Consider the following 84,870-nt stretch of genomic DNA (forward strand, 5'->3'; position numbering starts at 1 on the left):
TAGAGCTTTCCTGGTGTCTATGGCTCAGTGGAACCACTCCGATCCATCTCGAACTCGGAAGTGAAACGCTGACACGGCGAAGATACTTGGCGGGTAGCCGCCTGGGAAAATAGCTCGGTGCCAGGTTAATATCAAACTAAAGCCTTCTTCCAGTGATAAATCGGGAGAAGGCTTTAGTATTTTAACCTCAGAAACCCGGTTTCTTTGACCCGCTTGATCCCCCAAACCCCATCAAAAAGCCAGATCGGATGATCAAAAAAAATCTTTTGAAAAAGGGGTTGACATTCCTAGAGAAATCAAGTAGATTAGTAAATTGTGAGGGAGAAACGAGCGAACCACAAGAACGCAAAGCCCTCAAAAACAGGAAAAGTTTATAGAGCTTTCCTGGTGTCTATGGCTCAGTGGAACCACTCCGATCCATCTCGAACTCGGAAGTGAAACGCTGACACGGCGAAGATACNTTTTGCTTCGGCTTCGATTTGTAGGAGAGAATTTTGGGGATAACGATCAGGATGCCATATCAATGCTAGATGTCGATAGGCTTGTCTAACTTCCTCTAAGCTTACCCCTGGTTTTAAGTCTAAGATTTTATAATATTTTTCAATCTCCACGTTTAAAATTTGTTGACCTGCTCTTATTTTTTAGCCCTCAGAATTATTGTAATCAAGAATAAACCCCTTACGGATTAAATTATCTAGGACAGATTTCTCCCCATTCTAAATTATTGACATAACATTCTTTCATTCCTTGTTCAACTTCCACTAATTTAATATCACTCAACCTTAATTCTGAATTTTCATAGCAAATGATCTGTGTAGGATATTTTGATGAATTTCCAGAGGGGGAAACGGTCGAATTTTCAATGGTTTTTAATGCCGGAATTAGTCCCGACATAACCACTAATGCTAAAGCCCAAGGTAAATCAATTGCCATGATCAAATCTCCCAAATAATAATGATATCAATAATTTCTTAAAGTTGTTTCTATTCCCTACCATTACTATACTAGGCAACAAGCAACAGAATACCCCCTAATCCATTCCTTCGTGTCCTTGTGGTAACATCTACAGTAATAGGATTTCGGTGAATCGGTTTCTGGCTTTATGTTCTAGCTCAGTTTGACCCTAGAAAAAAAATCTTTCGCAAAAGGGGTTGACATTCCTAGAGAAATAGAGTAGATTAGTAAATTGTGAGGGAAAAACGAGCGAACCACAGGAACGCAAAGCCCTCAAGAACAGGAAAAGTTTTATCGAGCTTTCCTGGTGTCTATGGCTCAGTGGAACCACTCCGATCCATCTCGAACTCGGAAGTGAAACGCTGACACGGCGAAGATACTTGGCGGGTAGCCGCCTGGGAAAATAGCTCGGTGCCAGGTTAATATCAAACTAAAGCCTTCTTCCAGTGATAAATAGGAAGAAGGCTTTAGTATTATAGAATATTTGGAAATCCTTAATGTATGATGAATGCGATATTACCTCCTAGGGTTATTTTAGATCCCCTATTACAACAATGGTTATTAGAAGATATTGGACGAGGCGATCGCACGACCGCAGGATTATTAATCGGAAATCAGGTCAAATCTGCCGATTGGATTGTTAAAGAAAAGGGTGTAATTGCTGGATTATCGATTGCGGAAAGAGTGTTTCAACTGTTGGATCATGAAATAGAATTTACTCCTTTAGTTAAAGAGGGAGAATGGTGTGAAAAAGGGACAAAAATTGCATTTTTACAGGGGAGTTTAGAAGCATTATTAACAGGGGAAAGAGTCGCGTTAAATTTAGCCATGCGACTGAGTGGAATTGCTACAGAGACGCGGAAATATGTAGAAGCGATCGCTGATTTACCCTGTCAATTAGTGGATACCCGTAAAACCACACCCGGATTAAGATTATTAGAAAAATATGCGGTGCAAGTCGGTGGGGCAAAAAATCATCGGATGGGATTAGATGATGCGATTATGATTAAAGATAATCATATTGCGGCGGCGGGGGGAATTGCAGAGGCGATCGCAAAAATTCGAGAAACCATGCCCTATCCTTTAACCATTGAAGTCGAAGCAGAAACCTTAGAACAGGTTAAAATAGCGTTAGAACATCAAGCGGATATTATTATGTTAGATAATATGTCCTTAGAGTTAATGGGAGAAGCTGTTAATATAATTCGTGAATATAACTCCCGAATTAAAATAGAAGCATCGGGAAATATTACCTTAGAAACTATTCGTTTTGTTGCAGAAACCGGGGTTGATTATATTTCAACCAGTGCCCCGATTACCCGTTCAAATTGGTTGGATTTAAGCATGAGAATCTAAACCAAAATTTAGGGGCGAGGTTGCCTCGCCCTAATATTTCACTTAGAAATAAAATGCACCCAAAAAGTACCATCAGGGATGCAAACTCGGCGGATCAATAGATAGGAATAATTCAAATAAGACCCACTCAAATCCGTGCGATAACCCGAGGAAAACCATTCTCCATAGGGGTCATGAACAATAAACCCATATTCGTCATAACCCACCACGGGCATAATATGACCAAAGGAGGTAAAATATCCGTGAATAACGGCGGGATTTCCAGCCGCAACCCAATCTTTGATATCATCAATGGTGGCATTTTCAGTAAAATAGTCCTGACAACCATAATCTCGGACAATTCGAGCTAAATCGTTAGGGTTATGGCGACTGTAGCCCTTATTGATAGCATATTCATAGAGTTCATCTTCAAACTGGCCGGAACTGGTTTTGCGACGAGCTTTAAAGTATTCCAAACACATGGCGATGGAAGTCACATTGCATGATCCCGTCGGATTAAACCAATTATCCAATTGAGATTTATAGGGAACATTGAGACGGAAACTCGGAGGAAGTGGTTTAGGATAAACCCGATTTCCATTTTCATAAATTTCAGCGTGTTCTCCCCAAATATATAAGACCGAATATCCCCCATAGGATTCGGTGCGTAAAGCGACTCGTAAATGCCCCCGGATGGGATCGTAGGCTAAAACACTAAATTCTTTATCGGCGGGAATTGTAAATTTCTCCGAGTCATTGAGTTGAGAAGAAGCAATGGGTTTAACTTTAAAAACTGTACTTTTAACGGTTTTTAGAATTGGGGTGGCTACGGGAATCTGTTCCCGTTTTGCTTCTATTAGCTTTTTCGCCGTCACTGCACCCAGATAACCCGCTTCACCACACTCCATCAACTTCTGAAATTGGTGTAATGCAGCTGTTGATTTGGGGCCAAAAATCCCGTCCACAGGCGGATCAAGCAGTCCTAAATCAATTAGTCGAGTCTGAATTTGACGGGAAAGTTCGTCGTCTTCAGAAATGCCTTTAGTATCATATCGAGTATTTTTACCGAGAAAATCTTGTAGTTTCATAGAGGCTAATTCTCACCAATGACTCAAAAAACATGGAGATCAAAGTTGTCAGGACAATTTTACCATTATTAGTCCCTGTGAAACTTCCCAACTCTGGGTTTTCTTTAATTCAAGGAACATAATTTTACCGATAACTCTTTAGCTGATAACTCTTTAACTGATAATTCTTTAACAGTTAACTCTTTAACTGTTAACTGTTAACTGATGACTGATGACTGATGACTGTTGGAGGAGGGTTTTAAAATTACAATTCCATAGGCGTTAGGAGACAAATACCGTTGTGCCGCCTGTTGAATGGTTTCTGAGCTCAAACCTTGAATGTGATCGGGGTAATGGAGACCCGCAGTTAAATCTCCCACCAAAGATTGATAGTATCCATACAACCCGGCGCGATCGCTAGGAGTTTCATTTCCAAAGATAAACCGATTTGCCACCTGCATTCTAACTTTGGCAATTTCATCTTCGGTAATTAATTCGCTTTGGATTTGACGAATATGATCGGTGACAATTCCTTCAACCAGAGCCAAATTCTCTACGGGTAAACGGGCTGAAATATAAAATACCCCCTGCCAACGCTGGGTCATATTACTCGCAGAAATCGACGAAACTAACCCCCGATTTTCCCGTAGGTCTTGGAATAGTCGTGCGGTTCTTCCTTGACCCAAAATATAGGCTAAAACATCTAAAGGATAGGTTTGAGACAGTTCTGCTAAACCGGGTACGCGCCACAACATCAGTAATCGGGCTTGTTCCAAGGTATCATCGACGATTTCTTGACGGACAATTTCCTGAAAACTCGCTTCAGGAGTCCAGGGTTGCAGTTCAGGGAGGGCAGAAGCCATCGAGGATGCCGGATAAACGGAGCTAACGGCATTTTCCACCGTTTGGATCAAATTTTCCACGGGTAAATTTCCCACCACTGCAACGGTCATGGAGCGCGGCTGATACCAGGTGCGATGGAAGTCCCGCATTTGTTGGGATTGTAACTGCTCAATGACTGATGCTGGCCCTAAAACTGGACGACGGTAGGGGAGTCGCTCAAAGGCGATTTCCATGGACTGACGGAAGGAACGCCGACCCGGGTTATCTTCAGCCCGACGAATTTCTTCTAAGACCACAAATCGTTCCCGTTCAAAGGCTTCATCCGCGACGCTGGCATTGAGTACCACATCAAACTGTAGGGGAGCTAAATCCGCAAAGTCTTGGGGAGCGGTGGTGATGTAATAATGGGTATAGTCCTGACTGGTTGCTGCATTGGTGACCGCACCGCGCTGTTCGATTTTTTGCTCAAATTCGCCGATTTGCAGATGGGGTGTGCCTTTAAAAACAATATGTTCTAAAAAGTGGGCCATACCGTTGATATCATCGGATTCAATGGCTGAACCAATATTAATCCAAACGTTGAGATTTACCGCATCAACGGCTAACTTTTCTGCCACAATGGTCAGGCCATTGGAGAGTTGATGAACAGTGGGATTGATCGGTCGAGGCAAAGATGGTTTAACGAGGATAGAAGTCATTGAGTTCAGTTATCAGTAAACAGTTATCAGTTATCAGTGGTTAGACGCACCTTAGCAAAGCGCAATCTCGTTAGGCTATTGGCGCATCCGTACCAGTTATTAGTTATTCGTTGATAGTTGATAGTTTTTACTGTATTGTAAGTTATTAGCTAAAAACTGACAACTCCTACACTGATAACTGTTTACTGATAACTGATTATGGCATTCTTTCGTCAATATATGGCCCCGTTGATTGTGGTCATCATGTTTTTATTCGCTCTGTTCGTTGTCAGTGCGCGAATTTTTCTCCCTGGAGATATGAGCGCCCCAGCACCCATTGGCACGGTTTTTGCTCCGACTAAATCGGCGACCTATTTCCTTAATCATATCCGTGTCTGAAGTTTTTATCCCCGGTTATCATTTGCGCCAGGGGTCACGTTTAGATCGGGCTTTATTACTCAAGTTTGCATATAGAACCTATAAGGAACAATTCCCCGATCAAGATTTAAGCCATCTCGCCCTAACTATTGAGCAGTATTTTTCGCCTCAAACTCCTTTGTGGTGGGTGGATAAATTTAACCCAGACCCTCGCCCACCCGAACCGATAGCTTGTTTATGGTTAGGTAGTGCGATTGATTTAGCCGACGGAGAACGCACCGCCCATGTTTTTTTATTGTATGTGGCACCAGAACACCGAAAACGGGGTATTGGTTCAGCTTTAATGGCTCATGCCCAACGGTGGGCCATAGGACGGGGCGATCGCAAAATTAGTCTACAAGTTTTCACGAATAACCAACCCGCTCTCAATCTCTATCAGAAATTGGGTTATCAACCTCAATCTTTGTTGATGCAGAAGATTCTATAGTTAAGGATATCGAGGGATTTCTAGGTTATAATTAGGGGTTCGTTTCTCTCGTGAATGTTAGAAATTGTTGGCATTATGATTATGCTAACACATACCAATGGAGGTTAACTATGAAATTTATTGTTGAACAAGACAAATTAAGTTCTAATTTATCTTGGGTATCTAGGGCGATTCCATCCCGTCCGAATCATCCAATTTTATCTAATATTTTAATTGATGCTGACGAAGAAAATCAACGGTTAAATTTAACTGCATTTGATTTAAGTTTGGGAATTCGGGCGAGTATGCAGGCGACGGTCACCGAGGGAGGAACCTTAACTGTCCCGGCTAAATTATTTAATGATATTGTCTCCCGTTTACCCGGGGGAGAAATTACCATTGATGATCAAGTTGGGGAAGCCATTGTTAATTTAACTTCGAGTTCAGGAGAGTATCAAATTCGAGGGATGGCGGCGGAAGAATATCCCGAATTACCTGCTATTGAAACGGGCGATTCTATTCATTTGGCGGCGGAATCTTTGATTTCGGGATTGAAGGGGACGTTATTTGCTACAAGTTCCGATGAAACTAAACAGGTTTTAACTGGAGTTCATTTAAAAGTTCAAAATAATACGATCGAATTTGCTTCAACGGACGGTCATCGATTAGCAGTTGTGCAAACGGAAAATTTAAGCGAAACCGATCCCGATGAGGAATTAGAGGAATTTGAGGTAACAGTTCCAGCCCGGGCTTTAAGGGAAGTTGAACGCATGGTGGCGATGCGAACTGTTGATACTCACGGCGGGTCTAAAGATGATTCTCCCGTGGTGATTACCTTGCGATTTGATGAGAGTCAAGTAATTTTTGAACTGGGGGAACAACGATTAAATACTCGTAAATTAGAAGGGGCTTATCCGGCTTATCAACAGTTGATTCCCCATCAATTTGTCAACCAAATTAATTTAGATCGGCGGGGATTTATCGGTGCGTTAGAACGGATTGCGGTTTTAGCTTCTCAGAAGAATGATATTGTTAAATGTAGCATTGATCATGTTAATCAACAAATTGCTTTATCCGTAGAAGCTGCCGATGTTGGTAATGCTTTGGAATCTCTCCCTGCTCAAATTTCTGGGGATGAACCCAAGGAATTGGCGTTTAATGTTAAATACTTATTAGAGGGTTTAAAAGTATTTAATACCTCGGAAGTTTCCCTGCAATTGAATGCTGCCACGACTCCAGTTATTGTTAATCCGTTAGGGGGGATTAAAATGACTTATTTAGTCATGCCTGTACAATTAAGGAATTAATCCCTAGAAACCGGGTTTCTTGGACAAACCCGGTTTCTGTATACTGATATAAAACATATTTAAACTCGCTATAGAGAGTAAAAAAAAACAAATTTTCAGATTAAATATAAAACTTTAATTCCATCATTCTCCTCTAAAATACTCCTGAAAATATTGACGATATAACTCACAACTGGGAATAACTGAATTTCCATCAATATGAACCAGTCCCATACTTTTTAATTTAAACGCTTTCACCTGTTCAATTTTAATAGGTTGATTTGTACTAATGACTTGTTGATAAGCTGTGACTAAATCTGGGTCTTGCTCCAGTAACCATAACTGTTCGTGGAGATGATCGGCATAAATTCCCGTATCACTGGTGGCTTTTTCTAGTAACTCTTGTAGGGAAAAATTATGGCGAACACTATGATCAAGTGCCACCCTTACTAAATAAGGAAATCCCCCCACAAATTCGGTGAATTGTTTTAACTCTTGAGCCGTTAATTGTAATCCATATCGTTGCGCTAAAGTTTCAACTTGATTGATATTAAAATGCAGTAAATCAACTCCCAAACCTACATTAAAGGGAGATTTATTGGTGTCTAAAGGAATGTAAATATCCGTTGAATAGACAATTACAAACCTTAATTTTTTCCAATTGCTAATATCTCGGGTTTCTTCATGCCAAGATCGTAATAGGGCTAGGACATCCCGGGCTAAGGAAGGATACTCAAATAACTGATTCACTTCATCAAGGGCTAAAATAATGGGTTCTTGAATTGATTCTAATAAATATCCCTGAAAATATAGGGAACTGCTGACTAATGTTCCTACATCTTCATCCCAAAAATCATCAATTTTGGATTCTAATTCTAACTGTTGAGTTACATTGGCACACAACCAACGGAGGAACTTGTCTGTAGACGAAAAAATCAAGCTACTGGCTAAATGGAGACTCAAGCGCACGGGATGATACCCTTGTTGTTGAGCATAATCTAAAATTCGAGCCATTAAGGAGGTTTTTCCCATCTTGCGAGGGGCTTTAATTCTCAGCAATGTGCCTTGATTTTGAATTTCTTGATAACAGATTGATTCGATCGGCGATCGCTCAATATAAAATATAGAATCAAGGGGAACTTGGCCATCGGGGGATTCTAAACTCTGATGTTCAGGAAAAATAATCTTGGGAATAATTTCAGGGATATTTTTATCGTCTAATTCTTTATCCAATAAACAGCGACAATTTGTTTTAGTGACCTTTTCACCTAGTATATCGGATAAAAGTTGCCACAGATGCGGGGCGACTCCATTTTTTAAATAACTGGGAGAATAACCATTTTCTTCGGCAATTTGATCATAGGTTTTTTTTGTTTCTAATAGGGCTTCTGTTAAAATCACTTTCTGAATATAACTCAGAGATTTTTTACCTTTAGCAGTAATTAGCATTTCAGTTAATCCCAAAATTTCTTCAACACTTTTGACCATTTTAACCCCAATATTTTTTATGTTAATAAATTATATAACTGAATCTGAGTATTTTATTTAATAAATTTAAAATACAGAGTTACTTTAATTAATATAGCAGTCGCCACATCTATTAGGACATTCTTGAAAGATAAAAGCTGCTCACAGTAAGTATTTACCTATAGCGAGATTGCCTATTCCCTATTGCTATATATAGCAATCCTCTGTGATCTTAATTTTGTCCTGATTCCCGATTCACTCACCGGAAACGACTAAAACCCTAGACAGTTTTTCCCAACACGAACAAGATGGCTGTGCCATTCTCTAATCTGTCTAATGCACCCTGGAACTTTAGGTTAGTCTTTGGAGTCGGGTTGTGTCAATAAGATAACTCGGAACTGGTCTAGTTGAAATAGTGTCACACTCTCCCATATTTGCCGGAGTAAATATCGGTAAAGTAAAAACATCGAGTTAAATTTTTAGCCATGAAATCCCATCTGACTTTAACAACTTCTGAATCTACTGCCAGTTTCGCTAACTCTTGTGATAGTTCTTTGAGTATTTCAGATTTACAAAAAATTATTAATAAGATTGAAACTTTCACTGGGGATGAATGGCTTTCTTTATGTCCTGATATCGATCAAGGGGAACTCTATCGGGAATGGTTTATCTGCTATGATCCTGAAGTCACTCAAACTTGGGAAGCCTACGATTATTTAACCGATGATTGGTTTGAATCCCAGGATTTATCCCAAGTTAAAGCAATTATTGATCGGATTGAAAATGCTAGAATCTATATCCCTATTGCCGCTTAATTTTTGCTGTTTCTTAACTGTAAAATTCTATGATAATTCCCCAGGGGCTAATTAGCCCCTATATTTTTGAGAACTAATTTCTATAGCAGGGAACAGGGGGGAAGACTTCTCCATCAGGTTTTCTGGATCAGTATGAGTCATAACCGCGGTGCCCGCGACTGCCATATTATGAATTAACGGCAACGGATTGCAATTTTTCTAAAGTAGGATAATCGGTATACCCTTTTTCTGTTCCTCCATAAAATGAAGATCGATCATAAGGATTTAATGGAGCATTTATCTCAAAACGTTTGGGTAAATCGGGATTAGAAATAAATAACCGCCCATAGGCAATTAAATCGGCATTTCCAGAAGTGATCGCTTGATTTCCGCTCTCTCGATTATGGGCTCCGGCGGAGATAATTGCCCCCTTAAAATAGTTACGGAAAAATCCAGCGTTTAATTCGGCTAAAGGAATTTCTGTTTGCTCCATTTGAGCCCAATTATTCAGGGCATCGGCATTTGATCGCGGTTCAACAATATGTAAATAAGCTAGATTCAATTGATTTAAAGCATTAGCTACATAACTAAAGGTTGCTACGGGATTAGAGTCGGATATACTATTAAATGAACCCGCCGGAGAGAGTCGCACCCCGACGCGATCGCTTCCCCAAATACTCACCACTGCTCTCGTCACTTCTAATAAAAATCGGCTTCTATTTTCCAGTGTGCCACCATACTGATCGGTGCGTTTGTTGGTACCATCTTGGAGAAACTGATCCAATAAATAGCCATTAGCACTATGAATTTCCACCCCATCAAATCCCGCCGCTAAAGCATTTTCTGCCGCTTGGCGATAGTCCTCTACAATTCCAGGAATTTCCTCGGTTTCTAAAGCTCGGGGGGTGACGAAGGGTTTTTCCCCTTCCAGGGTACTGGCTGTGCCTTCGGGGGCGATGGCTGAAGGGGCTACGGGTAAGGCTCCATCGGGTTGCAGTAAGGGATGGGAAATTCGGCCAACGTGCCACAGTTGCAGGAAAATCCGGCCTCCCTGTTGGTGAACGGCTTGGGTGACGAGTTTCCAGCCTTGGGTCTGTTCCGCCGAATGAATTCCTGGTGTGCCTGGGTAGCCTACTCCTTGAGGGGAAATTTGGGTGGCTTCGGAAATAATTAATCCCGCCGAGGCCCGTTGTCCATAATATTCAGCGTTGAGGGGGACGGGGACATTTCCGACTCCGGCGCGGTTGCGGGTTAGTGGGGCCATGACTAAGCGGTTGGGTAAGGTATAGCGACCCAATTGGAAGGAGGAAAATAGGTTAAATTGACTGTTCATTATGTTTTTTTGCCCCAGACTTGGTTTAGTAGTTAAACAACTGTTTAATTATCAAGATAAAACATTCCTGGAAAAAAGTCAAGCGGTTGTTTAACTATTTAAGTTTGGGCTCACAGGAGTTAGAATGGGGATAATACAGCATCCGTGTCAAGTGGTTGATACCGATGGAAATATAGCCCTACTTTAAACCCATGATGTCCGACTCCTGCGAAAATCTCGATACCTATTCACCTTTAACCGTAACCATCAGTGATACGGAAAAACGAGCTAAAATCTTTGCCGCTTTGGGTGATCCAACAAGATTGCGAATGATTCAGATGTTAGCACAACAAAAGGAAATGAGTGGATCTGAGGTGGCATCCCAGGCAGGAATTAGTTTAGCTTTGTTTTGTCACCATTCTAAAATTTTAGCAGAAGCGGGATTAATTCATATTAGAAAAGACGGACAAACCAAGTATAATTCGATTAATTGGAATGTCTTAGAGGAGTGTTTTCAAGGGTTAATGCAGTCGGAATCAAACAAGGAGTAATGCTGATCCCTATTCCCTATTATGATTTACTTCCTGGTAAAACGGTAAAGTCATTGTAAAATCGCTTCCCTCTCCCACCTCAGAACTACAGGTTAGGGTTCCCCTGTGTTTATCAACAATGATAGCATAGGTAATTGCTAATCCTAAACCCGTGCCTTGTCCCACAGGTTTTGTGGTAAAAAATTGGTCAAAACTACGACGGATTACTTCCCGTGACATCCCAATTCCATTGTCACCAATATTAATCGTTAATTGAGATTTATCGGTGTTAGGTTCAATTTTAATAGTGATTTTGGGGACAAATTTATCCTCTGTGATGGGCTGATTTTTTAACATTGCGACTTTACTCTCAATGGCATCAATAGCATTATTCAATAAGTGAATAAAAACCTGATTAATTTCACCAGCATAGCATTCAATAGTCGATAATTTATCGTAGTCTCGAATCACTTGAATTTCAGGACGATGAGAAGTAGGTTTGAAACGATGACTTAATAGCATTAATGTACTTTCAATTCCTTCTTTGAGGTCTACGGTTTTTAATTGTGCTTCATCCAGTCGAGAAAAAACCCGTAGAGATCGGACTAAATCTCGAATTCGATTTGCTCCTACTTCCATTGAGGATAAAAGGTGGGGAAGGTCATTTTTCAAAAATGCCAAATCAATTTCTTCAGACCATTGTTCAAGTTCAGGAATATTAGGGGGAAGATACTGTTCATAAAGTTTAATAGTTTTGAGTAAATCTCCCACATATTGTTGAGCATAAAAGATATTTCCGTAAATAAAATTAATCGGATTATTAATTTCATGGGCTACTCCCCCGACTAGTTGACCCAAAGAAGACATTTTTTCCGTTTGAATTAACTGAAGCTGCATTTTTCTTAATTGTAAATGCACATTAATTCGGGCTAATACTTCTTCCGGTTCGATGGGTTTAGTAATATAATCTACTCCTCCCACTTGTAACCCTTTTACTTTATTCACCAAGTCACTTAAAGCCGTCATAAAAATTACGGGAATATCCTTCGTTTTAGGATTATCCTTTAACTGACGACAGGTTTCAAACCCATCAATTCCCGGCATCATCACATCTAATAAAATTAAATCCGGTAAAGTTTCTTGCAGTTTTAGTAAAGCATTTTCCCCACTTTTGGCAATAGAAACTCTAAAGCCAGATTGATTCAAAATATCTAATAACAGCTTAACATTCGTCAAATTATCATCAACAATTAAAATAGAATGGGAATAGGAATTTTTCATAGATTATTGATTATTAATATAAGGTTGAATAAATTGGATAATTTGTTCATCGTCAAAGGCTTCAGCCAATTGAATCATATAATCAGCAAAAGCAGTATATTGAGTATCTAACTGTTTAATCCGATTTGCTTCATTTTGAATATCTAAAATGTAACCTCCTTTGGCAAAATCATACAAGCTGATCAATTCTTGAGAAGGAGGAATCATTAAGGAATTAACGGATACAGGTATTTTTGATTGGTCTATTATTGGTTCTGAATTTTCATAAATCCAAGTTAATTTTAACCCTTCTTGCAATTGACGGAATAAAATTTCCTCTTGTATGGGTTTGGCCAAAAAACCATTGCAACCTGCCTTTAAACATTCTTCTTGATCCGCACTAAATACGGAAGCAGAAGAAGCAATAATTACCAGATCGGAAAATTCGGGATCATTTCTTAATTGTCGAGTCATCTCTAACCCTCCCAAAATGGGCATATTTAAATCCGTGATAATTATATCAGGATACCATTCACGCACTTTTTCTAACCCTTCTTGTCCTTGAGTTGCTTCAATGACTCCAAAACCAAGGGGTTCTAACAAATTAACCAGAACAGATCTATTTTCCCAGCGATCATCTACAATCAAAATGGTCTGTTTTTCTCCTTCATAACCGATCATTTTTTGTGAAGTTTTAGTTTTATGAAGCGGTTGATCTTTGGCTGCGGGTAAATTGATATCAAACCAGAATTTGCTCCCAACTCCTGGAATACTTTCAACGTTAATCTTGCCTGCCATCATTTCTACAATTTGATGACTAATAGCTAATCCTAATCCCGTACCTTCAGCTTTACGGGCGTGTTCTCCCACCTGTTCAAAGGGTAAAAATATTTTTTTAATTTGTTCTGTATTCATCCCCACTCCGGTATCCTCAACTTGAAATCTTATTGTATATATTTTGATAGAATCAGATTCGATTAATTCCGATAAAACCTGCACTTGAAAACAAACTGACCCGGTATCAGTAAATTTAATGGCATTACCTAATAGATTTAATAAAACTTGACGTAACCGTTTCTCATCGGCATGAATAACTTTAGGTAAAGGAGTTAGAACTTGATAATTAAATTCTAATTCTTTTTGTTCAGCTTTTAGACGACAAACTTCACTAATTCCCCATAAACAATGTTCTAAATTAAAATCTACGGGATAGAGTTCTAGTTTCCTGGCTTCGATTTTAGAAAAATCCAAAATATCATTAATTAGAGTCAATAAATGAGAACCACACTCATAAATAATATGCAGTCCTTGCAGATGTTTGGGAGTTAGATTCGGTTGTCGTTGTAGAATTTGAGCATAGCCTAAAATCCCATTTAAGGGAGTGCGAAGTTCATGACTCATATTAGCCAAAAATTCACTTTTAGATTGGTTAGCAGATTCGGCATCTTCTTTCGCGGTTTGGAGTTGTGCTGTACGTTCTTCTACCCGTTGTTCTAAAGTTTCATTGGAAGTGGCTAAAATCGTAAAGGATTGTTGTAATTGTTGAGCCATTTGGTTAAAAGAATCTCCCAGAAGCATAATTTCTTTAATGCCCTTAATCCGAATTTTTTGTCTGAGATTTCCACTGGCAATTTCCCGAGAAGCAATACTCAAACGCATAATTTTTTGCGTAATCCAATGGGAGGTTAATAGTCCAAATACTATGGCAACTCCTACAGCAATTAAACAAAGAATAATGGTTTTTTGAGTATTCGCATTAATTTGACCCATGAAATCAGATTCAGGAATCACCACCACAATTAACCAATCTAAACCCCATGGATCTTTCCAAGGACTAATTTTAACAAATTGATCTTGATGATTAATTGAAATTTGTAAAGAATGCTGCTCCATGATGGAGCTAACCTGACCCAATTTTTGAGTTAAAGCATTAAAAGTTTCTCGAATAATGATATCTTGACTTTCCGCAGCCCTGAGTCGTTTTGCCACACCTTCTACCATTTTATAAGGTGGTTTTGAGGATGAACTTGCCACCACCAGTCCGTTTCGTTCTAAAATAAAAATTTGCCCAGATTCACCTACTTTTAAATTTTTTAAAAACTCACTAATTTGTGATAAACGTAAATTAGAAACCAGAACTGCGATTAAATTATTTTGATCATTATAGAGGGGATAACTCGCAGAAATAGAAATAATATCAGGAAAATTATCCCAGTGATAAATTTGACTCCAAATCGGTTTTTTTGCCTGAACTGCATCGGTATAGGCAGCTTCACCTCGAGGATTATAATTATCATAGGATGCCATCAATTTAGTTCGATTGCCCTGGGCATCTGTGGCGTAAGTATTGGCTCGACCTTGGGTTTGAGGAGAAAGTTCATCAATAGTAGCTTTATTCAAATCTAAAAAATATCCGGCTCCGGCATATTCTCCCGAGGGTAATACATAATAAATATAACCTACATCAAAGGCTTGAAGTTGTCTCCAAAAATACTGACTAACCTCTGGAAACTTTTGCAGATCCAAGAATCCCAATTTCACCGCATCCGAATTAATTTGATTAATTTGATGAGGTGTAGAAAGATAATTATTTAAATGTTGTTCTACCCGAGAACTGACTTCATTTTCGATTTCTTGGGCTAGTTCCCTAATGGCTTTTTCTCCATGACGAAAGGCTAACCAACCTGTCAAACCGACAGCAATAAAAATTTCTAATAAAAAAGGAATAACCAATACCCAACTTAGGGGTATTCCTTGGGATTTATGAGATCGACGAAACAGGGGAAACAATGATGATATCATATTCAATTGGGGTGATAATTTGAGGATGAAACTGGAGTCATAAAAACCGTTAGCTTAAGGGGAATTTTGCCACTCTGGTGTTAAGCTGCGAAAGTCAAATTGCGATGCACCTGGATGACAACTCACACAACTATTCACCGTCAGAGGTTGGGAAAGATCAACCCGGGGATGGAGGGCCTTAAAATAACGGGAACGATTAAAACGATAGGGGATGGTCTCATCCTTGAGGGCAATGGGACGGGAATAGGTTTGGAGATATTTCCACATTAACAATAATGATGGCCCTTCCAAGGGTTGCAGCATCGCACCATAATGTTGTGGATCTTGAATCACTTGCTGCCAAGTTTGGGTGGGAAAGACTTGGGGAGGAATCGGAATATGACAGCTTGAACAGGTGTTGAGATAAATTTCATATCCCAGTTTATATGCGGGTTGAATACTGTCCACACTCCCGATCTGATTGGGGCTGGGGGCGTTTTCAGCCAGGACTATTGGGGAGACTAGGGGGGGTGTTTGTGTTATTCCCAAGGCAATACCGATACTCCAGATACCGACTATTAGAATTAATACCCAGGAAGGAGAGCGTCCCTTTTGCTTTTGAATTCTGTTTTGACTTAAAAAACCCATAACCAAGACAAATGATCTGGCAACATCACTGAAATCCTAGCTCAGATTAGCACTGTCTTTGGAGAATGTCAGTTAATCTAGGTTGAGGATCATTCCTTCGCGGGCAACAATCCCATTGGGAAAAACAGCCTGAACTTGGGCTTCAATTTGATTCAAAATTTCGTCGGTATGGGACGGATCATGTTGATACATAACCACCTGCTTGACTCCGGCTTTTTTGGCGACTTCTACGCCCATTTCCCAGGTGGAATGTCCCCAACCAATTCTAGGCAATTGGTGATTGTGATATTCTTCGTTGGTATAGGTGGCATCATAAATAAAAACATCCGCTTCCCTGGCTAGACGCAAAACATTGGCATCGAAGCGATCGGGAAAATGTTCGGTATCGGTACAATAAACCGCTGTTTTTCCTTGCCAAGTAACTCGATATCCCACCGCCCCATTGGGATGATTCAGAGGAGCCGTTTCAATTTTGATATCATCTAAAGTTAATGTATCCCCCGGAAATAGGTCATAGAACCTCATGTCCGACTGCATGACATGGATGGGGACGGGAAAATTGGGGTGAACCATCTGATCACAGAGACGATCTTTGATGGTACTGCCATCCGGTGCGATCGCCCCATAAATATGAAAGCGATTAATCGGAATAAAAGCAGGAACAAAAAATGGAAACCCCTGGATATGATCCCAATGGGTATGGGAAAAAAACAGATAGGCTTCCACGGGCATTTGTTTGAGCAAATCCATTCCCAAGACTCTTAAGCCTGTACCTGCATCAAAAATCAGGCGTTTTTCACCCAAGCGCATTTCCACACAGGAGGTATTCCCCCCGTATTCAACCGTTTGCGATCCAGGCGTGGGTATACTGCCCCGCACCCCCCAGAATCTTACGGAAAAATCAGTTGCAGAGTTCTTGTCCATGGGGGTTGCTCGATCAGAAGAATGTGGGTTCTGGGCTGGAGGATCAGAAACTGGCATCGTTTGTTTTAGCCTTGGACGTAGAACGTTGACAGAACCGACACCGACATCAAGTAAAGTGTCAGCTTGGGCTTTGAATGGCCCTGTGTTCTTTTGGGGACTCCCCTGCGCCCCAAAGAGCATATTCAATTTTTTTGTTTCTATCTGCCCTAGAAGTCAAAGGGTTTCAAGATTCCCTGATTTTTTCAGCAAGTTAAGGGGAGTGCCATGCTGCCGGTGCGGGTATATTCAGCCGTACAGATGGGTCAACAACCTGTTGCATTTTATCACAGGGCTAAACTCATTTTAGCCTCGAATTTCCACAATGCAATTATTCTCATTCACGAAAACCACTCTAGGTTCATGATTAGTAGCTTCCTCGGGCTGGAATTGTGCATAAGACATCACAATTAAGCGATCGCCCACAACGCCTAAACGAGCAGCGGCACCATTTAATTCGATTGCCCCGGAGTTAGCCACACCTGGAATGACATAGGTGACAAACCTTTCCCCATTAGCAACATTCACGACGTGTACCTGTTCATGAACCAAGATTCCAGCCGCATCGAGTAGGGATTGATCAATGGTGATACTGCCCACATAGTTAACATTGGCTGCGGTCAGGGTACAGTTATGAATCTTCGCGTAGAGTAGTGTTCGGTGCATTTGCTGTAATCAGTAATCAGTAATCAGTAATCAGTGTAGAAACTTCACAACCACACTTGGTATACCAGTAATCACTTCAGAAGAAAGTTTACAGTTACTGTTAATCAATAAAATCCCGATTTTATGTCTCCCACTGATAACTGATAACCGATAACTGATTACTGATTACTGGCTGCTTTAATCCCTTTTTCTAACAGGGGCGCAACCTGATCCACATCCTGCCAACCCAGGATTTCAGTAACTTTCCGTTCTAGGTTTTTGTAGGTTCGGAAAAATTCAGCAATTTCTTCTAGGCGATGATGGGGAATATCTTTCAGAGATTTTACATCGGCGTAGCGGGGGTCGGCTGCGGGAACACAAAGAATCTTTTCATCTCGATCGCCACCATCGATCATTTCTAACATTCCCACGGGTCGGGCTGCGATCACACATCCGGGAAAGGTGGGTTGATCCATAATCACCAAACCATCTAGGGGATCTCCGTCATCTCCTAGGGTATTGGGAATGAAGCCATAATCAAAGGGATATTGGACGGAGGCAAACAATACACGATCAAGGGCAAAGGCTTGTAACTCTTTATCGTATTCGTATTTGTTTTTGCTTCCGGCGGGAATCTCAATCAAAACGTTAATTAAACCCGGTTTGGGTTGGGGCACAATCTTCGATAAATCCACGAATCGTTCTCCAAGCTTGGACAATCATCAACATCGGGGAAAGCTCCCCTCTAACATTCTAAAGGGGATGGGGATTTCCTCCAAGGGGGTTGGGCTGTTTGCCACCGAGATAATTCAGTATCCCCATTTAACCAGCGCCGATTCCCCGACCATTTTGATTAAACTCTATAACGGTTTGTTCTGATAATTCATGGGTTGTCATTGCCCTTAAGATTTCTAAGGGCAAGGTTAAATGATAAGCTCCTGCTTGTAGGGTGGCAGCGGCTTCCTGGGGGGATTTAATGCTCGCGGCTAATATTTTAGTCGGACTTCCTGTTAATATATCGTTCATCTGTTTTACTAATCCAATACCATCTCCTAATAATCGAGTTGCCCGGTTCACATAGGCGATCGCATATTTTGCTCCCGCCTCCATCGCTACAGCAGCTTGGGCGGCACTATAAATCGCCGTGACAGAACAGGGAATTTCGGGAGATAAATACGCGACGGTTTGAAATCCTACGGAGGTCGCTGGAATTTTTAAAACTGTTTGTTCTCCTAGCAATTCAAAGGCTTTTTTTCCTTCTCTTACCATTCCCTGAAAATCCGATGCCATTAATTGATAATAGATTTCCCCCGAAATTAATTGTTTTAACTGTTTTAAGGTTTCTTCCGGCGATAATTCACTTTTGGCTAATAAAGTAGGATTAGTTGTAATTCCCTTCACCCATCCCCAATCTTTAACTATTTGTGCTTCCGAAATAATTGCCGAATCCAAATATAAAGCCATAGATTTAATTCTTTTTAGGTGTTGGCTAACTCTTAACTGTCAACTCTTAACTGATTCATGACATTCCTTCAAATGGCCCTAAAAAGGTGGGTTTAGGGCGAATAATGTGCAGTTCTAGGATCGCTTTCATCACCGCTAAAATTTCTCTTTGGGTATAGAATCTCATGGAGTCATTTCTGAATTTTCCCCAGTCCGGCGTGCCTAAACCCACCGAGTCTATGCCCAATTTATTACAGGTATAAACCGCCCGAGGAAGATGATATTTTTGAGTAATTAAAACCGCCTTTTCTACGCCAAAGATTGCTTTAGCCCGATAACAACTTTCATAGGTACTAAATCCAGCATAATCTAATTTAATATCTTTATTCGGAACTCCTAAACGTTCTGCATATTGCTGCATTGCCACCACTTCATTATATTCGGGAGTCCCATTATCCCCCGTCATTAATATTTTATGAACTCGCCCCAAACGATATAATTCTACTGCCCCTTCCACTCGATCTGCTAACATTGGTGTCGGGGTTCCATCCGCCCAAACTCCCGCCCCAAACACAATCGCTACGGGTTCATTCGGGACGGTTTCCGGTTGCGTAAATCGACGATTATTCGTAACGGTTTTAATATAAATCGTTAACAAAAAAGGGACTAATATTGTTCCCAAAACCATTAATAAACCCAGAAAACGCCAGTGCAAGATAAACCATTTAGGCATAAGATTGAAGTTAACCGTGGTAGAGACAAAGTTTAGCTTAGGAATAGGGTATCAGCAAAACGGTTATTTTGACTCCAAGGGTGAACCCAGTTGGGTCAAATTCAAAACATAACCGCCTGTCACCAGATAAACGGAGTTCGCTATTGCCCCTAAATGACGCACTAACGCCCCTAAACGATCGCGGAAGGTTCTACCCATGACATAGGCGGGAACCACTCCCCATCCTGTTTCTTCGGCGACTAAGATGATCATTCCTGGCAGTTTATCTAATATTTTTAATAATTGATCCTGCGTATTTTCCCAGGTTATTTCATCTTGTTCGAGCAAATTAGCTAACCAAGTTCCCAAGGAATCGACTAAAATACAAGTATTTTGACCTGATATTTTTTCTAAGGTTGCGGTTAGGTTTATCGGAACTTCTAAAATTTCCCAGGACATCGGGCGACGTTCTTGATGTTTTTGAATCCTGATTTGCCATTCTTGATCCGAGGGATCTCGTTGAGAAGTTGCAATATAAATCACTTGTTTTTCAGACTGTATGGCTAAGGTTTCCGCCCATTCACTTTTCCCTGAGCGGGCTGGGCCAGTTACTACTATTAATTCAGAAGGAATAATTAAAGAGTTCATATTAAGTTTTCCAAAATAATTTTAATCTTGTACATAAACTCACAAATAGTGCTATAATTATAGTATAAAATAATCCTCGCAAAAAGCCCAGGGTGGGAGTATTAGTTAGGGCTTCAATTTTAGGAGTCCAACCGTTTAGTTCTAAAATCGGCCATAATAAATTAGCAAAAGCAATATAACCAATCATCGGATTTTTACCCGTATCAATGAATAACTGAAACCAGGGTTTTTGCTGGAAACCATCAATCAAAATTGTTAAGATCATCAACAGAAAAATAGCGATCGCCGTGGTAATAAAAAAATAACTCATGGTGGCCGGATCTTTTTTTATCCCTCCTTGATAGGGTTCAAAAGCTAATCCTAAAATTAACCCATACATTCCCCATTGATACATTTGATATAATAAAAGTTCCAGGGGATGATGGGGTTCCCTCAGTAAACGATAACCGAAAATCAATAAAATTAAACTAATTCCTGTGGTTTGGGGGAGTAAGCGAGATTGTAAACCAATGAGTAAATTTAAAATAATCAGTCCCATGACAATCACAATTCCAATTAAGCGAAATGGGTTCCAATTTTTCGGGATATCTTGATCATCAACCTGTTGATAATTAATGATTTCTTCCCCCACAAAAGTTCCTGGGATCGCAATAAACAAATATTTTAAATACTCAAATTTATATAACCAAGAAATCGGGGATATTGATAGAATATCTGTTATCCATCCCCCGGCGTATTTAGATAAAATCAAACCCAATAAAACCCCCAGTAACCCGATCCTAAATTGGGGATAATTTCGAGTGAATAACCAAATAAAAGAAGTAAAAACAATAATATTAGTTAAGACCAATAAAATAATATCACTCCGATAGAGAGAAAATTCAGGAAATTTAGGATCATGGGGATATTGAATTTGAGTTAAAATTGCGATCGCCGCCCCCCAACCGACTAAATTTAAACCCAAATTCAACCATTTAGGAATAAACTTAGGTAATTGTACAAACATTAAAAATAATACTCCAAATCCGATTAAGGCGAGTTGCCATTTTTCGGAATTAGGGTCAGGACTAATAACTGTTGGTCTAAAATGTTGTAAAACAATCGCAAAAGTAGCTAATAAAAATCCCCGTTTTAAAATTCCTATAATAATATCAACGGTTTTCCATCCTTGAGATAACCGTCGAGATAATGCTAAAGGAATCGCTATTCCTAAAGAAAATAGAAAGATAGGAAAGACTAAATCTACCCAAGTTAGTCCAGATACTTTAGGATTAAATTGATGGTTAGGAGGTGGAAATTGGGCGTGATACATCCAAGCGGGTAAAGTTCCATCAAAAGGAATTACACCGGATAAAACCATTGCTAAAACCGCCATCCCTCGCAGGGTATCTAACGCATCTATTCGTTTAATATTTGATCGATATTGATAGGCTAATTTCATTGGAGTCAACCTTATATATAGCAAGTCTAAATCAGTTGTACAAATAGCTAATCCAAATAATCTTAGGGGGACGGCGCGCCCATTGGTGTCAACTTCAGCCGAAAACCCCCGATTATAGCCGAGATTAGATCCCCCTAAATCCCCCTTAAAAAGGGGGACTTGGATCTCCTGTTCCCCCGATTGTTAAGGGGGGTTAGGGGGGATCATTGACTTGGGATCAGATAAGCGTGAATTCTGGTTTGATCGCCTACTTTTAGCGTTAAGTTGACACAGATGGACGCGCCGTCCCCCTACAGGACGAATGTAGGTATTTTTTAATAACCCCGATCATTATGAGTGTACAATTCATTTAGGATTGCTATAGATTAACTTCCAACTGCTGCAATACCAAATATCAGAGTCAGAATTAAAGCAATTGCCATAAAAATTATAGCAATCAAAAATAGCCAATATTGCAGAGTATAAAGTTTCCGTAATTGTCCCAAAGCACCCATCAAATTTTCGATATCATTTCCCTGAGTATCTACAATTAATTTAAACGCTTTTGCCGCATTAATTGTCCAAATTCCAGTAATTAACAGAATCACTCCCTGTACCAGTTCACCGAATCCTCCTTTCAGAAGCACAATAACTCCACCAATAGCTCCTAATATTCCACCAGCAATTAGAAAGTAACTCACAAATAACATTTTTTTAGACAAATCCAAAATCAGTTGATTCTGAGATTCGTTAAATTCATAGATTCCGTTTTCCATAATTTCCCCTGAAAAAAAGTTAAGTTAACTACAACTTAATTTTACTCCTATTTTCTAAAATGGCAATCATTCAGTTAAAAAAATCTTGTCACTTCTGCTGTTTGTGATAGAATTTGGGCAAATGCTCAACCCATTGATAACCCCAGGGTTAGAAACGATTGAGCAGAAATACTAAAGAAACGGAGTGAGGATAATGAATTTTAAAACCTTGGCATTGTCTGTTATTCTATCTACATTGGGATTGGCGACCGTCGCTCAAGCGGAAAATGAATCGGATTTGCAACAATTAAGAACTACAAATCGTTGTCCCGAATGTGATTTAAGAGGGGCAAATCTGCAACAGTTTGATCTGCGGGGGGCTAATTTATTTAAAGCTCAACTGCAAGGAGCCGATTTAAGAGGGGTTGATCTTCGCAGTGCTAATCTGAATCAAGCCAATTTATATCATGCCGATTTAACTCAAGCTAATTTAGCATCGGCTAACCTATTTGATGCTAATTTAAGGAATACTATATTAGAACGGGCAGATTTAAGAGAAGCGGATCTTTCCCAAGCCGATTTAGCTCAGGCAAATTTAATCAAGGCGAATTTAAAAGATGCGAGTTTAGTCGGTACAAACTTTAGCCAATCCTATCTCAATCAAGCCAATTTAGAAAATGCTGATTTGCGTCAGGCATTTTTATTTCAGACGGATTTAGAAGCAGCAAATCTCACCAGGGCTAATTTATTGGGTGCAGATTTACGCAAATCTAATCTGGATCGTACAGTTTTAGAAAATGCCAATTTAACCGCTACGATTTTGGCTGATACTAACATTGATCGGGCTAAATTATCTCAAACAACCCTCCGAGGAAGCCTGCTACAAGGCACGGATTTATCCCCCCTTGTTTGTGTAATTACAAATGTTGTTAATTGTGTGGTTGCACCGACTTCAGAACAGGTTGAAAGTCCAGAATTACCCTTCAATTAATATTGTCCAGGTGAAGTCCCCTTCTTCAGCCCCTCGGTCAGACGTGGGGACTTCCTACAGATGATGCTGAAAACATAAAAAGTTTTTTATCTTATTTATATAGCAACGGACATGGCGATTAGGACAAAATATAGGTCATGTCCCTTGCGAAAGCAAAGAATCCATGTCCTAAGCCTGATGGCGACTGCCATAACACTAACTTTATTATAAATATATATTAAAAAATACATTAACATTACTCTAATAAGCTTATTCTTAAAAGGGATAGTTTATTTTTAAAGGAAGGTTAATGTGGCCAGACTAATAGATGACACTAATCAGGATTTTTTGGTTGGAACCAGCGATAACGATGAAATCATCGGGCTAGAAGGCAATGATAACCTCTTTGGCCTGCAAGGAGACGATCTCTTGTTCGGCAATACAGAGGATGATGTTCTGTCTGGTGGACGAGGAAATGACGTTTTATTTGGTGGTCAGGGCGATGATAGTTTGTTTGGAGGTAAAGGCAATGATACCTTGTATGCCGATGCAGGTTCAGATAACCTAACGGGTGGACTAGGTACAGACGTATTTGTTTTTACACGAAAGTCGGGTTCACTAGCCCTGGTGAGTTCTGATGTGATCACTGATTTCACAGTCGGCCAAGATCTGATTCAACTTCGGGGGATTTCGGTTCAAAGTATTGAGTTTGAAGATAATGGTTCAGGAGGTACGATTGTCCGCCATAAAGACACCCTGGAAATTATTACAATTCTTCAGGGGGTTAACAGCAGTAGTGTTGACACAAGTATTTTAGTGTCGGATGTTCCAGAACCGGAAGTTACCCCAGAACCCGCTCCCGAACCCACCCCGGCACCAACTCCGGCACCAACTCCGGCACCAACTCCGGCACCAACATCCGCACCAACTCCGGCACTAACTCCGGCACCAACTCCGGCACCAACATCCGCACCCACTTCAGAATCAACCCCAGAAACAACATCTGCACCAACTCCGGCACTAACTCCGGCACCAACATCCGCACCAACCCCAGAAACAACCCCAGAACCAACATCCGCACCAACACCAGCACCGACTCCCGAACCAACATCCGCACCAACCCCAGCACCCACTCCAGAACCAGGTGTCTCTAATTCACCAACAGTAGAGGCTAACAAAGGGTTACAGGTAGCTGAAGGCGAAACCAAAACTATCAGCCAAACGGAACTCAAGTTTACTGATGACAAAGAAACTGATCCAAGTAAGATTGTTTACACTCTGACTAATGCACCCCAATTAGGGGAACTCAAGTTAGATCTAACTGTATTAGGGAGTAATGCAACCTTTACTCAAGCCGATATTGATCAAGGCAAACTTAGCTATAGCCAAACTCAGCCTGCATCTACTACTAAAGCTGAACCTGTTTTGATTAGTGGCGATGCTACCCATCCCTCTAATAATTCTTTTAGTTTTGTCGGTTCCAAGATTTTCTGGTTAGAAGGGCCTACATACGATCAAAAAGCAATCTATGGTTATGATGGCAGTCAAACCACTCGCTTCACGGACTTCCTCTATACCCATGCCGATCCTCTTGTTGACAGAAGTAATCCGAATTCCTCCAATCCTTTGTTGTTTCATGCCTTTAATTTTGGTGTAGGTGATAATGATGATATTGTGAAAATTGAGGGATCAACAGCAACTTCTATCAGTCCGAATAATCGGTTGAACAGATATTCCTACAGTCAGGACAGTAAGGGAAACTATCTGTTCACAGGTGAAGATAGCAATGGTTATCAACAACTATGGACTTATGATGGTCAAACCTTAACTCAATACACGAATGAGGATTTTACTAGCATCGGTTTTTCTCGTAGCTTTGGAACCCCAGTTAATGGTAAAGATGTCTTGTTATTTGATGCTAAGAAAGGAGAGAGTTCCGCAGTTTATAAATCTGATGGAACAACAACCACAAAGTTAACCCCCGACGATCTTAACTTTGAATATCTCAACATTAGTACGGTTCCAAATGACCAGTTTTTCATTGCAGCTTACAATCCATCTACAAGTCCTGAAAATCCTACGGATTTTGAAGGAGATATTTTCTTCTACGACGGCACAAACACAACTAAACTCAGTAACGAGAGTACCAGGAATCGACAACTGTTAACGACTGATAGTTCCAATACTCCTACTTTATTCTGGACAGGGGACGATGGGAGTGGGTTTGAACTATTCCGCTCCGATGGAAAAACCACAACTAAAATTACCAACAACAACTATACTGACATCTTTCAATTTCAAAAAATTGGAGATGAGCAATCAAATCTCTATGCTTGGAAAGCGTCGGATGGAACAACAGACCAGATTTTGAGTTACAACATCGAGACGGACGAGATTAAAACACTTTCCTCTGGAAGTACCCAAAATTCCTTAATCTTTACTAATACTCCAAACAACCCACAAAACTCAAGTGATGTTTACTGGAAAGGTGATGATGGTTCAGGTGTGGAACTTTACCATTTTAATGGTACAACCACAGAAAAATTGACAAATCAGAACTTTGCTACGATTGGGCTAGTACAAAAAATTGATGATCAGAAGTTTATTATTAGTACCTCTGACCCATCGAATCAAACGAATAAAATCTTTTTGACTGATGGAAACACGACCACAGAAATCAGCAAATCCGATGTTCAAAACAATCAACTTCTCAATCAATTTCTACTGGATTTTGATCCGTCGTCATTAGGTGCGATCTGGACAGGGGAAACAACCGATGATGGTGATTACTTCACCACAGACAATTTATTCCGCTATGATCCTGTTACGGGTGAAACAACTCAGTTGACGACCCTGGGTAAATTGCAAGGCGTTTTATCCGCTTCTGATCCAGAATTAGGTCTATTGTGGTCAGCTAAAGATGGCGAAGCAGATGGTAATGTCGATGATATAGAAATCTTCCGTTATGATCTGTTAACTAAGACAACAACCCAGTTAACAGAACAGAACTTTAATATTTCGACCCGCATAGAATTCGACCCGGAAACAAAAATCGCTATCACTTCCCTTCAAGGAGGTTTTGATGTTCCATCTGGTTCTATGGGTGGCTCGCCAATTTTCCGTTATGATCTTGCCGCCGTTACTGGTGCATCTTCAGATAGCTTCCAGTTTACTGTTTCTAATTCATCCTCGGATACCAGTTCACAGGTATTTCCGTTGACGGTTGTCTAAGTGAATTATTCACAGAAAATTGAGTGATTAATCACTAGGAATTAGTGACTTTAATCGTTATCCCTCTGTTAAATCGGGGGGATTTTTTTTGGTAGTAGTTGTGGTTTTCTCCTAAGCTGTTGTGCACCTATAATTGTGATTAGGAAATTGCCCCATCCCTGTAGTGGGAGCGTCCTCGCTCCCTAGAATATACAGTTTAAATGCACAACAGCTTAATATAGCAAGTCTAAATCAATTGTATAAATAGTTTGACATCCAATTCATCGTAGGGGCGAGGCGCGCCTCGCCCCTACAGGGGAATATAGATATTTTTGGGGATTAACAATTACCGTGAGTCATTTTGTACAATCCATTTAGACTTGCTATATAATAGGAAATAAGTAGTAATCGGGCGGGTTTATAAAGGTGATCTGTAGGAATTATAAATTGTGACGGAACCCGCCCCTACAATTAATATTATTGTGCGGTTTTATTTAACATTTCTTGAAGTTGTAGGACGGCTTTATTATTCCCCTGTTGTGTATATAATTCCAGGGCTTTTTTCCAAGCATTCGTCGCTTCGGCGGTATTGCCTTTTTTCCAGAAGGAGTCCCCTAAATTTTTTAAGGCTTCCGCATAGTCAGGATTAATTTCTAAGGCTTTTTGATATTGGGCGATCGCTTCATCCCATTGTCCTTGACTGGCGTGTAAAAATCCCAAACCATTATAAGCTAGGGCATATTGAGGATTCAAACTAATAGCTTCTTGATAGGCTTGAGTGGCTTCTTCAGTTTTTCGTTGATAAAATAAAGAGTTTCCTAAATAAAAATGATATTTAGCTTCTTTGGGTTGATTTTCTACCAATTTACGAAAAATTGTTTCAGAAGCGGCATAATTTCTAGCTTGATAGAGTTGAATTCCTTGACGAACTATTGCTTGTCGAGATTCTTTCTTATCTAACTTTTGCTGTTCCGCTTCACTGGGTTTACCCCGCAACTCGCTGGGAGTGGGTAAATCATTTTGAGCTTGTACTTTCGACGATAATACAATAATTATTCCTAAAATTATTGTTGTTACCTGGGTGAAATTTAACTGTTTAGTTTTCATCTTTGTAATTGTAATCTGATCTTAAAATTTTTCCTCACAATATTCCGACAGGTTGTTATCTATCGGAATATTGATCATATTTTAATTAATGCAGAAAATGACGAATACCCGTGAATACCATGACTAATCCTAACTCATTGGCTGCGTTAATTGAATCTTGATCTCGCATACTCCCTCCCGGTTGCACAATAGCAGAAATGCCCGCCGCCGCCGCCGTGCGAACTGAATCATCAAAGGGGAAAAAGGCATCACTCCCCAAAACACCGCCTTGAGCGTTGTCTCCGGCTTGTTTCAGGGCAATTTCTACTGACCCCACCCGATTCATTTGTCCGGCCCCCACCCCTAATGTTGTCTGATTTTTAGTCACAACAATGGCATTAGATTTAACGTGCTTAACCACTTTCCACGCAAACATTAATTCCTCTAATTCTTCTGGCGTGGGTTGCTTTTCTGTGACTACTTTCCAGTCTGTAGATTGTTCAACTAAATCATCGGCGGTTTGAACTAAAAAACCACCCGCAATTAGTTTAATTGTTTCCTTTGAACCTTGAGTTAAATCGGGTAAGATTAACACCCGTAGGTTAGATTTTTTCTTGAGAATTTGAGCAGCTTCTGGATCACAATCAGGGGCAACAATACACTCTAAAAAGGTTTTACTTAAAGCCGTTGCCGTCTCTTGATCAATAGTCCGATTTAATGCTACAATTCCCCCAAAAGCCGAGGTTGAATCCGCATCAAAGGCTTTTTTATAGGCAGCAGATAGGCTATTAGCAACGGCTACACCGCAGGGATTCGTATGTTTTAAAATGGCTGCTGCGGGTTGCTCGGGAAACTCACAAATAATCCGTCTAGCGGCTTCTAAATCCACTAAATTATTATAACTTAAGGGTTTGCCTTGTAAAATCTGACCCGACGCCCACCCGGTGGGCTGGGTTCCGGTTTGATACCAAGCCGCCGGTTGATGGGGATTTTCGCCATATCTTAAGGATTGAATTTGAGTTCCTGCTAAGACAAAACTTTGGGGTAAGGGAGATTCAGAATTGAGTTCTTGTTGTTCTAAATAGGCTGCGATCGCCCGATCATAAGCTCCCGTATGTTGAAAGGCTTTTAAGGCAGAATGTTGCCGAAATTCTAAAGAAATTTCCCCATTTTTTTGCTTAAATTCTTCTAAATAAGATCCATATTGTTCGGGATTACATAATACAGTTAAATGAGCATAATTTTTAGCCGATGCCCGTAATAAAGTAGGGCCACCAATATCAATATTTTCAATCGCGTCTGCTAAAGAAACATCCGGTTTAGCAATAGTTTGTTCAAAGGGATAAAGATTAACCACGACTAAATCAATCGGGCGAATATCATGGGTTTCTAACTCGCTTAAATCTTGAGGAACATCTCGACGGGCTAAAATTCCCCCATGAATGCGAGGATGGAGGGTTTTAACTCGTCCGCCTAAAATCTCAGGAAATCCCGTATAATCAGAGACTTTGGTAACAGTAAGTCCGGCTGCTTTTAAAGCTGTTGCTGTCCCTCCACTACTAATTAAATCGAAACCTAATTCTTCAACTAGGCTTTTAGCAAACTCAATCAGTCCTCGTTTATCAGATACACTCAATAAAGCTAAACGCGCCATGGGGCAAAACTCCGAATTCAAAAACAACAGTCTACCATTGTTGCACCTACTGGCTCAATTTCTGTTCCTACCCATTACCACCGATGACAAAACCGACCTCAAGAACTCAATTTGTAGATTGTAGATATTTTGGTCAGTGAAATCCGCTAGAATATGATCAACAAACGTAAAAACAAGCCCAAAAATCCATATATTCTAGCTTTTAATAGGCAAAATTAAAAATGACTACAGTCATGATTGTCGATGATAGCAACGCTCTCCGAGAGATAATTGCTAAGATGTTGCGAGACAGTGGGATCGAGGTGATCTCAGCCGAAGATGGAGTTCAAGCCTTAGAAAAAATTGAACAGGTTACACAACTGGATTTAGTCGTATTAGATATTGTCATGCCCAATATGAATGGCTATGATCTGTGTCGCCATATTAGAAAAAATCCCAAAACCCAGAATCTTCCTGTAGTTATGTGTTCTAGTAAAAGTGAAGAATTTGATCGCTACTGGGGAATGAAACAGGGGGCGGATGCCTATATTTCCAAACCCTTCCGTCCTGAAGAACTGTTGAGTACCATCAAACAACTGCTACGGAGGTAAGGATCAGTCATCAGTTATCAGTCATCAGTTTTAGGGGCGGGTTCATCCAGATTGAGGTAATTAACTCCTATCTAAAATAACCCGCCCGTACCCGTTAAACAGTTATCAGTTGAGGAGTTAATAAATTAACTGTAAACTTCTTAACTGATAACTGTTAACTGTTAACTGTTAACTGATGACTGAATAGTCGTTCCGCAGATTATTCTTCTTCGGTACTATCAATTTCATCATCCTCATCTTCTTCATCTTCTTCAGGGGTTAAAGTCCCTTCGGGAACTAAATCAATAGTTGAGTTTTCTTCCAACCAGGTGAAGGTTTTTTGTTGAACTAAATCTTCCGTCACAAAAGCCCGCAACCGTTGAGGATCAACATCTTGACCCTTAAGTTCTGAAAGAACTTTGATTTCTTCGGCTTTAATTTCTTCATCGGTGACGGTCAAAGATTCTAGTTTGGCGACTTCCTTCAAAGCTAAAGACCGCTTCAAAGCGTCAATTGCCTCTGGACGGGCTTGTTCTCGCAGACGAGGCACCATTTCCCCCGTGAATAACCGTTTAACATCTAACCCCATCTTGCTCAACTGCATCACCTGTTCAGTAATCAGTCGGTCAACTTCCTGACGAATTAAAGTTTCAGGTAAATCGACTTCAATGGTTTCTGCTAAAGCATCCACTAAGGCTTTGCGTTGATTGGCTTTGGTTTGGTCGTCCTTTTCCCCTTGAAACCGCTTTTCCAAAGATTCCCGCAGTTCCGCTAAAGTAGAAAACTCGCTTACTTCTTCGGCAAACTCATCATCTAACTCTGGGAGTTCTTTTTCCTTAATCTCATTCAGAGTAATAGTAAAGGTGGCATCCTTCCCAGCAACATCTTTATCCCCATATTCATCGGGAAACTTCAGATTTAAGGTTTTGGTTTCTCCAGAATTCATGCCCACAATGCCATCAACAAAACCAGGGATAAACCGACCTTCCTCCAAATCCACCTGGAAATTATCACCCTTAGCACCCGGAATTTCTTCCGGTTCGCCCGTTTCCGACTCTTGGGTAAAATACCCTTTAAAATCAACAAACGCCACATCCCCTAATTGGGCGGGTCTAGCTTCAACCGGAATTAAGGTAGCTCTTTTTTCCTGTTCCTGTTTTAATACCTGTTCTACCTGTTCGGGGTCAAACTTAACTTCTTCGGCTTGGACAGTCAAGCCCTTGTATTGACCGAGTGTCACCTCGGGTTCCACATCTACAACCACTTTAATCGTCAGGGTTTGTCCGGGTTCAAATTGCTGAATCAGTTGATCAATATCGCCTTGAGGCTCAAAGTTGCCAATCGCCGGAATATTCTCCTGTTCGACAGCTTTGGGTAAATACTGGTTCATCAAATCATCCAACGCAGCCGCCTTAATTCGTTCCTGACCCAAGCGCTGAACCAAAATGTGGCGAGGCACTTTGCCTTTGCGGAACCCAGGAATATTCACCGAACGGCTCATCTTCCGAACAACTTGCTCATAAGCATTTTTAGACATCTCAGGGGTAATCTCAATGTCCAATCCAATTTGACTTGCGGGAAGTTTTTCCTGGGTTACTTTCATAAAAAATCGTGATATTCTGAATTCAACACCCCCAACATATTTAACTCGCGGGGGAACCATAATCACCGGATTAGCAAGGTAAGATTGCTAATGTCGGGTTGTGTACTCAAATAGTGATCGTAACTGATTATGCGCCCTTGTGTGACCGTTTATTAGATTCCGTTCTATTTTGGTCAAAATCGGAACGGCTAAACTATAATAGATGGGGGAGATTAAGCCTCCACCCGACAATTAATAATAATTAACCCAAAGGTTTTACGGACTATAAAAATTTAGATTTATTAAAATTGCTGTTTTTTGATTACGGAGGTTACAATTTTGTCAAATTCTTATCGAGTTGCCATTCTGGGGGCGACGGGAGCGGTCGGGGCGGAGTTAATCGAACTCCTGGAAAGTCGCAATTTTCCAGTGGGGGAATTAAAGTTATTGGCTTCTCCCCGTTCGGCAGGAACCTCCTTAACCTTTAGGGGGGAAAGCTTACCCGTTGAAGCGGTGTCGGAAACCAGCTTCGATCACGTTGATATTGTGTTGGCATCGGCCGGAGGATCAACCTCTAAGGTCTGGGCTTCAAAGATCGTGGAAGCCGGGGCTGTGGTGGTCGATAACTCCAGTGCCTTCCGTATGAACCCCGATGTGCCGTTAGTCGTCCCGGAAGTTAACCCGCAGGCTCTTAACAACCATAAAGGGATTATTGCTAACCCCAACTGCACCACGATTTTAATGGCGGTGGCGGTTTGGCCGTTATATCAGGTACAACCGATCCGGCGAATTGTGGTTGCGACTTATCAATCAGCCAGTGGGGCTGGGGCCAGGGCAATGGAAGAAGTCAAGCAACAGACCTTAGCCATTTTGCAAGGAGAAACACCTAAAACAGAAATTTTCCCCTATCCCCTGGCTTTTAATCTTTTCCCGCACAACACACCGATTAATGAATTGGGTTATTGTGAAGAAGAAATGAAAATGATTAATGAAACCCGCAAAATTTTTGGGGTCAATGATCTGATGATGACCGCATCTTGTGTCAGGGTTCCCGTGTTGCGCGCCCATTCAGAAGCGATTAACCTAGAATTCGAGCAACCTTTCCCTGTGGAAAAAGCACGGCATATCCTCAGCACCGCCCCGGGAGTGGAACTGGTGGATGATCCCAAAGCTAACTATTTCCCGATGCCAATTGATGCCAGTGGACGTGATCCGGTGTTAGTGGGTCGAATTCGTCAGGATTTATCCCATCCCTGCGGATTAGAATTATGGCTCTGTGGAGATCAAATTCGCAAGGGTGCCGCCTTAAACGCGGTGCAAATTGCTGAATTGTTAGTGGAAAAACAACTTTTAGGTTTACGGCGTTGAGGTTTTAACCATGACAAACGCAGGAAACACCGATAATTGATATTAAAGACAAATGGTAAGTTTTGGACGAGTTATAACAGCCATGGTAACGCCGTTTTACGAAGACGGTAGTGTGAATTATGCAGAGGCGGAAAAGTTAGCGGCTCATTTGGCGAGTGCCGGAAGTGATGCCCTGGTGGTGTGCGGAACGACGGGGGAATCTCCGACCTTGACTTGGGATGAGGAATACGAGTTATTTCAAGTCGTGCAGAAAGCGGTATCAGGAACAGCTAAGGTAATCGCCGGAACGGGATCGAATTGCACCCAAGAGGCGATCGATGCCACCCAGAAAGCAGCTAAACTGGGATTAGATGGCACATTACAGGTTGTCCCGTATTATAATAAACCGCCCCAGGAGGGTTTATATCGGCATTTCCAAGCCATCGCCCAGGCCTGTCCCGATTTGCCAATTATGCTTTACAATATCCCTGGACGCACAGGACAAAATCTCCTCCCAGAAACGGTAGCGCGTTTGGCGGAGATTGGGAATATTGTGGCGATTAAGGAAGCCAGTGGCAATTTAGATCAAGTCAGCCAAGTTCGACGGTTGACACCCTCCGAATTTTCGATCTACTCTGGGGATGATTCTCTGACCTTACCCATGTTAGCCGTTGGTAGTTACGGGGTGGTCAGCGTCGCCAGTCATCTGGTGGGAACGCAACTCCAACAGATGATTCAAGCCTTTGCAGCGGGTCAAATACAAGTAGCAACCGACATCCATATCCGATTATTGGAGTTGTTTAAAGTCTTGTTTGTGACCACAAACCCAATTCCGGTGAAAGCAGCATTGAACTTGCAAGGCTGGAATGTGGGATCAACTCGTTTGCCGTTGTGTGACCCAACGGTTGAAGTGACAAACGCATTGAAGAACGTGCTGAGTCAATTAAATCTAGTTAAGTAGGATTTCGGCACACTTTTCTAGGCTTTGTGAAAACTAAATATCCACTCCTGATTGACAGAATTTTCAAAATGATTAGGATGATTCTGGAAATTCTGTCAACTCTTAAGTTTTGCCTTGATTATTTCAATTGTCAACCCCTAACAAAAAAGGATCAGCATGATTAAAAACAGCAACACTCCCGTGATTAGAAAAAGAAGCTCGACTATGGCTTCCCCCACTTCGACTCCGGTATTTAGTTCCGGTTCCCTGAAAATTATTCCTTTAGGGGGATTACATGAAATTGGAAAAAATACTTGCATCTTTGAATATGAAGATGAAATTGTGATTTTAGATGCGGGTTTAGCATTTCCCACCGATGGAATGCACGGTGTTAATATTGTTTTACCCGACGTCACCTATCTGCGGGAAAACCGAGAAAAAATCAAGGGAATGATTGTTACCCATGGTCATGAAGATCATATTGGGGGCATTGCTTTTCACCTGAAACAATTTGATATTCCGGTAATTTATGGCCCTCGGTTAGCAATGGCATTATTACAAGGAAAATTAGAAGAAGCTGCCGTTGCTGATCGTACTGAATTACGCTCAGTTCGTCCCCGGGAAATGGTCAGAATTGGGAAATATTTCCTAGTAGAATATATTCGCAATACCCACTCCATTGCTGATAGTTTTACCGTCGCCATTACAACTCCGGTGGGTGTGGTGATTCATACGGGAGATTTTAAAATTGATCATACTCCGGTGGACGGAGAATTTTTTGATTTCCAACGGTTAGCCGAATACGGAGAAAAAGGGGTTCACTGTTTATTAAGTGACTCTACAAACGCTGAAATTCCAGGATTTACCCCGTCTGAAAGTTCCGTTTATCCCAACTTAGAGCGGGTTTTTGCCCAAGCTCAGGGTCGGATTTTAGTCACAACTTTTGCTTCCTCTGTTCACCGTCTGAATATTATTTTAGATATTGCTCAAAAACAGGGACGGTTAGTATCGGTGGTGGGTCGCTCCATGTTAAATGTGATTGCCCACGCTCGGACATTAGGATATATCAAATGTGAGGATCGGTTATTTGTGCCCCTGAATGCAATTAGTGGTATTCCTAATGATAAATTACTGATTTTAACCACCGGATCTCAAGGGGAACCGTTATCGGCATTAACCCGAATTGCTGAGGGAGCCCATCGTCAAATTAATATTAAGCAAGGGGATACCGTTGTCTTTTCAGCTAACCCGATCCCTGGGAATACAATTGCAGTGGTGAACACCATTGATAAATTGATGATGCAGGGAGCAAATGTGATTTATGGACGGGAAAAAGGGATTCACGTTTCCGGTCACGGATGTCAAGAAGATCAGAAATTAATGTTGGCTTTAACCCGCCCGAAATTCTTTGTTCCTGTGCATGGAGAACACCGGATGTTAGTTCAACACCAAAAAACGGCCCAAAGTATGGGGATTCCTGCCGAAAATATGGTGTTAATTGATAATGGTTTTGTGGTGGAATTAACCAAAGAATCTATCCGAATTGCGGGTAAAGTTCAAGCCGGAATTGAACCTGTGGATGCCTCTCGCTCTGGGGTGGTTAAAGATGAAACCATGAAGGAACGCCGTCAGTTAGCCGAAGAAGGGATAGTTACAATGGCGGTAGCTGTGGGAACCGATGGTAAGTTATTGGCACGGCCTGAGATTCATTTGAAAGGTGTGGTAAATAGCGTTAATCAGGCTGCTTTACAAGAACAATTAACCCAAACTATCGAAACAGTTTTAAGTGAACGTTGGACAGAATTTGCCCGCACTTTTGACTCAGAAACTAAGGAAGTGGACTGGGAGGGGTTAAAAGTTCAAGTCGAACGCTCGATTCAGCGCGTCCTGCGCCGCGAAATTGCTAGTAATCCTTTGTTGGTTTTATTAGTTCAAATTCCCGACGAAGAACCTGCTACAAAACTCACGGGCCGCCGTCGTCCTCGCAGCACGGCAAGAGTTGCTTCTTAGGTTTTAAAAAAAACAAAATTCCCCAGAAACCGGGTCGAAAGAAACTCGGTTTCTTTTTTTTGGAAATTTAGGAATTCAGGAAGTTAAAGAGATGAAATCGGGAGTTATCCTAGGATTAGTAGGTTTTCTCTCCTATCGCAGTGGACAAGAAGCCATAGAAGGCCTGGTCATATCTTTGATGACAGAAATAGGCGATCGCATTGAACAAAACTTAAACAGCTATCTCAATGAACCCGAACAATTTACTCATATTAATGCTTCCCTCATCCGTCAAAGAATTTTAGATTACCAAAATTTAGCAACCTTACAAACATACTTTGCCCAGCAATTGCAAATTTTTCCTAAAGTCAGTGATATGTTACTTGCTAACGAACGTAAAGACTATGTAGAGGTTTCACGACATAAATCAGATCAACTGACTAAGCTGTTGAGCATTTAAACTGTATATTTTAGAGGCTGAAACCCCTTACTGGCTTGGATCGTCTCGAAAATTTAGATAATTAACAGCTTATTAGAATTTTGAATGCTACCAAAAGCAAAAACTTCTATCATTACACAGCCTATTTTGACCCCTTCCCCAGATCACGAAATAACTTTAGATGCTTTAAAAGTCATGTCTAAGGACTGGATTGATCAACTTTATAAAGCGGCGCTTGAAGCTGATATTCAAGTTGTGATGGGATTAATTACAGAAATTCCAGACACAGAGATGAATCTAATACAATTTCTCACAAAAGCAGTGCGGAAATTTCAATTTGAACAGATCATTGATTTAGCCAATCCTTTAATAAAACATGATTAACCAGCATCCCAGTACACCAAAAAAAAATAGACAGATTCCCCTGAAATTAGTGTTAATTATCCCCTTTGTGTTGCAAATTGTGGGGGCGGTGGGATTGGTGGGTTATTTTTCCTATCGCAGTGGACAAAAAGCGGTAGAAAATATGGCGGATCAGTTAATGAATCAGGCAACCAATCGAGTACAGGATCACCTGAACATATCCCTGGAAACTTCACAGCAAACCATAGCGGTTAATTATCGTGCCACTCAAGGGGGTCGCCTGAATATCAAGGACTTTGAGTTAATCCGTCAGCACTTATGGGAACAGATTAATTTAGCTCCAAGATTGGCGATCACTTCGTATATTAATGAGCAAGGAAAACAAATCGGTTATGGACGGATCATCAACCAAGAATTTGTTGAATTAGCCCAAAAACTAACGGCGGAAAAAGATATCCAGATTGGCACACTTTTCTTATATGAAGTGAGTTCTACACAGAAAAAAATACAGAATCAATATTTAGTAGATCAAGACGGTAAGCCTGGCAAACATACTTATTCAGTGCCTGTTGATCATACGGTAGCACCCTGGTATCTACAGGCCAAAGTCGTTAAAAAACAAACTTGGTCAAAAATTAATGTTTCCAAAATTGCCCCATCATTGACTATCAATGCCGTATTTCCTATTTTCGATGGGGGTGGAAAATTTCAAGGTGTTTTTAACTCTAGTTTAATGTTGTCGGATATTAGCACTTTTTTAAATCAATTACGATTCTCACCATTGGGGCAAAGCTTTATCATAGAGCGTTCTGGTGATCTCGTCGCCACATCTACATTGGAGCGTCCTTTTGTAAATCTGAGCAATAAACCGCTTGCTCGTTTACCTGCGACTGAAAGTCAGAATGGATGGACAAAGGCGATCGCGATTCACCTGAAACAGCAATACCAAGATTTAAGCCAAATTCAAAAGAATTCACACTTTCAAGTCCCTGTTAAAGGAAACACACTCTTTACCCAAGTTGTACCTTATCAAGATAAATATGGTTTAGATTGGCTGCTGGTGACGGCGATCCCCCAGTCTGACTTTATGGGAAAAATTAATGCTAACACCAAAATCACAATTTTACTTTGTTTATTGACTTTAGGAATTGCTACAGGATTAGGAATTATTGCCTCAAATTTAATTACTACACCGATTCAAAAATTAAGTCAAGCGAGTTGGGCGATCGCTGAGGGTGAACTAAGTCAAGTTATAGAAATTCACGGGGTTTCTGAATTAGAAACTTTGGCTGATTCTTTTAATCAGATGGCGAGTCAATTACAAACCTCTTTTGAAACCTTAGAACATCGGGTCAAAGAACGCACAGCAGAATTAGCAATTGCCAAGGAAAAAGCGGAGGTAGCGAATCAAGCCAAAAGTACCTTTATTGCTAATATGAGTCATGAGTTGCGATCTCCTTTGAATGCGGTTATCGGTTTTTCTCAATTAATGTTACGTTCTAATAATCTCCCATCAGAACAATATGAAAATATAGGTATTATTTATCGCAGTGGAGAATACTTACTAACATTAATTAATAATATTTTGGATTTATCCAAAATCGAAGCTGGGAAAGAAACACTTAATCCCAAAGATTTTGACCTGTATAGATTGCTAAATGATTTAGAAGATATGCTGCATCTGCGGGCTACAAATGCCGGATTAAACTTGCTTTTTCAGCGCCATAAAAATGTCCCTTGCTATATCTGCACCGATGAAGTTAAACTCCGTCAGGTGATCATCAATTTACTTAGTAATGCCATCAAATTTACCTCGGAAGGTCAAATTATTCTCTCAATTTTTCGAGGCGATCAAGAAACAATAGATATTTTTAATCTCCATTTTCGGATTCAGGATACTGGAGTAGGAATTGCCGCCGCAGAATTACCCCAACTCTTTGATGCTTTTACCCAAGCTCAAGCCGGAAAAGAGATACAGGAAGGAACTGGTTTAGGATTAGCAATTAGTCGGAAATTTATTCAACTGATGGGTGGGGATATTTCCGTTGAAAGCGAATTAGGAAAAGGTACAACTTTCCAATTTTATATTCAAGTAAGAATGAGTCAAGAAACAGTCAACAAGAGTACAGAAAATCCTCACCAAGTTCTGGCTTTAGCTCCGGGTCAACCCACCTATAAAATTCTCACCGTCGATGATAAACCGATTAATCGTCAATTACTAATTAAATTACTCATTCCGTTAGGATTTGAGGTAAAAGAAGCTAGTAATGGACGAGAAGCGATCGCCATTTGGGAGGAATGGGAACCCCATTTAATTTGGATGGATATGCGAATGCCTGTGATGGATGGTTATGAAGCCACAAAATATATTAAATCGACTACAAAAGGCAATGCTACGGCGGTAATTGCCTTAACAGCTAGTGTATTAGAAGAAGAAAAAGCCATTATCTTATCAGCCGGATGTGATGATTTTCTCCGTAAACCATTTGTAGAACACACTATTTTTGAGGCTCTAGCTAAACATTTGGGAGTGGATTATATTTATGCAGAAACACAACCAGTTTTGCATATTATTCCCAAACAGAAGTTAATTTCAGAGAATTTAAAAATCATGTCCTCTGAATGGATTGTTCAACTCTACAAAGCAGCATTAGAGGCAAACCCTACTCGAGTTTTGGAATTAATTGAAGAAATTCCATCCGCCGAGATTGATCTCATACAATTTCTAACAAAGGTCGTGCGTAAATTTCAATTTGAGCAGATAATTGAATTAACCGAGTCTTTAATAAACCATGATTAACCCTAGTCCCAAGACCGTCAAAAAAAACAGACAAATTCCCCTGAGATTCGTGTTAATTGTTCCCTTTGTGTTGCAAATTGTGGGAGCCGTAGGATTAGTCGGTTATTTATCATATCGTAGTGGACAGGTGGCTGTTGAGAAACTGGCTGATAAATTGATGACACAGACCAGTAAGCGTATTGAACAACATCTTAATAGTTATTTAGGTAAAGCTCGAGAAATCAATCGTACCAATGTTGATGCTTTCGAGTCAGGAATATTGAATTTGAATGATTTTAATGCTATTGGAAAATACTTTTACCACCAGGTAAAAACCTTCAATTTTACGACAGTTGGTTTTAGTAAGGATAACGGAGCTTATATCGGTGTGAGTCGTCGTCAGATGAAGAATAAAAATGAGTTTGGACTTGATGAACGGTTATCTAATAACAGTGTACATCGTGTCTATTCAGTTGATAGCCAAGGTAATCGTCTTAAGGTTATAAAGTTAATTCCTCACAGTCCAACATCGATACCTCCGAAAAAATTTGCTTGGTATGTAGATGCCGTTAAAGCTGGTAAACCCATCTGGAGTTCTATTTATGGCTGGAATACTGGACATGACATTATCGCAATTGCAACCAGTACCCCCATCTATAACCCACAAAAAAAGCTGCTCGGTGTGTTTGGTATTAATTTAGATCTATTGCTGATTAGTGACTTTCTAAAAACCTTAAGTAACAAACAATTAGAACATATCTTCATTGTAGAACCGTCAGGATTAATGGTTGCTAGTTCCGACAATGAATCCCCTATTAATGAATCTCCGAGTTCTAAACCTGTTTATCGGGTCAAGGGTAACGTCACCATCACTCGACTGAATGCAGTTGATAGTCGTAACCCAATTATCCGTGAGGTAACACAGTATTTAATCCGAGAATTTGGCAGTTTACAGGCGATTAGTAAGCCCCAATTACTCCGTCCTAAGATCGATCAAAATCCATTTGTGAGAGTGATTCCTTACCGGGATTCCTTGGGTTTAGATTGGCGTGTGGTCATTGTTGTTCCTGAATCGGAATTTCTAGCAGAAATTCAGGCGAATACCCAGATAACAATTTTCCTTTGTTTATTCACTTTAATCCTGGCGACTGGCTTAGGAATTATCACCTCAAATTTAATTGCTAAACCGATTCATGACTTAATTAAAGCTAGTCGTGCCATCACTAGTGGTGAACTCAATCAGGTTGTAGAAATCAAAGGTGTTTCTGAATTAAAGACTTTGGCAGATTCATTTAATCAGATGGCGATTCAGCTACAAACCGCATTTGAAACCTTAGAAAATCGGGTACAGGAACGTACAGTCGAGTTAGTCATTGCCAAGGAAAAAGCCGAAGTTGCTAATCAAGCCAAAAGTACCTTTATTGCCAATATGAGTCATGAATTGCGATCGCCGCTGAATGCTATTTTAGGCTTTTCTCAATTGATGGTAAGAAACTCCAATCTTTCCTCTGATCAATATGAAAATGCCGGAATTATCTATCGCAGTGGTGATTATCTATTAACCCTAATTAATAATATTCTGGATTTATCTAAAATAGAAGCGGGAAAAACTAGCCTAAATCCGAGTGATTTTGACCTGTATCAGTTGTTAGATGATTTAGAAGATATGCTCAATTTACGAACTAGTAATGCTGGATTACAATTGATCTTTCAACGAAGTGAAAATGTTTCTCGCTATATCTGCACCGATGAAGTTAAATTGCGTCAAGTCTTAATTAATTTACTCAGTAACGCCATTAAATTTACCCGAGAAGGGGGGATTACTTTAACAATTAATCAACAGGAAGAAGACTTAACAGATATTATCATACTTAACTTTACAGTCCGGGATACTGGAGTGGGAATTGCCGAAGCTGAATTACCCAAACTTTTTGAAGCCTTCACCCAAACCCAAGCCGGAAAAGAAGCCCAAGAAGGCACGGGTTTAGGATTAGCCATTAGTCAGAAATTTGTGCAGTTGATGGGGGGAGATATAACCGTAGAAAGTCAACTGGGTCAGGGCACAACCTTTTCATTTCAAATTCAAGCCAAACCGGGTCAAAATATCAACGATGAACCGACTAAAACCCGACAAAAAGTATTAGGATTAGCTCCCAATCAACCGACTTATAAAATTCTAACCGTTGATGATAAAGAAATTAATTGTCAATTATTAGTTAAACTGTTAGAACCCTTGGGATTTGAGATCAAAATAGCCCGAAATGGAAAAGAAGCGATCGCAATATGGGAGGAATGGGAACCCCATTTAATCTTTATGGATATGCGAATGCCAGTGATGGATGGATATGCAGCGACTAAATATATTAAATCAACCACAAAAGGCAATGCCACGGCTATAATTGCCTTAACAGCTAGTGTTTTAGAAGAAGAAAAAGCCGTTGTATTATCAGCCGGATGTGATGATTTTATTAGAAAACCTTTTACAGAAAATAATATTTTTGATACCCTGGCTAAACATTTGGGTGTAAAATATATTTTAGTGGCAACGAGTTTACCTCCATTAGATAATTCAGCAGAAAGCAACTTGAGATCGCAACACCTCGTATTTATGCCTAGAGAATGGATTATTCAATTACACAAAGCTGCTCTTGAGGCTAATACCAACCTCGTTTGGCAACTGGTAGGAGAAATTCCAAAAACAGAAACTTGTTTGATACAATCCCTCACAAAAATTGTGCGTAAATTCCAATTTGAACAAATTATTGAATTAACGGAACCTTTAATCAGCCATGATTAGCGAATATTCAAAATCTCCACAAATTCCCTTGAGATTAGTGTTAATTGTCCCCTTTGTGTTGCAAATTGTCGGCGCAGTGGGATTAGTTGGTTATTTGTCCTATCACAGTGGACAACAGGCTGTAGAAAACTTAGCCAATCAGGTGATGGATCAAGCAGGAAATCGGATTAACGATCACCTCGATCATACCTTAGAAATTCAAAGGCAAACCGTAGCAGTTAATTATCAAGCTTTCCAACAGGGTGTGATTAACCTGAATGACTTTGAATCCCTGCGGAAGTATTTTTGGCAACAGATCAATTTATCTCCCTCTCTCACATTAAATATGTTTGCCAATACCCAAGGAGAAATGATTTCCTATCAACGCATTCTCAGTCCAGAATTTTTAGCTGTAACCCGTCAGTTAAGCGGGGAAAATCTGCAAAAAGGGACAGTATTTTTTCAAGAAAATCGGCTACCAGACATTAAAAACCGTAAATACTATCTATTGGATTCTCAAGGTAAAAGTAAAAAATTAGTCAAGTTTCAGGCATTAGTAGATACACGAGAAACGGCTTGGTATAGGGATGGCAAAGTAGCGATTGGACAAACTTGGTCGCAGATTTATGCTTATAAAGTACCCCTTCTCTTGGGAATAAGTGCTATCGTTCCAGTTTATGATGCTCAGGGAAAATTTCAAGGTGTTTTTAATAGTGGCATAACTTTAGATGGAATTAGTACATTTCTAAATAATCTAAAATTTTCGCCTTTAGGACAAACATTTATCCTTGATCATGGAGGTGATTTAGTTGCAACTTCAACCCTAGAAACTCCCTGTCTTAAGGATAATCAAGGAAACCCAATTCGCTTACCTGCGATTCAAAGTCAAGATGCTTGGACAAGGGCGATCACTACTTACCTCAAGCAACAATATGGGAATTTTAATCAGATTCCCAAAAACCTACAATTCAGAGTGGCAGTTAAGGGAAATACCCTATTTGCTAAAGTTTTATCTTATCAAGATCAATATGGACTGGATTGGTTACTGGTGACAGTAATTCCCGAATCTGATTTTATGGAAACCATTAATGTCAATACCAAAATCACGCTTTTTCTTTGTATATTAACTTTAATGATTGCCACAGTTTTAGGAATCATTACCTCCAATTTAATTGCTGCACCAATTCAGCGATTGAGTCAAGCAAGTCGGGCGATCGCTGATGGTGAACTGAGTCAAGTTGTAGAAATCAAAGGTGTTTCTGAACTAGAAACCTTAGCAGATTCTTTTAATGAAATGGCGAGTCAGTTACAAACCTCTTTTGAAACCTTAGAAAATCGGGTACAGGAACGTACGGCAGAATTAGAAATTGCCAAAGAAAAATCTGAAGTTGCGAATCAAGCCAAAAGTTCATTTATTGCTAATATGAGTCATGAATTGCGATCGCCCCTGAATGCCGTTTTAGGGTTTTCCCAATTAATGCTACGCGCTACCAACTTACCCCAGGAACATCACGAAAATGCAGGCATTATTTATCGCAGTGGTGATTATCTATTAACGCTGATTAATAATATTCTGGATTTATCCAAAATCGAAGCCGGAAAAACCACCTTTAATCCTCGATATTTTGATCTGTATTATCTACTGGATGATTTAGAAAATATGCTACATCTACGAGCAACATCTGCGGGATTGACACTGATTTTTCAGCGTCATGAAAATGTTCCTCATTATATCTATACCGATGAAGTTAAACTGCGTCAGGTAATCATTAATTTACTCAGTAATGCCATTAAATTTACCTTAGATGGTCAAATTATTCTCCATGTTTTTCGGGGAGATCAAGAAACAATCGATATTTTTAATCTGCATTTTTGTATTCGTGATACTGGAGTAGGAATAGCCCCGGAAGAATTACCCAAGCTGTATGATGCTTTTTCTCAAGCTAAAGCTGGGAAAGAATCGCAAGAAGGAACGGGTTTAGGATTAGCAATTAGTCGGAAATTTATCCAATTAATGGGGGGAGATATTTCTGTTGAAAGTGAATTAGGAAAAGGCACAACCTTTCAATTCTATATTCAGACGAAATTGGGTCAAGAAATCGTTAGCAAGAGTACAGAAGACCATCCCCAAGTTCTGGCTTTATCTCCGGGTCAACCCACCTATAAAATTCTCACTGTTGATGATAAAGAAATTAATCGTAAATTATTAATTAAGCTGTTAGAACCGTTAGGATTTGAGGTAAAAGAAGCAGGTAATGGACAAGAAGCGATCGCCATTTGGGAGGAATGGGAACCCCATTTAATTTGGATGGATATGCGAATGCCTGTGATGGATGGTTATGAAGCCACCAAATATATTAAATCTACAACTAAAGGCAATGCTACGGCGGTAATTGCCTTAACAGCTAGTGTTTTAGAAGAAGAAAAAGCCATTATCTTATCAGCCGGATGTGATGATTTTCTCCGTAAACCGTTTACAGAACACACTATTTTTGAGGCTCTATCTAAACATTTGGGAGTGGAGTATATTTATGCAGAAATACAACCAATTTTGAATAGTAGTCCCAAACAGAAGTTAATTTCAGAGAATTTGAAAATTATGTCCTCTGCATGGATTACTCAACTCTATGAAGCAGCATTAGAGGCAAACTCTACCCAAGTTTTAAAATTAATTGAAGAAATTCCATCCGCCGAGATTGATCTCATACAATTTCTAACTAAGGCAGTGCGGAAATTCCAATTTGAACAGATAATTGATTTAGCCGAACCTTTGATCAGCAATGATTAAAAAATATCGCTTATACTATGCTTAAACTCCTTAGATACATTAGTGTTTTTCTGATTACCGTCTGTTTGCTATTTGCTTGTAATACTTCAGCACCGACCCAATTAAAACTCCCTCCTTTGAAAGTACAATTTACATCTTTTGTTGGGGAGCATTCAGGCATCATTGCTCAAGAAAAAGGATTCTTCAAAGCCCAAGGGGTAGATGTGGAATTAATTTATAAACGATACATCCAATTAGAAATAGCAAATTTCAGTGCGGGTAAGTATGATGGCATGGTATTGACCTTGGGAAGTTTTATCAACTTGAGTGCCACAAATCCAGATATACAAGCTGTGGTGGTTATAGATGAATCAACAGGAGCAGATGTGGTAGTCGCCCAATCACAAATTAAAACCGTCGCTGACTTGAAAGGGAAAAAGTTGGGTGCAAATCTAGGCGGTTTTAGCGAAATTTTCGTGACTGAAATGTTGAAAACTGCCAACTTAACCAGCGATGATGTGAACTTAGTTAAAGTAGAGGCTTCAGAAATTCCTCAACGCCTAAAAGATAATGCTATTCAGGCCGGACACACTTGGGAACCCCATCTTTCTGAAGCCATTAAATCAGGGGGACATATCCTATTTACCAGCAAACAAACCCCTGGCTTGATTTTAGATCTGATTGTCTTTCGGAGTGAGATCATCCGCGAGCGCCCCGAAGAAGTTCGGGCATTTGTACAAGGATGGCTACAAGCCTCTGCCTACTGGAAAGCAAATGTTCAGGAAGGAAATGCTATCATCAGTAACGCATTAAAAATTCCTCGCAATACAATCTCTCTGGAGGGAGTAAACCTAACTAATTTAGGTGAAAATCAAAAATTATTTCAATCTAGCAACCCTAACTCCATTTACAAAACTGCCAAGATATATGCAGACTTTTTTATTCGCTCTGGAAACGTGACGCGCATTCCTGAGCTAAAGGGTTTGTTCAATTCTTCTTTCTTAAACCCTCCCTCGTAGTTTAAAGCCATGCAGCACCACCTTTTGGGCGGTATCCGTACAAAGTTGATCGCTTCCTTTCTGATTGTTGCTTTGAGTCCGTTGCTGTTATTGGCATTTCTCAACAAACAGACAACTGAAAAAGCCCTTACTGACAACGCCAAACAAGCCCTATCTGGAGCGGCTAACGAAACCGCTAACAGAATAGATGCCTTTATCGATGGAAATCTCAATGCCGTGCGCGTAGAGGCGCTTTTACCAGGTTTGGCACGCTACCTCAGCCTAACTCCAAAGCAGCGAAATGACAGCCTCGAAATGCAATTGGCGGCAGAAACATTAATCCGTCTCAGTCGCAAAGATATGGTCAATATTCTCTCATACTCTTTGCTTGATTTAACCGGGAAAAATGTATTAGATACACATACATCAAACATTGGCAAAGATGAATCGGGTCAAGATTACTTTGAAAAACCATTGCAAACAGGATTATCCTTGGTTTCTAGCATGAAGCGATCGCCGACAATTCCTGACCTTGTAACGCTCTTTTTTAGCAGTCCAGTTCGCAATGCTAAGGGAGATATATTGGGTGTCTTGCGTGTTTCATATAATGCTACTGTTGTTCAACAGTTAGTAACTCGACAAACTGAACGGGCTGGGGCAAAATCCTTTGCTATTCTGTTAGATGAAGATGATATTTATTTGGCACATAGCACTGCACCAGAACTGCTTTTTAAATCAATTGTGCCTTTGCCTGCCGATATTGTAACTCAACTGCAACGGGAAGGGCGTTTGTCTAATTCCCCTGTCAAGGAATTGGCAACTAATGAGCCAAAAATTAAGCAAGCATTGGATCAGAAACAGTCCTATTTAATTGCATCTTTGGCAGCAACAGATAATCAGGTTAATCTGATTGCGATCGCTCGTTTGCAATATAAACCTTGGTCTGTGTTGTTCGCCCGGCCCCTTGCTGTTGCCCTAGCACCCGTAGAAAAGCAAATTCGTGATGCAATATTTCTATTTGTATTGATCGCGGGAGTAGTGACAATCATCGCTTTTGCCACTGGGCAACTGCTAACAAAGCCAATAATTTACCTTACCAATATAGTTTTTCAGTTTACCGAAGGTAACTTAAATATCCGCGCCGAAATTAATTCAAAAGACGAAATAGGTCAACTGGCAAAATCGTTTAACAACATGGCACTTAAGTTACAAACATCTTTTGAAACCTTAGAAAATCGTGTAGAAGAACGCACAGCCGAGTTAGTCATTGCTAAGGAAAAAGCCGAAGTTGCTAATCAAGCCAAAAGTACCTTTATTGCCAATATGAGCCATGAATTGCGATCGCCTTTGAATGCAATTTTAGGCTTTTCTCAAGTCATATTAAGAAGCTCCGATCTCCCCCTAAAACAATTAGAAAATGTCGGCATTATCTATCGGAGTGGTGACTATCTATTAACCCTAATTAATAATATTCTGGATTTATCTAAAATTGAAGCGGGAAAAACCACATTAAATCCGAGTGATTTTGACCTGTATCGGTTATTAGATGATTTAGAAGATATGCTCAATTTACAAGCTAGTAATGCCGGATTAAAATTAATCTTTCAACGGAGTAAAACCGTCCCTCGCTATATCTGCACCGATGAAGTTAAATTACGTCAGGTGTTAATTAATTTACTCAGTAATGCGATTAAATTTACTAAAAAAGGTGGTATTAGTTTAACGGTGGATAAACAGGAAGACGAATCAACGGATATTATCATTCTTAACTTGAAAATCCGCGATACGGGAGTGGGAATTTCTGAGGCAGAATTACCCAAACTATTTGAAGCCTTCACCCAAACCCAAGCCGGAAAAGAAGCCCAAGAAGGCACGGGTTTAGGATTAGCTATTAGTCGGAGATTTGTGCAGTTGATGGGGGGAGATATTACCGTAGAAAGTCAACTGGGTCAGGGTACAACCTTTTCATTTCAAATTCAAGTCAAACCGGGTCAAAATATTCAGGATACACCGACTAAAACCCGAAAAAAAGTATTGGGTTTGGCTCCGGGTCAAGTGACTTATAAAGTCCTGACTGTTGATGATAAAGAAATTAATTGTCAATTATTAGTTAAACTTTTAGAACCCTTGGGATTTGAGATCAAAATAGCACAGAATGGAAAAGAAGCGATCGCAATATGGGAGGAATGGGAACCCCATTTAATCTTTATGGATATGCGAATGCCGGTGGTGGATGGATATGCAGCGACTAAATATATTAAATCAACCACAAAAGGCAATGCCACGGCTATAATTGCCATAACAGCCAGTGTATCAGAAGAAGAAAAAGCCATTGTATTATCGACGGGATGTGATGATTTTATTAGAAAACCCTTTACAGAAGATCTGATTTTTGGGGTTCTAGCTAAACATTTAGGGGTAAAATATATCTTGCACCAAACACAGCCTATTTCGACTCCTTCCCCAGATCACGAAATAACTTCAGATGCTTTAAAAATAATGTCTAAGGACTGGATTGAGCAACTTTATAAAGCGGCACTAGAAGCTGATGTCCAAGTTGTAATAGAATTAATTACAGAAATTCCAGACACAGAGATGAATCTAATACAATTTCTAACTAAGGCAGTGCGGAAATTTCAATTTGAGCAGATAATTGATTTAGCCGAGCCTTTAATCATCAATGATTAGCAATCACACTTAAATTATATTCCTGATCTTCCAAAGAGAGCCGCTGAAATGCTCGGGTGATAGGGATTAAAATTTTGATGAATTCACCCCATCACCCCCTCCGTATTAACCGCCAATCATCGTTGGTTGGGGTTCAAACACGGGGAAAATGCGATCGCCCTTGTAATCATCAGAAACCAAAGGATGACCATAATAGGCATCAATTAACAGTTGTTTCAAGTCCTTAATCAAAGGATAGCGGGGATTAGCTCCCGTACATTGATCATCAAAAGCTTGGTCAGCAACTTCATCTAATTTAGCCAGAAATTCCGCTTCGCTAGTATCTTTTAAAACCTCTTTAATAGAAGCCGGAATTCCCACTTGACGCTTTAATTCTTCAATGGCTAAAATCAAATAATCGATTTTTTGATCTTCAGTTTCTCCCCCTAAGCGCAGATAATCTGCAATCCGAGAATAGCGCCATTTTGCATTCGGATATTTATACTGGGAGAAAGTGGCTTGTTTGAACGGAACATCGGTGGCATTATAACGAATCACATAACTAATCATTAAGGCATTTGCTAACCCGTGGGGAATGTGAAATGTGCCGCCTAATTGATGGGCTAAGGAGTGACAAATTCCTAGAAATCCATTCGCAAATGCCATCCCCGCCATGGTAGAAGCATAGTGCATTTTTTCCCGGGCTTTGGGATCATTGGCTCCATTTTCATAGGAACTCGGCAGGTATTTAAAGATTAACCGAATTGCCTCTAAGGATAACCCATTGGTATATTCCGAAGCTAACACCGAAACATAGGATTCTAGGGCATGGGTTAGGGCATCAACTCCCCCAAAAGCGGTTAAACTTTTGGGCATATTTAACACCAATTCCGGGTCAACAATTGCCATATTTGGGGTTAAGGCATAGTCAGCCAGAGGATATTTAATATTAGTACGGCGGTCGGTCACCACGGCAAAAGGTGTCACTTCTGACCCAGTTCCCGAGGTGGTCGGAATGGCAACTAACATGGCTTTTTTACCCAAAGGTGGCAATTCATAAACCCGTTTACGGATATCCATAAACCGCATGGCTAACCCTTCAAATTCGATATCCGGGTGTTCATACATCAGCCACATAATTTTAGCTGCATCCATGGGAGAACCGCCACCAATGGCAATAATTACATCGGGTTTAAACGTATTCATTAATGTTAATCCCCGTTGTACCGTATCTAACGAAGGGTCGGGTTCAACATCGTAAAACACATCATATTTAATCCCAATTTCCTCTAAAACTCCTTCCAGGGAACGGGTAATTCCTAAATCAAATAGGGGTTTATCGGTAACAATAAAAGCCCGTTCTTTTCCGGCTAATTCTCGAATGGCAACGGGTAAAGATCCATATTTGAAATAGATCTTCGGAGGAATCCGAAACCAGAGCATATTTTCCCGACGTTCGGCGACGGTTTTAATGTTTAATAAATGCCGAGGTTCGACGTTTTCACTAATTGAATTTCCTCCCCAACTACCACATCCCAAGGTTAAAGAAGGGTCAAGACGGAAGTTATAAATATCACCAATTGCCCCTTGGGAAGACGGAGTATTAATTAAAACCCGGGCAGTTTGAACGGTATCTTCAAACCGTTTAATATGGTCGATATTGCTAGGAGAAGTGTATAAAGAAGCGGTGTGTCCCCGTCCCCCTAACTGCACTAAAGTATCGGCTTTTACCACCGCATCCTCGAAATCCTTAGCCCGATACATGGCTAAAATGGGGGAAAGTTTTTCATGGGAAAAGGGATCATTTTCGTCAACGTCTACCCCTTCTCCAATAATTACCCGGGTTTCTTCGGAAAGGCTAATTCCGGCTAATTCGGCTAATTTTTGTACGGGTTGACCGACAATTTCTCCATTCAAATGTCCGTTAACAAAAATAACCTTGGCCATGCGTTCCCGTTCTTCGGGATTGAGGAAATAGGCACCCCGGAGAATAAATTCCTGCTTGACTTCTTCGTAAACAGAATCGACCACAATTACCGATTGTTCACTGGCACAAATCATGCCATTATCGAAGGTTTTACTAATAATAATTGAGGAAACGGCCATTTTAATATGGGCGGTATCGTCAATTAAGGCTGGGGTATTGCCCGCCCCGACTCCCAGGGACGGATTACCGGAGGAATAGGCGGCCCGTACCATTCCTGGCCCTCCGGTGGCTAAAATTAGCTTAATGTCCGGGTGCTGCATCAGGGCTTGGGACAGGGGGACAGTAGGTTGGTCAATCCAGCCAATAATATCTTCTGGGGCTCCGGCGGCGACGGCAGCATCTAGGACGATTTTAGCGGCGGCGGTGGTACAATTTTTAGCACGGGGATGGGGGGAGAAAATAATCCCGTTGCGGGTTTTTAAGGCAATTAATGCTTTAAAAATAGCCGTGGATGTGGGGTTTGTGGTGGGAACAATTCCGGCTAAAATTCCCACGGGTTCGGCGATTTTTTGAAACCCAAAGGATTTGTCTTCTTCGATCACCCCACAGGTTTTTTCATGTTTATATTTGTTGTAAATAATTTCTGAAGCAAAGTGGTTTTTAATCACTTTATCCTCTACAACCCCCATGCCGGTTTCTTCTACGGCCATTTTTGCTAAAGGAATCCGGGCAGCATTTGCCGCGAGTGCCGCTTTTTTAAAAATGTAGTCTACCTGTTCCTGGGTATAGGTTGCATACTTTTGTTCGGCGACTTTCACCCGTTGGATTAGGGCTTCAAGTTGATCAATGTTTGTGACTTTATCCATGATGATATATCCCCCTGTTTCGGTTTAGATTCAGGTTGTTGTATTGTTCGTTCATATCATAATAGTTTTTATCGATTTTGGAATCGGGCAGGGACAAAATTACTCAGTTTTAATATAAACTTAATATAAATTTAAGATTAAAACCCTATTTTGAGCTTCAGAAACCTTTTATCATGGATTCATAATCGATCAACTCTTACACTGATAACTGATAACTGATAACTGATTTCTATGGTAGCCACAACAACTCGAATTTCTGACCCCGCCCATGATGTCTTACGCTACGAACATCAGTCTCTGAATGCGATTTTTAACCCTAAAACCGTGGCGGTGATTGGGGCGACGGAAAAGCCCAATAGTGTGGGTAGAACTCTACTATGGAATTTAATTAGTAGTCCTTTTGGCGGGATGGTTTTTCCCGTGAATCCCCATCGCAATAGTATTTTAGGAATTAAGGCCTATCCTAGTATTAAGGATACTCCAGAACCCGTCGATTTAGCCATCATTGCTACCCCGGCTCCTAGTGTTCCAGGGGTGATGGAGGAGTGCGCCGCCGTCGGGGTGAAAGGGGTAATTATTCTATCGGCTGGATTTAAAGAAATCGGCCCTAAAGGCATAGAATTAGAACAGAAAGTTTTACAAATTGCGCGAGCCAATAAAATTAGAATTATCGGCCCCAACTGTTTAGGATTAATGAATCCCTTAACCGGACTTAATGCCACCTTTGCGAATGCCATGGCAAAACCGGGAAGTGTGGGTTTTATTAGTCAAAGTGGGGCTTTATGTACTTCGATTTTAGACTGGAGTTTCCGAGAAAATGTCGGGTTTAGTGCCTTTGTTTCCATCGGTTCGATGTTAGATATTGGTTGGGGAGATTTAATCTATTATTTAGGCAATGATCCCCAGACTGAAAGTATAGTTATCTATATGGAATCCATCGGGGATGCCCGATCTTTTTTATCCGCAGCCAGGGAAGTCGCCCTAACTAAACCAATTATTGTGATTAAGGCTGGACGCACCGAAGCCGCCGCCAAAGCCGCCGCCTCCCACACCGGAGCCATGGCCGGAAGTGATGATGTTTTAGATGCGGCTTTTAGACGTTGTGGCATCCTGCGGGTGTATCATATCGCCCATTTGTTCTCCATTGCCGAACTTCTGAGTAAACAACCCCGACCCAAAGGGCCACGACTCACGATTTTAACCAATGCCGGAGGGCCAGGGGTATTAACCACCGATACCCTAATTGGAGAGGGAGGCACCCTCGCCCAACTCTCGGGCGAAACCCTGGAGGCTCTAAATCAAGTCCTACCGCCCCAATGGAGCCATGATAACCCCATTGATATTTTAGGGGATGCTGACCCCGAACGCTATGCTAAAGCCTTTGATATCGTTGTAGAAGATCCGAATAGTGATGGTATTTTAGTAATTTTAACTCCTCAAGCCATGACCGATCCGGGTAAAACGGCGGCACAGTTGAAAGATCGTTGTCTGACCATGCCCCATAAACCGATTTTAGCCAGTTGGATGGGGGGCGCGGATGTGGAATCGGGGATTAAAATTCTCAATCAGGCCAATATCGCCACCTTTGCCTATCCCGACTCGGCGGTACGGATGTTTAATTATATGTGGCGCTACACCTACAATTTAAAAGGGTTGTATGAAACTCCGAGTTTACCCAAGGCTAGTGAGGATGATAGTCTCGTTTGTGATTGTGTACAACATCTGATTGACTCGGTTTTAGCCGAAGGTCGCACCCTGTTAACGGAGTTTGAATCCAAACGTCTACTTTCAGCCTATGGCATACCCACCGTACAAACCTATATCGCCTCAACTCCCGATGCTGCGGTGAACTCAGCCGAACAGTTAGGCTATCCAGTGGTCTTGAAACTCCTGTCAAAAACCATCACCCATAAAACCGATGTGGGCGGGGTTAAACTCAACCTCGATACCCCCGAAGCTGTCCGTCAAGCCTATACCGATATTGAAAACGCTGTGACCCAACAGGTAGGGGCCGAACACTTCCAAGGAGTGACGGTACAAAAGATGGTCAAATTAGAAGGCTATGAATTGATTATTGGTAGTAGCCTTGATCCTCAATTTGGCCCGGTGTTGTTGTTTGGCATGGGTGGGCAATTAGTCGAAGTCTTCAAAGATCGCTCCTTGGCGTTACCTCCGTTAAATACGACCCTTGCCCGGCGGATGATGGAACAAACCAAAATTTATAAAGCCCTGTTAGGGGTAAGAGGTCGGCATTCAGTCGATATGGAAGCCTTAAAAGAGTTATTAGTCCGGTTCTCGAATTTGGTAGTCGAACAGCCTTGGATTAAAGAGATTGACATTAACCCATTATTGGCTTCGGAAAATGAGTTAATCGCCTTAGATGCCCGAGTGGTCTTACATTCCCCCGACACCAAACCCGAAGATTTACCAAAACCGGCCATTCGCCCCTATCCTCGGCAATATATTACCCATTGGACATCGCAAAAAGGCATGGCGATTACCATTCGCCCCATCCGCCCGGAAGATGAACCTTTGATGGTCAAGTTCGATGAAAGTTTGTCGGAGGAAAGTGTTTATTTACGCTATGCTCATCTGGTGAAACTCAGTTCCCGTGTTACCCATGAACGCTTATCGCGGTTGTGTTTTATTGATTATGACCGGGAAATGGCTTTGGTCGCCGAATATCAACACCCCGAAACTGGGGAAAATAAAATTATTGGGGTGGGACGACTGAGCAAAGGCTATGGCAATGATGAGGTAGAATTTTCCCTACTGGTGAGTGATAGTTACCAACGTCAGGGAATTGGTACGGAGTTATTGCGCCAATTACTGAATATTGCCCGTCAAGAGAAAATGCCTCTAATTTTTGCTGAAATTCTCAGTGATAATCGGATTATGCAGAATATTTGTCAACAATTAGGGTTTACCTTAAATCGGGTTATTGGTGAACCGATGGTGAGGGCGGAAATTCAATTGTAAGGGTTAATAGAAACTGTTTTTTTTCATCAAGAATATTGTTAGCGATCGCTGCTTTCAATTTAACTCAAATTCAACCAACTAAAAACCATCTCTGTTGTTAACTCTAACTCAATTCCTGCTAAAACAGGTAATTTTGCTAGACCTTGATATAATTCAACTCTTTGACCTGGAAATACTGCTAAAATACTTTCGGCTTCTGGGTCAATTAACCATCCCAACTCAGTCCCATGGCTTAAACAATGCAATAATTTACCTAAAGTTTTAGTTTGGCTTTGTTCAGGAGAAAGTATTTCAATTGACCAGTCAGGATTAATTTCAAATATATTAACAATTCTTCCCGATGGTAATAAAGGAATTCTTTCCCAGCGAAATACCGTAACATCTGGAACAATAGATACTCCTCCAAAAGTACAGCGTAACTCTGGAAAAGCATAAGCTACTTTCTGACTTTTAGCAATTTGATTAATAGATTTGCAGAGTTCACCTTGAAGTACACTATGTTCACCTTGAGGCATCGGTTTTTGAATAATTTTTCCTTGAATAAATTCTGAAGCAGGTTTAGTTTTTGGAAGTTTAAGGAACTCCTCTAAAGTCAGTTGAGCTTGAATAGCTGTAGTCATCGTATTTGTAATATAATTAGAGAATTAAATATTTCTATTATAGGCGATCGCTTTAAAAATATGAAAATTACTATTTTCTACCCGTAGAGGCAGGTTCTCCCAGATATTTGATATTCACAAACCCTCTCACAAAACCCGCCCCACCCCATCTGCAAATTAACAGTTAAGATAGGGCGGGTTGATCAAAATTATCTGTAAGTATCATAAATTATTCCAGAACCCGCCCCTACAATTACAAACCGAAAGATTGGAAAAACCCCCGGTTTCTGGACATTAAACCTGTCCCACGGCTTCAATTGCGGCTTCTAATGCTAAGGAAATATGTGTCCAATGGGTTCCCCCTTGACAGAAAACAATATAAGGTTCTCTTAACGGCCCATCGGCGGAAAATTCCGAGGTACTGCCATCAATAAAAGTCCCCCCCGCCATGACTAAATGACTTTCATATCCGTGCATTTCTGCGGGTACGGGTTCCAGATAGGAACCAATCGGAGAATATTGTTGAATAGCTCGACAAAAAGCAATTAATTTCTCGGGAGAACCTAACTCAATAGCTTGAATAACATCCCTTCTTTTTTCAAACGGTAAAGGATTAACAGGGTATCCTAATTGATTAAAAACATAAGACGTTAAATGGCTTCCTTTAATTGCTTCTCCCACCATTTGAGGTGCTAAAAATAACCCTTGAAACAGAATCCGATTTTGATCAAAAGTTGCCCCCCCACTGCTCCCAATACCCGGCGCTGTTAATCGACAGGTCGCCGCTTCTACTAAATCCTCTCGCCCAGCTACATAACCCCCCGCTTGTACAATAGTTCCCCCGGGATTTTTAATCAAAGAACCCGCCATTAAATCCACACCCACGGCAGTTGGTTCCCGGGTTTCAATAAATTCGCCATAACAATTATCGACAAAACAAATAGTATGGGGATTCTGTTTTTTAACAATATTAACAATGTTCTCAATCTCATCAATCGATAAACTCAAACGCCAGGAATAACCACAGGAACGTTGAATTAAAACCATCCGGGTTTTAGCCGTTATTGCCGACTGTAGACCCTGCCAATCAATTTTTCCTGGGGCAGTGAGATCCAATTGGCGGTAAGATATGCCAAACTCTAATAATGAACCTTGACCTTGACCGCGCACACCGATCACCTCCTCCAAGGTATCGTAGGGAGCGCCAGCTACCGCCAGCAGTTCGTCCCCAGGACGTAAACAGCCAAATAAGGCACAGGTAATGGCGTGGGTTCCAGAAACAAACTGCACTCGTACCGCAGCAGATTCGGCCCCCATAATCTCAGCAAAGACTTGATCTAAGGTTTGACGTCCCAAATCATCGTGGCCATAACCTGTAACGCCTGCAAAGTGGTGAGTTCCAACTCGGTAGTGACGGAAGGAATCTAAAACTCGTTTAAGATTATGCTTGACCTGCGTGTCAATACCAGAAAAAATCGGAAATAGTTCCTGTTCTGCTTCTTTTAGCTGTTCGATGCTAGATATCATCACTGAACTCAATCAATTTGTGGGCGGTGCATAATTATGACGCAAATAGGACTCTTTCGTTAAAAAAAAAGCTCGAATTTTCGTTTCTTCATGACGATCGCAACTTCACCTCAATATAAGCCCGACTGGATCACCATTGCTTTTATGGTGTCGCTCCATGCTGCCGCGCTGTTGGTATTTTTGCCCAGTAACTTTAGCTGGGCCGCCGTGGGTCTAGCTCTATTTTTGCATTGGGTGACTGGAGGCTTAGGAATTACCCTAGGATTCCACCGCCTGGTTAGCCATCGCAGTTTTGAGGCTCCCAAATGGTTAGAATATTTTTTAATCTTTTGTGGAACCTTGGCCTGTCAGGGGGGGCCAATTGATTGGATCGGGTTACACCGTCTCCATCATCAATATTCTGATCAAGATCAAGATCCCCATGATTCCACAAAAGGCTTTTGGTGGAGTCATATGGGCTGGATGTTGTTCCACACTCCGGCGGATGAGCAAATTCCCCGTTTCACAAAAGACATTTCCGATGACCCAGTATATCAGTTCTTCCAAACCTACTTCTTGGTGATTCAAGTGGTATTTGGATTCTTGCTGTATCTAATGGGGGGTTGGCCTTTTGTGGTTTGGGGTATTTTCTTTCGGGTGGTGGTGATGTTCCACTGCACCTGGTTTGTCAATAGTGCCACGCACAAATTTGGGTATCAAACCTATGAGTCGGGAGATTCCTCGCGTAACTGTTGGTGGGTCGCCGTTGTCACCTATGGTGAGGGTTGGCATAATAATCACCATGCTTTTCAATATTCCGCCCGTCACGGTCTGCAATGGTGGGAAATTGACTTAACCTGGATGACCATTTCGCTGTTACAAGCGTTAGGGCTCGCCCAAAAAGTAAAATTACCCCCCGCCAATGCTGAAGCTCAACGGATCTAAAATTGCCGATTACCCTGAACAACGTGCTTCAGGGTCATTAAGGCTTCTAAACCAATTAATCCCCGACGATACCCTTTCTGGTTAGAAATTCCCAGAAAGATTGCGTCTCCTCGGTTCAAGTGACGGGAAAATCGGGGAGACGCATTAATAAAAGTCAAAGCACTATTAACATCCTGGGCAAATTTTCGACTCTCGGAATAGGATTCGGTGGCTAAACAGTTCGCGTGACCGCTACTATGGGTATTCATCCAAATAATCGCTTGTTCTAAATGATCTACCCTTTTAAAAGCAACGGTGCGAGTTAAATAGGGTCTTGACCATTCCGTTGTTTCCGCTAAGATCAATTCCGAAAATTCTTGAGCGAACCCTTCATCTCCTCGCAGTTCAAAGCCAGCTTCTCTTAAGTTATTCCATAATCGCACTAGGGATGAGCTTTTTTGATTGGGATCAATCAGAACTTTTTCAATGGCATTCACGGCATCCGGTTTACCATCATGACTATCTAAGATCATCCATCGGGCTGTATCCACACTTGCCGTAGATGACCAATATAAATAACAATTTCCTATGGCGGAGCGCAACACCGGAACTGTGGATTGATTCACCACTTGTTGCACAAAATGGGGGCGTCCGTAGGGAATGACTAAATTGATATATTTGTCTTGAGTGATTAACTGTTGAATCGGGGTATGGGGTTCTGACGGTAAGATTTCTAAACAGCCTGGGGGGAGTCCCGATTCCTCTAAGGCGATTTGCAAGGTTTGAATAATCATCTGATTAGAATGGGTGGCTTCTGTTCCACCTAGTAGCACTAAACTATTGGCGGTTTTTAAACAGAGTCCCGTGGCAATAGCCGCCAATTCGGGAAAGGCTTCATAAATTAACGCCACTACCCCCAGGGGAATTGGTTGAAAATAGGTTTGTCCCTGTTCGAGTTGATAGGAAGCACTCATCACCCGACCAATGGGATCGGGCAGTTGTCCCAGACGCTCTAAAATTTGAACGGTGGTTTCTAAGCGTTCTGGAGTGAGTTTCAGCCAGTCGGTGATTAATTCCGATAGTCCTAGGTTGCGACTGGCTTCTAGGTCAAGAGTATTGGCTTCTAGGATGTCATTCTGTCGCGATCGCAAGGCCTTCGCCATCAGTTGCAAGGCGAGACTTCGATCTGCTCCTTTGGTTTTGGCTAATTCAAAACTAGCAAGGTAAGCACGACGCAAAGGATTGTCGGTCGGAAGGAGAGAGAAATCATCAATTATCATGCCGCTAACGCCCGTAAGCGAGCCAAACCATCAGTGCGGGTAACATCGCTAACACGATAGCAACCATTGCCCATAACACAAGATTTGGCTCAGGTAAATACAAAGCTAATGGTAACCAGATCACTAACGGAATTAAGAGCATCCCCAAAGTCATCAAATCTTCATGTCTTTGACACATGGGTGTCATAAAAACCCGTGATACTGTCAGGCAAAGGTAAACCAATACCACATTACCCCAATCCCTATAGGACTTACTGATTATGGTATTTCAATTTGGTAAGACTGTTTTGGCTACCACCCTTGGTATTACAGCCTTAATTTCTGGTATTGCTTACGCTTCGGGAACTTCTCCGGCGTTGGCAGAGACTTCCGCGCCTACCAAAAAGCCTACGGTCACACATTCTGCACCTGCAACCACAAAGCCTGCGGCCACACATCCTGCACCTGCACCTAAAAAGCCTGCGGCCACACATCCTACGCCTACAACCACAAAGCCTGCGGCCACACATCCTACGCCTACAACCACAAAGCCTAAATAAAAATCATCAACTAAAACCCCCACTCCTCCAGGCGCGCTCACAATGCCTTCACCATCAGGCGAGACTTCGATCTGCTCCTTTGGTTTTGGCTAATTCAAAACTAGCAGGGTAAGCACGACGCCAAGGATTGTCTGGAGGAGGGAGAGAGAAATCATCAATTATCACGCCACTAACGCCTGTAAGCGAGCCAAACCATCAGTGCGGGTAACATTGCTAACACGATAGCAACCATTGCCCATAACACAAGGTTTGGCCCAGGTGAATACAGGGCTAATGGTAACCAGATCACTAATGGAACTAGGAGCATCCCCAAAGCCATGGGTAAATAGTGGGCTTTTAACCCTGGACTGGCTCTGTTCCATTGATGACCTGTCCAACGCCAAGCCTGTTTATAAGGATAATGGGTGGCGAGTTGTTCCAAGCAATAACCACTCTCATCAACAACGAAAATTTGCTGACAGCGATCGCAGCCAAAGGCTTCCGTCAGCGCAATGGGAACTAGCCGCCCCTTTCGCCGACAGGGGCAAGGATAATCCCCATTCAAATCAATCTTTTGAGCTTTTTGGGATGGCACAAGTGATTAATTAACTTAATGTTTTTGTAATAATTGAGAAGAAAAAAGTAAATTAAATCAATTATAGTCAAGTTGAACTTTGAATTTAAAGGGTTAGCTTTTTTTAATTCCTATTCTTCAGGGATTATATCACGGCAATTTTGATTTGCATCCTCAAAAGTCTAAATCCTCAGCTTTTGTGAATCTTCTAAAACTAGAGCGATAAACCTTCTGTTAAAAGGGTTTGACCTAAGATTTATTCAGGAAAGATCGGATCAGAGCAGCCATTTCAAAGGCTTGATCTCGGGTGAAACTATAATTTTCAGAAACCTTGATTGTTTCGGCTTTTATCAGAAAAATGGGTTTTAAACCCCTAAGTTCCACTTAGGCTTTGTGTTAGGATATTAGTGGTCTAAACAACCCGCCCAACTTTGCAGTCGATGGAGAAAAAAACTCCGAGTACACCAAAGACCAAACAAAAAAATGACAAAAAATTATCGGGAGAACTAATTCTCCCGATAAAATGCTACCATATATTCTTTCCAAGCGGGTGACGCGATTCGAACGCGCGACATTCACCTTGGCAAGGTGACGCTCTACCACTGAGCTACACCCGCAACTCGTTCACCTTTTCTATGATTCCAAAAATCTTGAAATTTGTCAACCCCTTTCCCAAAATTTTTTATAGCCTGAGAGTTTAACGGTTTTCTGACTGCTGTTTCAGGGTTTCCCCTGACAAAGCCGGACTAGCACTAGCAGATAAAACCGCCGTAGAATCCACAGTTGTTGCTGCACTTTGCTTAATTTGACGCATTAAATTCGCCATCTCAATCGCATCCATCGCATAGTTCCAACCGTGATTGGCTTTAATTCCGGCTCGTTCTAGGGCTTGCTGCATGGTGTCGGTGGTCAGAACCCCAAAAATCACGGGAACACCCGTTTGAAACGCCGTAGCTGCGATCCCTTTGGAAACTTCCGATGAGACATAATCAAAATGGGGAGTTTGTCCCTTAATTACGGCCCCCAAACAAATAATCGCATCATAGCGACGGGTTAAAGCCAACTGATGAGCTACTAAGGGAATCTCAAAACTCCCCGGAACCCAAACATAATCAACTTGTGTTCCCTGGGGATCGGGATCAATCCCATGTCGTTTTAAACAATCTTGACATCCTTCTAACAGTTTGGTTGTGATCAAGTCATTAAACCGACCAATCACTATGGCAAACCTTAAGGAGTTTGTCTGGGTAAAATTTCCCTCAAAAACCGCCATTTTTGTTATCCGATCCTTTTTTGTTAACAAAAGTTAACAAATATATAATTTAAGACATAAATCGATAGGGAATCTTAGGTTGAACCGCTCAGGGCAACTGTCCCAAACCTTCCCACCCTCAATTCCCCAGGTGTATTAAACCACTAGGTAGTTTAATACACCAACTAAAATCACTAACACGAACCAAAGACCGGAACCCACATAAAGCAAAGGCTTAGATTGGCTCCAGTATTGGGGGGAGGCATAGGCAAAGGGAACGCCTACCACCAGGAGAAAAGATAAAATCACCAGTGCCGCAAGGACAACTTGAAACAGAATTGTTAACATTGTTTTTTCCCAACTTGACTTGGCAGTAAGTAAAAATACTGCTGACAGGCTCACCGAATCCTGTTTAGCGGTTTAATTATTAAAACTACCAGAAATTGCCACCGGTGAGAAGAAGTTAAGCTGGTGGTTTCTAGGGGAGTAGGGGAGTAGGGGAGTAGGGGAGTAGGGGAGTAGGGGAGTAGGGGAGTAGGGGAGTAGGGGAGTAGGGGAGTAGGGGAGTAGGGGAGTAGGGGAGTAGGGGAGTAGGGGAGTAGGGGAGTAGGGGAGTAGGGGAGTAGGGGAGTAGGGGAGTAGGGGAGTAGGGGAGTAGGGGAGTAGGGGAGTAGGGGAGTAGGGGAGTAGGGGAGTAGGGGAGTAGGGGAGTAGGGGAGTAGGGGAGTAGGGGAGTAGGGGAGTAGGGGAGTAGGGGAGTAGGGGAGTAGGGGAGTAGGGGAGTAGGGGAGTAGGGGAGTAGGGGAGTAGGGGAGTAGGGGAGTAGGGGAGTAGGGGAGTAGGGGAGTAGGGGAGTAGGGGAGTAGGGGAGTAGGGGAGTAGGGGAGTAGGGGAGTAGGGGAGTAGGGGAGTAGGGGAGTAGGGGAGTAGGGGAGTAGGGGAGTAGGGGAGTAGNGGGGCTGAGATTTGCTGAGTTTATTGATTTTTCGTTACAAAAATCTAAAATTTACCTGTGGTGATCTCAGACGCCTATGGGAAGTGATGAAAATTAATTAAGGGTTTGATAAGAATCACTGTGAAATTTCGGAGTTATTCTTATACTAACTAAGAGGTTAATAAAAAACAAATATTCCCAACCTGATCTTACTCCCTCTGTTTTTAAATGGCCATCATTAAATCATTTTCCAGGCTTTGCCTGAAATCATGGATGGTAGGGCAGTATAAGTAATATCACCGGAACGGAAAAGCTCAATCCTACGTCACCCCTGATCAGGGGTATCCCGTTGGTTAGCTAACCCCCGTAAGTGCAGCCTCTGATTACTGGAGCAACTGAGATATAAACTATGCCAGCCACTAAAATCGATGCCGACAACTTAAACCCCTCTTTTCAGGACTATTCTGAGCCTGATGAGCTAATGAGTCAGGATCTTGAGCCTGATTTGGATGATTTAATTGATTTGGAGATAGGCGATGCCAGCGATGTCAAACTCCAGAAACCCAGCAATAATCGTCGCACTACAGATTTAGTTCGATTGTATCTCCAAGAAATTGGTCGGGTGCGTCTGTTGGGGCGGGATGAAGAAGTATCAGAAGCCCAAAAGGTGCAGCGTTATCTGAGGTTAGTTGACTTACGGGACAATGCTGCCGAGCAGGATGAGGGACTGATCAATACTTATGTGCGACTGATCAAAACTCGGGATCAATTATCGGCTCAGTTGGGTCATCGTCCGTCTTTAGAGCGGTGGGCAACCACGGCTGGAATTGATGTAACGGAACTCAAGCCGATTTTAGCTTCAGGCAAAAGGTGTTGGGCAGAAATCGCAAATTTGACGGTTGAGGAGTTGGATCGGATTCAAACCGAAGGGATACAGTCCAAAGACCGGATGATTAAAGCGAATCTGCGTTTAGTGGTATCGGTGGCGAAGAAATATCAGAACCGAGGTTTGGAACTGCTAGATTTAATTCAAGAAGGAACTTTAGGACTGGAGCGGGCGGTGGAGAAGTTTGACCCGACCCGGGGATATCGTTTTAGTACCTATTCTTATTGGTGGATTCGTCAAGGGATTACCCGAGCGATCGCCACCCAAAGTCGCACGATTCGTCTTCCGGTTCATATTACCGAAAAACTGAATAAAATTAAAAAAGCACAACGGAAAATTTCTCAGGAAAAAGGTCGTACCGCCACCATTGAAGATATTGCCCATGAGTTAGAAATGACTCCCGTGCAAGTTCGAGAAGTGTTGCTGCGGGTTCCCCGCTCTGTGTCTTTAGAAACGAAGGTGGGAACGGATAAAGATACGGAATTAGGGGATTTACTCGAAACCGAGGAGGTCACACCGGAAGAAATGCTGATGCGTGAATCTTTACATCGGGATTTACAGAATCTTTTAGCAGATTTGAGCAGTCGGGAACGGGATGTGATTTTGATGCGCTATGGTTTGGGGGATGGACACCCCTATTCCCTGGCGGAAATTGGTCGGGCCTTGGAATTATCCCGGGAGCGAGTCCGTCAAATTGAAGCTAAAGCTCTACAAAAACTGCGTCAACCTAAACGTCGCAATCGGGTGCGGGACTATTTGGAGTCTTTGAGTTAATCCCTAATCGTTTATAGATTGAGTTTTTATACCCCCCGCTAACCGTAGTTATCGGGGGGTTTTAGTTGCAATAACTGTTTTTTTTGATAATCAGGAAATTTTTTGTGTATGATTGTCAGTATGCAAGCTTTATTGAAAACAATTGAGCGTATGGGTTTATATACGACAGTCTCTTTTAAATCTGAACTTAATGATAAGGGTTGGCGGTTAACCCCCCAACGGGAAACGATTTTACAGGTCTTTCAGAATTTACCGAAAGGAAATCATCTGAGTGCGGAGGATTTGTATACTTTACTCAAAAGCCGAGGGGAAGCAATTAGTTTATCGACGATTTATCGCACATTAAAATTAATGGCGCGGATGGGAATTTTGCGGGAATTGGAATTGGCTGAAGGTCATAAACACTATGAAATTAATCAACCCTATCCCCATCACCATCATCATTTAGTTTGTGTTCAGTGCAATAAAACCCTTGAGTTTAAAAATGATTCTATTTCTAAAACCAGCATGAAGCAGGCGGAGAAATCGGGGTTTCATTTATTAGATTGTCAATTAACTATTCATACGATTTGTCATGAGGCTTTACGCATGGGTTGGCCGTCTTTGATTTCTACAAATTGGTCGTGTTCAAAGGCGATCGCTGATGGGTCTTCTGAAATGGATGAAATTGATTACTAATTACTGATAACTGATAACTGAATTAAAGGCTACCAAATAAAACGGTATCGGCATTAGGGCCATAGAATGCTCTGGCCTGTGCAACCGCTTGTTGGGTTAAACCATCGTAAACTCCATTAATCGGGCCGTTATACAGTCCTTGGATTCTTAATCGCTGCTGCAACTGTTGGACATTAGTTGTCCCATAAACAGGAGGAGTTGTGGCGACAACTGCGGTAATCCGGGTTGAGGGTCGCGCCAACGATTGTAGATTAAATAAGGAGTTTTGAGTGGTGGGGCCGGCTATCCCAGTCACCGTAACTCCCCTAGATTCTTGAAACCGAATTAAGGCATCTTGAGTGGCGGTATCAAAAAAACCATTGATCGGGCCATTATAATAGTTTAATTCCCGCAAACGCCGTTGAATTTTTCTAACTTCTGGGCCTGTATCTCCTAAAGAAATTGTGGATAGGGAATTAGTGATTGGAATAGTCTGATTTTGGACAATGGGGATGGGTCTGGGTTGCAGGCTCCGTGTGGTTGTGGTGGCATTAACAAGATAAAAAGCTGTGGTTGGCCCGACTTCTCCTGTGTCTGTAATTCTATTAGCCCGTTGGAAGTTAATCACAGCCCTTTGAGTAGACTGACCAAACACCCCATCTACAATTCCGGTATAATATCCCAAGGTTCGGAGTTGTGCTTGCAATAGCTTCACCGCAGAACCTCGACACCCTATTGTCAGAATCCTATCAAATTGAGGGGTAGAAGTAACTCCAGGAATATAAGCCCCACTTAAAGTTCCTAAAGTTGTAGATGTGGCGACTCCAGTGGCTGGAATGCCCTGGGATTGTTGGAATTGTTGAACGGCAATGGCTGTGGCGGTATCAAAATAGCCCGTAACCACACCATCATAAAAGCCCAAGGCTTGTAGTTTTTCTTGTAATACGATCACCTCTGGCCCGCGATTGCCTTCTCGTAAAGTTGTACCTGTGAAAACAACATCCCGACCGGAATTAAGGCCGTTATTAAGTACGGCGAGGGTAGCTTCGGTGACTAAACCCGTTGCCGGAATATTATAGTCCTGTTGGAGTCGAATCACCGCATTTTCTGTGACGCTCCCAAAGTTGCCTGTGGGTGTTTGGTTGAAATAACCCAAGGTTTGTAAGCGCCTCTGTAAATCCGAAACCCCAGGGCCACTATCTCCTCGTCCCAAGCCAATTAAATTTCGATTATAGCCAGTATTGCCAGTATTGCCAGTATCAAGGGGGGGGCTGATAATGACTCCTAAGCCCAAAGCAGCCAGGGTTTTAGGGCCAACAATCCCATCGGCGGATAAACCCGCATCTCGTTGAAACCGAATCACCGCATCTTTGGTCAGACCCCCAAAATTCCCTGTAGCATTGGCATTAAAATAGCCCAATTCTTGTAAGCGTTGTTGAATTTGCCGGACTTGGGTTCCAGAATCTCCAGACATGACCAAAGCTTGGGCGGTTTGGGCGACCGCTAACACCGAAAAGGCCACAGCTAAAGCGAGAAAGTAGCGGTAGGTTTGACTCGAAAGTTTTTCCCAGTTAACCTCATTTAATCCTGAGAATTGATCAGAAGCCTGATCTTCATGAGTTAGAGCTAAGGCTAAAAACGCATAGGACTCAATCATTGTTTTTGGGGGAAATATTATCTATTAACTCAGACCTTTCCAGAAATTGGGTCTTGAAAGGTTGGTTTCCCCTATTGTAGATCAGCTTTAAAAGTGAGACTTAAATCCAACCTGCGCGATCGCAAATTAAGGCCACAATCACCGCAAAGGCCGTAATTCCTAAAGCCACCCAAGGACTTTGACCTTGACTGACAGCAAAAGAAGTCGCTACACCCGCGCCTAATGCTGCGGTTACGGCGGACTCAAGGGGATCGCGTTGTGAGTGTTTGGGGTTCATAAGCTAGGGGAAGTTGGATTAACGCCATAGTTTTGAATGGGTTTAACCTATCACCTGGAGCCATAAAGTCTGTGGGTTTGAGTCGCAATTGCAATTAAGCTTTAGGTTTAGATACGTTTCTTAATCAATCTGAAGAATTCTTACCCGCAAAGCTTGTATTTTTGTGAAGATATGTTACTATGCCTAGAATTACATCAGCAATTTGTGTACCCGTTTACAAACAAAATCGCCTGACTATGAACCATACAGCCCAAATGACCAAAAAATTCCTGATTCTTTTAGCAACCGTTAGCAGTGTAGCCGCCCTCGGTGCTTGCGGTCAACCCAGCGCCAATAATACCGCTCCTGGACAACCCGCCACTGAACAGGCCGCTACAACACCCCCTGAAACCACTGCCAGCACTGCTTCTCCCTCTCCCGCCACAGGTACAACCGCCAGCACTGCTACCACGACTCCAGCCGTTGCTTCGGAAAAGACTGATACCACGGCTAATTTAGTTTCCAACGAGTCGGAAAGTATTGTTCAAATTGCTGCGGCTAACCCCTCTTTCAGTACCTTTACTAAAGCAGTTGAAGCTGCTGGTTTGACTGAAACCCTCTCTGCTCCAGGTGCTTACACCGTTTTTGCCCCCACCGATGAAGCATTTGCCGCTTTACCTGCGGGAACTTTAGAAGAATTAATGAAGCCTGAAAATAAAGAAAAATTGGCTAAAATTCTCCAATATCATGTTTTACCCAATAAAATCGCCTCGGCTGAAATTAAGCCCGGTGAAACTGCTACGGTTGAAGGAGACCCTGTAGATTTAGAAGTAGCTGAAGGCAAAGTTAAAGTTAATGGAGCCGAAGTAATTCAACCTGATATTAATGCCAACAACGGCGTTATTCACGTTATTAAGGTCGTCATTCTTCCTCCTAATGTCGCATCTCCTACGACCACATCTCCTGAAGCAACATCTCCTACGACCGCATCTCCTGAAGCAACATCTCCTACGACCACATCTCCTGAAGCGACATCTCCTACGACCACATCTCCTGAAGCAACATCTCCTACTACTTCCCCTCAATAGGATTTCAGGATTTATATAATTCAAGATTAATCTATTTTCAGATTATCTGAAAGCCCGGTTTCGCAGAAGTTACCGGGTTTTTTAGTAATTAAAATCAATATCTAATTTTAACTGAGTTGCTTTGACTTCTTTTTGTTTTTCGGCGGATTTTAATACTTCATATCCTAACGGAATAGATAACCTTTTTTGATCTTCAATTATTTCTTGAATCGTCACAATAGAGATAATATCAGAGCTTTGACTCATATATTTATTTTGATAAATTCCGGCGGATTTGGCGGTTTTAATCATCTCTTTTGTGGGTTCTTTTAAAGTAATAAAAATTCCCATTGCTGCTTTTTCTAGGGTTAATGTTCCTTGTAAATCCCGAATATCTCCCGATTTAATATTACCGGATTTTACTTGTAAGATAATTTTTTCCGGTTCATCCTGTTCACTTCTAAAATAGGCAATACCATCAATCCCTTTATCTGATCCCTTTTTATGATTAATAATAGCCCGATTATTACTATAGGTTAAAACCGCCCATTTTTCAAATTCTTTGCGAGTGCGATCGTCTTTTTTATTGGCTAAGGCGATCGCAGATTTCATATCTTTAGGAATACCATTGAGTTGAATTTGTTCTAAAACTCCTTGACCAAAAGCATCTTCTAAGCGTTTTAAAATTAAACTAATGCTTTGATAGGTAATATCAATTCCTATCCATTGACGGTCTAAACGTTGCGATACTGCGACCGTTGTTCCACATCCACAATAGGCATCTAAAACCACATCATCTTTATTACTACTAGCTTGAATAATTCTTTCTAATAATGCTTCCGGTTTTTGTGTGGGATAACCTAAACGTTCTGGGTCATTGGCATTAAGAATATTCATTAACCACCAGTCTTCAGGAATTTTGCCTAATGGATGAGGTTTATATACTTTATCAGTTCCTTTATGTTTTCCCCACATTGCATCATCTTTTCTATTGATTCCTTCAGCTTGATAAGGAATTCTAATTGAATCTGGATTAAACAAATATTTGTTACTTTTAGAGTATCTTAAAATTACATCATGTCGTCTTCCAAAGTCTTGTTTAGGATATCCCCCACCTCGATAACACCAAACTATTTCATTTAGAAAATCACCACCTTGAGGGAAAAAAAACGCATCTAATACTAATTTTAAATAGTGGCTAGATGTAGGATCACAATGTAAATAAAAGCTTCCTGTTGGTTTTAAAACCCGATATATTTCTACAATTCTCAAGGTTATACTAACTAAATAAGCCAAAAGACTACCCTTTCCCAGAACTTTTGTTAATCCGGCAATTAAATCAATACTTTGTTGGGTAAAATGACCTTGATAATTGCTAAAAATATCCTCTAAACCTTGATTAGCCTGATCATCCCAAGTCCAAGTATCAATAAAGGCTTGGGCTTGATCTTCTTTGCCTAAATTATTATAAATTTGATTATAGTTACGTTTAGAATTAAACGGTGGATCGATATAACATAGATCTACAGATTCATCCTTAATATATTTCCGCAGAACTTCTAAATTATCACCATAGAATAATTGATTAACCATGTTTTTTGATCCATTGATTTTTAATTATTTTTTGCGACAAACTTTCTATTGATGCTCAATTGAAACCATCCAAACCAAGAATATCATATTTTATCTGAGTGTTTAAAACTTCTTTGTGTCTTGGTGTCTTTTTGGTTAAATCAGGCTTTAACATTATAAACATAGCCACAAGAATAAAATAAGCTAGAATATGAGAGGCAATCCAATCCAAAAACAATAGAAAAGCCATGAGTGCTTCAACAAATCAACCTCCCCGACTCATTCCACTCCTAGAAAATGGAGATCTGCTTTCTCGCGCGGAATTTGAGCGGCGTTATCAATCAATGCCTTATGTTAAAAAAGCTGAACTGATCGAAGGAATTGTTTATATGGCATCACCCCTACGCTTTCAACCCCACGCCGAACCCCATGCTAATTTAATTGGCTGGCTTTGGAATTATAAAATAGCGACACCAGGGGTACGTTTAGGGGATAACCCGACAGTAAGACTCGATCTCGATAACGAACCTCAACCCGATGTAGTATTATTAATTGATCCAAATTGTGGGGGTCAAAGTCGCTTTAGCAATGACGGTTATATTGAAGGTGCACCTGAACTTGTGGCGGAAATTGCTGCGAGTACCGCTTCAATTGATTTACGAGACAAAAAGCGAATTTATCGTCGGAATGGGGTAAAAGAATATCTCGTTTGGCAAGTGATGGAAGGACGTTTTGATTGGTTTTTCTTGCAGGATGGGGAATATATTTCTCTAACTCCTGATGCAAAAGAAATTATTCATAGTCGAGTTTTTCCGGGGTTATGGTTGTCAGTTTCAGCCCTTTTAAATGGGAATATGTTAGAAGTTATTGCTACATTACAAACTGGGTTAGCAACTCCCGAACATCAACAATTTTTGCAATAGTTTTGTTTGTTTTTAAGCTGATTCATCCAGGCTTCATTTCCATAAATTCCGATCAATAAAGCCGGAATACTTAAATCGGCATCTAGTTTTTCCCAATGTAATCCTGCACCAGAGGGAGTAATTTCAACTTCTGCTAAATCTTCAGGAGAAGCATCTTCTAACCCCTGAGCAATTTCTGGGGGAAAACTAAAAGAAACACCATATTTTAAATCAATAGTAATTTTTCCGATTTGCCAATCATAATAAGCAGATTCTGCCCTCGGTTCAAAGGTATTAGCAATCAACGCTGCTTGTCGTGCATTCTTAATTTCTTCCTCTAAAGTTTGCTGATCAAAAATTAGATTATCCATGAATTGTTCTCCAAGCCGTAATTAATTTTAACTGATGAGTTGCAACAATTTTTAAGGCTTTTACAACCTCTTTATTACTAATATCACCATAAACTTGAGATAAAGAAGGAGGTTCTGTTTCACTGCCTAGTTTAATAATCACTTGCCCTCCTCCCTTAATAACATGAACGTGGGAAGGCAAATGATCATTAGGATAAATAATAACATTAAAACCATCTTCTCGGTGAACCGTTGGCATGGGCAATACAACTAAAATTTGCTAGGATTAGAAGACTGATATTTTAAATCTTCCCAGGAAACTCCTTGGTTTTGTTGATATTCTAATTTTGCTTCTTGAAAGGCTTCTAAATCTGATCTGATTTTATCATAAAACTTGAAAACCTGGTTTCTTCTTAAATATATCAAGGTCAAACTTCTACTTTTTACTAGAAACCCAGTTTCTGCACACAACTCCTGCTGATGTGAAAATTTCGTGTAAAATTGTAAAATAACCCTTGCTCCCTATAATTAACATCCTATGAAAAGCGCATTTTTAGATCGCCTCCACAGTCCTGAACGTCCCGTTATCGTGTTTGATGGGGGAATGGGAACCAACCTACAAACCCAAAATCTGACGGCGGATGATTTTGGCGGAAAAGATTATGAGGGGTGTAATGAATATTTAGTTTATACAAAACCTGAAGCCGTTGCTAACGTTCATCGCGGCTTTTTAGAAGCGGGTGCAGATGTTATTGAAACCGATACCTTTGGTGCTACTTCTATTGTTTTAGCTGAATATGATTTGGCTGATAAAGCTTATGATTTAAACAAAACCGCCGCCGAATTAGCAAAACGTTTAACTGCCCAATATTCTACACCCGAAAAACCTCGATTTGTTGCCGGGTCAATTGGGCCGGGAACTAAACTTCCTACCCTCGGACATATTGATTTTGATACCTTACATCATGCTTTTGCAGAACAAGCGGAAGGATTATTTGATGGGGGGGTAGATTTATTTATCGTTGAAACTTGCCAAGATGTGCTGCAAATTAAAGCTGCATTAAACGGCATTGAAGACGTTTTTACTAAAAAAGGTGAACGTCGCCCGATTATGGTTTCCGTGACGATGGAAGCCTTTGGAACTATGTTAGTTGGGTCAGAAATGAGCGCGGCATTAACCATTTTAGAACCCTATAAAATTGATATTTTAGGTTTAAATTGTGCCACTGGCCCCGATTTAATGAAGGAACATATTCGTTATCTATCGGAACATTCCCCCTTTATTGTTTCCTGTATTCCTAATGCGGGTTTACCGGAAAATGTGGGGGGAAAAGCCCATTATAAACTCACGCCACTGGAACTCAAAATGGCGTTAATGCACTTCGTTGAAGATTTAGGGGTTCAGGTGATTGGAGGCTGTTGTGGAACCCGTTATGAACATATTCAAGCCCTAGCTGAAATTTCTCAAACCCTGAAACCGAAACAACGGGAACCCCAATTTATTCCCTCGGCGGCTTCAATTTATAGTCCCCAAAGTTATGAACAGGAAAACTCGTTTTTAATTATTGGTGAACGTCTGAACGCCAGTGGGTCTAAAAAATGCCGGGATTTACTCAATGCCGAGGACTGGGATGGGTTAGTTTCCTTAGCAAAATCCCAGATAAAAGAAGGGGCGCAAATTTTAGATGTTAACGTCGATTATGTCGGGCGAGATGGCGTGCGAGACATGAAAGAATTAGTCTCTCGTGTTGTTACTAATGTTAATTTACCCTTGATGTTAGACTCGACGGAATGGCAAAAAATGGAAGCGGGGTTAAAGGTTTCCGGGGGGAAATGTTTACTCAATTCTACTAACTACGAAGATGGGGAAGAACGCTTTTATAAAGTCTTAGAAATTGCTAAAAAATATGGTGCTGCTATTGTGGTGGGAACCATCGATGAGGAGGGAATGGCCAGAACCGCCGAAAAGAAATTTGAAATTGCGAAACGGGCTTATAATGCGGCTATTAATTATGGTATTCCTGCTTATGAAATCTTTTTTGACCCCTTAGCTTTACCGATTTCTACGGGTATTGAAGAAGACCGAAATAATGGCAAAGCCACGATAGATTCGATTCGTCAAATTCGTCAAGAATTGCCCGGATGTCATATTGTTTTAGGGGTTTCTAATATTTCTTTCGGTTTAAATCCCGTGGCGCGACAAGTGTTAAATTCGGTGTTCCTGCATGAAGCCATGCAAGTGGGGTTAGATGCGGCTATTGTCAGTGCGAATAAGATTTTACCCCTAGCAAAAATTGACCCCGAACATCAAGAGGTTTGTCGAAAATTAATTTATGATCAACGGGGATTTGATGGGGATGTTTGTACCTATGACCCCCTGGGAGAACTGACTAATTTATTTCAGGGTAAAACCACTAAACGAGATCGGTCTGGAGATATTAACCTCCCTGTAGAAGAACGTTTAAAACGTCATATTATTGACGGAGAACGGATTGGATTAGATGATGCTTTAGCCGAAGGTTTAAAACAATATCCACCCCTAGAAATTATTAATAATATTCTCTTGGATGGGATGAAAGTGGTGGGAGAATTGTTTGGGTCTGGGCAAATGCAGCTACCTTTTGTGTTGCAATCTGCCCAAACCATGAAAGCCGCCGTTGCCTATTTAGAACCCTATATGGAGAAGTCAGAAACGGGGAATAATGGCAAAGGAACCTTTATCATTGCCACGGTTAAAGGGGATGTGCATGATATTGGTAAAAACTTAGTTGATATTATTTTATCCAATAATGGCTATCGGGTGATTAATTTAGGGATTAAACAACCCGTAGAAAATATCATCAATGCTTACAAAGAACATGGCGCGGACTGTATTGCCATGAGTGGATTATTAGTTAAATCTACCGCGTTTATGAAAGAAAATTTGGAGGTATTCAACCAAGAGGGAATTAAAGTTCCGGTGATTTTAGGTGGGGCGGCTTTAACCCCAAAATTTGTCTATGAAGATTGTCAAAATACCTATCAAGGTCAAGTTATTTATGGGAAAGATGCCTTTTCTGACTTGAATTTTATGGATAAGTTAATGCCTGCAAAAACAGCAGGAAAATGGGATGATTCCCAAGGATTTTTAGGGGAATATGCGGAAGCCAAGAAAATTAAAGTCAAGTCAGAAACGGTTAAAAAGGATTTAGAAAATCCCGAAGAAATAGTTATTGATACCCGACGTTCTGAAGCCGTTGATGTTAATATTGAGCGTCCCACACCTCCCTTTTGGGGAACGAAAATTTTACAACCGCAAGATATTCCTATAGAGGATATTTGGTGGTATTTAGACGTACAAGCATTAGTTGTAGGTCAATGGCAATTCCGCAAACCCAGAGAACAATCAAAGGAAGAATATAGTCAATTCTTAGCTGAAAAGGTTTATCCGGTTTTAGACGAATGGAAAACCAAAATTTTAGCAGAAAATTTATTACATCCTACGGTGATTTATGGATATTTCCCCTGTCAATCGGAGGGCAATTCCCTCTTAATTTTTGATCCTGAAAATCATCAAAAACAGGTTGCCCGGTTTGACTTTCCTCGACAAAAATCACGAAAACGTTTGTGTATTGCGGACTTTTTTGCCTCTAAAGAAAGTGGCAAAATTGATGTTTTCCCGATGCAGGCGGTAACTGTTGGAGAAATTGCTACGGAATACGCTCAAAAATTGTTTGCTGATAATGACTATAAGAATTATTTGTATTTCCATGGAATGGCGGTGCAAACGGCCGAAGCGTTAGCCGAATGGACTCATGCAAAAATTCGTCGGGAGTTAGGATTTGGAAATGAAGAACCGGATAATGTCCGTGATGTTTTAGCCCAGCGTCATCGGGGTTCTCGTTATAGTTTTGGATATCCGGCTTGTCCGAATATTCAAGACCAATATAAGCAGGTGGAACTGTTACAAACTGACCGAATTAATATGTATATGGATGAAAGTGAACAAATTTATCCAGAACAGTCTACAACGGCGTTTATTACCTATCATCCTGTTTCTAAATACTTCAATCTTTAACGTTTTTTATCCTCCCTAAATCAAATTTAGGGCGAGAATACGCCCCCTTTCACTGCCCTTCATCCTTTCTGGATAAGGGCTAATTTTGATCATAGGTTGACAGAACCTAACGGTTAGGTTATACTGGTGATAACAACCAAAAATCAGATTGTCCAGTTTTTCGGCTGAAGTTGTTTTTGGGCAAAAAATTCATTTTAATTGTTTAATATTGATTATTTTATTTAATGTATAACTCGTAATTCGGATTTTATGCCCAAAATTTTCTCTGACCAGAATAGTAATTTATATTTCTATATCTATACTAACGATCATCAACCTGCTCACGTTCATGTATATAAGGGAAAAAAGAATGAGGCTAATATTATGAAAGCTAAAATCAATATAGGAACATCAGAAAAACGACCTCATTTAGTACAAGGCAATACTAATATGACAAATAAAGATATAATTGCTGCTTTAAAAATAGTGGCTAAAAATCAGGAAATATTTTTAGAGAAATGGCAAGAAATTCATGGGAGATAAAACATGAGAAAACCAAATTAAATGGTTAAATCCGATTCAAGGTTTGTGATTCATGAACCTTGAATCCAAAAAATAAAGATAGATTGTCCGCTAATTTAGAAGTAAAATTTAATTGTAAGCAAGGTTAAAAATATGAGCAATAAAAATTGGGAAAAAGAATTAACAGAAGAAAACCTCTTAGAAGAAATTGCTAAAGCTAAACAAGCTTGGCAAGAAGCAGAAGCAACCGAACCTAGAGCCATTTCGGTAAAATATAATCAAGATCAAGATTTAATTATAATTCACTTAAAAAATGGTAGTATTTTTAGTTTTCCGCCTCGACTCGCGCAAGGTTTAGCGGATGCAACACCCGAACAATTAGCCGATGTTTGGATGCCAGCATCGGGTGAAAGTATTCATTGGGATAGTTTAGATGTAGATTTTGGAATTCCTGAATTAGTTATGGGAATTTTTGGCACAAAATCTTGGATGGCTGAACTTGGAAGAAAAGGAGGTCAAGCTACCTCAAAAGCAAAATCTGAAGCGGCTCGAAAAAATGGCAAAAAAGGAGGTAGACCTAAGAAAGTTACCGTTTAATTTTATGGAACAGTTAGTATGAAAACTAAAAGCATAAGCTCTGAGTTCAGCCTTGGTCATTTTTTCAAAATATGATGTTATAAAAACTCCCAAATTCCAGTGCTTAAAACAATAATTTCTAAAGATTAAGCCCTGAAGGGCTTACTACGGGTTTAGTTTTTTAGGCGTTTTCCTTCTCCTTGAATGCGTAAATATTCCCCAAATAAGGCTAGGAATCCAGAGGCTAAAATTAGGATGACACTCAAAGCATTAATATCGGGTTTGACGCCAGTTCTAATTCGACTAAAGATTTCCATGGGTAAGGTATTTGCCCCACTTCCGGCGGTGAAACTGGCGATTAAAAAATCATCCATACTTAATACAAAAGCTAGTAAACAACCGGATATAATACCGGGCATTAATTGGGGTAATAAGACTTGAATAAAAGCCTCTATGGGAGTTGCTCCTAAATCTAAGGCGGCTTCTTCTAAATGGGGGTCTAAATCGGCTAAACGGGTAGAAACCACTAAAGCAACGTAGGCTAAACAAAAGACAACATGGGCGGATACAATTGTCCATAAACTGAGGGGAATGGCAACGGCGGCTAAAAATACTAGGGTTGCCACCGCCATGGCGATATCAGGAATAATTAAGGGTAAATAGGACGCTCCTTGATATAATCCTTTTCCGGGGAAGTGATAACGGGCTAATCCTACAGCCATTAATGTGCCAATAATCGCGGCAATTCCTACGGCAAAAAATCCTACGGTTAAACTATTTTTTAAAGCGGTTAAAATTCTGGCATCTTGGAATAATTTAACATACCATTGTAAGGTAAATCCTTCCCATCCCGCACTATACCGAGATTTGTTAAAACTAAAAAATGTTAAGACAAAAATTGGCAAGTACATATAGAAAAACATCAAACCGACAAAAACTACCTGCCAAGAAATTCTAAACTTTGGTTTAGTAGCCATATCAAGGATCTCCTCGGGTTGTTGTTGGATTTCTTGCATAAATTTTTCCTAATTTATTTTAATTAACGAGACGGTTTAGCATCTCCATATTTAATTAAAAGTGCGATCGCAATACTCACCCCCAAAATTAATACCATACTCAAGGCTGAACCAAAGCCCCAATTTTGAGTTGAGCCTAAAAATTGGTTATAAATTAATCGAGAAACCGTCATACTGGAGGCTCCTCCTAATAGTTCTGGATCGACAAAATCCCCCATTGAACTAATAAAAACCAGCAGAGATCCAGCGGCAATTCCGGGTAAGGTTTGGGGGACGGTGACTTTCCAAAATGTTTCTACAGGTCGCGCCCCTAGGTCGGCGGAGGCTTCTAATAATCGCCGATCTAATTTTTCTAAAGAGGCGTATAAAACCGTGACCATATAGGGTAAATAACTATAGGCCATACCAATTAAAACCGCCGGAGTTCGATTTAATAGTTCTAAGGCGGGTAATCCAATTAATCCTAAGACAGAATTTAATACTCCGGTTGGTCTTAATATGGTAATCCAAGCGTAGGTTCTTAATAAAGAAGATGTCCACAGGGGCAGAACAAAGGCTAATAATATGATGTTTCTCCACTGTTTTGGGGCTAATTGAGCAATCCAATAGGCGACGGGAAATCCTAAGAGTAAACAAATTGTGGTCGTGCCAAAAGCATAAAAGAGCGATCGCCAAATCACCAATAAATTAATCGGTTCAAATACCCTTAAATAATTATCAATGCCATTGGGAATTACCAAATCTCCAGGACGAATATCCTTAACTAAACTTAGTTGAAAAATCAATAAAGTTGGCAGGATTAATAATAGTAATAACCATAGACCCGACGGCCCCAAGAGTGCTAAGGGGCCAAGGAGTTGAGAACCGAGTTGTCGCCAGCCTTTTTTGATTGCAGGTGGAGAAGAAGTCGTTGGAGTTTTTGGTGAAATAGTCATAGATCAGGGAATTACGAATTACGAATGGGGAAAAAATCATTTTTTTCTGAGAGTTTGACCCGGGTTGAATATTCTAATTACCTTAACAATTGCTATAGATTGGTTAAGGGTTAGCAGTTAACAATTAACTGGTTAACTGTGTCCAATACCGTTCATAAATTTCATTGGCTTTACCTAAATCATGAATCATTTCACTGCGAGCCAGGATTGATTCTGGAGGAAATAAAGTCGGATCATTTCTCAAAACATCCGGCAGTTTCTCATAGGCTAATCTCGAAGGAGTGGCAAATTTCAATCGTTTCACTAAGGTTGCGGCTACATCAGGTCGCAACATAAAATCAATCCATTTATAGGCACCTTCGGGGTTGGGAGCACTTTTAGGAATGACCATTGTATCAATCCATAAAGATGATCCACTATAGGGAGTAATATATCTTAAATCTTCATTTTCTTCCCTAATTTCTGCCGCATCGGAGGAATAACACATCGCCATTGACAAGTCCCCTACAATCATTTGAGGTCGCCAAGAATCTGTGGTAAAAGAAGCGATCGTTGGCCGTAATTCTACTAATTTTTCATAGGCTTGTCGAATTTGATTGGGGTCAGTAGAATTATAGGAATAGCCTAACATTCTTAATGAGGCTCCCATGACTTCCCGCACATCATTGAGTAACGTGATTCGCTTTGACAATTTATCTTTATATTCCCAGAGATAACTCCAATCTTTCGGAGGAGTTTCTAATTTATTGGGATTAAAAATTAACCCGGTTGTTCCCCAACTAATTGGAACACTATGAAGACCACCGGGATCATAAATCGGGTTTTGAAATTGCGGAAATAAATCCTCTAATCCCACTAATAAAGAGTGATCGAGTTCAGCCAACAGACCTATTTCGATCATTTTTTCTACCATATATCCCGAAGGATAGATGACACTATAGGCACTTGCTCCTCCGGCTTGGAGTCGGGCTAACATGGCTTCATTAGAATCGAAGACATCGGCCACAACTTTTAACCCCGTTTCCTCTCGAAAATGATCTAACAAATCCTGATCCGTGTAGCCAGACCAAGTGTAAATGTACAGGGTATCGGAGGAAATCTGAGTGTTTGGGGTGGTTTTGACCTCAGCTAATGTCCAACCACAGCTTGACAGGGATGATGCTACCATCGCAGTAACGGAAGTTTGCAAAAACTGACGTCGTGTTTGAGCCACCCTAAAATTCCGATGTTTTTGTGGATAAGTCGGAGACACTGTTTTTTCTCAGTGGAAGTTTAACAAATCAAACCATGGATTTAATTTTCCCACAGGATAGGAAAAAAATTCACAAAAATTACAGATTAGATTTTATCTTAGATCATCTAAAAACTGAGTTTCTGAATTTCAGCTAAGAAATAAAACCTAGACTTGAGCTTCAGAAACCCGTTTTCTCGATATAAAAATTGAGTTTCTCAGCTATGGCGTTACACTCGATAGCTGACGTTGGCTTTCTACTTGTTGCTCTTTCAGTTGCTGCTGAATTTGATCCTTAACAATTTGGCGATATTCATAGAAATGTTCTACCTGTCCACAAACCACTAAATAATGATCTAAAACCCGAGGTTTATGTCGTAAAATATTCCATAAATATCGCCAAAACGTCGAACGAGTTTCCCGCACAATCCCTTGATACCAACATAAAATTAATAGCGCCCGCATTGTTTTCATATCCACTAATTTCCGTCCAATGGAATTGGTTTTCGGCTCTCCGATCATCATAAAATGACGATAAGTGCGATCTAAATATCGTTGAGGATCATATAATTCATAAAATCCATTCACATATTCTAGGGCGATTTCTTCAAGCGGTCGAGTCGGTCGAAAATTCATTAAGGTAGTTTGATTGGCATTCCCAGTTTCCTCAATTAATCGCCCTTCTTTTTTCAAACGATGCCAAAGAGCAGTATTAGGTAAAACCTGCAACATACTAAACATAGCAATGGGAATTGTGGTTTTTTCCACAAACCGCACAATCCGATCGCCCGCCCCGGTTTCTTCCCCATCAAAACCAATAATAAATCCCGCCATCACCCGTAACCCAGAGCGGATAATTTTTTCCACGGAATCACTCAAAGAGCCACGAGTATTTTGGAATTTTTTAGTTAAATTTAGACTATCTTCATCGGGAGTTTCAATCCCTAAAAATACAGCCCTAAAATTACACTCAACCATCAAATCCATTAATTCTTGATCCTGAGCTAAATCAATAGAAGCCTCCGTGGTTAAACGGAAAGGATAATTATTATCCTTCATCCAGACTTTTAATTCATTCAGCAATAACTTAACGTTGCGTTTATTGCCGATAAAATTATCATCTACCAAGAAAACACCTTGACTAAAATTTAACTCTTTTAACCTATCTAATTCTGCTAAAAGTTGAGCCGGAGTTTTCGTTCGGGATTTACGTCCATATAACACAATAATATCGCAAAACTCACACTGAAACGGACAGCCCCGGGAGTATTGCAAAGAAATCATATCATAGGCTTCTTTCTCCAATAAATCAAAGCGGGGGATAGGAGATGTCGTAACATCGGGTTTGTCTCCTTCTATGCGAAAAACCCCTTTTTCATCTCCCCTTTCAATCGCTTCTACTAATAACGGTAAAGTAATTTCACCTTCATCTAAAACTAAATAATCCGCCCCAGCAATTTCTGCTGCTTGAGGTGTGGAGGTGGGATAGGGGCCCCCTACAGCGACTTTTTTACCCCGTCGTTTCGCCTCGCGAATTTGCTCCAAAAAATCTTCCTTTTGGACAATCATTGCCGAAACCATCACCAATTCAGCCCAATTCCATTCTGCTTCGGTGATCTCTCGAACATTACGGTCTACTAATTTAAACTCCCAATCTTGAGGTAGAATTGCCGCTACCGTAATTAAACCTAAGGGTGGCAGTAAAGCTTTCCGGTTGACTAAGGCAAGGGCTTTTTCAAATGACCAGAAACTTTGGGGGAAAATGGGATAAATTAAAAGAACACGCATTATAATTAACCCTGTAAAAGATCAGACTCCGAAGTTTAAAAGCTCCAGGAAAATCATTGATTTTCCTATAGTTTTGCCACTTCTTCAGCAAGAGTGTCTACAGTATAACGAATTTGTTCTTCCTTGTGGTTACAAGTAATAAAAAATCGTAACCGTGCGCCATTTTTAGGGACGGAGGGATAAAACATAAACGGTACATTAATCCCCCGCTTGAACAAATTTTGAGACAGTTGTACCGATTTCCAAGAATCTCCAACAATAATCGGAATCACGGGAGAATCTTGACTTAACCCGGTATTTAAGCCTTGATCTTTCGCTAAAGTTAAAAATAATTTAGCTCTTTGATGTAATTTTTCTACCCGTTGAGGTTCATTTTTCAACACCTGAATCGCCGCGATCACAGAAGCCGCATTGGGTGGAGAAATTCCCACACTAAAAACAAACCCCGGGGCGGTATATTTCAGATATTCAATTAATGATTTAGATCCGGCAATATATCCTCCACAACTAGCAAAGGATTTGCTTAAAGTTCCCATCCATAAATCTACATCATGGGGATTAATTCCAAAATGTTCTCCAATGCCTCGACCCTGTTCTCCTAATACGCCAATAGAGTGAGCTTCATCCACCATTAAAAAGGCTTTATGATGTTTTTTAACCTGAATAAATTCGGGTAAATTGGGAATATCTCCGTCGGTGCTGTAGACGCCTTCGACAATAATTAAAACCCGTTGATAACGAGGGCGCCTTTCTCGCAATATTTGATCTAAAGCTTGCCAATCATTATGGGGAAAAGCGATCGCCGTCGCCCCAGATAATAAAGCTCCTTGTAATAAACTATTATGACTGAGGGCATCATGTAAAATCAGATCATGTTGTCCGAATAAATGCCCCACCGTGGTCACATTAGTCGCATGACCCCCCACAAAAACAATACTATCTTCCACCCCAACAAAATCAGCGATCGCCCGTTCTAATTCTTGGTGAATGACCTTTTCACCGGATAATAACCGACTAGCACAAGCGGAAGTTCCATAACGATCAATTGCCTCTTTTGCATATTGGGAAACCACGGAATCGCCACACATTCCTAAATAATTATAAGTGGCATAATTAATATAGTCCTGACCTCGAATCCTAGCCCGATCATTGGCAATTCCCTCCTGGGGAGTAAAAAAGGGATTTCCTAATCCTAAATCTGCCAATTCTTGCTGTTGTTGTTTCAGATGTAGATATTCGGGAAAGTATTCAATTTGATAATATTCAGGAGGGATTTCAGGAAATGAAGCTGATTCTGCTTTTTTTTGAAGTAGTTCTGCTAAAAGTGAGCGTTTTTCTTGACAAGATAAATGACTAACAGATGGTAATAAATTAATCATTGATTTTTTCCTGTTCTGATAATAAAATATTTAATAATGTATCGACATCCGCATCCGATAATTGATCTAGATGATGTAAAAGATGTTCCGCATCTTCGGGGGAAATCCCTTTTTGATATTGGGTCATATCCAAGGTGTTGTTGTGATCGGCTAAATATTTAGCCAAAGTACAAATATTGGGATAATCCCATAACAGGGTGGGGGGAAGTCGGCGTCCCAAAATCGTTTCCAAGTCTCCAGAGAGGTTAATCGCTTCGATGGAATTTAGGCCATAATTGGCAAAATCCTCCTCCACATCAATCTCCAACGCTTCTAAACCCAACCGTTCCGCGAGTTGACTGACTAACCACCCCTCAATTGTGGCGACAGACTCGAAAGACTCAATGCCATTCACCGATGATTCTGGATGATGCACCGTTACCGATGGTTGTTGGGGTTTTGTCCCATTCATAGACGCATTTAACACTTGCATGAATCACTCCTCCATCACCCTAAAACTTTAGCATCCCAAGTTAACAGAATCCTGTTTTAAGTTGGTGGTTGATGGTTGTTAGCCACCCCCAGGTTGGTTGATAGTTGTTAGCGAGCGAGGACGCTCCCCCTACTTCCCCTGCTCCCCCGACCTCCCCTGCTCCCCCTACTCCCCTAATTTGCCCGCTATAAAACTAGCACGACAGGCATGGCGTTGAATTTTACCACTGGAGGTTTTAGGCAAAGTTCCGGGTTTTAGCAACACCGCTTTATAAACCTGTAAATCATGGGTTTGAGACACGGCGCGACGGATGGACTGAAGAACCATCTGTTGAGGGGAGGTTTTGGCAGAACCGTTATTATTATCCCAGATGCGGATTTGTTGCCAATATTGACGTTCTACTTCTGCTGCTATCACTAACCGTTCTTCTCCCGACCTATCAATCGAAAATCCGGCGACGCTACTGGGTCTAATTAGGGGGTGACTTTGTTCAACTGTCCATTCAATATCTTGGGGATAGTGGTTACGACCATTAATAATAATAATATCTTTAATTCTTCCGGTAATAAATATTTCCTGATGGTCTAAAAATCCCAAGTCTCCAGTCCTTAAAAACGGCCCTTCCCCCGTTTTTAAATAGGCATTAAACAGCATTTCAGTTTCCTGGGGTTTATTCCAATATCCCTGTCCTATACTCGGCCCTGAAACCCAAATTTCTCCGACTTTTCCTGGTTCACAAATATTCCAGGTTTTAGGATTAACAATTAATATTTTTTGATCCGATAAACATTGACCACAACCGACTAATGTTTTTGTATTGGCTGTTAAATTAGTAGCCACTTCATCAATTACTACAATCCGATGATTCTCTAAAGCAATAGCATCAACGGTTTTAAAAATTGGCGGTGCTGTTTTTAAGCCTCCAGTAATAATTAAAGTCGCTTCCGCCATACCATAACAGGGATAAAAAGCCTCTTGCCTAAACCCATATTGAGCAAAGGTTTGAGTAAATCGTTCTAAGACTTTATGATAAATCGGTTCGGCTCCATTAAAAGCCACTTCCCAGCTACTTAAATCTAAATTTTCTAATTTTGGGGGTGAACTTAGCCCGGCTTTTCCTAATACTTTTTTCACACATAAATCATAGGCAAAATTTGGCCCGCCACTGGTAGTTGCCCCATACCTAGAAATAGTTTGTAACCAGCGTAACGGATTTTGCACAAACATCAAAGGAGACATTAAAATCACTGGAAATCCCCCAAATAAAGGTTCTAAAACTCCACCAATTAATCCCATATCGTGATAGGGAGGTAACCAAATTACCCCCGTACTTTCAGAAGAATGACCAAAATAATTATAAATTGCGGTTAAATTATGTAATAAATTCTGATGGGAAATCATCACCCCTTTGGGGGTTGACGTAGAACCGGAAGTATATTGTAAAAAGGCAAGAGTTTGACTATCAATAGAGTGAGGTTGCCAATTTTTTTCGATTTCATAATCTATGGTATCTGTTGCTAACCAGTTTAACGGCGCAATATCAGACATTTGTGGAAAAAATCGTTGTAAACTTGATAATGTAGATTCAGTAGTTAACGCAACAGTCGCATTTGTATCAGCAATAATAGCCTGTAAACGGGGAAGTGATCGATCTGGTTTAGGAGGATAGGCGGGAACTGCAATTACTCCGGCATACAAACAACCAAAAAACGCGCTAATATAGTCTAATCCTGGTTGATACAATAATAAAACTGGATTTTGAGGTTGACAAATGGATTGTAATTTAGAGGCAATTGTTCTGGCTTTTTGGTTTAACTGTTGATAGGTTAAAGTAACAGTTTCGGTTTCCCCATCAACTAAAAAAGTATAGGCTATTTTATCTGGTTGATAAGTTGCCCGATATTGTAATAGTTCAGTTAACGTTGTCCATTGCCAGGAATTTAATTGCTCAGTCATGTAAAAAATTGAGTAAGGTTTTGTTATCTATATTTAACCACAAAGACACAAAGAAGTTGTAAACACACAGGGAGTGTTCATTACTCTAGTTAATTTTATTTAAAGGGTTTCAGCTTTTTATTGTGTTCATTTCCACAGAGTCACTATTTTTCAATTCAGCAAATATCTAACTTTTACTGATAATTTTTCTAGTTGTTTTATGATCAATTTAAGTGGGAATGGTGCGGGTGCTGATCGCTTACAAACCCTACGATGGTTAACTTTTAAGAACGATTTGCCAATTCTGACAATTGACTGGTTTCTGTGTCTAATTTCCATTGTCCAACAATATCTAAACTCCCTTCTAAAAATTTAGTCCGACAGGTACGACGTTGAATTTTACCACTGGTGGTTTTAGGAATAGTTGCTGTTTTCAATAATACTATCCCAAACACATCAACGGTATTCTGTTCGGCGACAGCTTTACGAATAGCATTAACCACTTCTTCAACGTTCAAATTGCGCAAATAACGTCGTTCGATTTCTGATACAATAATTAACTGTTCTCCGAGTTCCGTCTCAATAGAAAACGCCGCATTATGTCCATTACGAATAGCCGGGTGACAGGTATCTAATGTGGCTTCAATTTCCTGGGGATAACGATTTCTTCCCCAAAGAATCATCATGTCTTTGATCCTTCCAGTAATATACAATTCCCCATCACATAAAAATCCTAAATCTCCCGTGCGTAAATAGGGCCCCCGTCCTTCTACATAAACCTTAAAGGTTGTTTCCGTGTCTTCGGTTTTATCCCAATATCCCAAACCTACACCTTTCCCCCATACTAATATTTCACCAACTTGATCCGCGTCTCGTCGCGTTAATTTTTCAGGATCGACAATTATTACCTCATCCCCTAACCAGGGAAACCCACAACTGACGAAAGAGCGAGCAGGGGGGGCAGGGGAGGCACGGGGGGCAGG

68 protein-coding genes, 1 tRNA gene, 2 rRNA genes and 1 pseudogene are annotated in these 84,870 nt (G+C 40.8%); 30 read left to right on the forward strand and 42 right to left on the reverse strand.

Annotated features, from left to right (window positions below; all coding sequences use genetic code 11):
- Window positions 1–9: 9 nt before the first annotated feature.
- Window positions 10–126, forward strand: a 5S ribosomal RNA gene (rrf, locus tag PL11201_RS08915).
- 272 nt (window positions 127–398) lie between these two features.
- Here the strand turns inward: rrf (PL11201_RS08915) and PL11201_RS08920 are convergent.
- Both PL11201_RS08920 and PL11201_RS08925 read right to left on the reverse strand, forming a co-directional pair.
- On the reverse strand, window positions 399–611 hold the full coding sequence (locus tag PL11201_RS08920; protein WP_079678245.1) for a J domain-containing protein: 213 nt from the start codon (window positions 609–611) through the stop codon (window positions 399–401).
- Window positions 612–690: 79 nt separating this feature from the next.
- The gene (locus tag PL11201_RS08925) at window positions 691–933 is read right to left on the reverse strand and encodes a hypothetical protein (protein WP_079678246.1); all 243 of its coding nucleotides are present in this window, start codon (window positions 931–933) and stop codon (window positions 691–693) included.
- A 324-nt stretch (window positions 934–1,257) separates the two neighbouring features.
- On the opposite strand from PL11201_RS08925, the gene rrf (PL11201_RS08930) reads away from it, so the two are divergent.
- Both rrf (PL11201_RS08930) and nadC read left to right on the forward strand, forming a co-directional pair.
- Window positions 1,258–1,374 (forward strand): 5S ribosomal RNA (rrf, locus tag PL11201_RS08930).
- A gap of 84 nt (window positions 1,375–1,458) precedes the next feature.
- Window positions 1,459–2,310, forward strand: a complete 852-nt coding sequence (nadC, locus tag PL11201_RS08935; RefSeq protein WP_200816739.1) for a carboxylating nicotinate-nucleotide diphosphorylase — start codon at window positions 1,459–1,461, stop codon at window positions 2,308–2,310.
- 38 nt (window positions 2,311–2,348) lie between these two features.
- Here the strand turns inward: nadC and PL11201_RS08940 are convergent, their stop codons facing one another.
- Both PL11201_RS08940 and PL11201_RS08945 read right to left on the reverse strand, forming a co-directional pair.
- Entirely contained in the window at window positions 2,349–3,377 is a 1,029-nt protein-coding gene (locus PL11201_RS08940; protein WP_079678248.1) for a C39 family peptidase, read from the reverse strand.
- 197 nt (window positions 3,378–3,574) lie between these two features.
- The gene (locus PL11201_RS08945) at window positions 3,575–4,897 is read right to left on the reverse strand and encodes a M16 family metallopeptidase (protein WP_079678249.1); all 1,323 of its coding nucleotides are present in this window, start codon (window positions 4,895–4,897) and stop codon (window positions 3,575–3,577) included.
- Window positions 4,898–5,095: 198 nt separating this feature from the next.
- Between PL11201_RS08945 and PL11201_RS08950 the strand changes: the two genes are divergently transcribed.
- From PL11201_RS08950 to dnaN, 3 genes are all read left to right on the forward strand, one after another.
- Window positions 5,096–5,275 carry a hypothetical protein gene (locus tag PL11201_RS08950; protein ID WP_079678250.1) on the forward strand — a complete coding sequence of 60 codons (180 nt, stop codon included), beginning with the start codon at window positions 5,096–5,098 and terminating at the stop codon, window positions 5,273–5,275.
- Window positions 5,268–5,741 carry a GNAT family N-acetyltransferase gene (locus tag PL11201_RS08955; protein WP_079678251.1) on the forward strand — a complete coding sequence of 158 codons (474 nt, stop codon included), beginning with the start codon at window positions 5,268–5,270 and terminating at the stop codon, window positions 5,739–5,741. Before PL11201_RS08950 ends, PL11201_RS08955 begins: the two co-directional genes overlap by 8 nt.
- 110 nt (window positions 5,742–5,851) lie before the next feature.
- Window positions 5,852–7,027 carry a DNA polymerase III subunit beta gene (gene dnaN, locus PL11201_RS08960; protein ID WP_079678252.1) on the forward strand — a complete coding sequence of 392 codons (1,176 nt, stop codon included), beginning with the start codon at window positions 5,852–5,854 and terminating at the stop codon, window positions 7,025–7,027.
- A 123-nt stretch (window positions 7,028–7,150) separates the two neighbouring features.
- On the opposite strand, the gene PL11201_RS08965 is transcribed toward dnaN, so the two are convergent.
- Window positions 7,151–8,494 carry an AAA-like domain-containing protein gene (locus PL11201_RS08965; RefSeq protein WP_079678253.1) on the reverse strand — a complete coding sequence of 448 codons (1,344 nt, stop codon included), beginning with the start codon at window positions 8,492–8,494 and terminating at the stop codon, window positions 7,151–7,153.
- Window positions 8,495–8,958: 464 nt separating this feature from the next.
- Here PL11201_RS08965 and PL11201_RS08970 point away from each other — a divergent pair, with 464 nt between their 5' ends.
- Complete coding sequence (locus PL11201_RS08970; RefSeq protein WP_144017706.1) at window positions 8,959–9,288, forward strand: hypothetical protein; 330 nt, start codon at window positions 8,959–8,961, stop codon at window positions 9,286–9,288.
- 166 nt (window positions 9,289–9,454) lie between these two features.
- Here the strand turns inward: PL11201_RS08970 and PL11201_RS08975 are convergent, their stop codons facing one another.
- Window positions 9,455–10,600 (reverse strand): alkene reductase, encoded by a 1,146-nt coding sequence (locus PL11201_RS08975; RefSeq protein ID WP_079678254.1) that lies wholly within the window; start codon window positions 10,598–10,600, stop codon window positions 9,455–9,457.
- Between the two features lie 191 nt (window positions 10,601–10,791).
- Between PL11201_RS08975 and PL11201_RS08980 the strand changes: the two genes are divergently transcribed.
- Entirely contained in the window at window positions 10,792–11,130 is a 339-nt protein-coding gene (locus PL11201_RS08980; protein WP_234996650.1) for an ArsR/SmtB family transcription factor, read from the forward strand.
- A 9-nt stretch (window positions 11,131–11,139) separates the two neighbouring features.
- Here the strand turns inward: PL11201_RS08980 and PL11201_RS08985 are convergent, their stop codons facing one another.
- From PL11201_RS08985 to PL11201_RS09035, 11 genes are all read right to left on the reverse strand, one after another.
- Complete coding sequence (locus tag PL11201_RS08985; RefSeq protein WP_079678256.1) at window positions 11,140–12,390, reverse strand: sensor histidine kinase; 1,251 nt, start codon at window positions 12,388–12,390, stop codon at window positions 11,140–11,142.
- 3 nt (window positions 12,391–12,393) lie between these two features.
- The gene (locus PL11201_RS08990) at window positions 12,394–15,171 is read right to left on the reverse strand and encodes an ATP-binding protein (protein ID WP_079678257.1); all 2,778 of its coding nucleotides are present in this window, start codon (window positions 15,169–15,171) and stop codon (window positions 12,394–12,396) included.
- Between the two features lie 54 nt (window positions 15,172–15,225).
- On the reverse strand, window positions 15,226–15,798 hold the full coding sequence (locus PL11201_RS08995) for a hypothetical protein (RefSeq protein ID WP_079678258.1): 573 nt from the start codon (window positions 15,796–15,798) through the stop codon (window positions 15,226–15,228).
- A gap of 72 nt (window positions 15,799–15,870) precedes the next feature.
- A complete protein-coding gene (locus tag PL11201_RS09000; RefSeq protein WP_079678259.1) occupies window positions 15,871–16,779 on the reverse strand; it encodes an MBL fold metallo-hydrolase in 909 nt (302 codons plus the stop codon).
- A 285-nt stretch (window positions 16,780–17,064) separates the two neighbouring features.
- Window positions 17,065–17,424 carry an aspartate 1-decarboxylase gene (gene panD / locus PL11201_RS09005; protein WP_079678260.1) on the reverse strand — a complete coding sequence of 120 codons (360 nt, stop codon included), beginning with the start codon at window positions 17,422–17,424 and terminating at the stop codon, window positions 17,065–17,067.
- 158 nt (window positions 17,425–17,582) lie between these two features.
- Complete coding sequence (locus tag PL11201_RS09010; RefSeq protein ID WP_079678261.1) at window positions 17,583–18,098, reverse strand: inorganic diphosphatase; 516 nt, start codon at window positions 18,096–18,098, stop codon at window positions 17,583–17,585.
- 127 nt (window positions 18,099–18,225) lie between these two features.
- Complete coding sequence (locus PL11201_RS09015) at window positions 18,226–18,867, reverse strand: transaldolase family protein (RefSeq protein WP_079678262.1); 642 nt, start codon at window positions 18,865–18,867, stop codon at window positions 18,226–18,228.
- A gap of 55 nt (window positions 18,868–18,922) precedes the next feature.
- Window positions 18,923–19,579, reverse strand: coding sequence for a SanA/YdcF family protein (locus tag PL11201_RS09020; protein ID WP_079678263.1), 657 nt, complete (start codon window positions 19,577–19,579; stop codon window positions 18,923–18,925).
- A 63-nt stretch (window positions 19,580–19,642) separates the two neighbouring features.
- The gene (gene cobU, locus PL11201_RS09025) at window positions 19,643–20,206 is read right to left on the reverse strand and encodes a bifunctional adenosylcobinamide kinase/adenosylcobinamide-phosphate guanylyltransferase (RefSeq protein ID WP_079678264.1); all 564 of its coding nucleotides are present in this window, start codon (window positions 20,204–20,206) and stop codon (window positions 19,643–19,645) included.
- 1 nt (window position 20,207) lies between these two features.
- Window positions 20,208–21,647, reverse strand: a complete 1,440-nt coding sequence (locus PL11201_RS09030) for a DUF5009 domain-containing protein (RefSeq protein ID WP_079678265.1) — start codon at window positions 21,645–21,647, stop codon at window positions 20,208–20,210.
- Between the two features lie 365 nt (window positions 21,648–22,012).
- A complete protein-coding gene (locus PL11201_RS09035) occupies window positions 22,013–22,402 on the reverse strand; it encodes a hypothetical protein (RefSeq protein ID WP_079678266.1) in 390 nt (129 codons plus the stop codon).
- A 193-nt stretch (window positions 22,403–22,595) separates the two neighbouring features.
- Here PL11201_RS09035 and PL11201_RS09040 point away from each other — a divergent pair, with 193 nt between their 5' ends.
- Together PL11201_RS09040 and PL11201_RS09045 are read left to right on the forward strand one after the other, a co-directional pair.
- Window positions 22,596–23,372: a pentapeptide repeat-containing protein gene (locus tag PL11201_RS09040; protein ID WP_079678267.1), complete on the forward strand. Its 777-nt coding sequence runs from the start codon at window positions 22,596–22,598 to the stop codon at window positions 23,370–23,372.
- Window positions 23,373–23,663: 291 nt separating this feature from the next.
- Complete coding sequence (locus tag PL11201_RS09045) at window positions 23,664–26,582, forward strand: cadherin-like domain-containing protein (protein ID WP_079678268.1); 2,919 nt, start codon at window positions 23,664–23,666, stop codon at window positions 26,580–26,582.
- Between the two features lie 456 nt (window positions 26,583–27,038).
- Here the strand turns inward: PL11201_RS09045 and PL11201_RS09050 are convergent, their stop codons facing one another.
- Window positions 27,039–27,668, reverse strand: a complete 630-nt coding sequence (locus tag PL11201_RS09050) for a tetratricopeptide repeat protein (protein ID WP_079678269.1) — start codon at window positions 27,666–27,668, stop codon at window positions 27,039–27,041.
- A gap of 85 nt (window positions 27,669–27,753) precedes the next feature.
- The gene (gene purH, locus PL11201_RS09055; protein WP_079678270.1) at window positions 27,754–29,301 is read right to left on the reverse strand and encodes a bifunctional phosphoribosylaminoimidazolecarboxamide formyltransferase/IMP cyclohydrolase; all 1,548 of its coding nucleotides are present in this window, start codon (window positions 29,299–29,301) and stop codon (window positions 27,754–27,756) included.
- Window positions 29,302–29,522: 221 nt separating this feature from the next.
- Here purH and PL11201_RS09060 point away from each other — a divergent pair, with 221 nt between their 5' ends.
- Entirely contained in the window at window positions 29,523–29,891 is a 369-nt protein-coding gene (locus PL11201_RS09060) for a response regulator transcription factor (RefSeq protein ID WP_079678271.1), read from the forward strand.
- Between the two features lie 199 nt (window positions 29,892–30,090).
- Here the strand turns inward: PL11201_RS09060 and tig are convergent, their stop codons facing one another.
- Complete coding sequence (gene tig / locus PL11201_RS09065; RefSeq protein WP_079678272.1) at window positions 30,091–31,473, reverse strand: trigger factor; 1,383 nt, start codon at window positions 31,471–31,473, stop codon at window positions 30,091–30,093.
- Window positions 31,474–31,791: 318 nt separating this feature from the next.
- Between tig and PL11201_RS09070 the strand changes: the two genes are divergently transcribed.
- The 10 genes from PL11201_RS09070 to PL11201_RS09115 all read left to right on the forward strand — a co-directional run bounded on the left by PL11201_RS09070 (window position 31,792) and on the right by PL11201_RS09115 (window position 48,538).
- A complete protein-coding gene (locus tag PL11201_RS09070) occupies window positions 31,792–32,820 on the forward strand; it encodes an aspartate-semialdehyde dehydrogenase (protein ID WP_079678273.1) in 1,029 nt (342 codons plus the stop codon).
- 52 nt (window positions 32,821–32,872) lie between these two features.
- Window positions 32,873–33,760 carry a 4-hydroxy-tetrahydrodipicolinate synthase gene (gene dapA, locus PL11201_RS09075; protein ID WP_079678274.1) on the forward strand — a complete coding sequence of 296 codons (888 nt, stop codon included), beginning with the start codon at window positions 32,873–32,875 and terminating at the stop codon, window positions 33,758–33,760.
- A 204-nt stretch (window positions 33,761–33,964) separates the two neighbouring features.
- Window positions 33,965–35,749 (forward strand): ribonuclease J, encoded by a 1,785-nt coding sequence (locus tag PL11201_RS09080; protein WP_234996654.1) that lies wholly within the window; start codon window positions 33,965–33,967, stop codon window positions 35,747–35,749.
- A gap of 91 nt (window positions 35,750–35,840) precedes the next feature.
- Window positions 35,841–36,188, forward strand: a complete 348-nt coding sequence (locus PL11201_RS09085; RefSeq protein ID WP_079678276.1) for a hypothetical protein — start codon at window positions 35,841–35,843, stop codon at window positions 36,186–36,188.
- Between the two features lie 84 nt (window positions 36,189–36,272).
- Window positions 36,273–36,551, forward strand: a complete 279-nt coding sequence (locus PL11201_RS09090; protein WP_079678277.1) for a hypothetical protein — start codon at window positions 36,273–36,275, stop codon at window positions 36,549–36,551.
- Entirely contained in the window at window positions 36,544–39,330 is a 2,787-nt protein-coding gene (locus PL11201_RS09095; RefSeq protein WP_200816733.1) for an ATP-binding protein, read from the forward strand. Before PL11201_RS09090 ends, PL11201_RS09095 begins: the two co-directional genes overlap by 8 nt.
- Complete coding sequence (locus tag PL11201_RS09100; protein WP_079678278.1) at window positions 39,323–42,106, forward strand: hybrid sensor histidine kinase/response regulator; 2,784 nt, start codon at window positions 39,323–39,325, stop codon at window positions 42,104–42,106. The genes PL11201_RS09095 and PL11201_RS09100 overlap by 8 nt, the downstream gene beginning before the upstream one ends.
- Window positions 42,099–44,873, forward strand: coding sequence for an ATP-binding protein (locus tag PL11201_RS09105; RefSeq protein ID WP_079678279.1), 2,775 nt, complete (start codon window positions 42,099–42,101; stop codon window positions 44,871–44,873). Before PL11201_RS09100 ends, PL11201_RS09105 begins: the two co-directional genes overlap by 8 nt.
- 17 nt (window positions 44,874–44,890) lie before the next feature.
- Window positions 44,891–45,871, forward strand: a complete 981-nt coding sequence (locus PL11201_RS09110; protein ID WP_079678280.1) for an ABC transporter substrate-binding protein — start codon at window positions 44,891–44,893, stop codon at window positions 45,869–45,871.
- A gap of 9 nt (window positions 45,872–45,880) precedes the next feature.
- On the forward strand, window positions 45,881–48,538 hold the full coding sequence (locus tag PL11201_RS09115; protein WP_079678281.1) for a hybrid sensor histidine kinase/response regulator: 2,658 nt from the start codon (window positions 45,881–45,883) through the stop codon (window positions 48,536–48,538).
- A gap of 105 nt (window positions 48,539–48,643) precedes the next feature.
- On the opposite strand, the gene adhE is transcribed toward PL11201_RS09115, so the two are convergent.
- On the reverse strand, window positions 48,644–51,313 hold the full coding sequence (gene adhE / locus PL11201_RS09120) for a bifunctional acetaldehyde-CoA/alcohol dehydrogenase (RefSeq protein WP_079678282.1): 2,670 nt from the start codon (window positions 51,311–51,313) through the stop codon (window positions 48,644–48,646).
- Window positions 51,314–51,541: 228 nt separating this feature from the next.
- Here adhE and PL11201_RS09125 point away from each other — a divergent pair, with 228 nt between their 5' ends.
- Window positions 51,542–54,289: a bifunctional acetate--CoA ligase family protein/GNAT family N-acetyltransferase gene (locus PL11201_RS09125; protein WP_079678283.1), complete on the forward strand. Its 2,748-nt coding sequence runs from the start codon at window positions 51,542–51,544 to the stop codon at window positions 54,287–54,289.
- Window positions 54,290–54,348: 59 nt separating this feature from the next.
- Here PL11201_RS09125 and PL11201_RS09130 read toward each other — a convergent pair whose 3' ends face one another.
- Window positions 54,349–54,909, reverse strand: coding sequence for a Uma2 family endonuclease (locus PL11201_RS09130; RefSeq protein WP_079678284.1), 561 nt, complete (start codon window positions 54,907–54,909; stop codon window positions 54,349–54,351).
- Between the two features lie 273 nt (window positions 54,910–55,182).
- Window positions 55,183–56,415: a methionine gamma-lyase family protein gene (locus PL11201_RS09135; protein ID WP_200816734.1), complete on the reverse strand. Its 1,233-nt coding sequence runs from the start codon at window positions 56,413–56,415 to the stop codon at window positions 55,183–55,185.
- A 90-nt stretch (window positions 56,416–56,505) separates the two neighbouring features.
- Between PL11201_RS09135 and PL11201_RS09140 the strand changes: the two genes are divergently transcribed.
- On the forward strand, window positions 56,506–57,339 hold the full coding sequence (locus PL11201_RS09140; protein ID WP_079678285.1) for an acyl-CoA desaturase: 834 nt from the start codon (window positions 56,506–56,508) through the stop codon (window positions 57,337–57,339).
- Here PL11201_RS09140 and PL11201_RS09145 read toward each other — a convergent pair.
- The 6 genes from PL11201_RS09145 to psbZ all read right to left on the reverse strand — a co-directional run bounded on the left by PL11201_RS09145 (window position 57,336) and on the right by psbZ (window position 61,290).
- The gene (locus PL11201_RS09145) at window positions 57,336–58,598 is read right to left on the reverse strand and encodes a glutamate-5-semialdehyde dehydrogenase (protein ID WP_079678286.1); all 1,263 of its coding nucleotides are present in this window, start codon (window positions 58,596–58,598) and stop codon (window positions 57,336–57,338) included. The two genes, PL11201_RS09140 and PL11201_RS09145, sit on opposite strands and share 4 nt — an antisense overlap.
- Before the next feature lie 331 nt (window positions 58,599–58,929).
- On the reverse strand, window positions 58,930–59,178 hold the full coding sequence (locus tag PL11201_RS25915; RefSeq protein ID WP_144017709.1) for a hypothetical protein: 249 nt from the start codon (window positions 59,176–59,178) through the stop codon (window positions 58,930–58,932).
- 128 nt (window positions 59,179–59,306) lie between these two features.
- Window positions 59,307–59,711, reverse strand: a complete 405-nt coding sequence (locus PL11201_RS09155; protein ID WP_026794931.1) for a hypothetical protein — start codon at window positions 59,709–59,711, stop codon at window positions 59,307–59,309.
- 524 nt (window positions 59,712–60,235) lie between these two features.
- Window positions 60,236–60,307: transfer RNA gene (locus tag PL11201_RS09160), tRNA-Gly, on the reverse strand.
- Between the two features lie 80 nt (window positions 60,308–60,387).
- Window positions 60,388–60,963 carry a 6,7-dimethyl-8-ribityllumazine synthase gene (gene ribH, locus PL11201_RS09165; RefSeq protein ID WP_079678288.1) on the reverse strand — a complete coding sequence of 192 codons (576 nt, stop codon included), beginning with the start codon at window positions 60,961–60,963 and terminating at the stop codon, window positions 60,388–60,390.
- Between the two features lie 135 nt (window positions 60,964–61,098).
- Complete coding sequence (gene psbZ, locus PL11201_RS09170; RefSeq protein ID WP_026788463.1) at window positions 61,099–61,290, reverse strand: photosystem II reaction center protein PsbZ; 192 nt, start codon at window positions 61,288–61,290, stop codon at window positions 61,099–61,101.
- A gap of 995 nt (window positions 61,291–62,285) precedes the next feature.
- On the opposite strand from psbZ, the gene sigC reads away from it, so the two are divergent.
- Both sigC and PL11201_RS09180 read left to right on the forward strand, forming a co-directional pair.
- A complete protein-coding gene (sigC, locus tag PL11201_RS09175; protein WP_079678289.1) occupies window positions 62,286–63,536 on the forward strand; it encodes an RNA polymerase sigma factor SigC in 1,251 nt (416 codons plus the stop codon).
- A gap of 150 nt (window positions 63,537–63,686) precedes the next feature.
- A complete protein-coding gene (locus PL11201_RS09180; protein WP_079678353.1) occupies window positions 63,687–64,214 on the forward strand; it encodes a Fur family transcriptional regulator in 528 nt (175 codons plus the stop codon).
- A gap of 22 nt (window positions 64,215–64,236) precedes the next feature.
- Here PL11201_RS09180 and PL11201_RS09185 read toward each other — a convergent pair whose 3' ends face one another.
- Window positions 64,237–65,850, reverse strand: a complete 1,614-nt coding sequence (locus tag PL11201_RS09185) for a peptidoglycan-binding domain-containing protein (protein ID WP_079678290.1) — start codon at window positions 65,848–65,850, stop codon at window positions 64,237–64,239.
- 100 nt (window positions 65,851–65,950) lie between these two features.
- Window positions 65,951–66,127: a hypothetical protein gene (locus tag PL11201_RS26760; RefSeq protein WP_200816735.1), complete on the reverse strand. Its 177-nt coding sequence runs from the start codon at window positions 66,125–66,127 to the stop codon at window positions 65,951–65,953.
- A gap of 236 nt (window positions 66,128–66,363) precedes the next feature.
- Between PL11201_RS26760 and PL11201_RS09190 the strand changes: the two genes are divergently transcribed.
- Window positions 66,364–67,194: a fasciclin domain-containing protein gene (locus PL11201_RS09190; protein ID WP_079678354.1), complete on the forward strand. Its 831-nt coding sequence runs from the start codon at window positions 66,364–66,366 to the stop codon at window positions 67,192–67,194.
- An 81-nt stretch (window positions 67,195–67,275) separates the two neighbouring features.
- Here PL11201_RS09190 and PL11201_RS09195 read toward each other — a convergent pair whose 3' ends face one another.
- Window positions 67,276–68,766: a DNA methyltransferase gene (locus tag PL11201_RS09195; RefSeq protein WP_079678291.1), complete on the reverse strand. Its 1,491-nt coding sequence runs from the start codon at window positions 68,764–68,766 to the stop codon at window positions 67,276–67,278.
- Window positions 68,767–68,993: 227 nt separating this feature from the next.
- On the opposite strand from PL11201_RS09195, the gene PL11201_RS09200 reads away from it, so the two are divergent.
- Window positions 68,994–69,668 carry a Uma2 family endonuclease gene (locus PL11201_RS09200; protein WP_079678292.1) on the forward strand — a complete coding sequence of 225 codons (675 nt, stop codon included), beginning with the start codon at window positions 68,994–68,996 and terminating at the stop codon, window positions 69,666–69,668.
- Here PL11201_RS09200 and PL11201_RS09205 read toward each other — a convergent pair.
- On the reverse strand, window positions 69,650–70,018 hold the full coding sequence (locus tag PL11201_RS09205) for a DUF2442 domain-containing protein (RefSeq protein WP_079678293.1): 369 nt from the start codon (window positions 70,016–70,018) through the stop codon (window positions 69,650–69,652). The genes PL11201_RS09200 and PL11201_RS09205 overlap by 19 nt on opposite strands.
- A complete protein-coding gene (locus PL11201_RS09210) occupies window positions 70,011–70,256 on the reverse strand; it encodes a DUF4160 domain-containing protein (RefSeq protein WP_079678294.1) in 246 nt (81 codons plus the stop codon). Before PL11201_RS09210 ends, PL11201_RS09205 begins: the two co-directional genes overlap by 8 nt.
- A 279-nt stretch (window positions 70,257–70,535) precedes the next feature.
- Here PL11201_RS09210 and metH point away from each other — a divergent pair, with 279 nt between their 5' ends.
- From metH to PL11201_RS09225, 3 genes are all read left to right on the forward strand, one after another.
- Complete coding sequence (gene metH, locus PL11201_RS09215) at window positions 70,536–74,054, forward strand: methionine synthase (RefSeq protein ID WP_079678295.1); 3,519 nt, start codon at window positions 70,536–70,538, stop codon at window positions 74,052–74,054.
- Between the two features lie 249 nt (window positions 74,055–74,303).
- Complete coding sequence (locus PL11201_RS09220) at window positions 74,304–74,576, forward strand: DUF4160 domain-containing protein (RefSeq protein WP_079678296.1); 273 nt, start codon at window positions 74,304–74,306, stop codon at window positions 74,574–74,576.
- Window positions 74,577–74,708: 132 nt separating this feature from the next.
- Window positions 74,709–75,152, forward strand: a complete 444-nt coding sequence (locus tag PL11201_RS09225) for a DUF2442 domain-containing protein (RefSeq protein ID WP_079678297.1) — start codon at window positions 74,709–74,711, stop codon at window positions 75,150–75,152.
- A gap of 152 nt (window positions 75,153–75,304) precedes the next feature.
- Here the strand turns inward: PL11201_RS09225 and PL11201_RS09230 are convergent, their stop codons facing one another.
- The 8 genes and pseudogenes from PL11201_RS09230 to PL11201_RS09265 form a co-directional block, all read right to left on the reverse strand.
- Window positions 75,305–76,147 carry an ABC transporter permease gene (locus tag PL11201_RS09230; RefSeq protein WP_079678298.1) on the reverse strand — a complete coding sequence of 281 codons (843 nt, stop codon included), beginning with the start codon at window positions 76,145–76,147 and terminating at the stop codon, window positions 75,305–75,307.
- A 23-nt stretch (window positions 76,148–76,170) separates the two neighbouring features.
- Complete coding sequence (locus PL11201_RS09235; protein WP_079678299.1) at window positions 76,171–77,082, reverse strand: ABC transporter permease; 912 nt, start codon at window positions 77,080–77,082, stop codon at window positions 76,171–76,173.
- A 124-nt stretch (window positions 77,083–77,206) separates the two neighbouring features.
- Window positions 77,207–78,250, reverse strand: coding sequence for a polyamine ABC transporter substrate-binding protein (locus PL11201_RS09240; RefSeq protein ID WP_079678355.1), 1,044 nt, complete (start codon window positions 78,248–78,250; stop codon window positions 77,207–77,209).
- A 285-nt stretch (window positions 78,251–78,535) separates the two neighbouring features.
- On the reverse strand, window positions 78,536–80,101 hold the full coding sequence (locus tag PL11201_RS09245) for a B12-binding domain-containing radical SAM protein (protein ID WP_079678300.1): 1,566 nt from the start codon (window positions 80,099–80,101) through the stop codon (window positions 78,536–78,538).
- 65 nt (window positions 80,102–80,166) lie between these two features.
- Window positions 80,167–81,480 carry an aminotransferase class I/II-fold pyridoxal phosphate-dependent enzyme gene (locus PL11201_RS09250; protein WP_079678301.1) on the reverse strand — a complete coding sequence of 438 codons (1,314 nt, stop codon included), beginning with the start codon at window positions 81,478–81,480 and terminating at the stop codon, window positions 80,167–80,169.
- Window positions 81,473–81,952: a phosphopantetheine-binding protein gene (locus PL11201_RS09255; protein WP_079678302.1), complete on the reverse strand. Its 480-nt coding sequence runs from the start codon at window positions 81,950–81,952 to the stop codon at window positions 81,473–81,475. Before PL11201_RS09255 ends, PL11201_RS09250 begins: the two co-directional genes overlap by 8 nt.
- A 165-nt stretch (window positions 81,953–82,117) precedes the next feature.
- Window positions 82,118–83,908: a fatty acyl-AMP ligase gene (locus tag PL11201_RS09260; RefSeq protein WP_079678303.1), complete on the reverse strand. Its 1,791-nt coding sequence runs from the start codon at window positions 83,906–83,908 to the stop codon at window positions 82,118–82,120.
- A gap of 263 nt (window positions 83,909–84,171) precedes the next feature.
- A pseudogene (locus PL11201_RS09265) lies at window positions 84,172–84,870 on the reverse strand (AMP-binding protein); the annotation flags it as partial.

It is taken from the genome of Planktothrix sp. PCC 11201 (assembly GCF_900009135.1).
In the GTDB taxonomy this organism is placed as follows: Bacteria; Cyanobacteriota; Cyanobacteriia; order Cyanobacteriales; family Microcoleaceae; genus Planktothrix.

What these genes read in the sequence shown, in the direction of transcription:
- PL11201_RS08925 (WP_079678246.1), bottom strand. Translation starts at nt 933, where the DNA reads ATGGCAATTGATTTACCTTGGGCTTTAGCATTAGTGGTTATGTCGGGA.
- nadC (WP_200816739.1), top strand. Translation starts at nt 1,459, where the DNA reads ATGAATGCGATATTACCTCCTAGGGTTATTTTAGATCCCCTATTACAA.
- PL11201_RS08940 (WP_079678248.1), bottom strand. Translation starts at nt 3,377, where the DNA reads ATGAAACTACAAGATTTTCTCGGTAAAAATACTCGATATGATACTAAA.
- PL11201_RS08945 (WP_079678249.1), bottom strand. Translation starts at nt 4,897, where the DNA reads ATGACTTCTATCCTCGTTAAACCATCTTTGCCTCGACCGATCAATCCC.
- PL11201_RS08950 (WP_079678250.1), top strand. Translation starts at nt 5,096, where the DNA reads ATGGCATTCTTTCGTCAATATATGGCCCCGTTGATTGTGGTCATCATG.
- dnaN (WP_079678252.1), top strand. Translation starts at nt 5,852, where the DNA reads ATGAAATTTATTGTTGAACAAGACAAATTAAGTTCTAATTTATCTTGG.
- PL11201_RS08965 (WP_079678253.1), bottom strand. Translation starts at nt 8,494, where the DNA reads ATGGTCAAAAGTGTTGAAGAAATTTTGGGATTAACTGAAATGCTAATT.
- PL11201_RS08970 (WP_144017706.1), top strand. Translation starts at nt 8,959, where the DNA reads ATGAAATCCCATCTGACTTTAACAACTTCTGAATCTACTGCCAGTTTC.
- PL11201_RS08975 (WP_079678254.1), bottom strand. Translation starts at nt 10,600, where the DNA reads ATGAACAGTCAATTTAACCTATTTTCCTCCTTCCAATTGGGTCGCTAT.
- PL11201_RS08980 (WP_234996650.1), top strand. Translation starts at nt 10,792, where the DNA reads ATGATGTCCGACTCCTGCGAAAATCTCGATACCTATTCACCTTTAACC.
- PL11201_RS08985 (WP_079678256.1), bottom strand. Translation starts at nt 12,390, where the DNA reads ATGAAAAATTCCTATTCCCATTCTATTTTAATTGTTGATGATAATTTG.
- PL11201_RS08990 (WP_079678257.1), bottom strand. Translation starts at nt 15,171, where the DNA reads ATGATATCATCATTGTTTCCCCTGTTTCGTCGATCTCATAAATCCCAA.
- PL11201_RS08995 (WP_079678258.1), bottom strand. Translation starts at nt 15,798, where the DNA reads ATGGGTTTTTTAAGTCAAAACAGAATTCAAAAGCAAAAGGGACGCTCT.
- PL11201_RS09000 (WP_079678259.1), bottom strand. Translation starts at nt 16,779, where the DNA reads ATGCCAGTTTCTGATCCTCCAGCCCAGAACCCACATTCTTCTGATCGA.
- panD (WP_079678260.1), bottom strand. Translation starts at nt 17,424, where the DNA reads ATGCACCGAACACTACTCTACGCGAAGATTCATAACTGTACCCTGACC.
- PL11201_RS09015 (WP_079678262.1), bottom strand. Translation starts at nt 18,867, where the DNA reads ATGGCTTTATATTTGGATTCGGCAATTATTTCGGAAGCACAAATAGTT.
- PL11201_RS09020 (WP_079678263.1), bottom strand. Translation starts at nt 19,579, where the DNA reads ATGCCTAAATGGTTTATCTTGCACTGGCGTTTTCTGGGTTTATTAATG.
- cobU (WP_079678264.1), bottom strand. Translation starts at nt 20,206, where the DNA reads ATGAACTCTTTAATTATTCCTTCTGAATTAATAGTAGTAACTGGCCCA.
- PL11201_RS09030 (WP_079678265.1), bottom strand. Translation starts at nt 21,647, where the DNA reads ATGAAATTAGCCTATCAATATCGATCAAATATTAAACGAATAGATGCG.
- PL11201_RS09035 (WP_079678266.1), bottom strand. Translation starts at nt 22,402, where the DNA reads ATGGAAAACGGAATCTATGAATTTAACGAATCTCAGAATCAACTGATT.
- PL11201_RS09040 (WP_079678267.1), top strand. Translation starts at nt 22,596, where the DNA reads ATGAATTTTAAAACCTTGGCATTGTCTGTTATTCTATCTACATTGGGA.
- PL11201_RS09050 (WP_079678269.1), bottom strand. Translation starts at nt 27,668, where the DNA reads ATGAAAACTAAACAGTTAAATTTCACCCAGGTAACAACAATAATTTTA.
- purH (WP_079678270.1), bottom strand. Translation starts at nt 29,301, where the DNA reads ATGGCGCGTTTAGCTTTATTGAGTGTATCTGATAAACGAGGACTGATT.
- PL11201_RS09060 (WP_079678271.1), top strand. Translation starts at nt 29,523, where the DNA reads ATGACTACAGTCATGATTGTCGATGATAGCAACGCTCTCCGAGAGATA.
- tig (WP_079678272.1), bottom strand. Translation starts at nt 31,473, where the DNA reads ATGAAAGTAACCCAGGAAAAACTTCCCGCAAGTCAAATTGGATTGGAC.
- dapA (WP_079678274.1), top strand. Translation starts at nt 32,873, where the DNA reads ATGGTAAGTTTTGGACGAGTTATAACAGCCATGGTAACGCCGTTTTAC.
- PL11201_RS09080 (WP_234996654.1), top strand. Translation starts at nt 33,965, where the DNA reads ATGGCTTCCCCCACTTCGACTCCGGTATTTAGTTCCGGTTCCCTGAAA.
- PL11201_RS09085 (WP_079678276.1), top strand. Translation starts at nt 35,841, where the DNA reads ATGAAATCGGGAGTTATCCTAGGATTAGTAGGTTTTCTCTCCTATCGC.
- PL11201_RS09090 (WP_079678277.1), top strand. Translation starts at nt 36,273, where the DNA reads ATGCTACCAAAAGCAAAAACTTCTATCATTACACAGCCTATTTTGACC.
- PL11201_RS09095 (WP_200816733.1), top strand. Translation starts at nt 36,544, where the DNA reads ATGATTAACCAGCATCCCAGTACACCAAAAAAAAATAGACAGATTCCC.
- PL11201_RS09100 (WP_079678278.1), top strand. Translation starts at nt 39,323, where the DNA reads ATGATTAACCCTAGTCCCAAGACCGTCAAAAAAAACAGACAAATTCCC.
- PL11201_RS09105 (WP_079678279.1), top strand. Translation starts at nt 42,099, where the DNA reads ATGATTAGCGAATATTCAAAATCTCCACAAATTCCCTTGAGATTAGTG.
- PL11201_RS09110 (WP_079678280.1), top strand. Translation starts at nt 44,891, where the DNA reads ATGCTTAAACTCCTTAGATACATTAGTGTTTTTCTGATTACCGTCTGT.
- PL11201_RS09115 (WP_079678281.1), top strand. Translation starts at nt 45,881, where the DNA reads ATGCAGCACCACCTTTTGGGCGGTATCCGTACAAAGTTGATCGCTTCC.
- PL11201_RS09125 (WP_079678283.1), top strand. Translation starts at nt 51,542, where the DNA reads ATGGTAGCCACAACAACTCGAATTTCTGACCCCGCCCATGATGTCTTA.
- PL11201_RS09130 (WP_079678284.1), bottom strand. Translation starts at nt 54,909, where the DNA reads ATGACTACAGCTATTCAAGCTCAACTGACTTTAGAGGAGTTCCTTAAA.
- PL11201_RS09135 (WP_200816734.1), bottom strand. Translation starts at nt 56,415, where the DNA reads ATGATATCTAGCATCGAACAGCTAAAAGAAGCAGAACAGGAACTATTT.
- PL11201_RS09140 (WP_079678285.1), top strand. Translation starts at nt 56,506, where the DNA reads ATGACGATCGCAACTTCACCTCAATATAAGCCCGACTGGATCACCATT.
- PL11201_RS09145 (WP_079678286.1), bottom strand. Translation starts at nt 58,598, where the DNA reads ATGATAATTGATGATTTCTCTCTCCTTCCGACCGACAATCCTTTGCGT.
- ribH (WP_079678288.1), bottom strand. Translation starts at nt 60,963, where the DNA reads ATGGCGGTTTTTGAGGGAAATTTTACCCAGACAAACTCCTTAAGGTTT.
- psbZ (WP_026788463.1), bottom strand. Translation starts at nt 61,290, where the DNA reads ATGTTAACAATTCTGTTTCAAGTTGTCCTTGCGGCACTGGTGATTTTA.
- sigC (WP_079678289.1), top strand. Translation starts at nt 62,286, where the DNA reads ATGCCAGCCACTAAAATCGATGCCGACAACTTAAACCCCTCTTTTCAG.
- PL11201_RS09180 (WP_079678353.1), top strand. Translation starts at nt 63,687, where the DNA reads ATGGGTTTATATACGACAGTCTCTTTTAAATCTGAACTTAATGATAAG.
- PL11201_RS09185 (WP_079678290.1), bottom strand. Translation starts at nt 65,850, where the DNA reads ATGATTGAGTCCTATGCGTTTTTAGCCTTAGCTCTAACTCATGAAGAT.
- PL11201_RS26760 (WP_200816735.1), bottom strand. Translation starts at nt 66,127, where the DNA reads ATGAACCCCAAACACTCACAACGCGATCCCCTTGAGTCCGCCGTAACC.
- PL11201_RS09190 (WP_079678354.1), top strand. Translation starts at nt 66,364, where the DNA reads ATGAACCATACAGCCCAAATGACCAAAAAATTCCTGATTCTTTTAGCA.
- PL11201_RS09195 (WP_079678291.1), bottom strand. Translation starts at nt 68,766, where the DNA reads ATGGTTAATCAATTATTCTATGGTGATAATTTAGAAGTTCTGCGGAAA.
- PL11201_RS09200 (WP_079678292.1), top strand. Translation starts at nt 68,994, where the DNA reads ATGAGTGCTTCAACAAATCAACCTCCCCGACTCATTCCACTCCTAGAA.
- PL11201_RS09205 (WP_079678293.1), bottom strand. Translation starts at nt 70,018, where the DNA reads ATGGATAATCTAATTTTTGATCAGCAAACTTTAGAGGAAGAAATTAAG.
- PL11201_RS09210 (WP_079678294.1), bottom strand. Translation starts at nt 70,256, where the DNA reads ATGCCAACGGTTCACCGAGAAGATGGTTTTAATGTTATTATTTATCCT.
- metH (WP_079678295.1), top strand. Translation starts at nt 70,536, where the DNA reads ATGAAAAGCGCATTTTTAGATCGCCTCCACAGTCCTGAACGTCCCGTT.
- PL11201_RS09220 (WP_079678296.1), top strand. Translation starts at nt 74,304, where the DNA reads ATGCCCAAAATTTTCTCTGACCAGAATAGTAATTTATATTTCTATATC.
- PL11201_RS09225 (WP_079678297.1), top strand. Translation starts at nt 74,709, where the DNA reads ATGAGCAATAAAAATTGGGAAAAAGAATTAACAGAAGAAAACCTCTTA.
- PL11201_RS09230 (WP_079678298.1), bottom strand. Translation starts at nt 76,147, where the DNA reads ATGCAAGAAATCCAACAACAACCCGAGGAGATCCTTGATATGGCTACT.
- PL11201_RS09235 (WP_079678299.1), bottom strand. Translation starts at nt 77,082, where the DNA reads ATGACTATTTCACCAAAAACTCCAACGACTTCTTCTCCACCTGCAATC.
- PL11201_RS09240 (WP_079678355.1), bottom strand. Translation starts at nt 78,250, where the DNA reads ATGGTAGCATCATCCCTGTCAAGCTGTGGTTGGACATTAGCTGAGGTC.
- PL11201_RS09245 (WP_079678300.1), bottom strand. Translation starts at nt 80,101, where the DNA reads ATGCGTGTTCTTTTAATTTATCCCATTTTCCCCCAAAGTTTCTGGTCA.
- PL11201_RS09250 (WP_079678301.1), bottom strand. Translation starts at nt 81,480, where the DNA reads ATGATTAATTTATTACCATCTGTTAGTCATTTATCTTGTCAAGAAAAA.
- PL11201_RS09255 (WP_079678302.1), bottom strand. Translation starts at nt 81,952, where the DNA reads ATGCAAGTGTTAAATGCGTCTATGAATGGGACAAAACCCCAACAACCA.
- PL11201_RS09260 (WP_079678303.1), bottom strand. Translation starts at nt 83,908, where the DNA reads ATGACTGAGCAATTAAATTCCTGGCAATGGACAACGTTAACTGAACTA.